General features: G+C 56.9%; 103 protein-coding genes (2 of these 103 running past the window's edge). 18 read left to right on the forward strand and 85 right to left on the reverse strand.

What is annotated here, in order from left to right; genetic code table 11:
• From ACK2JC_RS12500 to ACK2JC_RS12560, 13 genes are all read right to left on the reverse strand, one after another.
• Positions 1-1476, reverse strand: the 5' portion of a protein-coding gene (locus ACK2JC_RS12500; protein WP_092362777.1) for a histidine kinase. 63 nt of this gene lie to the left of the window's left edge; 1476 of the gene's 1539 nt are visible here — the first part of the coding sequence; its start codon is at positions 1474-1476; its stop codon lies off the left edge, out of view.
• Positions 1448-2494 carry a sugar ABC transporter substrate-binding protein gene (locus tag ACK2JC_RS12505; RefSeq protein ID WP_320937320.1) on the reverse strand — a complete coding sequence of 349 codons (1047 nt, stop codon included), beginning with the start codon at positions 2492-2494 and terminating at the stop codon, positions 1448-1450. The genes ACK2JC_RS12500 and ACK2JC_RS12505 overlap by 29 nt, the downstream gene beginning before the upstream one ends.
• Positions 2495-2666: 172 nt before the next feature.
• Positions 2667-3803 (reverse strand): nitronate monooxygenase family protein, encoded by a 1137-nt coding sequence (locus ACK2JC_RS12510; RefSeq protein ID WP_320937321.1) that lies wholly within the window; start codon positions 3801-3803, stop codon positions 2667-2669.
• Positions 3803-5560, reverse strand: coding sequence for an acetyl-CoA carboxylase carboxyltransferase subunit alpha (locus ACK2JC_RS12515; RefSeq protein ID WP_092362783.1), 1758 nt, complete (start codon positions 5558-5560; stop codon positions 3803-3805). Before ACK2JC_RS12515 ends, ACK2JC_RS12510 begins: the two co-directional genes overlap by 1 nt.
• A 64-nt stretch (positions 5561-5624) precedes the next feature.
• Entirely contained in the window at positions 5625-6977 is a 1353-nt protein-coding gene (locus ACK2JC_RS12520) for an acetyl-CoA carboxylase biotin carboxylase subunit (RefSeq protein ID WP_118755735.1), read from the reverse strand.
• Between the two features lie 29 nt (positions 6978-7006).
• Positions 7007-7432 (reverse strand): 3-hydroxyacyl-ACP dehydratase FabZ, encoded by a 426-nt coding sequence (gene fabZ / locus ACK2JC_RS12525; protein ID WP_024737899.1) that lies wholly within the window; start codon positions 7430-7432, stop codon positions 7007-7009.
• Between the two features lie 42 nt (positions 7433-7474).
• On the reverse strand, positions 7475-7978 hold the full coding sequence (accB, locus tag ACK2JC_RS12530) for an acetyl-CoA carboxylase biotin carboxyl carrier protein (RefSeq protein WP_320937322.1): 504 nt from the start codon (positions 7976-7978) through the stop codon (positions 7475-7477).
• A 39-nt stretch (positions 7979-8017) separates the two neighbouring features.
• Positions 8018-9256 carry a beta-ketoacyl-ACP synthase II gene (gene fabF / locus ACK2JC_RS12535; protein ID WP_092362787.1) on the reverse strand — a complete coding sequence of 413 codons (1239 nt, stop codon included), beginning with the start codon at positions 9254-9256 and terminating at the stop codon, positions 8018-8020.
• Between the two features lie 88 nt (positions 9257-9344).
• Positions 9345-10085, reverse strand: coding sequence for a 3-oxoacyl-[acyl-carrier-protein] reductase (fabG, locus tag ACK2JC_RS12540; protein ID WP_320937323.1), 741 nt, complete (start codon positions 10083-10085; stop codon positions 9345-9347).
• A gap of 39 nt (positions 10086-10124) precedes the next feature.
• Positions 10125-11051 carry an ACP S-malonyltransferase gene (gene fabD, locus ACK2JC_RS12545; protein ID WP_320937324.1) on the reverse strand — a complete coding sequence of 309 codons (927 nt, stop codon included), beginning with the start codon at positions 11049-11051 and terminating at the stop codon, positions 10125-10127.
• Between the two features lie 47 nt (positions 11052-11098).
• Entirely contained in the window at positions 11099-12025 is a 927-nt protein-coding gene (fabK, locus tag ACK2JC_RS12550) for an enoyl-[acyl-carrier-protein] reductase FabK (RefSeq protein WP_092362793.1), read from the reverse strand.
• Between the two features lie 375 nt (positions 12026-12400).
• Positions 12401-12634: an acyl carrier protein gene (acpP, locus tag ACK2JC_RS12555; protein ID WP_007708120.1), complete on the reverse strand. Its 234-nt coding sequence runs from the start codon at positions 12632-12634 to the stop codon at positions 12401-12403.
• Between the two features lie 53 nt (positions 12635-12687).
• Positions 12688-13650: a beta-ketoacyl-ACP synthase III gene (locus ACK2JC_RS12560; protein WP_107435038.1), complete on the reverse strand. Its 963-nt coding sequence runs from the start codon at positions 13648-13650 to the stop codon at positions 12688-12690.
• A 339-nt stretch (positions 13651-13989) separates the two neighbouring features.
• On the opposite strand from ACK2JC_RS12560, the gene ACK2JC_RS12565 reads away from it, so the two are divergent.
• A complete protein-coding gene (locus tag ACK2JC_RS12565) occupies positions 13990-14253 on the forward strand; it encodes an AbrB/MazE/SpoVT family DNA-binding domain-containing protein (RefSeq protein ID WP_007708129.1) in 264 nt (87 codons plus the stop codon).
• A 100-nt stretch (positions 14254-14353) separates the two neighbouring features.
• Here the strand turns inward: ACK2JC_RS12565 and rsmI are convergent, their stop codons facing one another.
• From rsmI to ACK2JC_RS12600, 7 genes are all read right to left on the reverse strand, one after another.
• Positions 14354-15202: a 16S rRNA (cytidine(1402)-2'-O)-methyltransferase gene (gene rsmI, locus ACK2JC_RS12570; RefSeq protein WP_092362797.1), complete on the reverse strand. Its 849-nt coding sequence runs from the start codon at positions 15200-15202 to the stop codon at positions 14354-14356.
• Positions 15203-15238: 36 nt separating this feature from the next.
• A complete protein-coding gene (locus ACK2JC_RS12575; protein WP_320937325.1) occupies positions 15239-16021 on the reverse strand; it encodes a tRNA1(Val) (adenine(37)-N6)-methyltransferase in 783 nt (260 codons plus the stop codon).
• Complete coding sequence (locus ACK2JC_RS12580; protein WP_092362801.1) at positions 16011-16940, reverse strand: stage 0 sporulation family protein; 930 nt, start codon at positions 16938-16940, stop codon at positions 16011-16013. The genes ACK2JC_RS12575 and ACK2JC_RS12580 overlap by 11 nt, the downstream gene beginning before the upstream one ends.
• A 115-nt stretch (positions 16941-17055) precedes the next feature.
• Complete coding sequence (holB, locus tag ACK2JC_RS12585) at positions 17056-18045, reverse strand: DNA polymerase III subunit delta' (protein ID WP_107435041.1); 990 nt, start codon at positions 18043-18045, stop codon at positions 17056-17058.
• A 197-nt stretch (positions 18046-18242) separates the two neighbouring features.
• Positions 18243-19412 carry a M20 family metallopeptidase gene (locus tag ACK2JC_RS12590; protein WP_118755731.1) on the reverse strand — a complete coding sequence of 390 codons (1170 nt, stop codon included), beginning with the start codon at positions 19410-19412 and terminating at the stop codon, positions 18243-18245.
• Positions 19413-19436: 24 nt separating this feature from the next.
• Entirely contained in the window at positions 19437-20837 is a 1401-nt protein-coding gene (locus ACK2JC_RS12595; protein WP_320937326.1) for a YfcC family protein, read from the reverse strand.
• 125 nt (positions 20838-20962) lie between these two features.
• Complete coding sequence (locus tag ACK2JC_RS12600) at positions 20963-21886, reverse strand: LysR family transcriptional regulator (protein ID WP_320937327.1); 924 nt, start codon at positions 21884-21886, stop codon at positions 20963-20965.
• 323 nt (positions 21887-22209) lie between these two features.
• On the opposite strand from ACK2JC_RS12600, the gene ACK2JC_RS12605 reads away from it, so the two are divergent.
• Positions 22210-22563, forward strand: a complete 354-nt coding sequence (locus ACK2JC_RS12605; protein ID WP_320937328.1) for a VOC family protein — start codon at positions 22210-22212, stop codon at positions 22561-22563.
• A 34-nt stretch (positions 22564-22597) separates the two neighbouring features.
• Entirely contained in the window at positions 22598-23521 is a 924-nt protein-coding gene (locus ACK2JC_RS12610; protein WP_320937329.1) for a LysR family transcriptional regulator, read from the forward strand.
• A 196-nt stretch (positions 23522-23717) separates the two neighbouring features.
• Here ACK2JC_RS12610 and ACK2JC_RS12615 read toward each other — a convergent pair whose 3' ends face one another.
• Both ACK2JC_RS12615 and ACK2JC_RS12620 read right to left on the reverse strand, forming a co-directional pair.
• A complete protein-coding gene (locus ACK2JC_RS12615) occupies positions 23718-25118 on the reverse strand; it encodes a YfcC family protein (RefSeq protein ID WP_320937330.1) in 1401 nt (466 codons plus the stop codon).
• 10 nt (positions 25119-25128) lie between these two features.
• Positions 25129-26322, reverse strand: a complete 1194-nt coding sequence (locus ACK2JC_RS12620; protein WP_320937331.1) for an amidohydrolase — start codon at positions 26320-26322, stop codon at positions 25129-25131.
• 310 nt (positions 26323-26632) lie between these two features.
• Between ACK2JC_RS12620 and ACK2JC_RS12625 the strand changes: the two genes are divergently transcribed.
• The 7 genes from ACK2JC_RS12625 (at position 26633) to ACK2JC_RS12655 (ending at position 34870) form a co-directional block, all read left to right on the forward strand.
• Positions 26633-27448, forward strand: coding sequence for a MerR family transcriptional regulator (locus tag ACK2JC_RS12625; RefSeq protein ID WP_320937332.1), 816 nt, complete (start codon positions 26633-26635; stop codon positions 27446-27448).
• Between the two features lie 207 nt (positions 27449-27655).
• Complete coding sequence (locus tag ACK2JC_RS12630; protein ID WP_368280934.1) at positions 27656-28852, forward strand: MalY/PatB family protein; 1197 nt, start codon at positions 27656-27658, stop codon at positions 28850-28852.
• Between the two features lie 15 nt (positions 28853-28867).
• Positions 28868-30142, forward strand: coding sequence for an NAD(P)/FAD-dependent oxidoreductase (locus tag ACK2JC_RS12635; protein WP_320937334.1), 1275 nt, complete (start codon positions 28868-28870; stop codon positions 30140-30142).
• Positions 30139-32277 (forward strand): molybdopterin-dependent oxidoreductase, encoded by a 2139-nt coding sequence (locus ACK2JC_RS12640; protein ID WP_320937335.1) that lies wholly within the window; start codon positions 30139-30141, stop codon positions 32275-32277. Before ACK2JC_RS12635 ends, ACK2JC_RS12640 begins: the two co-directional genes overlap by 4 nt.
• Complete coding sequence (locus tag ACK2JC_RS12645) at positions 32267-32776, forward strand: 4Fe-4S dicluster domain-containing protein (RefSeq protein WP_320937336.1); 510 nt, start codon at positions 32267-32269, stop codon at positions 32774-32776. Before ACK2JC_RS12640 ends, ACK2JC_RS12645 begins: the two co-directional genes overlap by 11 nt.
• Before the next feature lie 34 nt (positions 32777-32810).
• The gene (locus ACK2JC_RS12650) at positions 32811-34325 is read left to right on the forward strand and encodes a UbiD family decarboxylase (RefSeq protein WP_320937337.1); all 1515 of its coding nucleotides are present in this window, start codon (positions 32811-32813) and stop codon (positions 34323-34325) included.
• Positions 34307-34870, forward strand: a complete 564-nt coding sequence (locus ACK2JC_RS12655) for a UbiX family flavin prenyltransferase (protein WP_320937338.1) — start codon at positions 34307-34309, stop codon at positions 34868-34870. The genes ACK2JC_RS12650 and ACK2JC_RS12655 overlap by 19 nt, the downstream gene beginning before the upstream one ends.
• Here the strand turns inward: ACK2JC_RS12655 and ACK2JC_RS12660 are convergent.
• From ACK2JC_RS12660 to ACK2JC_RS12735, 16 genes are all read right to left on the reverse strand, one after another.
• Complete coding sequence (locus ACK2JC_RS12660; RefSeq protein WP_320937339.1) at positions 34840-35388, reverse strand: GNAT family N-acetyltransferase; 549 nt, start codon at positions 35386-35388, stop codon at positions 34840-34842. The two genes, ACK2JC_RS12655 and ACK2JC_RS12660, sit on opposite strands and share 31 nt — an antisense overlap.
• Positions 35382-36380, reverse strand: a complete 999-nt coding sequence (locus ACK2JC_RS12665) for a M14 family metallopeptidase (RefSeq protein WP_227169713.1) — start codon at positions 36378-36380, stop codon at positions 35382-35384. The genes ACK2JC_RS12660 and ACK2JC_RS12665 overlap by 7 nt, the downstream gene beginning before the upstream one ends.
• Before the next feature lie 25 nt (positions 36381-36405).
• On the reverse strand, positions 36406-37437 hold the full coding sequence (locus tag ACK2JC_RS12670; RefSeq protein ID WP_320937340.1) for a TAXI family TRAP transporter solute-binding subunit: 1032 nt from the start codon (positions 37435-37437) through the stop codon (positions 36406-36408).
• Positions 37438-37465: 28 nt separating this feature from the next.
• The gene (locus tag ACK2JC_RS12675) at positions 37466-39313 is read right to left on the reverse strand and encodes a TRAP transporter permease (protein WP_118755724.1); all 1848 of its coding nucleotides are present in this window, start codon (positions 39311-39313) and stop codon (positions 37466-37468) included.
• Positions 39314-39654: 341 nt separating this feature from the next.
• Positions 39655-40731: a M24 family metallopeptidase gene (locus ACK2JC_RS12680; protein WP_368271082.1), complete on the reverse strand. Its 1077-nt coding sequence runs from the start codon at positions 40729-40731 to the stop codon at positions 39655-39657.
• A gap of 20 nt (positions 40732-40751) precedes the next feature.
• Positions 40752-42218 carry a Sapep family Mn(2+)-dependent dipeptidase gene (locus ACK2JC_RS12685; protein WP_368271081.1) on the reverse strand — a complete coding sequence of 489 codons (1467 nt, stop codon included), beginning with the start codon at positions 42216-42218 and terminating at the stop codon, positions 40752-40754.
• Between the two features lie 70 nt (positions 42219-42288).
• Positions 42289-43851, reverse strand: a complete 1563-nt coding sequence (locus ACK2JC_RS12690) for an AbgT family transporter (protein WP_107435048.1) — start codon at positions 43849-43851, stop codon at positions 42289-42291.
• Positions 43852-44227: 376 nt separating this feature from the next.
• A complete protein-coding gene (locus tag ACK2JC_RS12695) occupies positions 44228-45412 on the reverse strand; it encodes a mandelate racemase/muconate lactonizing enzyme family protein (RefSeq protein WP_118755721.1) in 1185 nt (394 codons plus the stop codon).
• Positions 45409-46668, reverse strand: a complete 1260-nt coding sequence (locus ACK2JC_RS12700) for a pyridoxal phosphate-dependent aminotransferase (RefSeq protein ID WP_368271080.1) — start codon at positions 46666-46668, stop codon at positions 45409-45411. The genes ACK2JC_RS12695 and ACK2JC_RS12700 overlap by 4 nt, the downstream gene beginning before the upstream one ends.
• Before the next feature lie 162 nt (positions 46669-46830).
• Complete coding sequence (locus ACK2JC_RS12705) at positions 46831-47712, reverse strand: LysR family transcriptional regulator (protein ID WP_368271079.1); 882 nt, start codon at positions 47710-47712, stop codon at positions 46831-46833.
• A gap of 93 nt (positions 47713-47805) precedes the next feature.
• Positions 47806-49317 (reverse strand): tripartite tricarboxylate transporter permease, encoded by a 1512-nt coding sequence (locus ACK2JC_RS12710; protein WP_092362834.1) that lies wholly within the window; start codon positions 49315-49317, stop codon positions 47806-47808.
• A gap of 12 nt (positions 49318-49329) precedes the next feature.
• On the reverse strand, positions 49330-49767 hold the full coding sequence (locus ACK2JC_RS12715) for a tripartite tricarboxylate transporter TctB family protein (RefSeq protein WP_276851685.1): 438 nt from the start codon (positions 49765-49767) through the stop codon (positions 49330-49332).
• 57 nt (positions 49768-49824) lie between these two features.
• A complete protein-coding gene (locus tag ACK2JC_RS12720; protein WP_227169722.1) occupies positions 49825-50877 on the reverse strand; it encodes a tripartite tricarboxylate transporter substrate binding protein in 1053 nt (350 codons plus the stop codon).
• A 25-nt stretch (positions 50878-50902) separates the two neighbouring features.
• Positions 50903-52072 carry a MalY/PatB family protein gene (locus tag ACK2JC_RS12725; protein ID WP_118755717.1) on the reverse strand — a complete coding sequence of 390 codons (1170 nt, stop codon included), beginning with the start codon at positions 52070-52072 and terminating at the stop codon, positions 50903-50905.
• 273 nt (positions 52073-52345) lie between these two features.
• Entirely contained in the window at positions 52346-52888 is a 543-nt protein-coding gene (locus ACK2JC_RS12730) for a MarR family winged helix-turn-helix transcriptional regulator (protein WP_092362841.1), read from the reverse strand.
• 42 nt (positions 52889-52930) lie between these two features.
• A complete protein-coding gene (locus ACK2JC_RS12735; protein WP_007708214.1) occupies positions 52931-53632 on the reverse strand; it encodes a FadR/GntR family transcriptional regulator in 702 nt (233 codons plus the stop codon).
• Between the two features lie 266 nt (positions 53633-53898).
• Here ACK2JC_RS12735 and ACK2JC_RS12740 point away from each other — a divergent pair, with 266 nt between their 5' ends.
• The 5 genes from ACK2JC_RS12740 to ACK2JC_RS12760 all read left to right on the forward strand — a co-directional run bounded on the left by ACK2JC_RS12740 (position 53899) and on the right by ACK2JC_RS12760 (position 59425).
• On the forward strand, positions 53899-55263 hold the full coding sequence (locus ACK2JC_RS12740; protein WP_368271078.1) for an MmgE/PrpD family protein: 1365 nt from the start codon (positions 53899-53901) through the stop codon (positions 55261-55263).
• Between the two features lie 26 nt (positions 55264-55289).
• Complete coding sequence (locus tag ACK2JC_RS12745) at positions 55290-56174, forward strand: fumarate hydratase (RefSeq protein ID WP_118755715.1); 885 nt, start codon at positions 55290-55292, stop codon at positions 56172-56174.
• 32 nt (positions 56175-56206) lie between these two features.
• A complete protein-coding gene (locus tag ACK2JC_RS12750) occupies positions 56207-56800 on the forward strand; it encodes a FumA C-terminus/TtdB family hydratase beta subunit (protein WP_092362847.1) in 594 nt (197 codons plus the stop codon).
• Positions 56801-56878: 78 nt separating this feature from the next.
• Positions 56879-58243, forward strand: coding sequence for a class II fumarate hydratase (fumC, locus tag ACK2JC_RS12755; RefSeq protein ID WP_320937781.1), 1365 nt, complete (start codon positions 56879-56881; stop codon positions 58241-58243).
• A gap of 12 nt (positions 58244-58255) precedes the next feature.
• Positions 58256-59425 carry an NADP-dependent malic enzyme gene (locus ACK2JC_RS12760; protein ID WP_092362851.1) on the forward strand — a complete coding sequence of 390 codons (1170 nt, stop codon included), beginning with the start codon at positions 58256-58258 and terminating at the stop codon, positions 59423-59425.
• 265 nt (positions 59426-59690) lie between these two features.
• Here the strand turns inward: ACK2JC_RS12760 and ACK2JC_RS12765 are convergent, their stop codons facing one another.
• The 4 genes from ACK2JC_RS12765 to ACK2JC_RS12780 form a co-directional block, all read right to left on the reverse strand.
• Positions 59691-60263 (reverse strand): NUDIX hydrolase, encoded by a 573-nt coding sequence (locus ACK2JC_RS12765; RefSeq protein WP_368271077.1) that lies wholly within the window; start codon positions 60261-60263, stop codon positions 59691-59693.
• 201 nt (positions 60264-60464) lie between these two features.
• Positions 60465-61733, reverse strand: coding sequence for an ABC transporter substrate-binding protein (locus ACK2JC_RS12770; protein WP_118755712.1), 1269 nt, complete (start codon positions 61731-61733; stop codon positions 60465-60467).
• Between the two features lie 72 nt (positions 61734-61805).
• Positions 61806-62936, reverse strand: coding sequence for an ABC transporter ATP-binding protein (locus ACK2JC_RS12775; protein ID WP_227169727.1), 1131 nt, complete (start codon positions 62934-62936; stop codon positions 61806-61808).
• Positions 62937-62951: 15 nt separating this feature from the next.
• Positions 62952-64790: an ABC transporter permease gene (locus ACK2JC_RS12780; protein WP_368272005.1), complete on the reverse strand. Its 1839-nt coding sequence runs from the start codon at positions 64788-64790 to the stop codon at positions 62952-62954.
• Between the two features lie 399 nt (positions 64791-65189).
• On the opposite strand from ACK2JC_RS12780, the gene ACK2JC_RS12785 reads away from it, so the two are divergent.
• Positions 65190-66050 (forward strand): AraC family ligand binding domain-containing protein, encoded by an 861-nt coding sequence (locus ACK2JC_RS12785; RefSeq protein WP_368272003.1) that lies wholly within the window; start codon positions 65190-65192, stop codon positions 66048-66050.
• 33 nt (positions 66051-66083) lie between these two features.
• On the opposite strand, the gene ACK2JC_RS12790 is transcribed toward ACK2JC_RS12785, so the two are convergent.
• The 18 genes from ACK2JC_RS12790 to ACK2JC_RS12875 all read right to left on the reverse strand — a co-directional run bounded on the left by ACK2JC_RS12790 (position 66084) and on the right by ACK2JC_RS12875 (position 84524).
• Positions 66084-66842: an EcsC family protein gene (locus tag ACK2JC_RS12790; RefSeq protein ID WP_227169729.1), complete on the reverse strand. Its 759-nt coding sequence runs from the start codon at positions 66840-66842 to the stop codon at positions 66084-66086.
• Positions 66843-67040: 198 nt separating this feature from the next.
• Positions 67041-68552, reverse strand: coding sequence for a tripartite tricarboxylate transporter permease (locus ACK2JC_RS12795; RefSeq protein ID WP_092362863.1), 1512 nt, complete (start codon positions 68550-68552; stop codon positions 67041-67043).
• A gap of 12 nt (positions 68553-68564) precedes the next feature.
• Positions 68565-69002, reverse strand: a complete 438-nt coding sequence (locus ACK2JC_RS12800) for a tripartite tricarboxylate transporter TctB family protein (protein WP_411338493.1) — start codon at positions 69000-69002, stop codon at positions 68565-68567.
• 395 nt (positions 69003-69397) lie between these two features.
• Positions 69398-70027 carry a DUF1847 domain-containing protein gene (locus ACK2JC_RS12805; RefSeq protein ID WP_302326461.1) on the reverse strand — a complete coding sequence of 210 codons (630 nt, stop codon included), beginning with the start codon at positions 70025-70027 and terminating at the stop codon, positions 69398-69400.
• Between the two features lie 113 nt (positions 70028-70140).
• Positions 70141-71292 (reverse strand): permease, encoded by a 1152-nt coding sequence (locus ACK2JC_RS12810; protein ID WP_107435051.1) that lies wholly within the window; start codon positions 71290-71292, stop codon positions 70141-70143.
• A gap of 35 nt (positions 71293-71327) precedes the next feature.
• Positions 71328-72935 (reverse strand): FAD-dependent oxidoreductase, encoded by a 1608-nt coding sequence (locus ACK2JC_RS12815; RefSeq protein ID WP_320937990.1) that lies wholly within the window; start codon positions 72933-72935, stop codon positions 71328-71330.
• 13 nt (positions 72936-72948) lie between these two features.
• Positions 72949-73623, reverse strand: coding sequence for a 4Fe-4S dicluster domain-containing protein (locus ACK2JC_RS12820; protein ID WP_007708247.1), 675 nt, complete (start codon positions 73621-73623; stop codon positions 72949-72951).
• A 21-nt stretch (positions 73624-73644) separates the two neighbouring features.
• Positions 73645-74499, reverse strand: a complete 855-nt coding sequence (locus ACK2JC_RS12825) for an FAD/NAD(P)-binding protein (protein ID WP_368271997.1) — start codon at positions 74497-74499, stop codon at positions 73645-73647.
• The gene (locus ACK2JC_RS12830; RefSeq protein ID WP_368271995.1) at positions 74492-75535 is read right to left on the reverse strand and encodes a 4Fe-4S dicluster domain-containing protein; all 1044 of its coding nucleotides are present in this window, start codon (positions 75533-75535) and stop codon (positions 74492-74494) included. The genes ACK2JC_RS12825 and ACK2JC_RS12830 overlap by 8 nt, the downstream gene beginning before the upstream one ends.
• Positions 75536-75538: 3 nt before the next feature.
• Positions 75539-76504, reverse strand: a complete 966-nt coding sequence (locus ACK2JC_RS12835) for a 4Fe-4S dicluster domain-containing protein (protein WP_320937991.1) — start codon at positions 76502-76504, stop codon at positions 75539-75541.
• Positions 76492-76938, reverse strand: a complete 447-nt coding sequence (locus ACK2JC_RS12840) for a hydrogenase iron-sulfur subunit (protein ID WP_368271993.1) — start codon at positions 76936-76938, stop codon at positions 76492-76494. Before ACK2JC_RS12840 ends, ACK2JC_RS12835 begins: the two co-directional genes overlap by 13 nt.
• Positions 76929-78914 (reverse strand): 4Fe-4S binding protein, encoded by a 1986-nt coding sequence (locus ACK2JC_RS12845; RefSeq protein WP_368271991.1) that lies wholly within the window; start codon positions 78912-78914, stop codon positions 76929-76931. The genes ACK2JC_RS12840 and ACK2JC_RS12845 overlap by 10 nt, the downstream gene beginning before the upstream one ends.
• Positions 78915-78937: 23 nt before the next feature.
• The gene (locus ACK2JC_RS12850; RefSeq protein WP_007708253.1) at positions 78938-79330 is read right to left on the reverse strand and encodes a 4Fe-4S dicluster domain-containing protein; all 393 of its coding nucleotides are present in this window, start codon (positions 79328-79330) and stop codon (positions 78938-78940) included.
• Positions 79323-80132: a CoB--CoM heterodisulfide reductase iron-sulfur subunit B family protein gene (locus ACK2JC_RS12855; protein WP_107435057.1), complete on the reverse strand. Its 810-nt coding sequence runs from the start codon at positions 80130-80132 to the stop codon at positions 79323-79325. The genes ACK2JC_RS12850 and ACK2JC_RS12855 overlap by 8 nt, the downstream gene beginning before the upstream one ends.
• Positions 80133-80406: 274 nt before the next feature.
• Positions 80407-81306, reverse strand: coding sequence for a LysR family transcriptional regulator (locus ACK2JC_RS12860; RefSeq protein ID WP_368271988.1), 900 nt, complete (start codon positions 81304-81306; stop codon positions 80407-80409).
• A 213-nt stretch (positions 81307-81519) separates the two neighbouring features.
• Positions 81520-82860: an adenylosuccinate lyase family protein gene (locus tag ACK2JC_RS12865; protein ID WP_320937995.1), complete on the reverse strand. Its 1341-nt coding sequence runs from the start codon at positions 82858-82860 to the stop codon at positions 81520-81522.
• 13 nt (positions 82861-82873) lie between these two features.
• Positions 82874-84202: a C4-dicarboxylate transporter DcuC gene (gene dcuC, locus ACK2JC_RS12870; protein ID WP_368274826.1), complete on the reverse strand. Its 1329-nt coding sequence runs from the start codon at positions 84200-84202 to the stop codon at positions 82874-82876.
• Positions 84203-84284: 82 nt separating this feature from the next.
• On the reverse strand, positions 84285-84524 hold the full coding sequence (locus tag ACK2JC_RS12875) for a hypothetical protein (RefSeq protein WP_368272128.1): 240 nt from the start codon (positions 84522-84524) through the stop codon (positions 84285-84287).
• 77 nt (positions 84525-84601) lie between these two features.
• On the opposite strand from ACK2JC_RS12875, the gene ACK2JC_RS12880 reads away from it, so the two are divergent.
• A complete protein-coding gene (locus tag ACK2JC_RS12880) occupies positions 84602-85522 on the forward strand; it encodes a LysR family transcriptional regulator (protein ID WP_227169736.1) in 921 nt (306 codons plus the stop codon).
• A gap of 142 nt (positions 85523-85664) precedes the next feature.
• A complete protein-coding gene (locus ACK2JC_RS12885) occupies positions 85665-87626 on the forward strand; it encodes an aconitate hydratase (protein WP_320937997.1) in 1962 nt (653 codons plus the stop codon).
• Positions 87627-87821: 195 nt separating this feature from the next.
• Here ACK2JC_RS12885 and ACK2JC_RS12890 read toward each other — a convergent pair whose 3' ends face one another.
• The 25 genes from ACK2JC_RS12890 to ACK2JC_RS13010 form a co-directional block, all read right to left on the reverse strand.
• Positions 87822-88673 carry a nucleotidyl transferase AbiEii/AbiGii toxin family protein gene (locus ACK2JC_RS12890; protein ID WP_368272127.1) on the reverse strand — a complete coding sequence of 284 codons (852 nt, stop codon included), beginning with the start codon at positions 88671-88673 and terminating at the stop codon, positions 87822-87824.
• Positions 88673-89266 (reverse strand): type IV toxin-antitoxin system AbiEi family antitoxin domain-containing protein, encoded by a 594-nt coding sequence (locus ACK2JC_RS12895; RefSeq protein WP_107435066.1) that lies wholly within the window; start codon positions 89264-89266, stop codon positions 88673-88675. The genes ACK2JC_RS12890 and ACK2JC_RS12895 overlap by 1 nt, the downstream gene beginning before the upstream one ends.
• A gap of 142 nt (positions 89267-89408) precedes the next feature.
• On the reverse strand, positions 89409-90572 hold the full coding sequence (locus ACK2JC_RS12900; RefSeq protein WP_368272126.1) for a UxaA family hydrolase: 1164 nt from the start codon (positions 90570-90572) through the stop codon (positions 89409-89411).
• 110 nt (positions 90573-90682) lie between these two features.
• Entirely contained in the window at positions 90683-90973 is a 291-nt protein-coding gene (locus tag ACK2JC_RS12905; protein WP_092362902.1) for a UxaA family hydrolase, read from the reverse strand.
• Between the two features lie 20 nt (positions 90974-90993).
• A complete protein-coding gene (larA, locus tag ACK2JC_RS12910; RefSeq protein WP_320938000.1) occupies positions 90994-92274 on the reverse strand; it encodes a nickel-dependent lactate racemase in 1281 nt (426 codons plus the stop codon).
• Between the two features lie 216 nt (positions 92275-92490).
• Positions 92491-93693 carry a mandelate racemase/muconate lactonizing enzyme family protein gene (locus tag ACK2JC_RS12915; protein WP_092362906.1) on the reverse strand — a complete coding sequence of 401 codons (1203 nt, stop codon included), beginning with the start codon at positions 93691-93693 and terminating at the stop codon, positions 92491-92493.
• A 15-nt stretch (positions 93694-93708) separates the two neighbouring features.
• Entirely contained in the window at positions 93709-95070 is a 1362-nt protein-coding gene (locus ACK2JC_RS12920; RefSeq protein WP_320938001.1) for an adenylosuccinate lyase family protein, read from the reverse strand.
• Positions 95060-96409 carry an MmgE/PrpD family protein gene (locus ACK2JC_RS12925; protein ID WP_333684662.1) on the reverse strand — a complete coding sequence of 450 codons (1350 nt, stop codon included), beginning with the start codon at positions 96407-96409 and terminating at the stop codon, positions 95060-95062. Before ACK2JC_RS12925 ends, ACK2JC_RS12920 begins: the two co-directional genes overlap by 11 nt.
• Before the next feature lie 12 nt (positions 96410-96421).
• Positions 96422-97918 (reverse strand): tripartite tricarboxylate transporter permease, encoded by a 1497-nt coding sequence (locus tag ACK2JC_RS12930; RefSeq protein WP_276851649.1) that lies wholly within the window; start codon positions 97916-97918, stop codon positions 96422-96424.
• A gap of 17 nt (positions 97919-97935) precedes the next feature.
• Positions 97936-98379: a tripartite tricarboxylate transporter TctB family protein gene (locus tag ACK2JC_RS12935; RefSeq protein WP_276949025.1), complete on the reverse strand. Its 444-nt coding sequence runs from the start codon at positions 98377-98379 to the stop codon at positions 97936-97938.
• Between the two features lie 29 nt (positions 98380-98408).
• On the reverse strand, positions 98409-99473 hold the full coding sequence (locus ACK2JC_RS12940; RefSeq protein ID WP_320938003.1) for a tripartite tricarboxylate transporter substrate binding protein: 1065 nt from the start codon (positions 99471-99473) through the stop codon (positions 98409-98411).
• A gap of 212 nt (positions 99474-99685) precedes the next feature.
• Complete coding sequence (locus tag ACK2JC_RS12945; RefSeq protein ID WP_411338494.1) at positions 99686-99850, reverse strand: hypothetical protein; 165 nt, start codon at positions 99848-99850, stop codon at positions 99686-99688.
• 57 nt (positions 99851-99907) lie between these two features.
• Positions 99908-101272 (reverse strand): IS1182 family transposase, encoded by a 1365-nt coding sequence (locus ACK2JC_RS12950; protein ID WP_411337769.1) that lies wholly within the window; start codon positions 101270-101272, stop codon positions 99908-99910.
• Between the two features lie 56 nt (positions 101273-101328).
• Positions 101329-103146 (reverse strand): aconitate hydratase, encoded by a 1818-nt coding sequence (locus ACK2JC_RS12955; protein ID WP_411338495.1) that lies wholly within the window; start codon positions 103144-103146, stop codon positions 101329-101331.
• A 235-nt stretch (positions 103147-103381) separates the two neighbouring features.
• Positions 103382-104284, reverse strand: coding sequence for a LysR family transcriptional regulator (locus ACK2JC_RS12960; RefSeq protein ID WP_320938005.1), 903 nt, complete (start codon positions 104282-104284; stop codon positions 103382-103384).
• Between the two features lie 155 nt (positions 104285-104439).
• Positions 104440-105420, reverse strand: a complete 981-nt coding sequence (locus ACK2JC_RS12965; protein ID WP_092362924.1) for a Gfo/Idh/MocA family protein — start codon at positions 105418-105420, stop codon at positions 104440-104442.
• 3 nt (positions 105421-105423) lie between these two features.
• Positions 105424-106035: a guanylate kinase gene (locus ACK2JC_RS12970; protein ID WP_227169745.1), complete on the reverse strand. Its 612-nt coding sequence runs from the start codon at positions 106033-106035 to the stop codon at positions 105424-105426.
• A 13-nt stretch (positions 106036-106048) separates the two neighbouring features.
• Entirely contained in the window at positions 106049-107656 is a 1608-nt protein-coding gene (locus ACK2JC_RS12975) for an aminotransferase class I/II-fold pyridoxal phosphate-dependent enzyme (protein ID WP_368272133.1), read from the reverse strand.
• Entirely contained in the window at positions 107653-108219 is a 567-nt protein-coding gene (locus ACK2JC_RS12980; RefSeq protein ID WP_092362930.1) for a DNA topology modulation protein FlaR, read from the reverse strand. The genes ACK2JC_RS12975 and ACK2JC_RS12980 overlap by 4 nt, the downstream gene beginning before the upstream one ends.
• Positions 108220-108518: 299 nt before the next feature.
• Entirely contained in the window at positions 108519-109640 is a 1122-nt protein-coding gene (locus ACK2JC_RS12985; RefSeq protein ID WP_107435082.1) for a hypothetical protein, read from the reverse strand.
• The gene (locus ACK2JC_RS12990; RefSeq protein WP_320938007.1) at positions 109615-110697 is read right to left on the reverse strand and encodes an ABC transporter ATP-binding protein; all 1083 of its coding nucleotides are present in this window, start codon (positions 110695-110697) and stop codon (positions 109615-109617) included. Before ACK2JC_RS12990 ends, ACK2JC_RS12985 begins: the two co-directional genes overlap by 26 nt.
• Positions 110681-112372 (reverse strand): iron ABC transporter permease, encoded by a 1692-nt coding sequence (locus ACK2JC_RS12995; protein WP_320938008.1) that lies wholly within the window; start codon positions 112370-112372, stop codon positions 110681-110683. Before ACK2JC_RS12995 ends, ACK2JC_RS12990 begins: the two co-directional genes overlap by 17 nt.
• Before the next feature lie 16 nt (positions 112373-112388).
• Positions 112389-113558 carry an extracellular solute-binding protein gene (locus ACK2JC_RS13000; protein WP_092362971.1) on the reverse strand — a complete coding sequence of 390 codons (1170 nt, stop codon included), beginning with the start codon at positions 113556-113558 and terminating at the stop codon, positions 112389-112391.
• 144 nt (positions 113559-113702) lie between these two features.
• A complete protein-coding gene (locus ACK2JC_RS13005; RefSeq protein ID WP_320938009.1) occupies positions 113703-114638 on the reverse strand; it encodes a DMT family transporter in 936 nt (311 codons plus the stop codon).
• A gap of 84 nt (positions 114639-114722) precedes the next feature.
• A protein-coding gene (locus ACK2JC_RS13010; protein ID WP_320938010.1) for a MalY/PatB family protein crosses the window boundary here: on the reverse strand, positions 114723-115343 show its 3' portion. 561 nt of this gene lie beyond the right edge of the window; 621 of the gene's 1182 nt are visible here — the last part of the coding sequence; the start codon falls outside the window, past its right edge; its stop codon occupies positions 114723-114725.

Below are 115343 nucleotides of genomic sequence, written 5' to 3' on the forward strand. Positions count from 1 at the left end.
GGTCACGGAGGCGCCTTTTCCCTCTCCGCCGCTCTCCACCGCCATCACATCCACCCGGTCAAAATACAGCCGCAGCCGTTCCCGGACGTTGGCGAGCCCCACGCCGTTGCCTGAATCGTGTTTATCCTCCTGAGGCGGGATATTTCCGGTATTTAAATTCTCCAACGTCTCTTTCGATATGCCCATGCCGTTATCCCGGATGCAGATCACGGCCTCCCCGTTCTCCTGGCCTACGGAAAACCAGATCCGTTTTTCCCACTCCACGCCGCCCAGCCCGTGGCGCAGGGCGTTTTCAATCACCGGCTGCAGCACCATACCGGGAAACCGGATGTCCAGAAGCCTGGTGTCGATTGACTTTTCCAGATGAATCTCATTGGAATACCGCACATTCATGATGTACATATAGCTGTCGATCAGCTCGATCTCCTCCCCCAGGGTGGAAACCTCCCCGTTGCTCTTTAAGCGGTACCGGAAGAAAGAAGCCATATTCTCGATAAACGCGTAGGTGCGTTCCGCGTCCTCCATCATGGCCAGCTGCTGCCCCGCATTTAAGGTGTTGAACAGAAAATGAGGATTGATCTGCGCCTGGTAGTATTTGAGCTGCGCGTCCTTGAGCAGGTTTTCCATGGCCAGCTCCCGCTCCTTCATCCGAATCTCCATCTCCATGCTCTCACGGATCCGCCGGATATAGTCGTTGATGCTGGCGATCATCTGGTTAAATGCCACCGTCACGGTGCCCACCTCATCTCCGCTCTCCGGCTCCTCCAGGGAGATGCCGAAATTCCCGCGCCCCACCTCTTTTGCCTTTCCCGCCAGCTTTTCCAGGGGCCGGGTAAAGGTCCCGATCATACGGTACAGCAGCGCCATCAGGCAGCAGGTGACGCCTATCAGCACCGCGATCATAAACACTTCCAGATACCGCAGATACCGGTACAGCACGTCGTAATTTTCCGAATTGGCCTTGAATCTCAAGTCGTCCAGCCCGCGTATGTATGCCTGAAGATACGTGTACAGCTTCTGAATCTCCTCATAGCTTGCCTTGTAGGAGGTCACGTCATGCCGCTTTTTTGCTTGTATGGCCTCGTCGGTCAGCTCCAGCCAGGAAAGGGCAAGGCTGCGGATATTGCGCTCCATGCGCCGGGCCGGATGGTCGGTGATGGTATCGTCAATCTCCTCTACCATCGCCTCAAACACGTTCCGGTTGCGTTCAAACGCCTCCAGAGCCTCCTGGCTCTGAATATTCAGATACTGATACACATTGCTCTCCAGCTCCGTCAAAAGCCCCTCCAGCTCTCCCAGGCGGATATTCGTGGCGTACACCTGATCCATATTTTTTACAATGGTATCGATACGGCCAAACAGAAGAAGATTAATCCCAAGGGAAACCGCCATGGTGATAATGACCGGAAGGATCAGCTTGGTGCGCAGAGACTGGTTCGAAAAATACTTACTTTTCCAAAACCGATGTTTCTCCATCCCGAACCTCCCTTCTGTACTCCGCAGCCAGGGACCGGTCCACCAGCATCGTGTCCACCTCCGTATAGTAGCTGACCATATGGTACTTCAGATAGGTCATGAGGGCCTCCACGCTCATGCGCCCCATAGCTTCCGCGTCGATGGTGATCGTGGAATCGATATACCCCTCCTCGATGCCCTCCAGGATCGCATCCGTAACATAACTGCCGATCACCTTGATCCGGTCGGACAGCCCCCTGTCGTAGATCATCTGGCAGGTGGACTGGGTGATAACCTCGTCCAGGCAGATGATCATATCCGGCTGTTCCACCATTCCCTCCACAATATCGTGGATCACGTCCTCCGCGTTGTTTAACCCCTTATCATCCCGGATAATCCTGAAATCAAAGCGGATCTGCTCCTGCTGCACCGTATTCTGAAGTCCCTGGCGGAACCAGTTCCGGCTGGTTTCGTTAAACCTTGCCCCCGGAAACAGCACGGTCACCAGCCGGGTATTCTCATCGGCCAATTTGAGCACCCGTTTCCCGAATTCCTGTCCCAGGAAATAGTCGTTGATCCCCACAAATCCCTGCCGCCTGGAGCCCTGGACATCCTTCTGCATGGTAATCACCGGAATCCCAAGGCTGCACGCCTTGTCGATCATCTCCTCGCTCACTTTCCCGTCCGTCGGACGCAGAAGGATCCCGTCCACCCCTTCATAGATGGCCACATTGATGGCATCCTCCATGGAGAACCGGTCCACCAGCCCCTCGTCGATCTGCTCCACATAGGCCCCGTACTCCCGGCCTTCCTCCACCGCGCCCTGATATACGTTCTTCCAGAAAGAATTATCCGTATCATCGGATATGATGGCGATATGATAGTCATAAGAGCTGTAGGCCGCCTCCACCGCAGATTGGTTTTCCAGCAACAGAAAATAGCCGGCAAACATGGCGGCAACCGCCGCTCCCAGGAGAATGCCCGCTGCTGCATATAATTTTTTCGTAAGAACCGGTTTCTTTTTAGGATCTGTTTCCATGGTATACACTCCTGCGGATTATTCATACAGCCTAAGTCAGTCAACTATAAGTATAACATGAATCAGCTAAAATCCAAACGGTATCTGAGCGGCGATTTGAAAAGGCGGCCCCGTGACAGTTTTACACCGTCCCGGAACCGCCCAAAGCCTCGGCTCTCTATTCCTCTATACTTTATTCCGCCGTCTTTCCCATCAGACTGTCCATCACCCGCTCCACCGTGCTGATCTCTGTCGCCCGGCAGGCGTTGCTGCCGCAGAACAACAGCGCGTTGTCGTTGTCTCCCCGGGCCGCGTTCACCAGGGCCTGGGTGATACAATAAGGAATCTTTGCAATATCGCACTTTTCCAGGCACCGGTAACAGTGCGGAATCGCGGGGCGTATCCCGTCTCCCACCGCGGTGAGGAAGCTGTTCTTGATCGCCCGCCCCGGCATGCCCACCGGGCTCTTGGTGATCACGATGTCCGCCTTACCCGCGGCAATGTACGCCTGCTTGTAGACCTCCGGCGCGTCACATTCCTCAGTGGTCACAAAGCGGGTCGCCACCTGAACGCCGTCCGCGCCCAGACCGATCTGGTGCATCACGTCCTCATGGGTGTAAATACCTCCGGCCACCACAACAGGGATATGACGCCCGTACTTATCCCCATACTCCTTCACCACCTTGAGAATGGCCTTTATCTCCTGGTCGTAGGCCGCCTGATTGTAGCTGGACGGCACATCGTCCGTGTCGGCCCCGTACTGGGTCAGCTGATCCAGGGAGAAGCCCAGGTGGCCGCCTGCCAGCGGGCCTTCCACCACCACCAGGTCCGGCGCGGTGTGGCATTTCCGGTCCCACATCTTACAGATAACCATGGCGGACTTGGCGGTGGAGACGATGGGCGCCAGCTTGATCCGGCGCTTGGGGGGCTCTTCCATCTCCCGGTAGGCCTCCTCCACATACTCCGGCAGGGACACGGGAAGCCCCGCGCCGGAGATGATGATATCCGCTCCGGCCTTAACAGCCTCCTTCACCCAGCGGTCATAGTGCTTGGTGGCTACCATGATATTAAAACCGATGGCTCCCTCCGGGGCAATCTCCCGGGCCAGCTTCATTTCCTTATGAATGGCGCGGGCGTTGGCCTCCTCGGGGTTTTCGGCAAAATCCGGCTCCGTGAACCCGATCTGAGCGGCGGAGATAATCCCCATACCGCCAGCCTTGGCGACGGCCCCGGCCAGCCTGTGCAGGCTGATCCCGACGCCCATTCCTCCCTGGATAATCGGTTTCTCAACAACTAAATCGCCAATTACTAACGGTCTCAACTCTTCCATCACATTCTCCTAAATCGGTCGTACCGGTGGTTTGCCAGCTCCTCTCCGCTCATGGCCCCATAGGTCTTGAAGAAATCCTCCATGGCCACGTCCATAAGCTCCGCCAGCCGGAACAGGTTTTCCTTGCTGGCAGGCTGCTCTTCCGGAATGATCCGCTCAATCAACTTCAAGTTCTGTAAATCTTTGGCCGTCACCTTCATGACTTTGGCCGCGTCCGGCGCTTTCTTGCTGTCCTTGTACAGGATGGAGGCGAACCCTTCCGGGGAAAGGATGGAGTAGATGGCGTTTTCCAGCATCCACACCTCATTCGCCACAGCCATGGCCAGCGCGCCGCCGCTACCGCCCTCGCCGATCACCATAGAGAGCACGGGCACCGTCAGGGAAGCCATTTCAAACAGGTTGCGGGCAATGGCCTCGCCCTGCCCCCGCTCCTCAGCCTCCAGGCCGCAGAACGCGCCGGGGGTGTCCACGAAACAGACCACCGGACGGTTGAAGGTCTCCGCCTGTTTCATCAGCCGCAGGGCCTTGCGGTATCCGTCCGGGGACGGCATTCCGAAGTTGCGCTTGATGTTTTCCTTGGTGTTCTTGCCCTTCTGCTGGCCGATCACAGTCACCGGCATGCCGTGGAACATGGCAATACCGCCCACGATGGCCCCGTCGTCCTTAAAATACCGGTCGCCGTGGAACTCGATGAACTCGTCGAAAATCGCATTGATATAGTCCGTCGCCACCGGGCGGTCCGATTTCCGGGACAAAAGCACCGTATCCCAGGCGGTTTTTCCACCGTCCTGGCCGGATTTTCCCTTTTTATCCACAGAAACGGCCTTCTCATCCTTCCCGGAATGTGCATGGGCCGCAGCCAGCGCAGGTCTTGCAGCCCTGGGAACCATGGCGTGCTTTTGGTGCATGAACAGAATCTGGCCGATCACCTTCTTCTGATCCCTGCGCTCCACGATTTTGTCCACAAAGCCGTGGTCCAGCAGGAACTCGGACCGCTGGAAGCCCTCGGGCAGCTTCTGGCCGATGGTCTGCTCGATCACCCGGGGACCTGCAAAACCGATCAGCGCTCCCGGCTCCGCCAGGATGATGTCGCCCAGCATGGCGAAGCTGGCCGTCACGCCGCCGGTGGTGGGATCGGTGAGCACGCTGATGAACAGCTGCCCGGCCTCGTGGTGACGCTTTAACGCCGCGGAGGTCTTGGCCATCTGCATCAGAGACACGATTCCCTCCTGCATCCGGGCGCCGCCGGAACAGGCGAAGAGAACCACCGGGAGCTGCTCCTTTGTGGCCCGCTCCACCGCGTCCGTGATCTTCTCGCCCACCACATGGCCCATGCTGCTCATGATGAACCGGGCGTCGCAGACGCCGATCACGGCCGGGCTGCCGTCCACCGTGCATTTTCCGGTGACCACGGCCTCATTTAACCGGCTCTTCTCCCGGGCCGCCTGAAGCTTCTTCTCGTACCCCGGGAATTCCAGGGGATTGGAAACCGGCATATCCTGGTTCCACTCCTCAAAGGAGCCCTCGTCCGCGATCATCTCGATGCGGCGGTATGCGTGGACGCGGAAATACCCGCTGCATTTCGGACACACATAGTAATTGTTGACAACATCCTCCACATAGATCGGCTGTCCGCACTTGTTGCATTTGCGCCACAGGCCCTCCGGAATGTTAGGCTCTGCGCCCTCGTTCCCCTCCTGCGGTTTGTATTTTGCATCGATCCTGGTATATGTCTTTTTGAACATATTCCGCAGCATTGGCAATCCCCTTCCTTTCTATATCCCGGAGCGCGGCCGGAAATCCGTTTCCGCCATCCGCTCCCTAACGCACGTAATCCGGGAAATATTTCTCAATAAATCCAGTGTCCGTGTTTCCCTCCTGGAACGCCTCGTTTTCCAGTATCTCGTACTGGAAATTCACGTTGGTCTCGATGCCCTCGATGACCAGCTCGCCCAGGGCGCTTCTCATCTTGGCGATGGCGGAGGCCCGGTCCTTGTCGTAAACGATCAGCTTCATCAGCATGGAATCGTAGTTGGCGGGCACCTTGTAATCGCTGTAGATGTGAGAATCCACCCGAACGCCGTTTCCGCCCGGCGCATGGACGTTGGTGATCAGTCCCGGGCAGGGCATGAAGTTCTTCGACGGGTTCTCGGCGTTAATCCGGCACTCGATGGCGTGGCCCTTGATGACCACGTCCTCCTGGCGCACGCTGAGTTTTTCCCCCGCGGCAACGCGGATCTGCTCTTTGATCAGGTCCATTCCGGTCACCATCTCGGTCACCGGGTGCTCCACCTGGATTCGGGTGTTCATTTCCATAAAATAGAAATCTTTGTTTTTATCCAGCAAAAACTCGATGGTTCCCGCGTTCTCGTAGCCCACGGCCTTTGCCGCCCGGACCGCCGTATCGCCCATGCGCTGCCGCAGGTCCTGGGTGATGACGTCGCAGGGAGCCTCCTCCAGCACCTTCTGGTGGCGGCGCTGGATGGAACAGTCCCGCTCGCCCAGATGAACCACGTTGCCGTGCTTATCCGCCATGATCTGGAACTCGATGTGGCGGGGCTTCTCGATGTATTTCTCAATATACATGGTGTCGTCGGAAAATCCCTTCACGGACTCCATCTGGGCCGCGTTGAAGTTCTCCGTGAAATCCGCCTCGCCCCGGGAGATGCGCATGCCCTTGCCGCCGCCGCCGGAGGACGCCTTGATCATCACCGGGAAACCGATGGATTTGGCCATCTCCAGGGCCTCCGCGGCCTGGTGAACCGGCTCCTTGCTGCCGGGCACCACGGGCACGCCCGCATCCATCATGGTGCGGCGGGCCTCGGACTTGTTGCCCATCCGGTTAATGATCTCTGCGGACGGCCCGATGAAGGCGATGTTGCACTCCGCGCAGAGCTTGGCGAACTTGGCATTTTCCGACAGAAAGCCGAAGCCCGGATGGATGGCGTCGGCCTTTAAGGCCACGGTGGCCGCCAGAATCCGTTCCATGTTCAGATAGCTCTGACCCGACGGAGCGGGGCCGATACAGATGGCCTCGTCGGCCAGCAGGGTGTGCAGGCAGTCCCGGTCCGCCTCCGAGTAAACGGCCACGGTCTGGATGCCCATCTCACGGCAGGCACGGATGATGCGGACCGCGATTTCTCCTCTATTTGCAATCAAAATCTTCTTAAACATCGGCTTTCTACCTCATTTTCCTTATCCAATCAGCCAATCATGAAGGTCAGCTCCGCGCTGGCCGCAAGCTTGCCGTCCACGGTCGCGGTGGCTTTTCCGATGCCAACCGGGCCCTTCTGCTTGATGATCTCGCACTCCAGGCGCAGCTTGTCGCCGGGGCGCACCATCTGCTTGAACTTGCAGTTGTTGATGCCGCCGAAGTAGCCGGTCTTGCCCTTGTAGCCCTCCACGCTGAGCATAGCCACGGAGCCCACCTGGGCCAGGGCCTCGATGATCAACACGCCCGGCATCACCGGGTTGTGGGGGAAATGCCCCTGGAACTGCGGCTCATTGAAGGTGACGCATTTGTAGCCGACGGCGCGTACGCCCGGCTCCAGCTCCTCGATGCAGTCCACCAGCAGAAACGGATGTCTGTGGGGCAGAATTTCCTCGATCTCTTTGATTCCCATTAACATGTGTTTTCTCCTCTCCCCGCGGGAAAATCCCCGCGACCTCCACTAGCGGATGCGGAACAGCGGCTGTCCGTACTCCACCACTTCCTCGTTCTTTACCAGCACGGCCTCAACCACACCGTCAAACTCGCTCTCGATCTCGTTCATCAGCTTCATGGCCTCGATGATTCCAAGCACCTGGCCCTTTTTCACCGTGTCGCCTACCTTGACAAACACCTCGGCGTCCGGGGAGGAGGCGGTGTAGAAGGTTCCAACCAGGGGGCTGGTCACCACCTTGTCGGAGCTGATTCCCGCCTCTGCGGAGGACTCGGCAGCGCCGTTCTGGGCAGCGGCCGCCGGAGCCGCCTGGGCCGCCATGGCGGCGCCCATCATCTGGGCGCTCACAGCCGCCGAGGCCGCGTCCATGGCGGGCGCGCCCACGGTGACGATCTGGGGCATCTCCTTCTCACGCTTTAAGGAGATTTTTACGTTTCCCTCTTCCAGTTCAAAGCTGGTCAGGTTGTAATCGGATACAGCCTTCACCAGTGTCATAATCTCATCTATATTCATGGTTTGACCTCTTTCTTTCCCTTTACGCGAGACAGCGGATTATTCACAGAAGCGTTTTACCAGCAGGCTGGCGTTGTGGCCGCCAAAGCCAAGAGAGTTGCTGATGGCGTAGTTCACTTCCATGTTTACGCCCTCGCCCTGCACGTAATCCAGATCGCAGCCCTCGCCCGGGGTCTCCAGACCTACGGTGGGATGTACGTATCCCTCCTCGATGGATTTTACGCAGGTGATGAACTCCACGCCGCCGGCAGCGCCGATCAGATGGCCAATCATGGACTTGGTGGAGCTGACCTTCACGTCGTAGGCGTGGTCGCCCAGGGCCAGCTTGATGGCCTTGGTCTCGAACAGGTCGTTGTGGTGGGTGCTGGTTCCGTGTGCATTGACATAGTCGATGTCAGCCGGGGTGATTCCCGCATCCTTGATGGCGTCCAGCATGGCTCTGGCAGCGCCGCTGCCGTCCTCCGCCGGGGAGGTGATGTGGTAGGCGTCGCAGGTTGCGCCGTAGCCCACAACCTCGGCCAGAATCTTCGCGCCTCTGGCTTTGGCGTGCTCTAAGGACTCTAAAACCACCACGCCCGCGCCCTCGCCCATCACGAAGCCGCTGCGGTCCTTGTCAAAGGGGATGGAGGCCCGCTTGGGGTCCTCGTTGGTGCAAAGTGCGGTCAGGGCGGAAAATCCCGCGATGCCGATGGGGGTGATGGCCGCTTCCGTGCCGCCTGCCAGCATTACGTCCACCTCGCCGTACTGGATGGAGCGCATGGCCTCGCCGATGGAGTGGGTGCCGGTGGCGCATGCGGTCACCACGTTGATGCATTTGCCCTTCATGCCGTACTGGATGGCCACGTTTCCGGCCGCCATGTTGCTGATCATGATGGGAACCATCAGGGGGTTCACCCGGCTGGGGCCTTTTTCTTCCAGTTTTTTACATCCGCGCTCGATCTCCTGCAGGGACCCGATTCCGGAGCCGATGCTCACGCCCACGCGGAAGGGGTCTTCCTGTTCCATGTTGAGGCCGGACTGGGCAAGGGCCTGGCTGGCCGCCGCCACCGCAAACTGGGAGAAGCGCTCCATGCGGCGGGCGGTCTTGCTGTCCATGTAGGCCTTGGGGTCAAAGTCTTTTACCTCGGCCGCCAGTTTGCACTTAAAGTCCGCCGTGTCAAAGCAGGTGATGGGGCCGATTCCCACCTCTTTATTCTTGATTCCGTTCCAGAAACTGTCCACGTCGTTTCCAATGGGGGTGACGACGCCCAGGCCGGTTACAACAACTCTCGTTTTCATATTTTATATCTCTCCTGTTCTAAGTGCCAAAAATATGTTGGGTCGCGGTGGTTCAGAGGGCTATCTTCTTGACCTCTGAACTATTACGTTACATCGCCATTCCGCCGTCTACGCTAATGACCTGGCCCGTGATATAGCGGGCAGCGTCGGAAGCCAGGAACGCGACAAGATTCGCCACATCTTCCGTCTCGCCGAAATGCTTCATGGGGATCTGCTCCACCGCAGCGGCCTTTACGCCGTCGCTCAGGCACTCGGTCATGTCGGTGTTGATAAAGCCGGGCGCCACCGCGTTTACGGTGATCCCTCTGCTGGCCAGCTCCCTGGCCGCGGACTTGGTCAGTCCGATCACGCCGGCCTTAGCCGCGCAGTAATTGGCCTGGCCCGCGTTGCCCAGCACGCCGGATACGGAAGAAATGTTGATAATCCGGCCTGATTTCTGTTTTAACATCTGGCGCGACACATGCTTCACGCAGTTGAACACGCCCTTTAAATTCGTCTGGATCACTGCGTCGAAGTCCTCCTCGGACATCTTCATCAGCAGGTTGTCGCGGGTGATTCCCGCGTTGTTTACCAGAATATCCAGACGGCCGTACTGTTTGAGGATTCCGGTCATAAGTCCGGCGCACTTGTCAAAGTCGGCAACATTGCACTGAATGGCCTCCGCCTTGCCGCCCGCTGCTGTGATCTCGTTTACAACTTCCTCTGCTTTTGCCGCGGAACCGTTGTAGTTTACCACTACGGTGGCTCCCTGCGCTGCCAGGGCCAGCGCGATCTGCCTGCCGATTCCCCGGCTGGCTCCTGTTACCAATGCAATCTTGCCTTCCAACATGTCTTCGTCCCCTTTCCAGTCCGTTCCGTTATGTTTCGTTTACTGCGCCTGAAGGGCGTTTACTACCTTGTCCACGTCCTCCAGCGTCTCTATGTTCAGGGTTGTCACCCCGCGATTGATCTTTTTCATGAACCCGGCCAGGGTCTTGCCCGGCCCGATCTCGATGAAAGTGTCCACGCCGTCCGCGATCATGGCTTCCACGCTCTGCTGCCAGCGCACGGAGGAAGATACCTGCCGCTCCAGCAGTCCCTTCACCTCGCCTGCGCTTCTCACATAGGAGGCGTTCACGTTGGCCACGTAGGGAATCTGCGGCTCGTTCACCGCCACGTTTTCCAGCACCTGGCCCAGCTTTCTGCCCGCCTCGGTCAGCATCCCGGAGTGGAACGGCCCGCTGACGTTGAGCAGCAGGGCCCGCTTGGCTCCCGCGGCCTTAAGCTTCTCACAGGCCTCCTCCACAGCTGCCTTTCTGCCGGAAATGACGATCTGGCCGGGGCCGTTGTAGTTGGCGATCCACACGTCCTCCATGGAACCGGTGACCTCCTCGATGGCGGAGGCGTCCAGGGCCAGAATGGCCGCCATTGCGCCCTCCCCAACCGGAACGGCTTCCTGCATGAGGATTCCCCTCTGGCGCACGGTGGAAATGGCGTCGTCCGCGCTCATCACACCCGCAGCTACCAGAGCACAGTATTCACCAAGGCTTAAGCCCGCAGCCACATCCGGCTTTACGCCGCGCGCCTTTAAAACCTCCATCATGGCGATGCTGGCGGTCACCATGGCTGCCTGGGTGTACTCCGTGATATCCAGCCGGTCGTTCTCCTCAAAACACAGCTCCGGCATGGAGAATCCCAGAAGCTCGCTGGCCCGGTCGAACACCGATCTGCCAATCTCTGTATTCTCATAGAAATCTTTGCCCATTCCGCATTTCTGCGCTCCCTGTCCGGGAAAAATAAATGCAATCCTGCTCATATTCACCGCTCCTTTGTCAGAATGTAACCGTTCAGACATCTGTCCGCTTATGACCAGTGCATCAGCTCGGACGCCTGGGCCATCATTTCCTCAATCATTTCCTTACAGGTCTGTTCCTTGCTGATCATTCCCGCAATCTGGCCCGCCATGACGGTGCCGTTCGTCACATCGCCCTCCATCACGGCAGTGCGCAGCGTACCCAGAGTCAGGTATTCCAGCTCCTCAAAGGACTTGCCCTCCTGCTCCAGCTTGACGTACTCCCTGGTCATCTGGTTGCGCAGGCAGCGCACCGGATGGCCGTGGCTGCGGCCCGTGACCGCGGAGTCGATATCCTTGGCCTTGATCACCCGCTGCTTGTAGTTGGCGTGTACGATGGACTCCTTGGCAACCACAAAGCGGGTGCCCATCTGCACCGCCTCCGCGCCCAGCATGAATGCGGCGGCAATTCCTCTGCCGTCGCCGATTCCGCCCGCGGCGATCACGGGGATGGACACGGCGTCCACCACCTGGGGAACCAGGGTCATGGTGGTCTGCTCGCCGATGTGGCCGCCGGACTCCGTGCCCTCCGCCACCAGAGCATCGGCTCCGTACTTCTCCATGCGGCGTGCCAGAGCCACGCTGGCAACTACGGGGATCACCTTGATCCCGGCGGATTTCCACATATCCATGTACTTCTCCGGATTGCCCGCGCCGGTAGTCACCACCTTGATGCCCTCTTCCACCACTACCTTGGCCACATCATCGGCGTGGGGGCTGAGCAACATCACGTTCACGCCAAAAGGCTTATCTGTCAGCTCCTTGGCCTTGCGGATCTCGGCGCGCACCACCTCGCCCGGCGCGTTGGCTCCGCCGATCAGTCCGAAGCCGCCCGCCTCGGATACGGCCGCAGCCAGATTATGCTCTGCTACCCAGGCCATGCCGCCCTGAATAATCGGATATTCAATCCCTAACATCTCCGTAATTCTCGTTTTCATATCGTTTCCTCCAGTTCTACATTCCCTGCGGCAGCATCGCACCTACCGGCAAATCCGCGGTCAGCGCCTTTCCGGCAAGTCAATGCGCGTATGCAACTGCCTAAGCCCGTTGCATTTAATGAACAATGGCCCGCAAGCTATGCCGGCGGCCCATTACACTCAGCAATCGCCCGCAGGCTGCGCCGGCGGCCCATTACATTCAGCAATCGCCCGCAGGCTGCGCCGGCGGCCCATTACATTCAGCAATCGCCCGCAGGCTGCGCCGGCGGCCCATTACATTCAGCAATCGCCCGCAGGCTGCGCCAGCGGTCCATTACATTCAATGAAACAGCGTGTATTCTGCACGCCGTTTCATCTTTGGTCCTCTTATTCGACTTACGCCTCTACGCCCTTTGCCTTTAAGTAATCCATAACCTGTCCCACGGTGGTCAGCTGCTCCAGATCCTCGGCCGGGATCTCTACGGAATACTCATCCTCCAGAGCCATCACCAGCTCAAACAGGTCCAGGGAATCCGCGCCTAAGTCCTCCTTGAAGGAAGAAGCCTCGGTAACGGTCTCCGCGTCCACACTTAACTGCTCCGCAATAATCTCTTTCATTTTCTCCAACATGTTATTTTTCTCCTTTTACGTTTTGATTTTATAATGAGATATTTTTTTATGCCTTACCATTCTACCAGAGTTGCGCCCCATGTCAACCCCGCACCGAACCCGGACAACACAATTTTATCTCCGGGCGCCAACATTCCCTTCCGGTTCATCTCGTCAAGCAGCAGGGGAATGGATCCGCCGGAGGTATTTCCGTAGCGCTCCATGTTGGCCGGGAACTTGCTGATATCCGCCTTTAAACGCTTGGCTACGGACTCGATAATCCGGTAATTGGCCTGATGGAGCACGAAGTAGCGGATCTCCTCCAGGGAGGTGCGATTCTCCTCCAACAGCTCCTTTATGATCTCGGGAACTTTTTTCACCGCAAATTTAAACACTTCCTGGCCGTCCATGGTCATATAACCCAGCTCCGGCTTTTTCCCCAGCAGGAAATTGCCGTTGGTCCTGGACCCGCAGGTGAGCACGCCGCCCTTGGTCCCGTCCGAATGCATTTTCACGCCGATCACGCCCCGGTCCGCCGCCTGGACAACCACCGCTCCGGCTCCGTCGCCGAACAATACGCAGGTTCCCCGGTCCGTCCAGTCCAAAAGCTTGCTGAGCACGTCGGCCCCCACCACCAGAGCCGTCCGGTAAATGCCCGCCTGGATAAACGCGTGGGCCGTGTTCAGGGCGAACACAAATCCCGTGCAGGCCGCGCTGATATCATAACCGGCCGCGTTCACCGCCCCGATCTGTTCCTGTATCTCACAGGCCCCGTTGGGGAAGCAGTAGTCCGGTGAAGAAGTTGCCAACAGGATCAAATCCACATCCTCCGGCGCAATGCCCGCCTGGTCCAGCGCCTGTTTTGCCGCCTGAGCCGCCATGTATGAGTTGGTCTCCGTGGTGGCGATTCTGCGCTCGCCGATACCGGTCCTGCTGCGGATCCACTCGTCATTGGTCTCCACAATCCTGGCCAGGTCATCATTTGTTGCGATTTGTTCCGGCACGTACGCACCGGTTCCTACGATCCTTGTTGTCATCATCCTACCATCCGAATCCTTATCGTTTTCTGTGCAACTTTTGTTTAACTTTCAAATACTTTGAACATCAAAGTAATACTACAGGATACGCCTGCATTTGTCAAGAAAAATTTCCCGGATTTGGTTTGGGCTTCCCGTATTTTCATCGCCAAAATTCGCCCTTGTGCAAAAAGGTCTGTTGTAAGCTCTTCCAAATGTTAATTTTTTTCGAACTTTTTATAAACTTTACATTTTATTACCATATATTACCGTTTTGGGGCGGTCGGGATATTGACTTTTTTTGGCGAATCTGCTAATTTAATACTGCAAGGGAGTAAATTTTTTACAAGGGGGTAAAAAATGAAAACAACTGGCGTTGTCCGTAAATTGGACGAACTCGGCCGAATTACGCTTCCCATTGAACTGCGCAGGAGCCTGAACCTGGATGTTAAGGATGGTTTGGAGATCACGGTGCAGGACGATTGCATCATTTTGAAGAAAGCGGAGTCCGCCGACATTTTCACAGGCAGTACCGACGACCTGATTGATTATGAGGGCAAGAAAGTATCCCGGTCATCTGTCTTGGCACTGGCAAAACTGGCAGGACTTAACGTGTCAGAATAACAAAACGGCCTGCTGCTACTTCTTCTGTAATAAAGTCTCTTTATTATAGAAGAAATGGCAGCAGGTTTTTTGTATCTCCGGCCCTGCGCCGTGCATTTCCTTATTTTAATGTCTGCTGATAAATCTCTCTCCTGCTCACGCCCCGGTCCTTCGCGACCGCCTTCATGGCCTCCTTCTTGTCCATCCCGCCCTTCATGTAATATTCCAAATGATCCTCAAGGCTCATCTCCTCCCAGGAACGGATCTTCTCTTCCTCCAGCTCCCGCACGGAAATGCCCTCGATCACAATCACGCACTCCCCTCTGGGTTCCTCTACCTCATAAGCGCTCAGAGCCTGCTCGAAGGTGGTGCGAAACGCGGTCTCATGCTTTTTGGTCAGCTCCCTGCACACGGTGATGCGCCGGTTTCCCAGGGCCTGGTACAGGTCCTTCAGGGTTTTTACCAGATGATGGGGGGCCTCATAGACGATGATGGTCCGCGTCTCCCGCTTCAGCTCCTCCAGAATCCTGGCCCGCTCCTTCTTATCGCCCTTCTCCGACGGCAAAAATGCCTCGAAGCAGAACCTGCGGGTGGACAGCCCGGACATGGTCAGAGCCGTGATGCAGGCCGCCGGGCCGGGCAGGGAAGTGACCTCGATTCCCGCCTCGTAACACTGGCGCACCAATTCTTCGCCCGGGTCTGAAATCCCCGGAGTGCCCGCGTCGGTGATCAGCGCCACATTGAGGCCCTGGGCCATCTGGGACACCAGGTAAGCGGCTTTCTCAACCTTATTGTACTCGTGGTAGCTGGTCATGGGGGTTTTAATCTCAAAATGATTCAGAAGCTTGATGCTGTGGCGGGTGTCCTCCGCCGCGATCAGATCCGCTTCCTTTAAAGTCCTCAGCACCCGGAACGTAATGTCCTCCAGGTTGCCGATGGGCGTTGCGCACAGATATAATGTTCCTGCCATCGCGTTCTCCTTCTCCTGCCGTTTGGCTGTCACGGCTCAATATCCGTATGTGGTCCGAATCTCATCGGAATACTGGCCGTTCCCATCAAATACCACCACCGGGGACTCCACCTTCATCAGGGCCCCGCCCCCGCGCACCGCCTCGATGAGCACCATGTTGGCCTCCCGGTCCGCGTAGGGGTGGACGAATTTCATCCGCTTCGGCTCCAGCCCGTGGCGGGTGAAGGTATCCAGAATCTCCACCAGCCGCCTGGGCCTGTGAACCATGTAAAAACGGCCCATGGGCCGCAGCACCTTCGCTCCCTCCCGGATCACGTCCTCCAGGGTGCACAGTACCTCGTGGCGGGCGATGGCCTTGGCGTCTCCGGGGTTTTTCAGGCCGTGAGCGCTGTTCATGTAGGGCGGGTTGCTGGTGACCACATCAAAAGAAGCCAGCTTGAACAGCCGGCCGGCTTCCTTTATATCACCTGTCACAATCTCCACCTTTTCCTCCAGGCGGTTGTAAGCCACGCTCCGGCGGGCCATATCCGCCGACTCCTCCTGAATCTCCAGGCCGGTAAAATGCCTGCCCGGGGTCTTGGCCTCCAGCAGAATGGGGATGATCCCCGTGCCGGTGCCCAAGTCCAGCGCTGTCTCCCCCGGCTTCACCACCGCGAACCCGGACAGCAGCACCGCGTCCATACCAAAGCAGAACGCGCCCTTGCGCTGAATGATGCCGTAGCCATTGCGCTCCAGGTCGTCGATCCGTTCATCGTCCCGCAGAAGCACGGGACCGGCCTCTGTCCAGGTGTGTTCCCTGTCTCTGCTCTCAGTTGTCATCCAGCTTTGACTTTCCTTCCTTTTTTTCAAGGGCTTCCAGCTTTTTGAGCTCGGACTCGGACGTCTCCCGCTCCTTCTCCTTGCCGCCCTTGCCCTTTTTCTTGCGGGGCTTGAACTTCAGCTGGTCCGACTTGTACTCCCGAATCTCCTTCTCGTCCCGGTCCACGGTCACAACCACTTTCACCAGCTGGCGCAGCACGTTCACGCTCTGCACCTCGCCCTTTAAGCCGTCGTTTGTGGTCACGTAGTCTCCCGGGTTGGGCAGCCTGCTGTTGAGAACCTCGTAGGTCTCCTCCTCGTTCTTTAAGCAGCACATCAGACGGCCGCAGACCCCGGAAATCTTGGTAGGGTTCAGGGAGAGGTTCTGCTCCTTGGCCATCTTGATGGACACCGGAATGAACTCCGAAAGGTAGGAATGGCAGCACAGCGCCCGGCCGCAGATGCCGATGCCGCCCATGATCTTGGTCTCGTCCCGGACGCCCACCTGCCGCAGCTCGATGCGGGTCTTGAACACGCTGGCCAGGTCCTTCACCAGCTCGCGGAAATCGATTCTCCCGTCCGCGGTAAAGTAAAACAGCACTTTATTGTTGTCGAAGGTGTATTCCGCGTCGATCAGCTTCATCTCCAGGTTATGCTTTTTGATCTTCTCCTGGCAGATGCGGAACGCCTCCTTCTCTTTCTCCTTGTTGCGCTTCTCCACGGCCTCGTCCTCGGGCGTGGCCATGCGGATCACCGCCTTTAAGGGCGGCACCACCTTGGAATCCTCCACTTCGCGGTTTCCCAACACCACGTAACCGTATTCGATGCCTCTGGCCGTCTCAACAATCACGCGATCTCCTATTTTAATCTTCCGCCCGGCGGGATCGAAATAATAAATCTTGCCCGCGGTGCGGAAGCGCACTCCGATTACAGTTATCATATTGACTTTATCTCCTTTTCCAGCGGGCAGAGCCCGCCCATCTATCCATCTCGCTTTTATTATTCCCGTAAATCCGGCTTTCAGGCCCGGCCCCGTCTCCAGGGCGCGGCCTCGGTCAGTTTTCCTTCATCGTCAGCAGAAGCAGCTCCATAACCAGTTCCATGTTCACATTGGCGTCCAGACGGATTCTGGCCTTGTCGATGGCGGTGAGTATGCGCTCCAGCCCCTCGTATCCGCTGACCGTGCTCATGGCGTTCACGGTGGAAAACTCGTCCTTGAAGATCAGAAGGTTGATATCCTTGGTGGTCTTGTACATCAGCACGTCCCGGTACCACATCTGCATGAAGTCCAGGCACTGGTGAATGTCCAGCTTGTCCTCCTTCATCTTCCGGATGCGCTCCAGCAGCTCCGAGATATCCGACTTTTTCAGATTCTTTAGCAGGTCCAGCAGCTCCCCGTAGAGATGGCGGAAGTCCTCGGAATCCGCTAGGTGGATGGCCTTGCCCAGATTCCCGCGGGCAAAGGCGGTGTAAATCTCCGCCTGGGACAATTCCACGCCCATCCGGCTCACCAGATAGTCCTTAACCTCCCCGTCCTTCAGCGGCTTCAGCTTCAGCTGCACGCAGCGGGACAGGATCGTGGGCAGAAACGCCTCCGCGTTGGTGGTGAGAAGCAGGATCACCGCGTAGGCGGGCGGCTCCTCGATGGTCTTAAGCAGAGCGTTCTGGGCCTGCACGGTCATCTTCTCCGCCTCGTCCACAATGTAGATCTTGTGGGCGCTGCTGTAGGGCTTCACCTGAATGGTATCGTTGATCTGCCGCCGCACATCGTCCACGCCGATGCTGGCCGGTTTCTCATGGGTCACGTAGATCAGGTCCGGATGGTTCCCGGACATCACCTGCTTGCAGGCGTGGCACTGGCGGCACGGGTCCGCCTGCCCCTTCTCGCAGAGCAAGGCCAGGGCGAATGCGTTCGCCAGGGACTTCTTGCCCATCCCCGCCTCGCCTGAGAGTATATATGCATGGGAAATATTCCCGGTTAGTACTGCGTTGAAAAAATGTTCCTTGATCGGTTCATGGCCCAGTATTTCTTTTAATTCCAGCATTACTGTCCCCCTTGTGGCTGTTTCCCGGCTTCGGAAAATCCGGGCAATCTTCTATTTAGTATAGCATAAGTTGATTTTTATGTATACTGAAATCTTATGGCAGAAGGACCTGAAAAAAATCCCACCCCGCACCCGCGAAAAACCCCTGCGGAGCCATACTCCACAGGGGTTTCCCGTACCGCGCGGACAGCCGCGTGTTATTTGAATTTTTTCTTGTTCTCCGCAAATTCCCGCTTCACTTCCTCCATCAGTCCCGGAGTTCCGATCAGGTCCCAGCAGGCCCCGGCGATGGATTTCGCGCCGTAGAGCACGCAGTCTCTGGCCGCCTGGCTCTTGCCCGCGTCCAGGAATTCCTGTGAGTGGGAGGCCGTGCCCTCGGGCACGAAGGCCACGCGGATACAGGAGCCGGGAATCTCGTACATCACATTGCCGAAGTCCGTGGAACCGGTGCGCTCTCTTGGCGGCGACAGGCGGGGAGCGCCTGCCAGCTCTGCGTTCTCCATGAGCAGCTGGTTCAGCTTCAGCACCGGAATCTTGTTGTAGAAATCGCTCTTGGGATGAATCTCATACTCCACACCCGCGATCAGCGCAGCGCCCTTGACGATGTCGTAGAAGCGCTCCACCACCAGCTCCAGGTTGGTGCGGCTGAAGGAGCGGAGGGAGAATTTTCCCACCGCCCGGGCGGGCACGATGTTGGCCGGGCCGGGCAGTTCGGTCATGGTGTAATGCATCCGGGTGTCGTCCGGCACGTGCTCCCGCAGAAACTCGATGCCGTTGAAGGCGATCAGCAGCCCGTCCAGGGCGCTTTTCCCCTTCTCGGGAGCCAGGGCCGCGTGAGCGCCCTTTCCGTGGAACACCACCTCAAAGGACCGGTCGGCCAGGCACTTCACATCCGTACAGGTGGTGGGGGAGCCGTGCATCATAAAGGCCGCGTCCAGCTCCAGGAAGCATCCTTTTTTTACCATATCGCACTTGGCGCCCAAAGTCTCCTCCGCAGGCGTGCCGTAAACCGTCAGCTTAAAGGGCGTTTCCCCTGCCAGCTCCTTTAAGGCCACAGCGGCTCCCAGGCAGGCGGGGCCCTGCATATGATGGCCGCAGGCGTGTCCCATACCCTTTAAGGCGTCGTACTCGCACAGAATTCCGATGGACGGACCGCCGGTTCCATTCTCATAAACCGCCCGGAACGCGGTCTCATACCCGGCGATCCCGCGCTCCACCTGGAATCCGTTCTGTTCCAGATAGCCGGTCAACAGGTCCGCGGCCTGATACTCTTTTCCCTCATACTCGGGGTGGTCGAAGATGAAATCGGCCATCTCCCAGAGTCTTTCCTTCTGTGCCTCTATTTTCTGAAATAATACTTCTTTCATGAATACCTCCGTCAATCGATCTGGTTACATCGGTCCGAAATGCATGGCCTGGGCGATTCCGATCATCACGCAGGAAGTCAGCGCCCAGATCAGGAATAATTTCCACATGAACTTCATCCAGCGGTCATAGGGAATATTTACCGCGCTGATAATTCCCATCAGGGCCGTGGAGTGGGGCAGAATGTAGTTACAGAAGCCGTCGCCGAAGTTGAAGGCCAGCACGCTGGTCTGACGGGTCACGCCCAACAGGTCGGACAGCGGGACCATAATGGGCATCACGGCCGCGGCCTGTCCGCTGCCGGACACCACCACGAAGTTGATCAGCGTGTTGGCAATGTACATGGCGGGAGCCATCAGGAACGAGGGCGTGTGGCTCAGCACGGAGGCCAGGCCGTAAACCACGGTGTCCACGATCTTGCCCGCGGACATCACGTTGGCGATGGTGGTCGCCAGTCCGATAATCAGGGCCGCCGTAATCATTTTCTTGCAGCCGTCCACAAAGATTCTGGACATGGAGGACGGGGTTTCGCCGGAAAGGAAGCCCACCACTACGGCCAGCCCGATGAAGGTAGCCGCCAGCTCTTCCATATCCCAGTCAAATTTTACGGAGCCAATCACCATGCCCACCAGAGCTGCGACCAGGGAGAGGATGATCAGCGTCTTGCGCAGGTTCATCGAGCCGAAGGAGTCGATGTCCAGCTCCTTCTGTTCATTCTGGCTGTCGAACTCATACATGGGGCTTTTGTTCGGATCCTTGTGGATCTTCAGGGCATAACGCACCAGATAGATATTGGTAATGATCAGGAATACCACAAAACAGACGGCCCGGTACTGGATTCCGGAGAATGTGGGAAGCTCCGCGATCTCCTGGGCCACAACCGTGGTGCTGGGGTTTAACATACCGGTCGAGAAGCCAACGGCTCCGCCCAGCAGGATAATGGCCGCGCCCGTGATGGAGTCCAGCCCCATGGCCAGCGTGATCATCACGACCACCGGAGCGAAGGCGATAAACTGGTTCACGCCCTGGGTGGTACAGATCAGCGCAAAGATCGTGGTCATGATGGGGATAAAGATGTACAACCGGTTCTGGAACACCTTTGCCACTCTCGCCACCGCGGAGTGAAGGGCCCCGGACTTGCTGATCATGTCAAAAGCGCCGCCTGAGAACAGGATCACCAGCATCAGGGAAATGCGGCTACAGATCGCCTTTACAATGTACAGCGGAATCAGGAGCGGATTCACGGGCGTACGCTCGATGAATGAGAACTGCGAGGGATCAATGACCTTGATTCCCGCTTCGTTTTCCACTCTCGCGTACTGCCCCGCCGGGATAATCCAGGTCATCAGAGTGGCAAACAGGATGATGGAAATGATGATGACAAATGTGTGCGGCATTTTAAACGCCTTTTTCTTCTTTTCTGCCATATACGAATTCCTCCTTTGAATCATATTACTATCAATGTAACGTTTTTTGAGGAATAAGTACATTTTAATTTATTTATTTTTTATATAAGTTTTACTTTTACTTAATATTTATATGTGGTAATTCACTACCGCTGATACTCCCTGCCGCGTTCCAGCAGCATATCGATCATCCGCTGCATATACCCCATCACCGGCATATCTTTGCGGTAAGCCAGCACAAAATCCGTCTTTCCCTCGCGGCTGTCGATGCCGTAGTAGTTCACGCTCTTGGCGTATTTCATATGGCGCGCGTAGCCCTCCCGGTTAAAGCCGATGCCCAGGCCCTCCGCCACCAGCTGCATGGCTGTCTCGATGTTGGAGATCACGCGGACCTTCCGGGGCTTGACCCCCTTTTCCGCCAGAAAACGGTCCGCGTCCTGGCGGATGCTCTGCTCAGGCTTTGCCAGGATCAGGTTTTCCCCGTTTAAATGGGTCAGATCCAGATACCGGTACGGGTCCCCCGGCACGTACCGGGCTTTTTCATTTACCGGATGGCGCTGGGGCACCGCCACCAGAAGCTGTTCCTTGAACATCAGATGGCTTTTCATGTCCGGCCGCACGTCCGACGCGTTGCACAAAAGCAGATCGATCTGGAAATTTTTTACTTTTTGGTCCAGCACACCCTGAATCCCCTCGTACAGAATCACATCCACATTGGAGAATTCCTGCTCATAGGCCGCCACCACGGGCGGCAGCAGCCAGGTTGCGCGCCTGGTCTGAACCCCGATGCGGATGCGCCCGGTATAGTTGCCGGTAATATCCTTGAGTTCCTCTTCAAACTCCTCCTCAAGGCGCAGCATGGCCCTGGCCTTCTCCACATAGCGCTCCCCCGCATAGGTCAGGATAAACCGTTTCCCAACCCGCTCGAACAGCTTCACGTTCAGGCTCTTTTCCAGATTGTTGATGTAAATACTCAGCGCAGGCTGCGATATGTACAGCTCCTTCGCCGCCCTGGTAATACTCCCGCATTCCGCAAGCACGCATACATACTGCTGTTCCTTCATATTCATACAGTTCCGCCGTCCTTTCACCTGATTCTATCGGGACATGATCCCTTGCCGGCAGCCGGAGGCTGCCGATAAGAGGTACGTTTCCTTCATTATAGCACAACAGATGTATTTGGAAAACTTATAATCTTGCGAACTTATCATAAATTTATCAAAATAATCATAAGGGAACATCTTCCTGTTTTTTCCATTTATCCGCAACTGAAAATCTTCGTGATTTCCCCCGTAACCTTGCGTTTACAAGCGCCCGCCAAAATGGTATGATGAGGGAATAAAAAGGCCCGCCAGACCAGCTGCGGCCCCACGGGAAAGGATGATTTTTAATAATGAAGAAACCGGAATTTACCATGCAGCATATTGGAATTAACTGCAAAGATCGTGATGAAGCGGTACAGACCGTCACCCTGTTCTCCCAGATATTCGACATGGAATTAAACACAGCAAAAAAGGGCTCGCCGTTTGCGGGTACCTGCGTGGAGGCAATGGCTGGCAACGGCCCGGGCACCCATGGCCACATCGCATTCTACACGCCGGACATGGACTCTGCAATCGCTTATCTGGAAGAAAAAGGAGTTGCCGTAAACCACGCCTCCGCCAAACGCAGGGAGGACGGATCGATCTACGTGATCTATCTGCAGGATGAAATTGCAGGTTTTGCAATCCAGCTGATTAACAAGTAGCTCGTCCGATTACATTTGGGGGACCAGAACACTCATGATCAAAGAACTATCCTACGTCATCGCCATCGCCGAAAAAGGCAACGTTTCCAAAGCCGCCGAGTCCCTGTTCATCTCCCAGCCCTCCCTGAGCCGCTACATTAAGGACCTGGAGAACCGGCTGGGCGTGCAGCTCTTCCAGCGCATCAACAACCGGCTGATCCTGACCCACGCGGGCGAAAAATACGTGGAGACGGCCAAAAAGATTACGGAAATGTACACGGACCTGGAGAAGGATTTATCCGGCATCAACGAAGAGCTGTCCGGCCGCCTGCGGGTGGGCTGCGCGGTGCTGAGAATGTCCTACAACATGCCCTCGATCCTCAAGTCCTTTATCACCAAATACCCCAACGTGGACTTACAACTCTACGAGAACTATACCACCAAGGGGCTGGAATACATGCTGTTAAACGGCGAGATCGACCTGGCCATCATCAACCAGCGGGGTCTTCCCCGCCTGAGCTACATCCCCTTTTTCGAGGAGGAGTTGCTGATCGCGGTTCCGGCAGCCCAGACCCTGGCCGCCAAGGGCGTGCCCAAAGAGGGCTGCAAGTACCCCTGGATCGACATCCGCCTGCTCCACAACCAGCCCTACATCGGGCTCAACGGCGAGCAGTCCATCGCCATCAAAACCCGTGAAATTTTCAGCCAATACCGCGTCACCCCAGCCACGGTATTAAAGGTCAAAAGCGTGGAGTCTGCTTTCCGCCTGGCGGAAGCCGGCCTTGGCTGCGCCATCGTGCCCGAGACCGTGGTGCGCATCCCCAGCGTCCCGGTGCCTCCGAAAATCTTCTCCTTCGGCGATCCCATAACGAAGTGGAACCTGGCCATCGCCTACCGGGAGGGGACGGTGTTCTCCAATACCGCGGTGGAGTTTATTAATCTGGTTAAGAATATTCATTCGTCGTTGCGGGAAGGATGAGAAAGTGTGCAATTCAAGACGATCAGATATAAACCGGTCATTTCGGAGAGACGAATTCTCACAATCATACATCACAAAGAAAAAACATCCCTGTTTGGAAACTCAAGGCTATAAAACCTCGGTTCCAGCAGGGATGTTCTTAATTCAGGAGAAAGGGATTATTAAACCGCTGCAATCCAGTCTCATCGTATATGACTTAAAATCCCATCCACCCAGTAGCTGTAGCCCAAACCAGGCTGACCACAATCGGAATCAAGTAAACTGTAAACAGCGGTGTGATAAATTTCATCCATTTTTTAAAGCTCACCTGAGCCAGTGCAAGTGCGCCCATGAATGCCGCGCTGGTGGGATTCATCAGGTTTGTAAAGCTGTCGCCGTACTGGTAGGCCAGAATCGCGGTCTGCCGAGTGATTCCCAACACGTCTGACAACGGTGCCATGATCGGCATCACCACGTTCGCCTGAGCGGAACCGGAGGGAATGGGAATGTTAATCAGACAGTTCGCTACAAACATTCCAATAGCTGCCATGGCCTTGGGTAGGGCGCGCAGGGGCAGGGAGATGTAATATACCACTGTATCGATGATCAGGCCATTGGTGAGGATTGCAGAAATCATGGAAGCCAGAATAATCATGAGCACCGTGCTGACCATGGTCTGTCCGCCCTTTACAAAGGTCTTGTAACCCTCATCCAGGGACTTTCCCGCCACAATATTCCCAAACACAGCCGCCACAAAGAGGATGCCCGCCATCTCCGACGGACCATATTTCCACAACTTTGTGCCAATGGCAAAATATACGATACCAGCTACAAATACCAACAGAATCAAACCGTGCTTCCAGGTAAATTTCTGTCCCGCATAGGCGCTGTTGGCCTCCACGCTCAGGGAGTCGATGCTCTGCCCGCCCATCACGCTTTTAGACGGATCTTTCCGAATGCGTACACAGTACCAGGTCATAAATGCAGCCAGAATCAGCACGAAGATCACGGTCATCACCAATCTCACACCAAAGCCGGAAAACTGCGGAATTCCAGCCAGAGACTGGGCTGTGGCGGTAGTGGAAACGTTGATAGGCGATGCCATGAAGCCGATCCAGGGCCCCAGGTAGGCCAGTCCCACGGCCACAGCGTTGTCCAGCTTCAGCTTCTGAGCGATCACGATACAAATGGGGACCAGGGTGATGGCTGTGCTGATAAACACGGTAGCCGATCCACAGACTCCCAGCAGGCAGCAGAGAATGGGGATAATGGCAATGGTCTTATCGCCGTAGCGTTTGATGATGGCATCCAGCCCCAGATCCATCGCGCCGGTCTCCGTGATCATACGCAGAGAGCCTCCCACCACTAGCATGGACAGAATCAGGCTTCCGCTGGCTTTTAAGGCGCTGGTTCCCATGGTAAGAATCTCCTGAAAAATATTAACGTGAATCTTCTGTACAATATGGAAGGAATCGGGGTCCACCACATTGTCCACCCGCTCAAACTGCCCGGACGGAATAAAAAATGAGAGAATCCAGAACACCACAATAATCCAGGTTATAAGGACGAACGGATTTAATTCTTTCGACTTCTTTTCTTTTGCATGTTTTGCCGGCATATCGGACCTCCTACTCGCATTCGTTCAATTTAAGGGCAATTTGTAAAGTTGTAAAAGCGCCATACGGCAGAGCAGCTTCATCCACATCGAATTTGGGGTTGTGGGCCGCCTCCCCGGAGCCGTACTCCCGATTGCGGACGCCGATCAGAACGTGAAGCCCCTGTCCATGATACGCTCGGATATAATTGGTAAATCCTTCGGACCCGGTCTTGGGCTCGGTCTCCACCACCGCGTTAGTCCCCAGAGCCTCCCGGACAGCCTGACAGGCCAGATCTGCCAAATGGGGATCATTGACCAGGGGATAGCTTAAATATTCAAATGTCCGCTCTACCTTGCAGCGGTGGGCGGCAGCGATCGCATTCACAATCTCTTTCATGCGCCCGTATGCAAACTCGCCCAGTTCCCGGTCAAAGAACCGCATGGTTCCGCCAAAAGAAGCCTGTGAGGGAATAGCATTACGCGCAGTCCCCGATTCCATGTGGCCGATGGTCAGAGCCATGGGAGACAACGGCGGAATATCGCGAGTCAAAATCTGATTTAAACTGGTAATAATCTCCGCTGTGCAGAGAATCGGATCGACTCCCCGGTGGGGTGCGGCTCCGTGGGTTCCTACGCCATATATCGTGTATTCAAAGGCGCCTACTCCGGCCATTCGGGGACCGGGGACTATGGATACGGTTCCCGTGTCAATCCCCTCCTCCACGTGGCAGGCATAGACGCGGTCTATTTCATAGTGCTCCAGGTACGGCAGCATCAGCCAGCAGCCCTTGCCATTTTCTTCCGCAGGCTCAAAGCAAATGATGAACTGGCCAGAGAACTGATCCCGAATGGCGGTCAATTCCTTCATCACAGCCAGCATCATGGCTGTGTGGGCGTCATGACCGCACAAATGACCCACTCCCGACACCTTGGAGCAACTGTTCTTCGGTCCCACCAGGTTGTTGGCGTCCTCCTGAATGGGAAGAGCGTCGATATCCGCTCTCAAAAGTACATTCCTGCCCGTCCCTGGCTTTGTTCCCTGAACCACAGCAATCACTCCGTAATCCCCGGCCATCTCGTAGGGCAGGCCGCAGGCCTCCACCTCCGACACAATAAACCGGCTTGTCTCCTTTTCCTCCATGCTCAACTCCGGCGATTCGTGGAAGCGCCTTCTGACCGTTACCAAATAATCCTGGTACTTGTCTTTAAAATGTTGAAATGTCATATTGTCCCCCTTTTCTGCGCTGCATTTTTATTCCGGGAACCGCTGTGCAGCGCGCTCAGGCCCCCTCTCTCCGGTCCCTCCTTCCTCCGACGGCTCTGCGGCGCGGGAGGTGTGATCCGAAGTATTTTCCTCGTTATCAGTGTAAGGGGTATAGTCACTATACGTGCAACTTGTTAAAATCAACAAAGATCAGGTGCGGGATTTATGCACAATCCTCATAGGCAATTCCGGCCGCCAGGATTTGCCTCTTGAATTTTCGTGGCTTTTCCGATAAGATTTTATAATAAGAAACAGGGGGCTGGATGTGGATATGGAATTTACAATCGGAAAAATGGCAGAGCTGCACGGCATTTCCAGGCAGACACTGATCTACTATGACAAAATCGGACTGTTCCGGCCCACAAGGGTGGATGACAGCGGAGCGCGCTACTATGACAGCTCCCAGCTGCCTTTTCTGCGGGAAATCTGTTTTCTGAAAGAACAAAATGTGCCGCTTAAGGAGATCCGCAAAAACATGGAATCGAGAAACCGTGATTCCGCCATGCTTTTGCTCAAAAGCCAGATTGAGGAGATACAGGTCCAGCAAGCTGCGTTAGAGCGGACCCGTCAGGCGCTGCTCAGCCGGCTCTCCTTCTACCAGAAAGCGGACTGTGACCTCCTGCAGGGCGATTCCCTGCTGGTAGAACACCTGGAGAAGCGCAGGGCTGTGTTCGTAAAATGGCCTCAGGAGGACATGACCGTGGACCTGCTGCATATGTGCTATGTCCGTGGCTGGGAAAAGCTGCGTCAGGCGGGCCTGAACATGGACAAGGGCTTCGGCGCCGTCATGCGTCGCTCCTCTCTGGAGGCGGAACAGCCTCTTAATCGTGCGGGCAGCTTGTTCTTCATTCCTGAAAACGCGCCGCCGGTGGATGGTGAAATCGTGATTCCCGAAGGGGATTACCTCTGTATGTTCCGCTGCGGCATGCCATACAAGCTGAATCCGGTATACGAGTTCTGGAGCCTCATTGCGCGAAGGCAGATCAAGACGTCCGGGGATCTCATCAGCGTCTGCCTCCTGGACACCACCTTTCACAGTGAGCACATGAAGGAGGATCTATGCCAGCTTCAGATTATGCTGGCATAAGAATTGTGTGGTGAATCTCCCAGAATATAGTTTTTTGTACAAAATGACCTATTGAACCTATAGCCGCTATACGTCTTATACTTACAGCCATGGAGCATCTCTCCACGGCTGTTTTTAATGCCGCAAACCGGATTTTCATTCGGAGCGCATGCGCTTAACAGCCGCGAGGACTGCCCATCCCCAAATGGAACTGGAAAGGAGCTGCAAATGCAATATAACTTCGATGAGATCATATCCAGAAAAAACACTTCGTCCCTCCGATGGGACACGGTATGGCAGAAATATGGGGAACCGGACCTTATTCCTCTCACCACGGCGGACATGGATTTTAGGACTGCACCTGCGGTAATCCATGCATTAAGAGAAGCGGTGGACCGAGGAATTTTCGGTTATCCAGTACCTATGGATGGCTACTTTAAGGCGGTCATGGAGCGTATGGAACGGTTTCGGGGCTGGCATGTGGAACGGGACTGGATCTGCCGCAGCTCCGGGATTGTAAATGGGGTTGCCTATATCATCCAGGGGCTGACAAAACCCGGGGACAGAATCGTACTTCCCTCCCCAATGTACCACCCCTTTGCCCACCTGATCGCAGACAACGGCAGGGAGCTCTCCCGCATCTCCATGATTCTGCAGGACGGCCGCTATGAGCTTGATTTTCAGGATTTGGAGAAAAAACTGGCGGACAGCCGGGCAAGTCTTCTGATCTTTTGCAGCCCACATAATCCGTCCGGGCGCGTCTTCACCCGAAGCGAGTTGGAACAGGTGATCCGACTCTGCCACCGCCATCAAGTACTGCTGCTCTGCGACGAGATTCACAGCGATTTCTGCTTTTCCGGCTATCCCTTCGTGAGCGCAGGACAAGCGGCGCGGGAGATGGGCGCAGAATACGAACAGAATCTGATCGTCTGCACCTCTGCCAGCAAAAGTTTTAACATCGCCGGGCTGCAAAACTCCGATATCCTGATCCCCAACCCTTCAAACCGCGCTGCCTACAATAGAGTTTTGACCAGCCAGCACCTGATGAGCTGCAATTACCTGGGCATCCTCGCCACCGAAGCAGCCTATCGGGGCGGTCAGGAATGGCTTGAGGCCGTGACCGCATACCTGGAAGAGAATCGGAATTATCTGTGTGATTATATTTCCAAAAATTGTAATCCCATTGACGCCATCGTTCCACAAGCTACTTATATGGCATGGCTGGATTGCCGCGCCCTGTCCATGACAGAAAGAGAGCTGGAACAGTTCTTTATCCACCAGGCTCGGGTAGGGGTGAACATGGGCGGAACCTTCGGGCCGGAAGGAGAGGGCTTTGTCCGTCTGAATTTCGCCTGCCCCCGCTCGCTTCTCGCCAAAGCACTGAAGCGCATCGCCTCGGCCCTTCACACATGCGCCGATAAGTAGGGAGGAAAACCAGTTATGCGTTACGCAATCATTGGATTTGGATGCGCCGGATACCACTGCGCCGGCCAAATCCGTAAAATGGACCCCCAGGGCTCCGTAACCGTTTTCAGCGACCACAGCGGCAGCCCCTATAACCCGATGCTCACCACTTATTACATTGCAGGGCTACTGCCCCGCGAGGGAATGCTGCCCTTCGGAACACTGGATGAGGCAGCCGCAAGGCTGCAGCTGGAGATTTATAGCGACTGCCGGGTAACCCGCGTCCACGGAAAAACCAGGGAGATCCAGCTGGAGGACGGCAGGCGCATGAAATTCGACCGCATTCTCATCGCCACCGGTGCCAGAGCCTGGGCACCTCCCATTCCTGGGTTGAATCCCGGCGAAGCCTTTTCTATGAGAACCATGGCCGACGCCGACCGGCTCCGCCTGGCCCTCGACAACCGTCCTATCCGGCAAGCGGTAGTAGTCGGTGCATCCATGGCAGGCATCAAGGTGGCAGAGCTTCTCAACAACCGCGGCATCTCAGTCACTCTGGCCGACCTGGCCCCGGGTATCTTTCCCTTAGCCGCCTGCGGCGAAGTGGCCGGAGAGATCGAACGCCGGGTAAAGCAAACCGGCGTCAGCCTGGCCTTTGGCTGTACCATCGAATCCGTTTCCCATGAAGGCGAAAATCTGATCTGTTCCATGACGGACGGACGGGCTGTCCACGCCCAGCTTGTGGTACTCTGCATTGGAACCAGGGCAAACACCGGTCTGGCCGACCCCGGCGAAATCCTGATCAACCGGGGAATTGTGGTAAATGAACGCATGGAAACCAGCTGTCCGGGTATCTACGCGGCGGGGGACTGCTGCGAAGGGACGGATCTGCTGGCTGGTAACACAAAAATCATTGGCTTGTGGGCCAACGCCGGCTATCAGGGCGGTACCGCCGGGCTCAATATGGCCGGCGGTACGGGCTGCTTTAAGGGCAATATTCCCCACAATATTACCCATTTTATGGGAATGGACTTTATCGGCCTGGGGAACAGCAGGCAGCAGGGACGGATTTTGACCTGCGGTAGCCTGGAAAAAGGTCTTTACATCCGGGCGGTATTGACCAACGGACGGTTAACCGGCGTGAATATTCTGGACAACTACCGGATCAGCGGCGCAGTGAAGAATTATTTCTACCGGCAACTGGCTTCCTCCCCCTCCGAACGGCCTGTAATCTCACGCATCCAGCGCGGTATTCTGGTCAGGGAAGGCCTCCGCCCGTCGTTTCTGCGTCAGCTGGAAGGAGAACTTGTATGAAAGAATTGGATCAGCGCATCCGCGCAAAAATTCCCGGAGAAGATACGGGAATCGAAATCCACCACACGCTCTGCGATATCTGCACCCCGCAGATGCACTGCGGACTGGACGTGTATGTGAAGGATGGCATTGTGTTAAAGGTGGAAGGTTCCCCGGAGCACCCGGTCAACCGCGGTTTTCTGTGCACCAAAGGAGCCGCCAACCGCCAGTATCTCTACCGGAAGGACCGGATTCTCACCCCTCTGCGCAGAGTAGGCCCCCGCGGGGCGGGTAAATTTGAGCCAATCTCCTGGGAGGAGGCGATCCGCACGGTATGCAGCCGTCTCAGCAACGCCAAAGAACAGTTCGGAGCTGACAGCGTAGCCTTTTTCTCCGGCTATGGAAAATGGTACCGGCCCATGTACCGCCGTTTTGCCCATGTATTTGGAAGCCGGAACTACGGGACAGAATCCAGCTGCTGCTTCACCTCGGGCTTGATGGCCTGGCAGGTATCCACAGGCATGCATGTGAACGCCGACATGGTCCACAGCGGCCTATTCCTGGGTTGGGGCACCAACGGCTACTACTCACGCTACCGGCTGCCCGACGCCATTGAGCAGCAACGCAAGCGTGGTATGAAGGTGATCATCGTAGATCCTCGCATCACCCCCGCTTCCCTGCGTTTGGCAGATCTCCACCTGCGCCCCCGTCCAGGTACAGACGGAGCGCTGGCCCTGTCTATCGCCCACGTGTTGATTCACAACGGTTGGGTGGACCACGAATATATCCGCCGCTATGTCTATGGTTATGAAGCCTACTGCCACTATGTGGACTACTTCACCCCAGAGGCCGGTGAGAAATTGACGGGCGTGCCGGCCGCTCAGATTCGGGAGGCCGCCCGAATGATCCACGAGAGCGATTCTATGAGCATCTGCGAGAGCTCCGCCCCCATCGGCCATCATCAAAACGGCTTCCAAAATTACCGTGCTATCATGGCCTTGTTAGCCATCACCGGAAATTACGACCGGATTGGCGGGCAGCTTCCCGCAACCCACACCTACATGGAGCTATCCTGCGGATTTGAGACCGGAGAGGACGAGTTCATGAATGGCCGTTTTCCGGGAGGCAGGAAAAAAGCCGTAGGTGGCGACCGCTTTCCCCTATGGTACGAACTACGCCGCGAAATGCAGTCCAACGACCTGGCAAACCGGATTTTGGACCAGAGGGGCGACCGCATTCGAGCTGTGTTCGCCCTGGGCATGAACCTTCGGATGTTCGCTGGAGACGGCCGTATGGTTCGGGCCTTGAAGGAGCTTGACTTTTTTGTGGATGTGGATCTGTTTATGACGGACACCGCCAAGTACGCCGACATTGTACTCCCAGCCTGCACTTCCCTAGAACGCGGGGAATTCAAGTGCTATCCCGGCGGATACGCCTGGTATACCAAACCTGCAGTTTCACCCCTCGGCCAGGCGAAATCCGATGCGGACATTCTAACGCTTTTGGCCCGGGAGATGAATCTGGATGACGATCTGCTGAAACAGGGCTATCGGGAATGTATCCGCCACATCATTCGCGACCTCCCTGTCACAGTGGAAGAGCTGGAGTCCAGTACCCTGCCCGTGGCTCTGCCGGGCCTTTCACCTTACCGGCCGGGAACCATGCTGGAGCAGGGTCTGCCCACCCTAAGCGGTAAATTTGAGCTGGACTCCCTGCTCATCTCCCTGCACCCGGAGTGGGGTCTGGACAGTCTTCCTACCTATACCGCCCCCATAAACCCAGATCCGGCGGCCTGGCCCATGATCCTGTGCACCGGTACCAGAATCCCCAATGCATTGCACTCCCGGCTCCACGACCAGCCCTGGGAGCGCAGTCTGCGCCCCCGGCCACAGGCGGAAATCAGCCTGGAAGACGCCTGTACGCTGGGTGTGGAGAGCGGGGACGTTTTGGAAATCTCCACTCCGTTCGGTTCCATTCATCTGGAAGCCGCTCCCACGGGAACGGTGCGTCAGGGCGAAGTGTATGTATTTCACGGCTACCGGGAAGCAGATGTCAACCGCATCCTGGATCCAGACAATCTGGACCCGTACAGCGGCTTTCCCGCGTTCAGAAGCGCATACTGCCGGATCAGGAGGTGTGAGGCATATGAAAATTGACCTGGATATCAGCCGCTGCTGCGCCTGCGGGGCCTGCGCGATAGCGTGCATGGATCAAAACGACATTGACGTGGAACACGGCCTGCGCCCATTCCGATCCGTATTTCGGGACGATTGGAGCACGAGCCCAGACAAACTTCCCGCCTACTTCTCCATCGCATGCATGCACTGCCCGGATGCCCCCTGCGTCCTGGCCTGCCCGGCAGGCTGCATCAAAAAAGATGAGTCCAGCGGACTTACCCTGTACGACAATACACACTGTATCGGCTGTCACAGCTGCTCCATGGCCTGTCCCTTCGGCGCTCCGGCCTTTGGCCCCGATGGAAGAATGCAAAAATGCGACGGCTGTGCTGAACGGCTTAGAGCCGGCTTGGAACCGGCCTGTGTCCGCGCCTGCGCCTTCGGCGCCCTGAAGGTGGTTCGTTGCCCCTCAGAGGAGCTGCCCGCGGACCGCTCTCTCTGCGCGCTGTGTGAGGAACTGGCAAAATTGCAGAGATAACGGAACCCGAACTATATTTCAAAGGAGACATAATATGAATCAAATCAACGATCTTCGCAGCGCCCTTGAGCTGCTGCGCAACCTGCCCGGCCAACTGTCGGAAACCAGCATTCCGGTGGACCCCATTGCAGAGCTGGCCGGCGTTTACCGCTATGTAGGAGCCGGAGGGACGGTAATGCGCCCCACAAAAGAAGGCCCAGCCATGATATTCAACAACATCAAGGGATACCCAGGCGCCAGGATCGCCATCGGGCTTCTAGCCAGTCGTGATCGGGTGGCCGCTCTGTTTGGCTGCGAACCCCAGGAACTCAGTCGAACACTCTTAAAGGCCGTCGAACACCCCATCCCGCCGGTCCTTACCGCAAAGGCGCCGCCCTGCCAGCAGGTGGTCCATCTGGCGTCGGACCCGGATTTCGACCTGCGCACCCTGGTCCCGGCCCCTACCAACACCCCCGTAGATGCTGGGCCTTACCTAACGCTGGGCATGTGCTACGCCACCCACCCGGATACCGGAGAGAGCGATGTCACCATCCACCGTATGTGCATTCTTGGCCGTGATGAGCTTTCCATCTTCTTCACTCCCGGAATCCGGCATATTGGTGCTATGGCCGTGCGGGCCGAAGAGTTGGGCCTCCCCCTGCCCATTTCCATCAGCATCGGAGTGGACCCGGTAATCGAAATCTCCTCCTGCTTTGAGCCGCCCACAACGCCCCTGGGATTTGACGAGCTATCCATTGCCGGAGCGCTGCGGGGTGAGCCTGTACAGATGTGCCGCTGCCTGACCATCGGCGAGAAGGCCATTGCCAACGCGGAGTACGTACTGGAAGGAGAGATTATCCCCGGAGTCAGGGTCACGGAGGACTGCAACACCCATACAGGATATGCCATGCCGGAATTTCCCGGATACACCGGCCCCTCCAGCAGCGAGTGCTGCCTAATAAAAGTGAAAGCCGTTACTCACCGTGAAAATCCCATCATGCAGACCTGCATCGGACCAAGCGAGGAGCACGTCTCCATGACCGGAATCTGCACCGAGGCCAGCATCCTGTCCATGGTGGAAAAAGCTATGCCCGGAAAGCTCACGAACATCTGCTGTCCCTCCTCCGGCGGCGGCAAGTACATGGCGGTTCTTCAGTTTAAAAAATCCGTGCCCAGCGACGAGGGGCGCCAACGCCAGGCCGCCCTGTTGGCCTTCGCTGCCTTCAGTGAGTTAAAACACGTGTTTGTGGTGGATGAGGACGTTGACTGTTTTGATATGAAAGATGTGTTCTGGGCCATGAGCACCCGCTTCCAGGCCGATCAGGACGTGATCGCCATCCCAGGCGTGCGCTGCCACCCTCTGGACCCCTCCAACGATCCCGGCTTTTCACCGTCCATCCGGGATCACGGCATCGCCTGCAAGGCCATCTTTGACTGCACGGTGCCCTACGACCAGAAAGCCCGGTTTAAACGGGCGGAATTTTTGGAGGTGGACCCCTCCCGCTGGCTGAAGGGAACCGCAGGACCATCCCAACGGCAGGAGGTTGAAACATGTCCCCAAAACGATTGATTATAGGCGTCAGCGGGGCCTCCGGCGCACCCATCGCCCTGGAGCTGCTGCGCGCCTTACAGTCCACAGAAATTGAGAGCCACCTGATCATCACAGAAGGTGGCGAACAAACAATCCTGCACGAGACAGGACTGACGGTTCAGGACTTTGCCGGGCTGGCAGACCAGGTATACGACAACAAAAATATCGGAGCCGCTCCGGCCAGTGGCAGTTACCGCACCATCGGCATGGCGGTGGTTCCCTGCAGCATGAAAACGCTGGCCGGTATAAGCAGCGGTTACAGCGACAATCTACTGCTGCGGGCCGCCGACGTGACTTTGAAGGAGCGCCGCAAACTGGTGCTGGCGGCCCGGGAATGTCCTTTGAGCGCCGTCCACCTGCGCAATATGTATGAGCTGACAAAAATAGGGGCAGTCATCCTGCCCCCGGTACTCAGCTTCTATAACCGCCCCGAAACCCTTCAGGACGCAACTTGTCATATCGTCGGGAAAATTCTGGATCAGTTCGACATTCCCTACGCACCGTTCAAACGCTGGGAAGGCTGACCATCCCCACCTCTCCCTCTCAAATCCGCTCTCATCCACCACGCGTCCTCCCTCCCGGGCCGCAGCAGCGCTTCCCCGCGGACGAACCCGCAGGTCTCATAGCACCTCTGCGCCCGGAGATTCCCGGCGTACACGATGAGCTTTACTTCCTCCAGCCCCAGCACTTTTGCGGCCTGGTCCAGCACAAGGTTCACAAGCTCCTTACCTCTGCCCTTCCCCCTTTGCTCCTTCTCCAGCAGCACCCGCGCCAGCACGCCGCTCCTTCGCGCCGGGTCCATTTCCCCAATCTCAGCAAAGCCCACCACCTGCCCCCCGCACTCCGCCGCGAACAGGACCACGTCCCCGGAAAGCGCCTCAAACCGCCGCCTCATCTGCTCCAGCCGGGGCGGATATTCGTATACCAGATCCGCCCCCCACAGACAAAATTCCTCCGCGGTCTGCCCCCGGCAAATCTCCCAAAGGCGCTCCACATCTTCCTTCACCGCTCGCCTGAGGCGCAAGCCGTCCGTCTCTACCAAGTTCTCCACTCCGTGCCCACAAAGGCCACCCGGTCCCCGGTGCTCACCACCGGATTCTCACGGACACCGATCACATAGCAGTCGGTCCTGGCCGGGTAGGATTCCATCTCATCCCCGTAATAGTGAAGGTTCAGAAGGCTCTCGCCCGCCTTCACCTCGTCCCCTGACTTCACGTTCATGCGGATCATGCCGCCCTTGTCGCTGCGCAGGAAGCGGCGCTTGGTGATCAGCACCTGCCTGCCGGGTTTCTCCACAGGGCCGTCCAGCATCTTCAGATAGCGCATCACGTTGAGAATCCCCTTCTTGGCGGCCTCCACGTATTCCGTCTCCACCTTGCCGCCCTGGCCCATTTCCCCCATAAAGGCCGGGATGCCGTCCTTCATGCAGGTGATGTCCAGCGCCCCGCTTGTGACGCCCGGCAGCTCGTTGGTATCGCCGCGCAGGTCCACCAGGCAGTTGGTCACCACGCCGAAGGCCCGCTGCATACCCTCCGACACCTGGTTGACCTCATCGGACACCCCCGGGATCAGCTTGCGCACCGAGTAGGGATCGGCCCGATAAGGGGTCGCCATGGTGTGGAAGCTGATCACAGCCCCCGCATTGGCCTTGATCTCCCGGTAAATCAAATGGGCGATCCGCTGGGTCATCATTCCCTCGGGGTCCCCGGGAAACGCCGTGTCCATGTCCATGTTGTCGATGGCCGAAATCTTGTTCCGGCACTCAAAGGCGATGGGGTTGCAGATCGGCGTGACCACCAGGGTCCCCGAAAGCTGCTCCGGGTCGATTTCCCCGGACAGCTCCCAGGCGGCGTAGGAGCCGTTCAGCTCGTCGCCGTGGACCGTGCCGTTGATCCACAGCACCGGCCCCTCTTTTTTGCCCGCCACCACGATCACCGGCAGCTGGACCACCGCCTTGTGGGCCAGTTCCCCGGCGGGCACAGTGAAATATGCCCGCTCTCCTTCTTTAATCTCATGATTAAATACCCTTATCATTTCCGTTTACCTCGCACATTACAGATTAGTTCATGATGCCGATTTCCTTGTAATATTTCACAGCGCCGGGATGAATGTCGATCAGCGCGCCTTCTACGGCGTTTTCCTTGTTAAACTGGTTTGCCTGGGGATGTACGTCGGCCAGATCGTCATGGTGCTCGATGATGGATTTCACCACGTTGTACACGATCTCGTCGTCCACGCTCTTGGCGCAGATCAGGTTGTTTCTGGTGCCCAGAACCACCGTGTCCCCGTCCACTCCGGTGTAGGTGCCGCCCGGGATCACGCTCTTGTAGAAGAAGGGGTTCTCGCTGGAAATCTTCTCAATGTGCTCCTCGTCGATGGACAGCAGCTTGATGCCCTTGGTCGCCGCCAGGTCCGCGATGGGGGAGCTGGTGAAGGGGGTGATATGGACGCCGAAGTCCGCGTTACCGTCGTTCACCGCGTCGCAGATGTCCTGAAGCGCGGTCTCGGTGATCTGCACGTCGTCCTTGGTCAGCCCGTAAGCTTCCAGCAGAATGGGCATGTAATACTGGGCCATCGCGCCCTTGCTCACCGCCAGCTTCTTACCTTTTAAATCCCCGATGGAGTTCACGTCCGAATCCTTGGGCACAAACATGTGCAGCATGGTGGTGTAGCCGCCCATCACATGGCAGATTTCCACCGGGCTTCCCTCAAATTCCCGGGTTCCCTTAAACGCCGCTTCCTCCACGTCCGTCATGGCCACGCCGAACTGCACGGTGCCGCTCTGGATCATGCGGATGTTCTCCTGGGAGCCGGTGGAAATCTCCGTGTTGATGAGATAGTCCGGGTGGTCCTGGGTGATCAGATTGCCGATTCCGGCAAAGGTGGTGTAGTTGGCGCTGGAGCTGGGACCGCCGCCAATGCGGATGGTCACCTTGCCGCCTCCCCCCGAGGCCTGGGTCTCAGCCGCCACCGTGCTGCCGCCTCCCCCTGAGGCCGCGCCCACCGGCTGGTTGGAACATCCGGCTGCCGAGAGCAAACATACACCTGCCAACACCATACCCATCACGCGGGTTGCAACTCTTTTTTTCATATCGTTTCTCCTTTTCTCCTTATATAATTTATGCCTTTGCATAGTTTCCTTTTTTCTCCTCCGCCGTCTTGATGAGGAAAATCCCCAGCAGCACGGCAAATCCGATCAGATCGGTGATCGTGCCCGGAATGATGAGCAGCAGAGCCGACGCCAGCAGTACCAATCGCTCTGCCTGGTTGATGTTCCACTTGAACACGAACTTCTCCAGCGCGGCCGACAGGCTGTAGATTCCAAGCAGCGCGGTGATTAACGACTGTATAATCTCCAGCGCCCCGCCCTGCATGAGCAGCACCGGATTGTACACGAACATGAACGGTAAAATGAACCCGGACAGGGACAGTTTAAATGCAAACACGCCCGTCTTGGTGGGATTGCAGCGGGCCACTCCCGCCGCCGCGTAGGCCGCCAGAGCCACCGGCGGAGTCACGTTGGAAATGATTCCAAAGTAGAAAATGAACAGGTGGGCCGCCAGGGGCAACACGTTCATCTGCTTTAACGCCGGAACCACCAGCAGCGCCAGCATCAGGTAGGCTGCCGTGGTGGGCACGCCCATTCCCAGGATCAGGGACACTACCATGGTCAGCACCAGCAGGATTCCCAGATGGCCATTGGACACCTGGATCAACACCGACGACATGCGGAAGCCCAGGCCGGACCCCATGACGATTCCGATGATGATTCCCACCACGCCGCAGGCGATGGCAACGGGTTTGGCCCCGTTGATGGAGGCCTTCACAATCTTTTTAAGCTTATCCGGGGTGATCCGGTTTCTGGCGGAAAACAGGGTGCAGACGATGGTGGCGATAATGGAGGTGATACCTGATTTCGTCACCGACATCTTAAACACGCTCATGGATACGATCAGGTAGATCAGCGGAAGGATCAGGTACACGTTTTTTACCAGTTCCTTCCAGGTGGGCAGCTCGCTCTCCGGCACGCCCTTGATGTTGTTCTTTCTGGCGTACAGGTCCACGGTCATAAGGATCGCCACGTAGAACAGCACCGCGGGAATCAGCGCCGCCTTCACCAGGTCGAAGTAGGGGATTCCCAGATACTCTGCGATCAGGAAGGCCGTCGCGCCCATGACCGGCGGCATGATCTGGCCACCCGTGGACGCCGAGGCTTCCACTGCCGCGGCGTACTCGTCCTCAAAACCGCATTTCTTCATCATGGGAATGGTGAAGGTGCCGGTCCCGATCACGTTGGCGATGGCGCTGCCGCTGATGGAGCCGAAAAGGCCGCTGGCCACCACCGCGATTTTGGCCGGGCCGCCCCGGAACTTTCCGAAGGCCCTGGAAGCCAGCTTGGTGAAGTAATCGCCAACCCCCGTCTCATTGAACACCGCGCCCAAAATGACAAACAGCACGATATAGCTGGCCGAGGCATAAATCGCAGTGCCGTAAATCCCGTCCGTGCCCAGGTACACCACGCTGGTGATCCGGGTGATATCCATCCCCACATGGGCCAGGAATCCAGGCATGTGCTGTCCCATGAAGCCGTAGACGATAAAGCAGACCACCACGATGGCCAGGGATTTTCCCACCGCCCGGCGGGTGGCCTCGATCAGAGTGATGATCAACAGCACGCCGAATAAAATATCGTAGGTGTAGATCATGCCGCTTCGCAGGTCGATGGTCTTGTCGATGGACATGATGTAGATCAGACTGCCCGCCGACGCCAGGATAAAGAACGCGTCCATCACCCGGCAGTACCACTTCCGGTCCTCCTGCGCCAGGTAGTCCAAAAAGAAGATGATCAGCACCAGGCCCAGATGGATCGCCTTCTGCCCGATCCCGGCCGCAGCCCCGAACATTGCCGTCCAGCAGTGGAAGATGCAGAACAGCACTGCCAGCGCGAACGATAGCCTTTTTAACATAGATTTTCCTCCTTATCTTGTATGGTAATTATGCATCTTTTACTATCAATTTACTTTTTTTACCGGATTGATTTGAATTTATGATATTTTTTTATATATTTTGCTTTTTTATCGTCTAATTTGCTTGTATTATAGTTAATATGCCGTCTTTCGTCCAATACCAAATTCACATTTTAACTATAGCATTGTACTATAATATTTTCCCCATCCACCCGCCTCAAAACCAAAACCCCCGCAGACAGACAGAAAAATCCCCGGCAGAGCTGCTTTTCGAACAGCTCCGCCGGGGACATTCCCGTTTTCCTATGTTAATTTTATAGTAATCTCTGTTGCCCTGCCTGTCAATCGATCACCTGCAGTTCCTTGGGGTAGTGATTTAAAATCTGAACCCCGTCCTCCGTGACCATACACAAATCCTCGATGCGGACTCCCACACGACCCGCCAGATAGACGCCCGGCTCGCAGGAGAACACGTTTCCGGGCAGAACCGGATCAGTGTTGGCCGTGTTGGCGTCCCCCGGCTCATGAACGTCGATGCCGATGGAGTGGCCCAGGCGGTGGATGAAGTAAGGCCCGTATCCGGCCTGCTCAATCAGGCCTCTGGCCGCCCGGTCGATGTCGCAGAAGCGCGCGCCCGGATGAATCGCCGCCTCCCCGGCCAGGTTGGCCCGCAGAACGGTGTCGTACACCTTCCTGGCCTCGTCGTCCGCATATTTGTAGAAAAGGGTCCTGGTCATATCCGCGCAGTAATAGTCCTTGCGGCAGCCCACGTCGAAAAGCACGCAGTCCCCATCCTTAAGGACTGTGCCGTCCGGCCTGTGGTGCGGGTCCGCGGCGTTTGCGCCGAAGGCGATATGGGGCTGAAAGGAGTTTCCGTCGGCTCCAAGGGACTTGTAGATCAGCTCCACCTGCCTGGCCAGGGCCTCCTCCGTGACGCCCGCCTTCACCAGATTTTTAAACTGCTCCATGGCCCGGTCGTTGATCGCGGAGACCTCGATCATTTTCCGCTGCTCCTCCTCGTCCTTCTGGCCGCGGACCTGGTTCACGCAGCCGGATCCATTGACGTAGGAACTGCCCGCGCCCAGCCCCTGGAGGGCCAGCAGGTGCTCCGCGGTCATTTTCCGGTCCACGCCCAAAGCCAGTCCGTGGTCCGTACAATCGGCCATCATCCGGCAGATGTCGTCGGTGTCGGAAAACCAGCACACCTCCACCCCAAGGTCCTCATTCATGGGGAACAGGCGGTTCACAAACAACCGGTGGTTCCCCTCCCCGCTTATGTAAAGGGCCAGCAGGCGGGAGCCGGGGGTGATCATCTTCCCGGTCAGATAAAATATGGAGCTGGGGTCCGTGAGAATCATCTGGCTCACACCCTGTTCCTGAAGCCGCGCCAATACCCGGTCAACTCGTCTGTCATTCATATTCATTTCCTCGCATTTTGTCAGGACAGCTCCACCTTCTGCCCTTCCGCCAGGGAAAGGATGAAGAGGGTCAGCTGCTGTTTATAAAGCTCCACGGGCACCGCCTCGTCGGCGGAATGGGAACCGCCGTGCCCCTCCGGAATGAGGCCCTCCGGGTACGCAGTCTCCGGCACCAGCCGGAAGCCGTAGCCGAAGGCGTTCGGAAGCAGCCGGGCGTAGGTTCCCCCCGCCATGGTGAACGGCTTCTCGTCCCGCCCTAAAAATTCATTGTAGGTGTTCATCAAAGACTCGATCATGGGGTGCTCCGCAGGGAAATACCCCGGCGCTTTGCCGAAACAGGAGGCCACCTCCATGTCAAGTCCGGCCGCCGTGGCGCCGATCTTCTCAACCAGGCCGCTGTGCTCCTTCATGGTGATGGGATAGCGGATGTTGAAGGTCAGGCTGCAAATATGATCCCGCAGGGCCACCAGGGAAGCCACCGCCGTGAGCCTGCCGCTGATTCCGTCCTCCGCTGCGATCCCCAGGCCGTCCCCGTAGATCCCGGCGGAAATGTCCGCGCAGGCCTCAAACAGCTTCAGAGTGTCTTTGTCCAGGGAGCCCCCCAGAAGGTCCCGCAGGGCCTTGCAGGACGGTTCTCTCCCGCTGACCGCGCAGAACAGCCTGTGGATGGCGTTCTCGCTGCCCTCGGCGTGGGCCGCGTGCTTGGACAGGCCCCTGGTTTCGATGGTCAGCTTTCCGGCCTCCCAGGATATGGACAGCCAGTCCGGCAGTCCAGCGGGCGCCTGTACCGGCCAGGCGGCCTTGACCACCATACGGGCCCGCCCCGCCACGGAATTCTCGCTCTCTCCGCCCTGAATCTCTAAAATGTTCCCGGAAAGCGCGTTTTTGTTGGCCACGGTGATTCCCAGAATCCCCTTCTCGCCGTGGCAGACCGGGTAGCGGCTGTCCAGAACGATGTTCATCTTCGGCAGCTCCACCTGATGGTCGGTGAGCCAGTGGATATCGGTCATCCCCTTCTCTTCTTCCAGACCGGCGTAGAAACTGATTTTGTGCTTTAGCTCCACGCCCAATTCCTGAAGGCACCGGACTGCGTAGATGGCGGCTACCGCGGGCCCCTTGTTGTCCTTCACGCCGCGGCCGATCATGCAGCCGCCGTCCACCGTCAGACCGTAGGGCTCATATTTCCAGTCGTGCCCTGCCGGCACCACGTCCAGATGGTTCCAGATGCCGATATCCGGCTGGCCGTCCCCCTCCCCGGTGTCCACGCGGATCACCCGGTCGTCGTAGCTGGTGCAGCGGTAGCCGTGCTCCACGGCGATTTTGCAGTATTCCTCCATCACGTCCCGGCAGGCCTGCCCATAGGGCGGGACGCTGCTGTCAAGCTCCGCCACGCTGCCGATGGAGACCAGCCGCCTGACGTCGGAAATAACCGCCTCCTCGTGGGCGTCGACCCATTCCCTGATCTTCTGACATAAATCCTTATCCATAAAACCTCCTTGGTCTTTAACTGACGCAAGTACGCCAAGGGCGTACTTGCGGTATGTATCACATTTTAAATTACATATAGATATACGCGCCGGGTCCCAACGGCAGCTTTAACAGCATCCAGATCACCAGCATGATGGACCAGGAAACCATAAACACCACGGTGTAGGGAAGCATACAGGAAACCAGCGTTCCAAAGCCGCTGTCCTTGTCGTAGCGCTTCATCGCCTGCAGAATGATCGGCAGGGAGGAAAGTACGGGCGCAATAATATTGGTGCAGCTGTCGCCGATCCGGTATGCAACCTGGGTCAGCTCCGGGGAGATTCCCAACGTCATAAACATCGGCACAAACACGGGCGCGAAAATCGCGTATTTCGCGGAAGCCGAGGTCATGAACAGGTTCATAAACCCGGATACAAAAATAAATACAAGCATCAGCGGAATCGGGCCGATGTTCAGCTCCTGGAGGACATTCGCTCCGTTGATGGAGAGAATTCTTCCCAGGTTGGTGTAGTTAAAGTAATTGATAAACTGCGAAGCCGCAAACGCCACGCAGATAAACCCGGACAGGGTGCGCATGGAGTTGCTGAAGCCGTTGAACAGATCCCTGCTGTTCTTGAACTTGCCGGAAATTCTTCCGTAAACAAGGCCGGGAACAAAGAACAGGATGGTGAACAGCGGAACGATGGCGTCCAGCAGAAGGGAGCCGTCGATCAGGCTGCCGGTCTCCGGGTTTCTCAGCCAGGAGTTCTGCGGAATACAGGAAACCGCGATGAAGAGGATGATGCCCAGGAACACGAAGTTGGCGATCTTTAACGCTTTCTCGTCCTTGGCGCTCATCTCGGCGCTCTCCTCGATCAGAGTGCCGTCCCCGTTCTCCTTGTACTCGCCCAGTCTGGGGATGATGATCTTCTCCGTCACAAAGGTTCCCATGATCACGATCAGGAAAACGGAAGTGGCCATAAAGAAATAGTTACAGGAAGCCACCACGTTGTAGTTGGGATCCATAATCTTGGCGGCCATGTCGGAGAAACCGCTGAGCACGGCGTCGCCGGAGCTGATCATCAGGTTGGCCGCAAAGCCTCCCGACACGCCCGCGAATCCGGCTGCGATACCGGCCAGAGGATGCTTCTTACAAGCCTTGAAAATCATCGCCGCCAGGGGCACGAACAGAACGTAGCCCGCGTTCTCGGCAAGGTTGCTCATGGCTCCGATGAACACCACCATGGGCGTCACCAGCTTGTAGGGGGTAATCTGTACGGCCTTGCGGATCAGGCCGTTGAGCCAGCCGGAATACTCCGCGATGCCGATACCAAACATAATGGTGAGCATCATTCCCAGCGACTTGTAACCCATGAAGTTGTTGATCACATTGCTGAGCATGTACCGCAGGCCGCTGACGCTGAACAGGTTTACGATATTGATCGTGGTCTCCTCGATCTGCATCGATTTTGTGTTGTAAACCTCTCCCGTGGCGCTCCACCCCAGCGCGGTTCCAATCCCTGAGATCACGATGATGGCCGCTGCCAGAAAGATGAAAATCATCATTGGCGGCGGAAGCCGGTTGCCGACTACCTCGATTCCATCCAGGCACCTAAGCACAAATGACTTCTTTTTTACCTTCGTCTTCTCCATACATACCTCCTACTCGTTTTGTTTCCTCCTTCCAAGCGACAGGCGCGCGCACATCTGCGACCGGAAAAAGGATAAAAATAAAATGCCAGTCCCCAAGGAACCCCTCATTCGTTTAGAGACTAAACATCTTAACTAAATTTTAATGTTTGTAAAGAAAAAAGTCAAGTATATTTTAACAATTTATAAATTTCATCGATAAAATTTTTATATAAAATACATAATTTTTTATCAATCTCCGGCGACAGGCCATGCCCGCGCTCATTCTCAGGCATACGGCGCAATCGGTTCCCGCACATTTTCCCTGAAGTTAAAAAATGCCGCCGGACCGCCGTTCTTCCAACCGGCGATCCGACAGCATGTCGTTGTTTTTATTGGGTTACTGATCCATTACCGCCCCGTCCGTCGTCAGGCGGGTCACCACTTTACGCCTCTCAAAGGGGAATTTCTCCTCGACCCCTTCCACCAGCTCGATGCCGATTCCCGGCGCGTCGGGAACCACCAAAAATCCGTCCCTGCACTCCGGCATAACGTTCACGATATCCGAAGCGCGGAACGCGGACTTGCCGGTCTTTTCGAACACAAAGCGGGCGTGGGCCGCCGGGCCGTCCGGGTCCGGGTACTCCTGGATGGTGAAGCTGGGGGTGGCCGCGTCGAACTGGATGCAGGCCGCCGTCGCAACCGGGCTTAACGGATTGTGGGGGATGATTCCGATCTGGTTTGCCTCGGCGATGGCCGCGATCTTTTTCGCCCCGGTAAAGCCGCCGCACACGCAGATGCTCACCCGCAGGTAGTCCAGAGCCTGGCGCTTCACCAGCATCTGGTACTCCTGGGGCGTGTGGATGCGCTCGCCGGTGGCCAGCGGGATGCGGATCTTCTGGGCCACCCAGGCCATGGAGTCGAAGTTGTCCGGCAGAATCGGGTCCTCATAGAACATGGGCAGCAGGGGCTCCAGCTGGGCCGCCAGGGCCACGGCTTCCGCCGGGTTTAACCGCCTGTGGTTCTCGATGCACAGGTCCACGTCCAGGCCCACGGCCTCGCGGATTTTGCCGATGCGCTCCACTCCGCTGCTGATCTTTCTGGCGTAGGTCTCAAAATAGCGGGTATTTCTGGGCTCGTCCAGGAACGGGGACAGGTGGCCGATGGCGGTGAAGCCCTTTTCCTTCTCCGCCAGGCAGCTCTCCATCAGCTCCTCAAAGCTGCCGCCGGACACGTGGGAGTACACCCGCACCGTGTCCCGGCATTTTCCGCCCAGGAGCTGGTAGACCGGCACCCCGTAGAATTTACCCGCGATGTCCCACAGCGCGATGTCGATGGCGCTCAGCGCCCCCATCACAGCGGCTCCCCGGAAATGGAAGCAGCGGTACATATACTGCCAGTGGTGCTCGATGCGCAGCGGGTCCTGGCCGATCAGATACTCCCGGAATGAGTTGATCACCTCCGCTGAGGATTCCAGAAATCCCCAATCCCCCGACTCTCCCAGTCCGGTGATCCCCTCGTCCGTCATCACCTTGACAAACAGAAATTTATTGACCGGTACAACCTTAACATCCGTTATCTTCATTTTGTTTCCTCCTCCGATTTTTCAATGGCGCGCCTGATGATTTCCGGCGCTCTCAGGCATTTCTCCGTGGTCACGGCGCAGGGCGAGAAGCGCAGCCCCCGGGCCTGGGGCACCACGAACACGTTGTCCCCGCAGAGAATTTCCGCCGCTTTAGCCGGATTTTTGCAGGGGATTGCGATGAAATAGCCGTGCTTGTAAGGACAGCATTTTAAGCCCACCCGTTTCGCCTCGCCGTGGAAAGTCTCCCCCCGGCGGCTGATCAGATCCCGGAACTTCTCCCGTTCCGCGTCCGCCTGGCACTTCACCTCCGGGTTCAGGTTGATGTCCACCAGAATCCGCTGGGCCATGCGCACCACGTTGGACCACACGGACCGGGAGGAATAGGACATAGCGGCCTTGAACCGCTCCGCCGCTTCCTTCGTCTCGCCCAGGCACACCAGCGCGCCGCAGCGCATGCCGCACATGGTGTAGCTCTTGGACATGCTGAACACCACCAGAGTCATGGCGTTCTCCGGCATGTCGCGGATACAGTCGAAAATCCTGCGGGTATTCTCAAAAGTATCGTCAAAATCGATGTAGGACACGTCCAGGCAGAAGGTGATCTTCTTGTCCGAATACAGCGCGCCGAAGCGGCGGATCATCTCCACCACCCGGTCCATCTCCTCAGGGGTCATGGAGTAGCCGGTGGGGTTGTTGGCCGGAGTGTTGAGCACCAGAAGCACCTGGTTCTGACGCTCCAGAAGCCCGCCCAGAGCCTGCTCCAGGGCCGGGCAGTTAAACCGGTCCTCCTCATCGAACATGGGGAACGTCTCCAGCCTGCGGCCGTGCTCCTCGCAGATATTCCGGTAGGGGCCCCAGAACCAGTCCGTGGTCAGCATAGCGTCCCCATTTTCCAAAAAGTTCCAAACCGCGTGGCGCAGCGCGCCGCAGCCCCCGGGGGTGGGCGCGGATTCCACGAAAAACCGCTCGCTCGCCTGCCCGAACAGGGAAATCTGCACCGCCTCGTTGAAGCCCGGTATCCCGCCGATGGGCGCGTAGCTGCAAATCTCCTCCACGGGCATGGTGCGAATCATCCGCTCCACCGTGGGCAGCACCATCAGCTTCCCATCCTCGTCCAGGCATTCCCCCAGGGTGGAATTGATCACCGCATCCCCGCCAAACTGAGCGATAGCCGCCTTGGCCTTCTGGCTGGCGGCGAAAATCTTGTCCGGGGCGTACTCCCTCTCGGCATGCCCCGCCAATGTCAGATACTTCATTCTTTGCTTCCTTTCTCCATTTCCCCATCCACGCTTTTCCAGCATCGTCCGGATTTTTATAACAGTCTGTATGTTCTTAATTATATATTCCCAGCAGCTCTCTGTAAAATATGGCTTTTCTATAGGCCGATAGTCTTTTTTTATACCCTCAGACCGGGGATCTCAGTTTCTCCCTGCAAATTCTTCCTTAATAAACGAGAGCATCTTCCTGCAATCACTGTACACGGGCCTATCCCGGCGGGTGATGACTCCGATCTGCGCGGGCATGGGCGGATTCATGGGAATCGGCCGGATCAGCGGATCCATCAGAACCGCCTCCTTCAGCAGAAACGCCCCGCAGCCTCCATGGACTACCAGATTCTTGACGGTATGAAGCTGCTCTGTGCGCAGCAGAATCTCCGGCGTTACGCCGCACTCCTTCATCTGGCGGTTGATCCGTTCATTTACATAAAAACCTTCCTTGAATGCCACAAGCGGCTGCCTGCACGCCTCCTCAAAGGTTATAGAATCCAGACTCGATTGCGGATGCCCCGCCGCCACGCAGAAACAGAATTCCGACTGGTACAGCGGCGTCCACGACACATCCCACTGCCTGGATATATCCACGGATACGATGGCCATGTCCAGCTGGTCCTCCAGCAGAGACCGCACAATATCCATCGCCCCGCTCTCCTGAATCTCTAATTTGACCTCCGGGTTCATTTTCCTGAACTTTCCAAACAGCAGCGGCAGCAGACAGGCTCCGATCTGCAGCGGAACCCCAAGCCGGATCAGGTTTTTTGTGCCCACAAATCCCTTCAGGTCCCGGTCCAGCCGTTCCACATCCTTCAAAATATCTACGACCCGGTCCAGTACAAGATTCCCCTCCTCGGTCAGATAGAGCTTATTGTTCCTCCTGTAAAACAGGCTGACCCCCAGTTCCTTCTCCATCTCGTGGATGGCGGCGGTGACGCTGGGCTGGGAAACATGAAGCTCCTTCGCCGCCCGCGTAATTGTGCCGAGGCGGCAGACCTGGGCAAAATATTCCATCTGATTGATCTTCACACGCACTCCCCCTCCCGAAACTGTTCTCCGAATCCAATCAAAAAGGGAAAGCCCCCACCCAAACGATGGAAACTCTCCCCATAAGATTTAAAATTAAGCTGTCTTTTTGGCTGCCTTGAAGCGCTTCACAAGCGGCATTCCGATAAAGATAATGGACAAAATCAGCAGCGCGCAGCTCAGCGGTCTGGTCACGAACACGCTCAGGGAGCCGTCCGCAAACACCATACTCTGAGTCCAGTTGTTCTCCATCATACTTCCCAGAATGGAAGCCAGGATCAGCGGCGACTGCGGGATCTTGTACTTATTGAAGGTGTATCCAATAAAGCCAAAGAAGATCATGATGTAAATATTGAAAATGTTGTTGCTCACTGCGAAGGCGCCGGTCACGCACAGCACCAGCACGATTCCGCTGAGGATTTCGCGTTTTAAGCGCAGCACGGCGGTAGCCAGGAAATTACAGTAGAACATGCACAGCGGCAGCATGATGATGTTGGCCACGATGAAGCCTAAAATGATCATGTAAGCCATATCCGGGGTATCCCTGAACAGGGACGGGCCGGTTCTCAGGCCCTGGATGGTCAGAGCGCCCAGGAACAGAGAGGAGGTGGAGTTTCCGGGAACGCCAAGGCTCAGCAGGGGAACCATGGAGCTGGCAACCACCGCGTTGTTAGCAGCCTCAGGAGCCGCGATGCCTTCCGGCACGCCGGTACCGAATTCCAGCTCCGGATGGCGTCTGGAAGCCTGGTCGTAGGCCATGAAGATCGCCATGATCATACCCGCGCCGGGGATAATACCGATTACGTTACCGATTAAGCTGGACTGGGCCCAGGTGGGAAGCAGGCGCTTGGCCATCTCCTTGTTGGGCAGAGTCACCTTAACCTTCTGATATTCCTTCTTAACCTCTTCCTTGAAGTCCACACCCGCGGTTTTGGAACGGATGCTCTCGATCATCTCCAGGATGGAGGTGATACCAAACAGACCGATCAGCATGGGGATCAGGGAGATACCGTCCATCAGGCTCACCTGGCCGAATGTAAAGCGGGCCAGACCGGTCTGGGGGCTCATTCCCACACAGCTGAAGATCAGACCCACAGCCATGGCCAGAATGTTTTTCACAATGTTTTTGCCGGCCATACCGATTACGGTACTCATACCCAGAACTGCCAGCATGAAATACTCGGGCGGGCCGAATTTCAGAGCCTGTCTCGCCAGGAAGGGAGACAGAAACAGAAGCACGATGGCACTGGTCAGTCCTCCGAAGGTGGAGGAAGAAATCGCGTAACCCAGCGCCTCACCGCTGCGTCCCTGCTGGGACATGGGATAACCGTCGTAGGCGGTTACCGTAGCGGAGGCAGTTCCCGGAATCTTTAACAGAATAGAGGGAACGGAACCGCCGCAGGCGGAAGCACAATAGATACCAACCAACAGGCAGATCGCCACCTGTGGCTCCATGCCGAAGGTGATGGGAATCAGCACCGCCATGGTGATGGAGTCATTCAAACCAGGCAGAGATCCCACGATCAGTCCGATCACAACGCCGGCAAGAAGCGCGATCAGCGCGATGGGCTGAAACAGCTGACCAAGGCCTAATAATATACCACTCATCTTCCCACCTCCTTAAAAATCAAGGAATATCATCGGTAACGGTACCGACAATAACACCTTAAACACGAAAAATGTCGCACACACCGCCAGGGCGGCGCACAGTACGGTAATGCCAATCTTTTTATATCCCAGAGAGCGGATAATAAATACGCATAACAGGAACGTATCGATGATGTAACCGATTTTCTTTAAAAGTACCACATACACAATCAGGGCCAGCAGCGTGATTCCTACTTTTCCCAGGTTTACACCTTCCAGCTTGACAACCTCTTCCTTTTTGACGAGCGTCTCAAAGAACAGGTAAGCTGCACAGATTAAAAGAACACCCGCCGACATAATGGGGAAAACTCCCTCTCCCTCCATTGGAATGGCCTTTACAATGATGTAAATCGAAATCAGGGCAAATACAATAGGCATCGCCAGCTCAATGATTAATTGCTTCTTATTCATTGCTGCACCTCCCAGCGAAAATATAGGCGCCCTGAATCGGGCGCCTCCTAAAAGCTATTACTTGGACCCCTTCAGCTCCGGAACCAGAGCTTCGATATCTTTGTAGCACTGATTTGCATACGCCTGGAAATCAGCTGCATTCTTATAGGAATACGGGATCGCAGCGTCCTTCATGCCGGTGATGAACTTATCGGAAGTTGCAATCTTATCAAATTCTTCACACAGTACCTGGTATACGTCGTCCGGTACGCCGGCCGGGCAGGCATATCCGCGGAATGCGCCGTTCACCATGGTGCCGCCTAACTCTAAGAAGGTGGGCACGTCCGGAATATCGGCAACGCGCTCCTCAGCGCCTACAGCCAGTCCGATGATGGTTCCGTCGCCAATCTGGCTTACGGTCTCGCCGGCTGCCATCATAGCTGCGTCACAGTGGCCGCCCATCAGCTGCTGCATCTGTACGGAAGCACTGTCGTTGTGCAGATACTCAAACTTCAGGCCATACTCCTTCGCCAGCTGGATCGCTGCGATGTGGTGAGAAGTGGAATGTCCGGGAGTTGCAAGCTTAACGGTGTTCTCCTTAGCATAGGCAACGAACTCTTCCCAGGTCTTGTACGGGGAGTTCGGGGGCACTACCAGGATCTCGGGATCGAAGCAAACCATGCCCAGGGTCTTGAAGCTGTCCAGATTAAAGGTTACGTCCTTTAACAGGGGGTTGTTTACAACCGCGCTGGTGTAAGCCAGCAGGGTGTAACCGTCGGGATCCGCGTTGGCAACTGCGGTCTGTCCGATTACGGCGCCGCCGCCCGCCATGTTCTCAACGATCAGGGAGTGGCCGTTAAAGTAATCTTTACCGGCAGCCTCAGCCAGAATACGGGTGGTGATATCCACGCCGCCGCCTGCGTCGTAAGGAACGATGATCTTGATGTTCTTCTTCGGGAAGTCGGTGTTGGCCTTAGCCGCCTCGGTTGCCGCCTCGGAACCTGCTGCTTCAGAACCCGCAGCCTCGGTTGCCTTCGGCTCTGCGGGAGCGTCCGCTTTTTTACTGGAGCATCCAGCTAAAGAAGCCGCTACCAGACCTGCGCATAACAATGCTACCATTCTCTTTTTCATATGTCTCTCTCCTTATATTGAAAAATTATAAAGCTTTTACTGCTGTTACAATACGGTTCATGGCCTCTTTGACCGTGCTGCGCGGACATGCAATGTTCATGCGCAGGAAGCCGTTGCCCTCGGGACCAAAGCTCTTGCCGCTGTTAAGACCCAGCTTTACCGTCTCCACGAAGAAGCGGTCCAGCTCCTCCTGGCTCATATTCAGCTTTCTGCAGTCCAGCCACAGAAGATATGTACCCTCCGCATGGATCACGTCGATGCCGTCCACGTCCTTTAAGGTCTCTTCCACAAGATTGCGGTTTTCCTCCAGATACGCAACCATCTGATCCGCGTAGTACGCGCACTGCTCGTATGCGGTGCAGAACGCCACGGTTCCGCAGATGTTCTCGCCAATGGCCTTGTTGTTCACAACCATGTCGTGCACTGCGTTCTTCAGAACCGGATTCGCGGCAATGAAGGCTGCGGTGCGGAAGCCCGGCAGGTTGAAGGTCTTGCTGGGGTTCATGAAGGAGATCGTGTTCTGCTCAAACTCTTTGGAAATGCTGGCAAAGGGAATGTGCTTGTGGCCGCTGTAAACAAGGTCGCTGTGGATCTCGTCGGACAGCACCGTCACATGGTACTTCAGGCACAGCTCGCCTAAGCGGATCAGCTCTTCTCTGGTGAACACGCGGCCGGTGGGGTTCTGGGGGTTGCAAAGGATGAACAGTTTTGTTCTGGGGTCCTTCACCTTGGCCTCAAAGTCCTCAAAGTCGATCTCATAGCGGCCGTCCTTTAAGATCAGCTCGTTGCGCAGCAGATGTCTTCCGTTGTGCTCGGACAGATCGGTAAAAGGCGGATAGCAGGGAGTCTGGATCACAATGTTGTCGCCCGGATGGCTTAAAGCGCGCACTGCGCTGATCACGCCGGAGATAACGCCCGGTACAAACTCAACCGCGTCCGGGTTTACTTCCCATCCGAATCTGGTCTCCTGCCACTTGGCAGCCGCCGCTTTCAGTCTGGGGCTGACAGGTGTATATCCGTACACCCCCTGCTGCACCCGCTCGACCAGAGCGTCCACAACCGGCTGGGGAGCCTTGAAATCACTGTCCGCAATCCACATCGGGATTACGTCTTCCGGATAAACCGAATACTTCTTCGAGTCAGTGCCCCTTCTGTTTACAACTTCGTCAAAATCATGTACTAAATTCACGATCATACCTCCTCTTGTGGTATACCACTCACCAGTTCATGTTTAGATTCTAAACCTTTTTTATGTATCTGTCAAGATACAATTAAGCATTTTTGTCATTTTCTATCAAAAATAAAAAAGGGTTTTGTCGTAAATTACATTAAAAAGGGGATACCATGCCGGTATCCCATGTGACAATTTCATATCTTAATGAAATAAAGGGGACTTTCCGGCATTTTGTCACCGACTTAAGAAAATAAAGTCTGACCCGGAAATCCCCCCTTTCTGCGCTGTGTTCCGTTACGTTCTTGTTCCCGGACCGCCCGCGAGCTTCTGTTCCTTCTTCTTTTGTTTCTGCCGTTCCAGGCGCTTCTGCTGCACCTCGCGCCGCACCCCCAGCCAGGCCTCCATAACGCTGAACGCGATGTCCACCTCCTCCTCGGAGAACTGAGTGCGCACCTGGTCCATGGATTCGCCGAAGCTGACCGCGTCGTACCTCCGGTGGGCCAGGTCCAAAAGGCGGCCTTTCTCCGTCAGGTAGAGCAGGGCTTTGTTGTCGTTGGCAGGGTCGGACTGGCGGTAGACCAGAGACTTGGCCTCCAGCTTCTTCAAAATCTGGGAGATCGCGCCCTTGGTCTTGGCGTAATCCCGGGCCAGCTCGGTCACCGTGATGCCCGGATTGTCCGCAATGTGCTTTAATGTATGTACTTCAACCGAAGTGTACTCCTCTCCGGTCCCGTAGTCCTGGGGAATCTTAGTGGAAATGTAGAGGTTCGCCACCTGATGCAGGATGTCAACCGCCTCCACGTTGCTGTAATTTTTTCGTGTATGATGCTCCGCCATATTGCCTCCCTTAGCTGTCCTTTATTCTCACGTTAAAACGGATTATTCCTCCTCCGGATTGAGCTTCCTCATAGCGCGGCTTAAGTGGAACTTCATGTAGCGGCTGGCCTCGTCCGCGTTCCCGCTCTCGATCTTATATAAAATGGCCTCGTGGTCCATCACCGTGGCGTCCGATACCTCTGTGGGCTTCATGGTATACTGCTTGGAAATCTCCAGCAGGTCGTAGAGGTTCCGGTACATATTGGAGAGCACCGGATTTTTGGCCGCCTCGATCACATGGAAATGGAAGTCGTGGGATGCCTTGATAATGGCCTCGTCGTCCTTGCTCTGGCTGTCGATGGCTTCGAGCATCTGGTGGATCGACTCGTGCATCAGCCGGATGTCCTCGTCCGTCCGGCGTTTGGCCGCGTAGTAGGCAGCCGCGGACTCCAGGAAAATCCGCACTTCGAACAAATTTTCAATGGTTTCCATGGTGATGTCCGTGGCGAAATTCGCCTTGGGGTTGAGGAGCTGGATATCCACCTTCTGAACCGTCATCCCATCCGCCGTGTTGGAGACGATGCCGATATACTCCAGAATGCGAAGCGCCTCCCGCACCGGCACTCTGCTGACCCCAAATCGGGTCGCAAGCTCCCGCTCTGAAGGGATGGTGTCCCCTTCCTTTAACTCTCCGGACATGATTTGCGACTTAAACCAGTCCAGTATCGTTTCATAATATTTATTGGATGACGCCTTCTTTTCCATATGCTCCGGTCCCCTTCTATCCCAGTATCATGCTGTTTTTGTATACACGTTTTCCTATTTATGTATACCGCTCTTTTTAGAATACAGGAATTGCAGAAAGTTGTCAATAGTTTACAATCCGATACTTTATTAACTTTGCATAAATAAATTTCAAATTAGCTCTTTCCTTTTGTCTGTATATGTGGTATTCTATAGGAAACGTAATGGTATACCACCCTTAACCCCATCTTTTTTCGGTATACCAAACAGATAAGGAGGTCCCATTCATGGAAACCACAACCCAACAGACCCGCTGCCTGGCCGCCTATCTCTGCGGTATGGACGTTTCCAAATTCAGCGATCACACGGTGGACATCACGAAAATGTGCATCGAAGACTTCATCGGTGTGGCCATCGCAGGCTCCGCCAAGAAGGAATCCGGAATCTGGAAGGAGTATTACTCCGGGAAGCTCACGGCGCCCCAGGCTTCCACCTTCCAGCCGGGCTTCGCACAGATGACCGTGGAGCAGGCCGCGGCTCTCAACGCGGTATTCGGACATGTGATGGACATGGACGACGTACATAACGCAAGCATCACCCACCTGGCCGTGATCACGGTTCCCACCGCCTTCGCCCTGGGACAGCAGCTGGGCAAGAGCGGAAAGGAGATCATCGAGGCCGTGGCCGCCGGGTACGAGGCCGGAGCCAGGATCGGCGAGGCCATCAACCCTTCCTCTTATAAGTACTGGCATACCACCGGAGTGGTCGGCGCATTCGCCGCGGGCGTGACCGCCGCCAAGCTTCTGGGCCTTGACGAGGAGCAGATGGTCAACTGCCTTGGCTCCGCGGGCACCCAGGCCGCCGGACTGTGGGAATTCCTGGCCAGCGGTTCCATGAGCAAGGTGCTGCACACGGCCAACGCCAATCTCTGCGGACTGCGCTCCGCCGAGCTGGCAAAGCTGGGCTTCACCGGAGCCCCCACCATCCTGGAGGGCGACCGCGCGTTTGTGAACGCCCTGGCGCCTGAGCCGGACCTGGACAGCCTGACCAAGGGCTTCAACGAGGGCTACCGCATCGAGGAGAATTCCTTCAAGCCCTACGCCTGCTGCCGCCACACCCACTCCGCCAACTACTGCATCGAGAAGATCCTCTCCGCCCACGCGCTGGACCCGGAGGAGATCGTGTCCATCACCGACGACACCTACAGCACCGCGGTGCAGACCACCAACAATCCCTACCCCGAGAATCCCTACGCGGCTAAATTCAGCCTTCAGTTCTGTATCGCCGCGGCCATCGTGTTAAAGGATTTGAGCGACCGCACCTTTACGGTGGAGAACATCAACAACCCGGCCGTGAGGGCCCTGATGGAGAAGATCAAGGTGAAGGTCAACAAGGAGCTGGACGACGAGTTCAAGCAGGACCCCAACCAGTGGTCCCACCGGCTGACCATCTGCCTGAAAAACGGCGAGACCATCACCGAGCAGGTGGATTACCCCATCGGCGACTTCAAGAATCCCTTTGACCGGGAGATGGCGGACCGCAAATTCCGGCTTCTGACCGAGGATATGATCGGCGAAGAGGGCGTTACCAAGCTGTTAGACAGGCTTCATCGCCTGGAAACCATACAGGATATCAATGAAATCTTTAATTAACTTTTTTACTATAAGGAGGTTCTACTATGGACAATCAACTCATTAAAACTGCCATGCACGATGCCTGCATCCGCGCCGTCACGGAGATTTCCGCGGATGTAAAGGGACTGGTTCAGGCCGCTCTGGACCGCGAGACAAACGATACCGCCAAGAGCATGCTCTCTTCCATGCTGGATAACCTGGATATCGCAAAAGCGCAGGACAAGGCCGTGTGCCAGTCCCCGGGCTACCCCACCACCTGGATTTCCTACGGCGACGACAATTTCCCGTCCTATGCCCACGACGTGATCTGTGAGGCGCTGGGAGAGGCGACCACCAAGGGTTATCTGCGTCCCAGCATCGTGGATCCGCTGACCCGCCACAATCCCGGCAACAACACCGGCGAGGGCGTTCCCAACATCGAGTACCAGTACCATCCGGGCCAGGAGTACGTGGACTTCATCATCAGCTTCAAGGGCTGCGGCGCGGAGCTTGGCAACGCCATGAAGATTTTCACCACCGCCAACTTAAAGCTGAACCAGGATTTTGCGGGGTTAAAGCGTTTTGTCCTGGAGACCGCCATCAACGCGGGCGGCAAGCCCTGTCCTCCCTTCGGTATCGGCATCGGCATCGGCGGCCAGATGGACGTAGCTTCCAAGCTGAGCCGTGAGGCCATCAGTACCCGCAAGTGGGACGACACCAACCCCGATCCCTTACTGGCCCGCCTGGAAGATGAGCTGAGAGACAACATCAACTCCCTGGGCCTTGGCGCAGCCGGAACCGGCGGCGACACCGTATGTCTGGCCGTGAAGATCGGCAGAGCCGCAACCCATACCGCCATCGCTCCCGTAGCCATCAACTTCCACTGCTGGGTGGCAAGACGCGCAGGCATCCGTATCTACAACGACGGCCGCATCGAGAAATTACTGTAATAACGAATATACATATAAAGGAGATCTGTCTTATGGATAAGAAAGTATTGACAATGCCTCTGAAGGAAGAGGACGTTCGTGAGCTGAAAATCGGCGATGTGGTATACTTAACCGGCCACATCTTTACCGCCAGAGACATGGGGCACTTAAAGATCCGTGAGCTGCTGGACGCAGGCCAGCCCCTTCCCAAGGACTTTACCGGAGCCGCTATCTTCCACGCAGGCCCCGTCTGCCTGAAGAATGAGGACGGTTCCTGGCGTCTGAACGTGATCGGACCCACCACCAGCATCCGCATGGAGCCCCACGCCGACGTTGTGGGCAAGATGGGCATCAAGGCCGTGATCGGCAAGGGCGGCATGGAGAAGGGCACTCTGGACGCCTGCGAGAAGTACGGTTACGTGTACCTTCAGGCAGCTCCCGGCTGCGCTGCGAAGCTGGCCCAGGGAATCAAGTCCGTTTACGACGTGACCTGGTTCGAGATGGGTATGCCGGAAGCCCTTTGGGATCTGGAAGCAGTTGAGTTCGGCCCCCTTGTGGTCGGCATGGACACCCATCAGAACAGCATTTACAAGAACTTAAAAGAAGCAGCGTTAAAGAAACTGGATGAGATTTATCCGGAGGACTAATCCATCACATATACGGCAGCAGCTAGTGAGGCAGCTGCTGCCGTAAAACCGTTTATATTATTTGGGAGGAGTGAAACTATGGAATTTCGAATCGAACATGACTCAATGGGCGAAGTGCAGGTTCCCGCGGACCGTTATTGGGGCGCGCAGACCCAGAGAAGTTTCGAGAACTTCAAGATCGGAATCGAAAAGATTCCCATGGAAATCATCCGGGCGTTTGCAATTTTAAAAAAGGCGGCGGCTATGGCCAACAACCGCCTGGGCAAGCTGGATGAGAAGCGTTTGGACCTGATTTCCCAGGCCTGTGACGAGATACTTGCCGGCAAGCTGGACGGGCATTTCCCGTTGGCCGTATGGCAGACAGGCAGTGGAACCCAGTCCAACATGAACGTCAACGAAGTGATTGCCAACCGCGGCAACGAAATCGCAGGAGAAAAGCTTCTGCATCCAAACGATCACTCCAACATGTCCCAGAGTTCCAACGATACGTTCCCCACAGCCATGCACATCGCTGCGGCGGTATCCATTGAAGACCAACTGCTTCCAAGCATCGATCTTTTAATCGGAACTTTTGACCGTCTGATGAAGGAAAACGAGGGAATCATCAAGACCGGGCGCACCCATCTTCAGGATGCCACTCCGATCACATTCTCCCAGGAGATCAGCGGCTGGAAAAACATGCTGGAGAAGTCTAAAGAGATGCTGGTAATGAGCCTTTCGGGCCTGCGTGAGCTGGCTCTCGGCGGCACAGCCGTGGGCACCGGCTTAAACGCGCCCAAGGGATTTGACGTGGAGGTGGCAAATGCTGTTTCCGAGCTGACCGGCAAGGATTTCAAGACTGCTGCCAACAAATTCCACTCCCTGACCAGCAAGGATGAGCTGGTATTCGCCCACGGGGCCTTAAAGGGCCTTGCGGCAAACATGATGAAGATCGCCAACGATGTCCGCTGGCTGGCCAGCGGCCCCCGCTGCGGCCTGGGCGAGATTCTGATTCCGGAGAACGAGCCGGGCAGCTCCATTATGCCGGGCAAAGTGAACCCCACCCAGTGCGAGTCCGTCACCATGGTCGCCGTGCAGGTGATGGCCAACGACGTGGCCGTTGGAATGGCCGCGTCCCAGGGCAACTTTGAGCTGAACGTGTTCATGCCTGTTTGCATTTACAATTTCCTGCAGTCCGTGCGCCTCCTGTCCGATTCTTTGGTCTCCTTCAACAACAACTGTGCGGTTGGGATCAAGGCCAACAAGGAGAAAATGGACGAGAACCTGCACCGCTCACTGATGTTGGTAACCTGTCTGAACCCGCATATCGGCTACGAGAACGCGGCAAAGACGGCGAAGAAGGCCTACAAGGAGAACATTTCCCTGAAGGAAGCCTGCGTTGCGCTGGGCTTTCTGACCGCGGAAAAGTTTGACGAGGTGTTTAAACCCGAGCAGATGGTATAGGAGGACAAAACCATGGATGTTAACAAAGCTTCACTGGATATGCATTATGAACTGGCGGGAAAGATCGAGGTCGTATCCCGCAAAAAGATTGAGACAAGAGACGATTTATCTCTGGCATACACCCCCGGCGTGGCCGAGCCCTGCCGGGTGATCGCAAAGGACTACGAGCAGTCCTTCAAGCTGACCCGCCGCTCCAACCTGGTGGCGGTGATCACCGACGGCACCGCCGTGCTGGGCCTGGGCGACATCGGCCCCGCGGCCGGCATGCCCGTGATGGAGGGCAAATGCGTGCTGTTTAAAGAGTTTGCGGACGTGGACGCGTTCCCGCTCTGCATCGACTCCAAGGACACGGACACCATTGTCCAGACCATCCATCTGATCTCCAAGAGCTTCGGCGGAATCAACCTGGAGGACATTGCGGCCCCCAGATGCTTTGAGATTGAGCGCCGCTTAAAGGAGCTCTGCGACATTCCCGTGTTCCACGACGACCAGCACGGCACCGCCATCGTGGTTGCCGCCGCCCTGATCAACGCCATCAAGGTCACCGGCAAGGAGATGGGTAAGATCAAGATCGTCATCAACGGCGCGGGCGCGGCCGGAATCGCCATCGGCAAGCTGCTGATCAGCATGGGCTTCGGAAATGTGGTGATGTGCGACATCAACGGCATCATCTGCGAGGGCGACGAGGGATTAAACGCAGGTCAGGAAGAGATTTCCCACATCAGCAACCTGAACAGGGAGCACGGCAAGCTGGCCGATGCCTTAAAGGGCGCAGACGCATTTGTGGGCGTGTCCCGGCCTAACCTGGTCACCAAAGAGATGGTAGCTTCCATGAATAACGGAATCGTATTCGCCATGGCCAACCCCACCCCGGAGATCATGCCGGACGAGGCCAAGGCCGGCGGAGCCGCTGTGATCGGCACCGGGCGTTCCGACTTCCCCAACCAGATCAACAACGTGCTGGTGTTCCCGGGCATCTTCAAGGGCGCGCTTTCCGTGCGGGCCAAGGAGATCACCGAGACCATGAAACAGCGGGCGGCTTACGCTATCGCCAGCATGATTCCGGACGAGGAGCTGAACGCCGAGAACATTATCCCCTCTCCCTTAAACAAGGGTGTGGCAGCCGTTGTGGCGAAGGCGGTTGCCGACACCGCGGTGGAGGAAGGGATCGCCCGGATATAAGGCGCGGGGCGGCAAAGCAGCACAGGAGATGACGCCGCGTTTTAGATGGTAATAACTCCCGGCGCTTTAAGGGTTGCCTGAGTTAAAACTGTAATATCTCCCGGGGCTCTCAGGGGCTCCGGGGTTATTAAACAACCGCCCGACGGAAGGCCGGCGGACGGTTGCATATAACTGCTTAATTGCAGGACCTCTCATAAAAAAGTACGGCTGTCAGGTGATTTGCCACACCTGACGGCCGTACTTTTTTATATCGGTTTCTGCGGTTTTATTCGATCAATCCCTTGAGTTCCGCCATCGCCAGCGCGGCGATGGTCTTGCAGTCGGTGATCTCCCCGTCCGCAATGCCCTTTCTCACCGTTCCCAGCTCCATAAGCTTCAGGTTGATGAACTCGTCGCTGTCCAGCTCCCGCTCTTCCTCGTGGAGCCCGGTAGCCAGATACAGGTAGAGCACTTCCGACACAATCCCCGGGGAGGGATATATTTTCCCCAGATATTCCCAGTGGTCGGCAACCCTGCCGGTCTCCTCCCGCAGCTCCCGCACCGCGGCCTCCTGGGGCGTTTCCCCGGGAATCTTGTCCATCTTGCCGGCCGGAATCTCCGTGATGGTCTGACAGATCGCGTAGCGGTACTGCTCTTCCATCAACACGCGGTTTTCCCCGTCCATAGCCAGGATCGCCACGCCGCCCGGGTGTTTGACCATCTCGCGCACCGCCTCCGTCCCGTCCGGCAGCTCCACCCTGTCGACAAAGAACTCATAGGATTTTCCTCTGTACACGACCTTGCGTTCAAGGCATGTTTCTTCCAACCTTTTTTCGCCGTCCATTTTGTGTTCCTCCATTACCACCTCCCAACCGTTTCATTCCGCCGGGACATGTTATTTTTTAGGATAACCGTTCAGACGGCGGGAAAATTGGTGCAGTGAGGCGTGTCAAGCTCGTTTGTAAGCGCCTTTCTGAACCAATTTTCCCATCGGATGGACATCCGATGCTTCCTGACCGGCTTTTCAGGTCAAGAAGATTAGCCGTATGAACAGTTGCGATTAAGGCTGTACGGAGAGCCAGTAATCGTAAACATCCTGATAATTATCGTAGTAATAATCCAGATCCAGGTCGAACTTGGGGATGCTGTCGTAGTCCGGGTTGCCCTCGATGGCCGGGGCGTTCGGGAATACGGGGTAGGAACCCACGGTCAGGAAGGGCTCAAGTCCCTTGCCCTGGTGGTCCGCCTCGCCGCACAGGTAGCGGATATACAACTTCGCCGCATTGGGATGCTCGCACTGGTCGGCAATCTGAGCCACCATGAAGCTGACTGCGGTGGTGGGCATATCGAACTTGTCCGGCTCCACGCCCAGCACAAAGCCCTGGAGATCGCGCTCACGCAGCTTGGAGGAAACGCCGTAGCCGATAGGCGGATCGGTCATACCCTTGGCTCCGCCAACCGCCTTCACGATGTTGGTGTTGCTGGTCTCCATGATCGCACCGTTCTTGGCCACCCGGTTGATCCAGGCGTGGGCCGCATCCGGCTCGTTGTCGGCCAGCTGGATGGGCTCGCCGAACACCTTCTCATAGTCCGCTTCCAGCAGGTCGGAGTGCTGTACCATGGCGGCCAGCAGCACCGGCAGGTCAGGCTCGCCGGAGGGATCTAAGAACACGAACTTGCCGTTCCACTCCGGTTTGGTGATATCCCACCAGGAAGAGATGGGCAGCTCGCTGTAGACCTCGGTGTTGTAGTTCCACCAGTCCAGCTCCACCACGAAGGGGGTGACGATCAGGTAATCCGGGTTCACGCCGTCAAAAATATCCTCGGGGTGATAGTTGTGCAGCAGGCCCTGCTGGATGTACTCGCGGCTGATGGAACCGGTCTGCTCTTTCAGCTGTAAAATGTCCGCGGTATGGATTCCCGCCTCATACTCTCTGGAAAACTTTTCCAACATCTCGTTGATGCCCAGGTCGTAGAAATTTACCTTGATCCCGGGGTACTCTGCCATAAAGTCCGCGGACACGTTCTCCAGACGGCCGGTACAGCCGTAAAGGTTTAACTCGCCCTCTGCCTTCGCCAGCTCGTACAGTTCATCCACGGTCTCGGTCTTGTATAAACCGTTTTCCTCCGCCCAGGACGATGCCGCCGGGGCCTCAGTCTCAGCTGCCGTCTGGGTCTCCCCGCCGGATTCCTGGCCTGCCGCCGGAGCGGGGGCCTGGGTCGCCGCGGTTGTGGGCGCCGGGTCCGCTTTGCTCACGCAGCCCGAACACGCTCCCGCCGCCATGGCGGCTGCCAGCACAAAGGCCATCCATTTTCTCTTTTGTTTCATAATCGTTCCTCCTTGTGTGTTTTTAATTTAACCGCGCCTGTTCCTGCGCCGCGCGGAACTGTGCTCCTCCGGTTACTGATCCAGAACGGCCTTGCGGATCAGGCGGCCGGTGCCCTTGTGAAACAGGTTCACCTTGTCCGGGTTGACGGAAATGTAAACCTTCTGATCCATGTTATAGAACTGGATTCCGATCTCCTTGGACAGAAGCGCCGACTGTCCGGCGTTCACCTGCACCGTGGTGTCCGATCCCGCAGACTGCACGGAATATACGTGTCCCTCAATCCTGCCCGGCCCCGGGTCCCGGTGCACCTGCACCTTCTCCGGGCGGATGCCGATCACGCAGTCGAACTCCCCGGATTCAGGCATATCCTCCGTGAACAGCTCCGGCGAAAATACCATCTCTCCCAGGTCGGAGTTTACGCGCACCTGACCCGAGGGCTCACGCACCGCCTTTCCCTCCACAAAATTGGACTTGGGATTGCCGATAAAGTCGGCCACCCGCAGGGAAATGGGGTTCTGGTAAATCTCCATGGGCGGAGCCACCTGCTCCAGCTCGCCCTCGAAGAAAATGGCGATCTTGGTGGACATGGTCAGCGCCTCCACCTGGTCGTGAGTCACGTAGATGATGGTGGTTCCCAGCTCGTGGTGCAGCCGTTTGATCTCCGAGCGCATGTCGATGCGCAGCTTGGCGTCCAGGTTGGACAGCGGCTCGTCCAAGAGCAGCACCTTGGGCTCGGACACAATGGCTCTGGCGATGGCCACGCGCTGTTGCTGGCCGCCGGATAGCTCCGCGGGATAACGTTTGGCAAATCCGCCGATCTGCATGCGCTCCAGGGCGTTCATCACCTTTTTCTCAATCTCCGGCTTGGGCAGCTTTTTCACTGTCAGGCCGAAGGCCACATTGTCGAACACCGTCATGTGGGGCCACAGGGCGTAGGACTGGAACACCAGGTTGAGCCCCCGTTTGCCCGGCTCCTCAAAAAACAGCTCTTTGGCGTTGACCACCAGCTTGTCCCCCATGGTAATAGTGCCGTTCTGGGGCTTTTCCAGACCGGCCACCACCCGCAGGGTCGTGGTCTTTCCGCAGCCGGACGGCCCCAGAAGGGTCATAAACTCGCCGTCGTCAATCACCAGGTTCAAATCCTTGAGAACGTGGTTGTTTCCGTAAAATTTATCGATATGGTTTAACTCAATCTTGCTCATCGTCTGCCCCCTTTATCAGAATCCCTGTGTAATATCCGCATTGAAGAATTTATTGGCGATCCAATAAATCACAAATACGACCACAAACATGATAATCGCCACCACGTTGGAGAACTGCTCCATTCCCCCCGACATGTAGGAATACGCCATGTAGGGTAAGGTCTGGGTGTTGGGCGAAATCAGGATCACAAGCAGATCCAGCTCCTTCATCACCGCCATGAAGATCAGCATAAAGCCGCTCATGAAGCCCCCCTTGGACAGCGGGAACACGATCCGCCTGAACCGGGTGATAAAACCCGCGTTCTCGATCTGGGCGGCCTCCTCCAGCTCCACATTGATCTGCATCATGTTGGCGGAACCGGCCCGGCTGGAAAACGGAAGGTTCTTGACCACCGTCACCAGGACCAGAAGCAGGAACGAGCCGTAGAGCACAGGGAAAAACGTAACTTTTAATCCGGCGAAGGTCACCGCCCGCTCCACGGAAAACATGGACAGGTACATGGCGCCGAAGGCGATGGACGGAATCAGGTAGGGAATGAACACCAGCTGTTCCACCAGCTTGCCGGATTTGAGCTGACGGCCTCTGGAAGTCACGTAGCCGATCAGCTGTCCGAACACCGTCGCCACCAGGGAGGCCACAACCACCAGCTTTAAGGAGTTACCCAGCACCTGCAAGAACTGCGGGTTGCGGAACACTCCGGGCTCGCCGTAGAAGATATCCGGCTTGCCAAGCCCCACCCAGTAGTGGAGGCTGAAGTTGGAAAAGCTGTAATCGCCCAGCTTGAGCATCAGGCTCTGGAGCACCAGAATTCCGATGGGAAGGAATACGCAGAAGCCCAGGAACAGGAACAGAAGGCCCACCACCATGGGTTTCCATTTGTTTAAAGACAACACGTTGGAGCGCCCGCCCTTGCCGCCGATGGTGGCGTAGGACTTTCTGGTTCCTATGACCTGCTGATTGATGAAAATGATCACCGCCGCGATGCCGATCAGGATCAGGCTGATGGAGAAGGCCATGGCCGTCTGCTGCTGCTTGATGCTGGTGTAGAGCATGGTGGAGATGGTGTAATACCCGGTCTTAAGTCCCAAGAACGCCGGAACGCCGAAGGTGCCCATGGCCTTGGAGAAGATCAGGATAAAGGACGAGGCGATGGCCGGCATCACCAGCGGGAAGGTAATCTTGCGCAGCATGAGCAGCTTCCCGGCTCCCAGAATCTCGCCCATCTCCTCGAGCTCCGAGTTGATGGAGCGGAAGCTTGCTGAGATCAGCAGGTACGCGTAGGCGTAGTAGTGGATCGTCAGCACGCAGATGATAGCGATCGGCCCGTAGGCCAACCAGTCCGGCGGTTCCAACCCCAGGTAGGACAGAAAGCCCTGGGTCCCGCCGATGCGCGCGGTCTTGAACACCGCGATCCACGCCATAGACTTGCACCAGGACGGGATCATGTAGGGCACGATCATGGCCAGGGAGAAAAATTTCTTAAATGGAAGGTCGCTGCGCACCATCAGCCAGGCGATCGCCCCGCCCAGGCCGATGCTGAGTACCGAGACCGCAGTGGCGATCAACAGCGAGTGCATCAGCGGCTTGTAAAGCATGTTTTGGGAGACTTCGCTGCACAGCAGCTTCTTCCAGTAGTAGAGCGACCAGTCCCCCGCCTGGGCCCCCTCCACTCTCCTCACGTCTCTGGCAGCCAGCTTGAACGTGGTGACCACCATCTCGATCAGAGGGACGATTACCAGACAGGCGAGGGCGGCCACCGCGGCCGCTACCATGATATTGTACGGGCTTCTGATTCCGTTTTTAACCCAGTTTTTTGTGCGCCTGACACTGGAATACAACCTGCTCTCTTTCATTCACAACCACCCCAGTCTTTTGTATATTTCTAAATCTGATTATAGTTAAGATGGGAGGGCTTTGCTATGAAGAAACGTTGTCAATATATCGAGAAATGTTGCTTTTTTATCCGGATTATCATCATCAAAAATAAATGTTTTTTGATATTCCTGGATTTACGCACTTATGTGTTGGATATTTATGACATTTTTTTACTGTAAAATTCGCTTTTATTGTGCATATATCATTATCATTTTGGGGGATTAAATTTGATGGTATGGTATTGTCTTAGATTTGTGTTTTGCTATCATTAAATTTCATTTTTTTCAGATTTTAGCGAGAAATAATCGTTTTTTAACCCATTTTGTTGACAAACACGGATTATTTTTCTAATATTGGCAGTGAGGGGAGGTGGGCTTATGAAAGGACACGAATACAAATATTCCTTTAAAAATCAATTCCGCACCATGGCTTCCATGTCCGTTTACCGCACCGGGCATCAGCAGTGCAGCGGGGGTTTTCACCGCGGGCTGGAGGTACGGGATTTTTATCTGATCCATTTTGTGATGGAGGGCGGGGGCGTGTACACGCTGAACGGCAAGCAGCATCCGGTGCGAAAAGGGCAGGCCTTTCTCATCTATCCCAGCATGCCCATCGATTACCAGGCCGATACAAATGATCCCTGGGAATACTGTTGGGTGGGATTCAACGGAAACGATGCCCGGATTCTCATGAATGCGGCGGGCTTCACCCCCCAGAACCCAGTGATCACCCTGAAGGAGCCGGAGCGCATGGAGGAACTGCTGATGAATATCTACCGCTGCCGCGGCCACCACCCCCACGAGTTCATCAATATGACCGCCAAACTCTACGAGCTTCTTGCGTTCCTGATCCAGGAGGCCAGCGACCCCATGCCCGCCCAGTCCCGCACCGGCGTGGAGCACGTACAGCGGGCCTGCGACTTCATCGCCTCCCACTACCAGGATCCCATCACCATCAACGACATCGCCGGCCATGTGGGAATCTGCCGCAGCCGCCTCTACCGGGTGTTCAAAGCCCACCTCTCTATCTCCCCGCTGCAGTACCTGACGGAATTCCGCCTCCGGGAAGCCTGCAACCTGATGAACCGCCAGAAGGCCACGGTCAAGGAGGTGGCCTACGCCGCGGGCTTCAGCGACCCGCTGTACTTCTCCACGGTGTTCAAGAAGTCCCTGGGGCAGTCGCCCAAGGAGTATATGAAGAGCAGCAAGGGGGACGACACCTACGTGACAAAACAGTAAAAGAGCCGCCCACCGCAGGCGGCTCTTCCGGCCTTATCCCCTCTCACTCAGCTTCCTCATCAAATACCGCTTCTTATACTTCACTGCCGCCAGCGCCGCGATCCTCCGGTAAATGCTGAAATTCACCGCTCCTCCCACCACGCCCACCACGGGCAGGCCCTGGACGAACTTTTCCACCAGAAGGGCGTCGGAGAGCATGCGGGCGGTGGAGGCGATCTCGCCCGCCAGGGTGCCGCCGCCGTACTCCATGGAGTCCAGCTTGCGGTTGCAGGCGTCGCGCTGGCCGCCGTCGGAAAGCGCGGTGCAGATCAGGCGCAGGATATAGCGCTTCTCCTCCTCGCTGCCGTAGTCCACGCCGTACCCGATGGCGATCTCGTAAACGCCCCGCAGAATCGTGCCCACCATCAGCGGGATGTCGGGCAGCCCAAGGCCCAGAAAACCAAGGCCAAGGCCCGCAGCCGTGGTGGCCGCGTGGTTGATTTTACTGTCTTTTTTCGCCTGCTTGTCCAGCCTGCGAAGGCTCTTTTTATTTCCTGCCCGGTCCACGATATAATCCCGGGCCTCAAACTCCAGCCCCGCGCCCTCCTTGTCGAAGGTCCGCTCGATCAGGGGCGTGCCGTTGATAAAAACCGTCTTGAACGCCTTGGAAAAGGCCGCTTCCAAAAGTCCGCTCACCTTCTCCGGCACCTTGTCGTAGACGGCCTGCTTCACCTTTCCCTTCTTTAATCCACCGGCCAGCAGCTTTTTCTCCCGCTTTTCCACAGCCGCCAGCTCTTTTTCCAGACTGTCCACCCGTTGTCACCACCTTACGCATATTTTTCCCAGGGCAGCGCCCATGTATAAAGTGTAACCGCAAAGCCGGGGGAAGTCAAACCCGGAGTGTCGACACCGAGCCGCCAAATAACGCCGGAACCTCCGCTCGCTCCCCCGCAAACGACAAAAGGAATCAAATCCCGGTGCAGTGGGATCTGGTTCCTTTTGCCTGCGTTCCTACGCCGCCGCTCTGTTGGCCTTAAACCGCTTCAAGAGGGGCATACCGATAAATACAATGGAGAGGACCATCAGTCCGCAGCTTAAGGGTCTGGTCACGAACACGGACAGGGAGCCGTCGGCGTAAACCATGCTCTGGGTCCAGTTGTTCTCCATCATGCTTCCCAGGATGGAGGCCAGGATCAGCGGCGACTGTGGGATCTTATACTTGTTAAAGGTGTAGCCGATAAATCCGAAAAAGATCATGATGATAATATTAAAAATGTTGTTGCTCACCGCAAACGCGCCGGTCACGCACAGCACCAGCACCACGCCGCTCAGGATTTCCCGTTTCAGCCGCAGCACTGCGGTAGCCAGGAAATTGCAGTAGAACACGGACAGGGGCAGCATGATGATATTGGCCACCAGGAAGCCCAGGATGATCATATAGGCCATCTCCGGCGTATCCTTGAACAGAGTCGGGCCGGTTCTCAATCCCTGGATTGTCAGCGCGCCCAGGAACAGGGACGAGGTGGAGTTGCCCGGCACGCCCAGGGCCAGCAGGGGAACCATAGAGCTGGCAACCACCGCGTTGTTGGCGGACTCGGGAGCCGCGATGCCCTCCGGCACGCCGGTTCCGAATTCCAGATTGGGGCGCCTTCTGGCGGCCTGGTCGTAAGCCATGAAGATGGCCATGATCATTCCCGCGCCAGGGATGATTCCGATGATGTTGCCGATCAGACTGGACTGAGCCCAGATGGGAAGCAGCCGCTTGGACATCTCTTTGTCCGGAAGGATTACCTTGACCTTCTTGTAATTCTCCTTGACCTCTTCCTTAAAATCCTTCACGCTGGGATTCTTCTGAATCGCCTCAATCATTTCCAGAATGGCCGTAATACCGAACAGGCCGATCAGCATGGGGATCAGCGAGATTCCGTCCATCAGGCTTACCTGGCCGAAAGTGAAGCGGGCCAGGCCCGTCTGCGGGCTCATCCCGATACAGCTGAAGATCAGCCCCAACGCCATTGCCAGAATGTTCTTCACAATGTTTTTTCCCGCCATGCCGATCACAGTGCTCATACCCAGCACCGCCAGCATGAAATACTCCGGCGGCCCGAACTTCAGGGCCTGCTTGGCCAGGAACGGGGATAAAAACAACAGTACGATGGCGCTGGAGATTCCTCCGAAGGTGGAGCTGGAGATCGCAAATCCCAGCGCTTCGCCGCTCTTGCCCTTCTGGGACATCGGATATCCGTCGTAGGCGGTCACCGTGGCGGAGGCGGTTCCCGGAATCTTTAGCAGAATCGAGGGGATGGAACCGCCGCATGCCGACGCGCAGTAGATACCGATCAGCAGGCAGATCGCCACCTGCGGCTCCATGCCGAAGGTAATGGGGATCAACACCGCCATTGTGATGCTGTCGTTGAGCCCCGGGAGGGAACCCACAATCAGTCCGATTACAACGCCTCCCAACAGCGCCGCCAGGGCCATCGGATTAACCAGCTGGCCTAAACCCAGTAGAATACCGTTCATACTCCCACCTCCTTAAAAATCCAGAAATACCATCGGCAGCGGAACCGACAGCAGCACCTTGAAAATCACAAATGTCACCGCCACCGCTATGACCGAGCACGGCACGATCACATGAAATTTCTTGTACCCAAGGGAGCGGATCACCAAGGCGCACAGCAGAAATGTGTCGATCGCATAGCCGATCTTTTTTAACAGGAACACGTAAACCAGCAAAGTCAACAGGGTCAGACCCACCCGCGGCAGATTGACTCCCTCCAGCTTTACCACCACCTCGCGCTTCATCAGCGTCTGGACCAGCAGATACGCCGCGCAGATCAAAAGCACTCCCGCGCACATGATTGGGAAAACGCCCTCGCTTCCCATGGACAGGCCCTTCACGATCACGTAGGCCGCCATCAGCATAAACGCAACCGGCATCACCAGTTCAATCATTAATTGTTTGTTATTCAACCTAACACCTCCTAAAACCTAAAATGCCTTTACCCGGTTTCACAACCACTCGTCCGGATCAGCAGCCTATCTATTAAAGTGCTGCTAATCCCATGCCACACACTGCCCCCTGACTGTTTTTCCCCATCTCCCCTTTACCTCAGAGTATCGTTTCGATCGAACTTCCGCTCATCTTTGACTATGTTTAGATTCTAAACCATTAGAGTGGCATCGTCAAATTAAAATGCCGTTAAAATCGTAATAATGCGACATAATATGCTGTCACAAAAATCGATTATTGTCTATTTTTGAAATCAAAAAAGGAATTGCCATCGTATTTTCAACGTTTGACAATTCCTTTTTCGTGTTCTATTCGTCAATTTTTGTCAGTTTTGCACAAAGACCCGATGCATGCCTTAAGGCTGCGCATCCAGCTTGTTTTTGTAGTATCCTTCAGCACAGTACAGCGCTCCGGCCGGATTGTGGGCCAGCACGCGGTCCTTGGCGATCAGGGTGGTCACCAGGGCGTCGGAATACTTGTAAAACAGGGAATCATGGCCCACGCACAGCCCAAGGGCGATGTTGAACTCCGTCTTCTGCCCGTTTAAAAGCCTGGCCTGGAAAATGGGGTTGCACATGGCCTCGTACTGCCCGGGATGAAGCTTGTGCTCGTCCGGCACTCCGGCCGCGCACTTGTCCCGGCCGCCGACCTTGCACATAACGGACACCACCTCAAAGCCATTGCGCTGCAACAGATCGCACATGACCTTCGCCTCTTTACTCAGACCGCTGCAAAAGGCCAGGCCGATCCGATGGTAACCCATCCTCCGGCACAGCTCGATGGTCTCCTTCACGCGGGGCCACTGGAACTGTCCAAGGCCCTCGATCTCCGAGGCTGTCACGTAAAATTTAAAATTATCCTCGGAACGGTACTCCTGAAACGCCTGCTCGGAAAGCTCCTCTTCCCGGATCGGACAGTTTTTCGGCAGAGTCCTGTCCTCCGCCTTCCGGCATGCCCGCACGCCGCATTTTGCACATGTATACATCCGCCGCCTCCTTCACATCCCGCCATGGGCTGGGGCCGTCCGCACAGCACAAGCTGCACCGCGCTTCAACGCGCAAGCCGCCCGCACCGCACATCCCGCGCCCCGCCGTCTCGTTACAGATAAATCCCCATAAACTGCGACGCCAACACCACCATCACAAGCGCGATGGGATACGTCGCCGCGTAAGCAGATGCCACGTCGTCCGTCTCCGTCACACGGATCAGCGTTCCCAGAGCCGGGGTACTGGTCATGCCGCCGCAGATAGAGCCCAGGGAGTTGAAGGTGCTCAGCTTCAGAACCTTAAATGCCACGATAAAGCCCACAAACATGGGCACCAGGGCCATGATTGCGCCGTAGATGAACAGCAGGATTCCCTGCTCCTGCAAAATCTCCACAAAACCGGCCCCTGCCTGTGTTCCGGCCCCCAGAAGGAACAGCGCCAGACCGAACTCCCGCATGGTCTCCAGCACATTCTTGGGCACGGAAACGCTCAGGCGCCCGATGGAGTTCATGTGCCCCAGCAGAAGCCCCGCGATCAGCGGGCCGCCGGAGGTGCCCAGGGAGAAGGAAGCCCCGCCCGGAAGCGGAATCTTGATTTTCGCCAGGATCATACCTCCCACGATGGCGCAGGCAAAGGAGAAAAAGCCCATACTGTCGCAGTAGAACAAATCCTTGTGCTTGTGGCGGATTTCCACGTCTGCGGCCGCCTCGTACTGGGCCCGCTCCTTGTCCATGTCCGTGTGCAGGATTCTGGGCACCAGCTGCACGAACAGCACCACGCTGATCACGCCGAAGGGATAAGCGATGCCGTATCCCACCGCCGCCGCGTCGGAGCCGGTGGCCTCGATGGCCGCGGCCAGGCCGGGTGTGCTGGTGAGGGCCCCGGAGAGCATTCCCACCGCCAGATCGGCGGGCACGCCGATCAGCTTCACAATGGCCACGCAGGACAGCGCCCCCGCGCCGATGATAATCACACCCAGCAGAATATAAGATTTCGCGTTCTTCTTAAAGTTCCTGAAAAATTTTGGTCCGGCGATAAAACCTACCGCCGTCACGAAACAGACTAACCCCATGTCCCGGACCAGACCGGGCACGGACACCCCCAGGTGGCCGAATACCAACGCCACCAGAAGAATACCCGCCGTGCCCAGATCCAGACCGCAGACCTTGATACTGCCGACCAGATAACCCAATACTGCAATGAGAAACACCATCAAAAGCGTGCTGTCCAACAAGTTGGCCTGAATCCATCCCCATACATCCATCTCGATCACCTTCCCCTTTCAAAACCGGTCACAAATCAGTGACGTCCCTCGTGAGCGTAGGGGGGCAGCAGCAGCGGGGATACCTTGTCGGTGTGAACCCCGGCTTCCTCCAGCTCTTTTGCAAACTTCTCCACGTGCTCCAGCGTCATGGTTCCCAGCTCCACCTCGTTGCAGCGGGCTGCGGCGGCCTTTCCGGCGTCGCGTCCGAACACGATGATGTCCAGCAGGGAGTTGCCCATCAGGCGGTTGCGCCCGTGGATTCCGCCCACGGCCTCGCCGGCCACCATCAGGTTGTGGATGGTCTTGGTGGCGCAGTCCGCGTTGATCTCAAGGCCGCCGTTCTGGTAGTGCAGGGTCGGGTAGACCAGAATCGGCACTTCCCTCATATCGATGTCATAGTTTAAGTACATGCGCAGCATGGCCGGGATGCGCTTCTCGATGGTTCCCTTTCCATGGATCATCTCGATCATGGGGGTGTCCAGCCACACGCCGAAGCCGCCGCCCGGGGTGGGAACGCCCTTGCCGCGGTCAGAGCACTCCCGGATAATGGAAGCCGCCGCCACGTCGCGGGTCTCCAACGGATGCATGAACGCCTCACCGTCACAGTTCACCAGCATAGCGCCTACGGAACGCACCTTCTCCGTCACCAGAGCGCCGAAGAGCTGCGGCGGATAGGCCACGCCGGTGGGGTGGTACTGGATGGTATCCTGGTACAGCAGGGGCGCGCCCACGCGGTAGCCAAGCACCAGGCCGTCGGCGGTAGCACCGTAGTGGTTGGAGGTGGGGAATCCCTGGTAGTGCAGCCGTCCCGCGCCGCCGGTGGCGATGATCACCACCTTGGCCCTGGCCACCAGGTACTCGCCGGTCTCCATGTTCTGGAGCACAGCGCCGGCCACCTGTCCCTTGTCGTCCAGGATCAGCTCAACGGCGGAGGTGAAGTCCACCACCGTGATGCCGCGGTTGATCACCTCGTCCCGCAGCACGCGCATGATCTCAGCGCCGGAGTAGTCCGCGCAGGCGTGCATACGCTTTCTGGAGGTGCCGCCGCCGTGGGTGGTCACCATGGTGCCGTCGGGGTTTTTATCGAACATAACGCCTAAGTCGTTCAGCCACTGGATGGCCTCAGGCGCTTCCATTACCAGCTTTTTCAGCAGCTCCGGCTTGGCCGCGTAGTGTCCGCCGCCGAAGGCGTCCAGGAAATGCCTCTGGGGGGAGTCGTTCTCCTTGTCCGCCGCCTGGATGCCGCCCTCCGCCATCATGGTGTTGGCGTCGCCGATGCGCAGCTTGGTGGCGATCATCACGTTCGCGCCGCCCTTGTGGGCCTCGATGGCCGCGGAAGCGCCCGCGCCGCCGCCGCCGATGACCAGCACGTCCACGTCGTAGTCAATCTGGTTTAAGTCCAGATCCACGCCCAGCAAACGGCTGTTGGCCTGGAGCAGCTCGCCCAGCTCAACCGGCACCTTCTCGCCCTTGTTGGGGCCCATTACCAAGGTGGAAAAGCCGCTTTCCTTGTAGTCAGGATGATACTGCTTTAACAGATTGTGCTTCTCGTCCGCATCCATTCTTCTGAGATCGGCTCCGATTCTGGAAGGCCTGGTGGCCTCTACTTTTTTAATGGAATCAAGCATTTCTTGAGTCAACATGTGTCATCCCTCCTTATTTCTCAATATCGCGGTTGTTGTACAGTTCCTTCAGCTCGGCGATGGGCTTCTCCATGATCTGCTCGATCAGCTCGTCGTACTCGCCGTGGCGGATCTCCTCAACGCGCTTTTCCAGGTGCTCGGTCTTGGGAGCTAAGTATTTGCCGGTCAGTCTCCTGGCCAGCAGTCCCACCATGGGATGGGAGATGCCCGCCGGACATCTGGTGGAGCAGATTCCGCAGCCTACGCAGTCAAAGGACTCGTGGGCGCATTTCTCGAACTCGCCTCTCTGGGCGTAGGCGATATACTGCATGACGTTTAACTTCTGGGGGCACGCCTTGGTGCAGGCGTTACAGCCGATGCAGCTGTAAATCTCCGGGTAGAGCTCCATCATAATCTGCTCTTTGGGTTTGATCTCCTCCAGATTGTAGGTCCGCTTGTCCGTGGGGAAGAAGGGAATGCTGGCCACATACATGCCTTCCTGCACCTGGGTCTGACAGGCCAGACAGGTCTTTAACTCATTCTTGCCCTTGATGCGGTAAATCGTGGCGCAGGCTCCGCAGAAGCCATGGCGGCAGCCGCAGCCTCTCACAAGCTTGTATCCGGCGTATTCCATGGCCGTCATGATGGTTAAGTCAGCCGGCACCGAGTATTTTTTACCAAAGAAATAAACATTTACCATTTCCTGCATTTTCTCTACCAATCCTTCCTCTTAATATTCGTCTGGCAATTCGTCGATCTCATCACAGCGGAACACGGGACCGTCCTTGCAAACATACTTGGAACCGATGTTGCAGCGTCCGCATTTTCCGATTCCGCATTTCATCTTCAGCTCCAGGGTGGTAAACACCTGTGTCTTTTCAAAGCCCATTTCCTGCAGGGCCGCCAGCACGAATTTGATCATGATCGGCGGGCCGCAGACCAGCACGGTCTTGTCTGTGGAGAATTCCAGCTCTTTTAAGTAGGAGGGAACAAAGCCCACATGGCCGTCCCACTCCGGCTGTTCCCGGTCAATGGTCAGGTACACGTCCACGCCGTCCCGCTTCGACCAGTCGTTCTGAATCTCGTCCAGTCCCACCAGGTCCTGCATGGAGCGGGAGCCGTAGAGAATCTCCACGCTGCCGTAATTTTCCCGCTTGTCCAGCACGTAGTTGATCACGGAGCGCAGGGGCGCAAGGCCGATTCCGCCTGCGATGAACAGCAGGTTCTGACCCTTTAGGGCGGTTTCCACCGGGAAGGAGTTGCCGTAGGGGCCGCGGACCGTGATCTCGTCGCCCACCTCCATGGTGTGCAGGTAATCGGTCAGAGTTCCGCAGCGCTTGATGCTGAATTCCTGGTATTCCTTGTTGGTCGGGGAGGAGGTGATGGAGAACATGGCCTCCCCCACTCCGGGCACCGCCAGCATGGCGCACTGGCCCGGCATATGTTCAAATAATTTTCCGCCCTGGGGGCTCACCACCCGGAAGGTCTTGACATCCGGGGTCTGATCCTTGATATCCGTGATCACGCCCACCATGGGGACTAACTCGTCGTGTTTATGGCTTCCGCCGCATCCGCAGCTACACATCTTCAGACACCCCCAGACTCTTGATAACTTTCACAATGTTTAACGAAGAAGGACATTTGCTCACGCAGCGACCGCAGCCCACGCAGGAGAACATCCCGTCGTTGTTTTCGGGGAAATACACCAGCTTGTGCATGAAACGCTGGCGGAACCGCTCCTTCTGGCTGTTACGGATATTGCCGTGGGCCATCAGCGTGAAATCGGAGTACATGCAGGAGTCCCAGCAGCGGAACCTTTGGATGCCATTTCCGGTGTTGTAGTCCCGGATGTCGTAGCACTGGCAGGTGGGGCAGATGAAGGTGCAGGTGCCGCAGGCCAGGCAGGCCTTGTACATTTCCTCCCACTTGGGGGAGTTGAACAGCTCCAGCATCTCCGTGTTCTTGAAGGTCTCCAGGGAAATGCCGCTGTAGGGCAGTTTTTCTACGATGGCGGCCACATTAGCCTGCTCCGCTTCCACGGCGGCCTCCCCGGCCTCATCGGCGGGAACCAGCAGCGCCAGGGCTGCCAGATCGGCGGTCAGATTCTCGCCCTTATCGGTATTCGCTCTCCAGTAGAGCGTATCGTCAACGATCCAGGTGGTCACATCTCCCGCCGGGTTCTGGGCCTCAACGCCGAATACCTTGCAGAAGCAGGTCTCCTCCGGCTCATGGCAGGCCATGGAGATCAGCACGCCGTGATTTCTGCGGGCCTCGTAAAACTTGTCCACCGGGTCCGCCAGAAATACCTTGTCCAGCACCTCGATTCCCTTCACGTCGCAGCCCCGGATGCCGAAAATGGCAAAGGGCGCGTCCGCCAGCTCCTCGGGGGTGATGGAGATCTTTTTACCTTCCCGGTAGCAGGTGTAGAGGTTCTCGCTCTGGGGGAAGAAGAAATCCTTGGGGGATTTCACGGTGTTTAACGCGTCCAGGGCGGTTTCCGCCTCCTGGGACCAGATTCCGTAGTTGACCTGGCCGTTTTTGCGCAGGGGCATATATAAATCCATCCGGCCGGCAATGGCGGCGAATAAGGACGGTAACTGTTCTTTTGCAATCTTATACATACGTTATCCCCTTTCCCCAACAATGCTTGGCTCAACGTCGTCCATCTTAAACGCGGTCAGCGGGGCGAGCGCCTCGGCGTCCTCGCCTGCCTGGTACGTTCCGTAGAATCCATTGATATCCTTAATTAACTTCCGGTTCAGCAGATGGAGCGGGATTCCCTGGGGACATACCCGGCTGCACTCACCGCAGTCCGTACATCTTCCGGCCACATGGAAAGCGCGGATCAGATGGAACATCTGCTCCTCAAAGGTGTCCGCGTTGGCCTTCTGGGCGGTGTCGAAGCGGTCGCTGTCGAACACGCACTTGTTGCAGCTGCAGGCCGGACACACGTTCCGGCAGGCGTTGCAGCGGATGCACTTGGAGAGCTCGCCCTGCCAGAAGGCAAAGCGCTCCTCCGGGCTCATGGCCTCCAGCTCCTTCACCTTGGCGAAACGGTCCTCGGGCTTCACCGCAAGCTCTGCGTCCGCGCCGATCAGCTCGTCGTACACCATGTGCTCCGTGCCCTTGCAGACCTTGCAGCGCTCCATCACCGCATCCCCGTAGGCGCAGGTCTTATCTCCGTAGATAGTGCCGATCTTTAAGGTATCGCCGTCCTCTTCCACGGTCTCAATTCCCTTGATCCCCAGTCCCTTAATGGCCTCGATATCCAGCTTGCCCCTGCAGCCCACGCCGATGATGTAAGCCTTCTCTCGGTCAATCCGGTGCTCCTTCACCAGCTGGTTGAAGCTGTAGGTGTCGCAGGGCTTTAAGAACACCAGGGTTCTGCCCTCCTTCTTGCCGGCCTCGATCATGTATTTGCTCAAATTTGCTCCGCAGAACCCGTCGTAGACCAGCGCGTCCAGCTCTTCCTCAGTGCCGAAAAACGCGGGCTCGGGATTGTAGGGCAGGTCGCAGCGCTTCCAGCCCAGCACGCGGACCACCGTGCCGTCGGCCAGCAATTCTTTGGCTCTCTTAATCATTTCCTGCATCGCAAATCCTCCAATCTCACATTCTTGCCCAGTTTGTGGATTTTTTCAATGAAATCGTTCATGGTGGCGGCAAATTTCACGCCCTCCGCGGCGGAAACCCATTCCACTCTGGTTCTGCCCTTCTCCACCCCGACGTAGTCTAACAGGGAGAACAGCAGGGTCATTCTTCTTCTGGCGTAGTAGTTGCCCGTGCTATAGTGGCAGTCGCCCGGGTGGCAGCCGCAGATGATCACGCCGTCCGCGCCCTTCTGGAAGGCCCGCAGGATAAACAGCGGGTTCACACGGCAGGAACAGGGCACCCGGATGATCTTCACCTCGGCGGGATAGCCCAGGCGGCTGGTTCCGGCCAGGTCCGCGCCCGCATAGCTGCACCAGTTGCAGCAGAATGCGACGATAAGCGGCTTAAACTCCGTATTCTCGTGTTCTATTTGCATATTGCGTCCACCTCCGCGATTAATTGTCTGTTGGAGAATCCCTGCAGGTCCATTGCGCCGGAAGGACAGGCGACGGTACAGGCGCCGCAGCCCTGGCACAGAGCGGTGTTGACCACAGCCACTCTTCTGGTCTCACGGATTCCGTGGTCGAATACTTCCTTATTCTCATAGGAGATCGCGCCGTAGGGGCAAACCTTCTCGCAGGCGGAACAGCCGTTGCAGTACCGCTCGTCGGATTTGGCCGTACAGGGGTTGGTCACCAGCTTGTCCTTGGCTAAAAGGCCGATCACCTTGGCGGCCGCGGCTCCGGCCTGGGAAACGGTCTCGGGAATGTCCTTGGGGCCCTGGCATACGCCGGAGAGGAACACGCCCGCCGTGGGGCTCTCCACCGGACGAAGCTTGGGATGGGCCTCGGTCAGGAAGTTGTTGGTGTCGATGCTAGCGGTCAGCATGGTGGCCAAGCCCCGGACTGACGGATCGGGCTCGATGGCCGTAGCCAGCACCACCAGGTCGGTCTCCAGGATAATCCGCTTGTTGTCGATCAGGTCCACAGCCTGGACTCTTAAGTGGCCGTTATGCTCCGCCACCTTACCCACCTGGCCCTTGATGTAGTTGACGCCGTACTCCTCAACCGCCCTGCGGTAGAACTCGTCGAAGTTCTTTCCCGGGGTTCTCACGTCGATGTAGAACACGTTGACCTCCACATCCGGGTATTTGTCGCGGATCAGCATGGCGTGCTTTGCCGTGTACATGCAGCAGATTTTGGAACAGTAGGTCTTTCCCTTGCAGGTCAGATCACGGGAGCCCACGCACTGGATAAAGGTCACGGACTTGGGGGCCTCGTGGTTGGAAAGGCGCTCTAAATGGCCCTTGGTGGGGCCGGCCGCGTTGGTCAGGCGCTCAAACTCCAGGGAGGTGATCACGTCCGGGCTCTGATTGTAGGAATACTCGTCGAACTTGTCAAGCTTTATGGTGTCAAAACCGGTGGCCACCACGATGGCGCCGTACTCTCTGGTAATGATCTCGTCCTGCTGCTTGTAGTCGATGGCGCCCGCCGCGCATACCTTCTCGCAGACGCCGCATTTTCCGGTCTGGAACTTAATGCAGTGTTCACGGTCGATCACCGGCACGTTGGGGATGGCCTGGGCGAAGGGGGTGTAGATGGCGCTTCTGGTGGATAAGCCCCGGTTGAACTCGCTGGGGGGCTTTTTGGACGGACATTTCTCGGAGCAGACTCCGCAGCCCGTACATTTGGTCATATCCACGCTTCTGGCCTTCTTGCGGATATCCACGGAGAAATCGCCCACAAAGCCGGACACCTTCTCCACCTCGCTGTATGTATAAATATTGATCTTGTCGTGGGCCGCCGCTTCCACCATCTTGGGGGTTAAGATACAGGCGGAGCAGTCCAGGGTGGGGAAGGTCTTGTCCAGCTGGGACATCTTGCCGCCGATGCTGGGGGTCTTCTCCACGATATCCACCTCGTAGCCCGCGTCCGCGATGTCCAGGGCGGTCTGGATTCCGGCGATGCCTCCGCCGATCACCAGGGCTCTCTTCACCACGCGGCTCTCGCCGGGCTGTAAGGGGGCGTTTAAGTTCACCTTTGCGATGGCCGCTCTGGCCAGGATCACCGCCTTCTCGGTGGCTTCCTCTTTATTCTTGTGAATCCAGGAACAGTGCTCCCGGATGTTGGCGATCTCCACCATGTAGGGGTTCAGCCCCGCCCGCTCCGCTGCCTTGCGGAACGTGTTCTCGTGCATACGCGGAGAACAGGAACACACAACCACTCCCGTCAGCTGTTTGTCCCGGATCGCATCCTTTATTTTCGACTGGCCGGCCTCGGAACACATATACTGGTATTCTTCCGCATGAACCACGCCAGGCTCTGATTTCACCATCTCCACCACTTTTTCCACATCCACGGTGCCCGCGATGTTGGTGCCGCAGTGACAGACAAAAACTCCTATTCTTTGCAATGAATTCACCTCCGACCTTTCTCTTACTTACTGTATTTGCGGAACGCGCTTGCCAGCAGCTGCTGGGGCAGATCCGGGTCCAAAAGCTCCGGGATCTCGTCCGGCGACAGGTAGTTCTGCCCCTGCTGACGGATCACCATGAGGCGCACGGCCTCGATCAGCTTGGCGGGCTTCACGTCCCTGGGACAGCGCTCCACGCAGGCGAAGCAGGACAGGCATTTCCAGATGGATTTCGAATGCAGCAGCGGTTCCACATCCCCGTTCTGCACGTAGGACACGAACTGGTGGGGTCTGATATCCATCGCATCGTAGGACGGGCAGGATGCGGAGCATCTGCCGCACTTCATACATTTTTTGGTGTCCACGCCGCTGATCTCCTTCAGCAGCTCAGCCTTTTCTTTGTCCGTTTTAAGCACCCTCTACACCTCCCTGTTCCTCTTTTATACCAAGGGCCTCCGCTAATATCTCTGTGAAATATTTAACAATAGGGGTATGCGAATGCCCACCATGGTTTAAATTGTACAGGCACAGGGGACACGCGGTCACAAGCTCCTGGGCTCCCTTGTACTCTGCGGATTCCATGATCTGGTCCACCATGCTGCCGGAAAGCTCCTTTTCCTTTAAGGAAATGTACCCGCCGCAGCACTCGTTCCGGTACGGGTATACCACCGGCTCCGCGCCCAGGGCCCGGATAAAATCTTCCAGGATGGTGGGATTCTCAGGATCATCGAACTGTAAAATGCTGCTGGGGCGCAGAAGCATGCAGCCGTAGTAGGCTCCGATCTTCCGTCCGGTCAGCGGATTCTTCACCATCTGGCGGATCTTGTCAAAACCCACCTTGTCCCGGAGTACCTCCAGATAGTGGTATACATGAGTCTCGCCGCTATAGGCTTCTTCCAGGTCCAGGTAATTGTTCACTTTTTGACGAATGTCATCCACGTTCGCCATGTCGTCGTTCACCCGCTTGATCACGTGGTGGCAGGCGGAGCAGAGCGTCACCAGATCCTGGCCCTTTTCCTTCGCCGCATTCAAAGCCCTCACGGACGACAGCTTGGTTGCGATCTCATCGGAAGCCAGAGGGTAGACTGCGCCGCAGCACTGCCAGTCCTCGATCTCTTCCAGGGTAAAGCCTAGCGCCTCCGCGGACTTTCTCGCGTAGAAGTCCAATTCTTTTGCTTTGGTTTTTAAAGTACAACCCGGATAATAACTATAAACCATACCGTCATACCCAACCTTATATTGGGCTTACCTCCTTTTCTTGTATACCACAAACTGGTATCCCGGTTTGTTGGTATCCCAACGTTTTCTCTTATAATACCATGATATTACACAAAATGATAGTATTTTTTGATATTTTTTTATGTTTTTTGTCGCCGAGTGGTATACCACCCGGCGACGATTTTTGTGACAACAGCCATTGTCATTTTTATTTACTTTGAATGCTGGTTTTTTGCGATAATTGAGACTTTGTGACCGCGAAAATGGGGAATTGTCAGGAATTTTCGATTGCTTTGATCTGCCTCTGCACATACGCGATGCACCGCCTTGCCGCCCGGCTGATCCGCTTGCCCTTTTTCCACACAAATCCCGTCTCATAGAGTATCGGAGGGTCCAGGGGAATGGCCGCCGTGTGCTCGATGTGCACCAGGGGCCGGTACCCGTCCCCCAGCACGAAGCTGACGCCCGCGTTGTTCTCCACCAGGTTGAAGGCTGTGATCATCTGCTGGGGGTAGGCCAGCACATTGGGCGTGATCTCCAGCCGTTTGAACTCCTCGTCCAGCTTGCTGCGGATGTAGGAGTGGGGCGGCAGGTAGATCAGGCGCTCGCCCGCCAGATGTTTTAAGGAAATGCGCTCCATGGAGGACAGGGGATTCTCCCGGTGGATCAGCGCCTTTAACTGGCCCCGCTGGATCCGGCAGATGTCGTAGCGCTCCTCCATCCCCTCCTGGATTACCAGAAATCCCAGGTCGATCTCGTCGGAATCGATGGCCTCCATGATGCCCAGGCTGCCCAGCTCCAGCACCTGATGCCGGATATCCGGGTTCTCCCGGAAAAAGCCGTTGTACAGGATGACATTTAAAAATGAACCCGTCACCGGCGTAATTCCCATGTTCAGCACCTGGTCATAGCTGCAGGCCAGCTCCTGGGTATCCTGGATCATTTGCTCGAACTGCTCCAGCACGGACCGGGCCTTCACCAGAAAGGTTTCTCCCTCATAGGTCAGCATCACCCGCCGCTTATCCCGCACCAGAAGCGGAATCCCCAGCTCCTCCTCCATGTTTTTGATGCACGTGGTAATGGTGGGCTGGGAGACATGAAGTTCCTCCGCCGCCCGCGTGAAGCTGCGCAGCCTGGCTACTGCCGTAAAATATTCCAGCTGTCGAAAATCCATTTTTTTCCTCCTGTTGTAGTTGGGGTGGGTGGGGCAGGTGGGGCAGGTGCATGCCGCCGCGCCGCCTTTTGGCTTGCCGATGACGGGGGCTGGTGGGGGACACCCGCGCCCCTTTCTTAAAATTATACCACACTATATCAGGCCGCCACCTTGCTTTCTGGACTTTTTTACCGGTCATTCTTTGTCTGTCCTTCCGCCGTCCTTCCGCTGCCTTTACTCCGTCCCGGCCACCTGGTCCACAAAGTGCTCCGCCAGGCCGGTGTAATGTTCCGGACGCATGAGATTTTCCAGCTCTTCCTCCGTCAAGTGGGCCGTGACCCGGCTGTCCGCCAGCGCCAGCTCCTTTAACTGCCGCTTCTGACCGATGGCGGCCATAGCCAGCTCATAGACCAGCTCGTGGGCCTCCATGCGGCCGTAAGCTTCCGCCAGCCGCATCATCAGGGCCTCGCTGTAGATCAGGCCCTGGAGAATCTCCAGGTTATGCCCGATCTGGTCCTCATGGACCTCCATCTGCCCGAACAGCTCCAGCGCGATATCTAGGGTGCCGTCAACCAGACAGCAGATTTCTTTTAAATGGTACGGCTCGATGCACAGCGTCCGGCAGTCCCGCTCGTTGGTATTTTCAAGGCACTGCATAGCCCGCATGACCAGCGTCCCGGCGATTCTCCCCCGCCCGGCCAGACGCCCGGGCAGGAACGGATTGCGCTTGTGGGGCATGGTGCTGCTGCCCACCTTCCCCAAGGCGTACCCCTCCGCCAGCTCGTTGACCTCGCTGCGCTGCTCGTTGTACACTTCGTTGCCCATGCGCCCCACCGCGCCGCAGATCATAGCCAGGTCAAAGGTGAACTCCGCCAGCCGGTCCCGGGTGGCAAACCAGCTGATTTTGGGCGCCGCCAGGCCCAGGCGCTCTAACAGGAGCTTCTGCACCCGGGGGCCTTCCTGCTCCAGGGAAGCCATGGTGCCCACGGCCCCGGCAAACTGCCCCACAAAGATCCGTTCCCGGCCCTGCTCCATGCGTTCCAGACAGCGGTCCAGCTCGTCGATCCAGGTGGAAATCTTGAAGCCCAGGGTGATGGGCATGGCCTGCTGGTCGTTAGTCCGGCCGATCATGACCAGGCTCCGGTATTCCCGGGCCTTCCCGCTTAAAATCTCCCGCAGACGGCGGGTCTTATCCTCCACAATGTCCCAGGCCTCCCGCAGCTGCAGGATCAGAGCCGTGTCGGATATGTCCTGGGTGGTAGCCCCGTAATGCAGGTACTCCCCCGCTTCTTTGCTGCAAATGGCCTTGTACGCCCGAAGCATCCCCATGAGCGGGTGTCCCGTTGTCCTTCTGGCCTCGGCGTACACCGCCTCGTCCAGCAGCTTGACGCTGCATTTTTCCTGAATCTCCCCGGCGTATTGCTCCGGTACCAGGCCCGCCCTGCACTCCGCCCAGGCCAGAGCCGCCTCCACATCCATCATCTTCTGGATGGTGTTCGCACCGCCGAAAACGCCTTCCAGCACGTCCCGGCTTCCATAATATTCCTCTTCCATTCCAGCTCCCGAAAATCCCATCCTTCTTTCCTCCTCACATTAGCATAAACATGAAAATCAACACCGCCGCGAGCATGGGCAGAATAGAGCGCTTGACCACGTCCATGGGGCTCACGCCCGCCATCTTGGCGCAGATAATGGTCACGCCCGCCACCGGGGAAGCCGAGCGGCCGATGGCCGCCGCGATCTGCGCCACCGAACCCATAGCCTCCACCGCGTAGCCCAGATCGGCCGCATGGGGCGTGATGGAGGTGTTGAATGCGATCGCCGCGGCGTTTCCGGAGCCGGACAGGGCCGCGATGATAAAAGGTCCGAAGCCCGCTCCCAGCCGGGCGATGGCGGTAGAATTTTTCATCACGTCCACCAGGGCTCCCGTCAGTCCCACCGCGTTCATGCCGAAGGTGAATACCGAGGCCGCGGCCATCAGCGTGATGATGTCGCGGTAGGAATTACCCACGCCGTTAAAGAACTGCTTCACCCCGTCCTGCACATGGCGGACATCCAGGAGAAGCCCCAGCACGGAACAGGACAGCATCCACACGGTGATGTCAAAGTTGGGGAGAACGCCCGCGTTTCCCAGGAGCAGAAAGATAATGGGGGTGGCGGGGATCAGCGCTTTGAAATAATTGATTTTGACCGGTGCGCTCCCTGGATTGGAGTCATGCCGGACGGAAGCGCCCTGGCTGGCAGCAGCCTGGACCGCGCTTCCCGGCTCCACGGCATACGCCGCGCCCTGTTTATTTCCCTTTTTTACCATTGTTATGTCGATGGCTGTCAGCAGCACAATGGATGCGGCCAGGGCGATTACCGCCACCATAGTAAAGCTGGATACTACCTCCAGCCCGGTCATGGAGGCCAGCTCGCCCACCTGGACGTTGAAGCTCTGTCCGGGATTCATCACATTTCCCCAGGTGCCAATGAGGATGCAGGCCGCCGCGGTGGCCGGGTGCACGCCCAGCCCCAGCATCATGGGAACCAGCAGGGTGCCCACCGTAGCCGCGCAGCCCGCCGCGCTCATGACCACAATGTTGATCAGCCAGGTGATTAAGATTGCGCCCGGCACCACCGCGAAACGCACCTTCTGCAACGGTCTGGTTAAAAGATATACCAGATTGGACGAACATTTCGTGTACTCCATCACTGCGCTAAAGCCCATGCAGGCGCAGATGGTGGGAACCAGCGATTCGTTGATCAGCTGGGAGATAAACGCCTGTATGGCTCCGTCAAAACAGCCCTCCACACCGGCAATCCCGGCGATCAGGGCCATGGCGGCTCCCGAGAGAATCAGGACCATTCTGGCCTCCAGATTCTTTAAGATCGCCGCAAAGGTAATCAAAACAATCAGTGCTCCTGCCCAAACCATAAAATACCTCCTGAAAATATGATCCCCCGCAATATGACGGGGGTATTTTGTTTGACATAATCTTAACATTTTCGGAATTCCTTTAGAAATACGGATATTTTATCTGCTGATAGGTTTCGTCTATACCATTGTTTTTTTCACCAAGTTTCATGCGGCGGTTTTGTGCACCTTGACGCTTAGCAGGCTTGCGCCCTTGCCTTCCCCCACCCCCGATGATATAATAAGGAAACGTATCTCTTATCGCCAACCTACGGTTGGCGACAAAGTATAATAAGGAAACGTATCCCTTATCGTCAACCTGCAGTTGGCGACAAAGTATCATAAGGAAACGTGTCCCCTATTGCCAAATGTACCTCATATACGCGCTAACAGCTGGTCTACGGTGGGAGGAATCAGGATATGGAGCTGCGTCAATTCAAATATGTCAATATGGTCGCACAGTGCGGCAGCGTCACCAAAGCGGCCAGGAAACTGTTCATCAGCCAGCCGGCGCTGAGCAGCTACATCAACAAGCTGGAGGAAGAGCTGGGGGTGAAGCTGTTCGACCGGTCGGCCACGCCTCTGGTCTGCACCTACGCGGGGGAGCAGTATCTGAAACGGGCCCGGGCCATCCTGATGCAGCTGGACGACATGGACCGGGAGTTCCGGGACATCGCCACCAACTGCCAGGGGCGGCTGCGCCTGGGTTTTCCGGGCGAGCGGCTGATCTACATGCTGCCGCTGATCCTGCCGCCTTTTAAAGAGCGTTTTCCCGGCATCGACGTAGAGGTGACCAGCGGGCCGGGCAACCGGCTGATCGAGGGACTGCGAAACGGCGACACCGACTTTGTCTTTCTGCCCCAGTGGACCAAGGACAAGGACATCGCCCAGGTAAAGATGACCGACGAGGAGCTGGTTTTGGTCTGCGCCAGGGGCTACCTGCCTAACGATTGCATCCTGGACCGGGAAAAGCACATCGTGAACTGGCGCAAGGCCGCGCGCCTGCCCTTTATCACCCTGGAGAAGGGGCACGCCCTGAGAGCCAGTGTGGACGTGCTGGCAAAAAATGCGGGCGTACAGCCGAATATTTTCCTGGAATCCCACAGCAACATGCTCTCCTGCCGCCTGGCCGCAAAGGGAATGGGGGTGGCGGTGGTCCCGGAAATCACCCTGGAGCTGGTAAAGGAGGGCGGGGAGCTGGACGTGTACCACCTGTCGGAGAACCCGCTGACCTGGGAAGTGTTCGCCCTGTACCGGGAGGGCTGCTATATCGGCCAGGTGGAGCAGGCCCTTTTTGAGATCGCGGAGCACAATCTGAAAATCCATAAGAAAAAGCTATGACCCTTATTAGCAAATTCCAATTTTACTTATAGGCTCAGCCTGCCTTATAATGGTCTTAACAACCATTGTGGGGGAGGCTTTTTTGTGCCCCAACGCTCCCTTCACCGGCTCAGCCGAATTTAAGAAACCTGGAGGAACTTACATGAACATGAATTTGACTAAAAAGATTCTGGCGGCCCATCTGGCAAAGCCGTCGGACATGATCCCGGGGGAGGAAATCTTCCTGAAAGTGGATCAGACCCTGACCCATGACATCAACGCGGTGATGACCTATCTGGCCTTCGAGGCCATCGGCCTGGACCGCACCCAGGTGGAGACCAGCGTCAGCTACCTGGACCACAACCTGCTGTATCTGGACAACAAGACGCCGGACGACCACATTTACCTGCAATCCGTGGCCAAGCGCTACGGGGTCTACGTGTCCCGGCCCGGCAACGGCATCTGCCACGCCGTCCAGGTGGCCCGCTTCGGCGCGCCCGGTAAGCTGAGCATGGGCGGCGACAGCCACACGCCCCACGGCGGCGCCATCGGCATGCTGTGCATCGGCGTGGGCGGCATGGACGTGGCCACAGCCATGACCGGGGTTCCCATGCGCCTTAAAATGCCCCAGGTTATTAAAGTAAACCTGACCGGCCACCTGAAGCCCGGCTGCAACGCCAAGGAAGTGATTCTGGAGATGCTGCGCCGGGTGGGCATCAAGGGCGGACTGGGCAAGGTCTTTGAGTATGTGGGCCCGGGAGCCGCCACCCTGACGGTGAACGAGCGCGCGACCATTTCCAACATGGGCGCTGAGATGGGCGCGACCACCTCCATTTTCCCGGCGGACGAGCAGGTCAGAAAATTCCTGAAGGCCCAGAAGCGGGAGGAGGACTTTGTGGAGCTGACCGCGGACGAGGGCTGCTCCTACGACGGGGAAATGGAGCTGAATCTGAGCGAACTGGTTCCCCTCTGCGCATGTCCGCACCAGCCGGACAACGTGATTCCGCTTAAGGATGTGGAGAAAAAGAAGGTTCAGCAGGTATTCATCGGAAGCTGCACCAACGCCAGCTATTCCGATATCGCCAAGGCGGCCCTGGTGTTCCAGGGCAGGCATGTCCACGAGGACGTGAGCTGCACCTGCGGCATTTCCTCCAAACAGATTTACCTGCAGCTGATGAAGGACGGCTATCTGGAAATGCTGCTGAACGCGGGTGTACGCCTGCTGGAGCTGGCCTGCGGCCCCTGCTGCGCCATCGGCCAGTCCCCGGCCACCAAGGGCGTGGCGGTGCGCACCTCCAACCGGAACTTCAAGGGACGGGCGGGCAACCCCACGGCTGAGATTTATCTGGTCAACCCTGAGAGCGCGGCGGCTACGGCCATTATGGGAACATTTGCCTCTGCGGAGGAGATTCTGGGTGATGATATCGTGAAACTGGCGGATATCCAGGAGCCGGAGGAGTACCCGGTGGACGATTCCATGATCGTAGCGCCCCTATCCCCGGAGGAGGCCAGAGAGGTGGAGGTCGTGCGCGGCCCCAACATCAAGCCCTTGCCGGTGCCGGATGCACCTGAGCAGCATTTGAAGGTTCAGATCAGCTTGAAGACCGTGGACAACATTACCACCGACGACATCACGCCGGCCAGCGCCGAGTTCTCCAGCATGCGCTCCAACATCCCGCTGATGAGCCAGTATTGCTACCACCGGTATGATCCCTCCTTCGCGGAGCGGGCGCGCCAGATGGGGCAGAGCATCATCATCGGCGGTGAGAACTACGGCCAGGGCTCTTCCCGCGAACACGCGGCCATCAACCCCATGTACCTGGGCGTAAAAGCGGTGATCGCCAAGAGCATCGCCAGAATCCACAAGGGAAATCTGCTCAACCACGGCATTATCCCCATGATCTTCGCCGATCCGGCGGACTATGACCGGGTAGACATGGAAGATACCCTGGAGATTCACAACCTGCCGGATCAGATGCAGACCCGCGAGGTGGAGATCACCGACGTGACCAAGGATTTCACCTTTAAGGCGCGGCTGGAGCTGTCTGACAGCGAGTTGGAAGTGATCTCCTGCGGAGGGCAGCTTCGTTATCTGAAGAGGCAGTTGGAGGAGATGGGGAGGTAAGCCTTTTTCAGCGGAAAGATGGGGCAGTCAGGAAATAGACTGCCCCATCTTTTTACTTACTGTTAAAGGGTTTTCAACTGTTATGATACCGTCTTACGATGGTCACCTCTTACCTCTCTTGGTCAGCAGTCTTGCCGCCATACCCTAGTCCAGATTTCCGGTAAGCCGGCAGGCCTTCAGCGCGATTTTTACAAATTAGTTGAAGGCAGGCATACAAATCTCCGACAAATCACAAACGGCCTCCATAACGGCCTCCCATGAAATGCTCTTAGCATACGGAAATTTTTGTTGATAGGATATCCAAAGATTCTGCATTTCGGCGCTCTCTCTTATCTTATGTAGTGTTTCTATGCCCTTGCTCACTGCAGCCTGTGAGTTGCGATGGGCACAAGTAATGCGAAAGGCAGCCGACAGTGTGTTTTCATCAAAAGACTGTGTGCAATCGTGTTGGAGAATATAGAGATCATAAAAGTCACGCAGGCGCGTGTTAGCGGTTCCGCGGCTTAACACAGTCTCCATTTTCTCGGCCAATACAGTCTCCAGATTATATGCCAATACAGATATGCTTCTGTCTTCAAACATCAGCTTAAACTGATATTCAATTTCTTTTGGAGTAATCCGGTCCCCAGTAGAAATATCCAATTTCAACGGTGTTCTCATAGTGTCAATGGAAGCCGTCATTGAAGCTCTAATCCCGCTATATTCCGCTTCATCCATAATTTCACCGATGCGCTCTATTTTGAAAAACACTCCATCATCAATGGGAACGGAGATAATCTCTGTTAAAATTCTTTCCGCGCTCTCAACCGACAGCGGAAGATTTTTGATTGTAGTGTCAATATCCATCGTACTTCGTGCATCAATACCTACCATGGCCGATACCAGCATACCGCCCTTCAAAATAAAGTTTCCCCGGTATGGCGACAGGGAAAGCCGTTCTAAGAACCGCTCCATAAAATAATTACGAATCAAAAGCAGCGCCCGCATACTATCTCCTTTTGAGATATTTCGCACCAGTGCCTTGAGCTGCCGTGATGTATGAATCATTATAAAAGCACCTCCAGATATGTTCTTAAAATGGCTGCCACATGAAATTCTTCCGCATATTCCATAAGCAAGGGGATATTTTTTTCTTTTAGACGCAGATAACTCCTTAATGCCGTCTGATAATCCTGAATTTCAATGTTGCTCCGGCTGCGAATCATATCGCAGATGGTTCTCTCCGCATTATACACACGGAGCTGGTGGCCTCCGGGTGACGGCAGTTCACGGACCCCCAAGGTATGGAGTTCCGGTTTGATACGATAAATCTTGACCCCTTGCTCTGTAAGTTTCTGCGCGTTGTACTTCCCCTTTGCAGTGACCGTAATCTGTAATGGCTCACGGTCCACCAAATCCAGAAGATAAAGTGCCGTCTCATGTGAGAAAATGACCCCGGCATATCTCGCCTGCAAAATGTAAAGGTCATCTCCCCAGGCATCTGCTGAAACATAAATACCCGGAGCTGCCTTCTCTAACTCCTCTGATTTCACATATTTGTAAAAATGATATTTTGAAACACCGGCATCAAGGGCTTTAGCGGCCATTAAAATTCCTTGATTTTCCTCCATAAGCGATTTTAAAATGTTTTCGTACTCCATATTTTTCACCAACTTTCACACAACTATTATAATTCAAATATGTGCAAAAGTAAATTTATTTTTTAACCCAAAATAACGGCGGCAGACCAAAATCTGCCGCCGCACTCCATCAAAACCCCTAACCTTATCCTTAACCTTAACCTTAAATCACCGGCCCCAACGTATAAATATCAATGGAACTATAATAATGCAGACTCTCATTCTTACTCATCCCACCGTTCAACACCTCCACGATCTTCTCAAACACTTCCTCGCCCACCTGCTCAATGGACTTTTTCCCCTCGATGATCAATCCGGCGTTGATATCCATATCATTTTCCATATTCCGGTAGGTAATGGGGTTTCCGCAGACTTTTACCACCGGCATGGTGGGGAAGCCCTGGGGAGCGCCCCGTCCGGTTGAGAACATCATCAGCTGCGCGCCCGTGCAGGCCATGCCCGTGAGAATCTCCGGCTCACGGCCCGGCGTATCTTTGATCCAGAGGCCCTTGCGGTCCCCCACCCGATCCGTGTACTCCATCACGCCCTGGATGGGCCTGGTACCGGACTTGACGATAGCGCCCAGGGATTTCTCCTCGATGGAGGACAGGCCGCCCTCGATGTTGCCCGGCGTGGGCTGTCCCTTGCGCATGTCGCAGCCCAGGGACTTGGCCCGGCTCTCCATGCGGGCCACAATCTCATCGATCTTGTCCGCCACCTGCGCGTTCACGGCCCGGCGCTTCAAAATGTGCTCCGCGCCCAGAAATTCCGTGGTTTCTCCAAACACCACGGTTCCGCCCAGGTCCACCAGCTTATCCGCCACATAACCCAGCGCGCAGTTGGAAGCCATGCCGGAGGTGGTGTCCGACGCCCCGCACTTGATGGCCAATACCACCTTGGAGATATCCGCCTCCCGGCGCTGCTGGGGCGCAATGGCCCGCACCAGCCTGGATGCGGCGTCGATGCCCGCGGCGATGGCCTTGCTGACCCCGCCCAGCTGCTGAATGCGGATGATCTCCACCGGCTTGCCCGTCCGTGCAATTTCCTGCACCAGCTGCTCGTGGTCCGTGCCCTCGCAGCCCAGGCTGACCACCAAAGCCGCTCCCACATTGGGCCCGCAGCCCAGGCCGATCAATGTCTCCGTCACCCGGTCCAGATCCGGCGGCAGCTGGCAGCAGCCCTGGTGGTGGTACAGCCCCACCGTGCCCTGCACCTGGGCCACAATGGCCTGGGCCACGTCGTTGGCGCACACCACGCTGGGAATCACCGCAACCAGATTGCGGCTGCCCACCGTTCCGTCCGGTCTCACATATCCTTGAAATATCATATTGCCCCTCCTAGTCCTTACAAATATTGTAAAATGCACCCGCGCCGGGCCTGCGAATCCTAAACCAATCCTCACAGCCCCAGCCCTCTGCGTCCGCTGCGTCTCCGCCGCTACAAATCCCCTCTGCCCCTCATACTGTCCAGATTGTGCACATGAACGTGGTTTCCCGCCGCGATGGCCCGGCTGGCCACGCCGATCTCTTCGCCGTACTTCATGATCTGTTCCCCGGTCTCAATCTCCCGCACCGCCACCTTATGGCCGTATGGAATGGGGTCCAGGGCGCGTATCACCACGGACTCCCCCTTCTTGTCCCTCACCTCAATCTCCGCTCCCGCCTGGATTCCCTCCGCGAACACAGTCGCCACATTGTCCAGGTCGCTCACTTTCAAAGCCAGATACATAACCTTACCTCCTTATTCTCTCAGGATACCGGTTTTGTGATCATCACGGACACACCGTCCGGGATCACCACCACCCTGGCGTCCTTTCCTCTCATCTCAAATGCCATTGCCAGCGCCTCATCCGGCGTGGACGCCGGAATCATGTTGGCCCGCCGTACCACCTCCGGGTCCAGATACGTAGTCACCAGGATCACCGGATGCCTTTGCAGAATCCTGGCGTATATCTGGGCGCACCACTGTTCCGGGATCGTCTCCCGGGGCGGCACCGCGGACAGCTTCCGGTCGATCTCCTGCGGATTTCCGCCCATGATCAGTTCCTCAAAATGGGAACCGCCGATGCCTTCCCGGCACGCGCAGACCATGATGATCACCCCGTCCTCCCCGGCGCAGGCCTCCGCCGTGGCCACCGCCTTGGGCGATTGGTACAGGTTCTGATCCAACGGATAGCCCCCGTTGGAGGTGACTACAATGTCCCCGGTCACCGCCGGTTCCTCGGAGACGCTGCGGATATACCGGCAGCCCTCCAGATGGGCGGCTTCCACATCCCCGGCAAAGGCCGCGATAATCTCCTTGCGGGCGTTGAGGGCCACGTTCAGGATAAACTGCACGTTGACCCGCCTGGCCGCACAGATCATGTCCTCGTGGATGGGATTTCCCTCCAGCACCCCGGCCGCGGCGAACGGGCTGGCGATGGCCTTATAGGAATGGTTCTCATTCACCGTCTCCGCGGAGCAGATTCCCGGAAGAATACTCTTTCTCCCGCCGGAGAAACCGGCAAAAAAATGGGGCTCGATAAATCCCTCGGTCACCAGCAGGTCGCAGTCCACGGCCAGCCGGTTCACATAAAACCCGGCCCCCGAGGGCAGCTCCCCCATTGAGACAAACTCGTCCTTCTCAAAGGCCCTGTTTACCACGATCCGCTCGCGCTCCACGATCTCAGACCCGAACATGCGAATCTGCTCCTCCCTGGTGGTCTCCCGGTGAAGGCCGGTGGCGATCAGGATCGTGATCTCTGCGTCGGGATTGCCCGCCCGAATCTCCGCCAGCAGGATCGGAAGCGTGATTTTGCTGGGCACCGCCCGGGTATGGTCGCTGGTCACCAGCACCACCCGTTTCTTCCCCCGGGCCAGTTCCCGCAGGCGCGGCGTACCCACCGGCCACTCCAAGGCCCGACGCACCATCTCCTCCTGGGTTCCCTCCCCGGAAACCTCGCTGATGTGCGATATTACAATTTTTTCCAAATTATGTTCCCCGATTGTAAGCGGCACCGTTTTCGTGTCGTAGGGAAGGTCAATTCTCATATAGCTCCTCCTTGCAGGCTGTACCAAACGCCTCTCCCGGCGGAGGGACTGCGCTCCGCGGCCCATCACACGCAGCAATCGCCCGCTGGCTGCGCCCCACCGCCCATCTCACAGCAATCGCCCGCTGACTGCGCCCCACCGCCCATCACCCCCAAACAAAACAGCGCCCGCAGGGACGGCCTCTCACGGCCATCGCCCTGCGGACGCCCATACCAGTTACAGACCTCTCTCGTCCCTGTCCACAACCACGTGCATCAGCGCGGTATCCATTCCGAACTGAGACATTTCCTGGCCCAGGCCCGGCAGCTCCGGCACAGTGTAAACGCCGCGCTCCGGCTGATAGTCGTACTTGCAGAGCACGGTCAGCGACGGCTGGGTGCTGCGGAAATGGTGCTCATGGATGCAGAAGTTGGGAATCGCCGCCTCCAGGTGCAGGGCCGCCGCGGTGGAGATGGGCGAGCCTGCGCAGTGAGCCTGCACGGTCACGTCGAACACCTGGCCCATGTCGCAGATTTTCTTGGCCTCGGTCAGACCGCCGCAGTTGCACACATCCGGCTGAAGGAGCTGCACATTGTTCTCCATAAAGTTGTTCATATAATGCCAACGCCCGAAAATGCGCTCGCCGCTGGCGATGGGCGTCTTGATCTTGTCGTGAACCGCCTTGTGCATCATGGGGTTCATGGGAATCGTCGGCTCTTCCAGCGCCATGGCCTTGTACTTGTCGCACAGCTCGCCGATGATCACCGCGCTGATGGCGTCGGTCCGGCAGTGGTTCTCCACGATCATGTCAAAATCCCAGCCGCAGTTGTCGCGGACCGCCTTCATACGGGCCTCCACCATGTCGATGAACTTGCGGGTGGGAATGCCCTCGCACTCGCTCTTGGGCAGGTGGGTGGCGTCGGGGCCGATCTGGGTGAAGTCGATCTTCACCGCATCATACCCCTGATCCAGGGCGTACTGGGTGATCTCGGCGTACTCCTCCGGCTTTCCGTAAGGCCCGATGCGGTCGCACCAGCCGAACTGAAGCTGGGAGGCGTAGGAACGCATCTTGCTGCGGAACTTGCCGCCCAACAGCTGGTAACAGGGCACGCCCAGAACTTTGCCCTTGATATCCCACAGCGCGATGTCGATTGCGCTGATTCCGGCGAACACGATAGCGCCTCCGCCCATACCCCAGAAGCTGGACTTGAACATCTTGTTCCAAATCACTTCCACATTCATGGGGTCCATGCCGATGATCAGGCCTGCCAGGTCCTTCACCATTCCGAACGCGCCGGTGGAGCCGATTCCCAGGGCGATTCCCGCCTCTCCGTCCCCGTAGATTCCCTCATCGGTGTGGATGCGGCAGATGATGGGTTTTCTCTGCCATCTCTGCTCCCCCGCATCCAGCATATAAACGTCAACCTTTGTTATCTTCATTATAAATGCTCTCCTTTATCCTTTTCTCTTTTTCCTAATGGAGGAGCTGACCTCCCGCGCGATGGCCGCGCAGTCCCCGGTATACCGCTCCGGGTCCAGGAGAGCGTCCAGCTCTGCCACTGTCATATTGGCGGCCACCACCTCATTTTCCAGAAGCTTCGCCTTAAAGTCCGCCTGCTCCTCAAACGCCGCCATGGACACCTCGTAGACCACCTCGTGGGCCGTCTGCTTGCCGATCTTTTTGCCCAGCTCCAGCATCACCGGCTCGGACATCATCAGGCCCTTAAGCAGGTCCAGATTCGCCTTCATGCGCTCCGGGAACACGTCCAGGTTCTTAAGCAGCTTCTTGCCCTTGGCGGCCACGCCGCCCACCAGCATCACCGTCTCATTTACACTCATCCACTCGATCTTCCAGGACGCGCCGTCCCGCTCGTGGAACTGGTACATGGAATCGAACGTGGCTCCCATGCCCGCCTTGGCCAGCCGGGACAGGGTCTGAAGCGCCTCCGGGGCCACCGGATTGCGCTTATGGGGCATGGTGCTGCTGCCCACGGCTCCGTGAACAAACCCCTCCGCGGCCTCGCCGGTCTCGGTTCCCTGCAGATATACGATCTCCTGGCCGATCTTGCCGAAGGTGCAGCCCAGGGTGGCCAGCACGCTGACGATCTCCGCCAGCCGGTCCCGGCTCACATGCCAGGAAATGTCCGGAGCGTCCAGGTCCAGCGCCTCAATCACTCTGCGGCTGATCTCCCGTCCATTTTCCCCGAATCCGGCCATGGAGCCCACGGCTCCCGATAATTGTCCCACAAAACAGCGTTTTCTGCAATCCTCCATGCGCTCGATATCCCGGCGCAGCTCGCTGGCCCACACCGCGGCCTTGTAGCCGAAGGTGATGGGGATGGCCTGCTGGCCGTGAGTGCGCCCGGCCATCACCGTGTCCGCGTACCGGTCCACCAGGTCCAAAACCGCCTCCTCGGCCTCCAGGGCGTCCCGGTAGACCGCCTCGAAGCCTCGTTTTACTGACATCATAAAGCCGGTGTCCAGAATGTCCTGGGTGGTCGCGCCCAGATGGATGTACTCGCCGTACCCGTTGTCGCATTTTTTCTGGAAATTGCGCAGAATGGGCACCAGGGAGTGGCCCACCTTGACGATGCCCGCCTCGATCTCGCCGATATCCAGATTCTCCACAAACCCTTTTTTACAGATTTCATCCGCCGCTTCTTTGGGAATAATCCCCATTTCTCCCTGCACCTGAGCCAGGGCCTTTTCAATATCCAGAAAGTTCTGGATGATAGTTCTGTCGTCAAATATCGTCCGCATTTCCTCCGTGCTGTAGGCATTGCGGTACAGCATGGAATCCAGCATATTAGCCGCCATTTAATTCACCTCGCAAACCGTCTCCCAACCGGTTCATGGGAGACTCCATTGTTAAGGACAGCACCTGCTCCATAATCCGCGCGGCGCGGTCTCTGTCGATTGTCAGTCCCGCCAGGGAAAGGAACTTGGCCCTGATGTATTCCCTGGGCGGCTTCCCCTCGGGAAGCTCCACTTCCTCCTCCCATTTCCTGCCGTCCTTTAAGGTCACGGACAGCCGCTCAATTCTGAGTATGGGGTATTCCTCCGTATATGAGAGATCCTCTTCAACCTTAATCCGATGTTTCAATCCGTGTATTCTGGGATCATTTCTCACTTCCTCCGTGAACTGCATGAGCCCGGCCTCCCCGTAGACGAGCATGGCCGCGATGCAGTAGGGCATGGAGAATTTGGCTTTCAATTCCGTATCGCAGCAAAATGTGCCGGTCAGTTCCACCACTTTTTTGTAGGCGTGTACGGACACGGATTCCACCTGATCCCACGCGAAATCCTGAGCCTTTTTGATTTTCTGGAGCGCGTCCAAAGCCGAGTGCGTATGGCCACAGGCCGCGTGAATCTTGTAATAGGAGTCCCGTATTCTCAGCTCATCCCCGTCCTGCGGACATAAATATTTAAAATTCCGCGTCTGGCTGACAGCCTGGGCATAACCGCCCTCCCGCTCGATCACATCGCCGGGCACCGTAAATCCCTTTCCCGCCAAAACCGCTGCCTTCAGCCCGTTTGACACCGCGTTTCCCACGTTGACCAGCTTGGCATCCGTGCCGAACACGCACACCAGACCGGAGGCCATGGTGCCCGCGATCCCCAGGGCCCGGGACAGCTTCTCCCCGTCAAATCCCATCACCGTTCCGGCGGCCGCGGCCGCTGCGAAGGCTCCGCAGGTCCCCGTGGTGTGCCAGTAATCGTAATGGGAGGGGTTTAAGGCCGCGCCCAGGCGGATCATCACCTCATAGCCCGCCGTGACGCCCAGGGCGTACCGTTCAAAATCCGCGCCGCAGTATTCCGCGGCCGCCAGGGCCGCCGGCACCGCAATGGCGCCGGGGTGGGTGATGGCGATTTTGTTCACGTCGTCGTACTCCAACGTGTGCCCCAGCACTCCGTTGGAAAATGCCGCCGTAAACATGGATGTTTTCTCCGGCAGGCCAAAGGCGCTGCACTGGGGATTTCCCCCGCTCTCCCGGGCCATTTCCAGAACCGCCCGGGAGCTTTTCTTGTCCAGCGCGCCGGTCACACAGCCCAGCCAGTCCAGGGTTTTGTACCGGATATCCTCCAGCAGGTCCTGATCCAGCCGGTCCGCCGTCAGGCCCGCCAGGTAATCGCATAAATCTCTGGTTATATTCATAGTCCGTCTTTCCTATTTGGCCTTGGCCGCTCTCATCTTCTTAACCTTCGCTGCGATGAAGGGGAAGAAGAAGCTTCCAACAGCGATGATCAGCACGGTCAGAGTGATAGGCTGCTTGTACAGGAAATCCCAGGAACCCTTGCTGGCCACCAGGGCCTGGCGCAGGTTGTTCTCCGTCATGGATCCCAGAACCATCGCCACAATCATGGGAGCCGTAGGGATCTTAAACTTGTAGCAGAAGTATCCGATCAGGCCGAAGATGATCAGCACCAGCACGTCAAAGGGGTTGGTTGCGATGGCAAACACGCCGGTCACGCAGAAAGCCAGGATGATTCCCGCCAGCAGCTCCTCGGGAACCGAAAGGATGGTTTTCATGTAGCGCAGAATGAAGATTCCCAGCGGAGCCATGATGATATTGGCAATAATAATAGCGATAAACAGTCCGTAGATCACGTCCGGGTGCTCGGTGAAGAATACCGGGCCGGTCCTCATGCCGTGGATCATGATCGCGCCCAAAAACAGGGCGGAGGTAGAGTTTCCGGGTACGCCCAGGGCCAGAAGCGGAACCAGGGAGCCGCCGGTTACGGCGTTGTTGGCGGACTCGGGAGCCGCAACGCCGATCACGTTGCCCTTTCCAAAGGAATCCGGGTCCTTGGACATTTTCTTTTCCATATCGTAGGCCATGAAGGTAGCCACGTTGGTTCCAGCGCCGGGGATGATTCCCACGATGGTTCCGATCACGGAGCCGCGAATCCAGGTGGGCAGCTGGCGAAAGCATTCTTTCCAGCCGATCCATACATTATCGACCTCGGGCATCGTGTTGTTGGTCTTTACCCGCTTGCAGGCCTCAGCCGTTTTCAGCACCGATACCACGCCGAAGAGACCGATCAGAGAGGGAACCAGGCCGATGCCGCTAAGCAGGTTCATATTGCCGAAGGTCAGACGGGGATAGCCGTTCTGGGGATCCATTCCGATTACGGCGATCAAAAGTCCGATCATACCGGAGAGCAGTCCCTTGGGAATGTTGTCGCCGCTGATGCTGGTGATACAGGCGATGCCCAGCAGGGATACGGCGAAATACTCGCCCGGGCCAAACTTTAATGCCACCTCGGCCAGCACGGGTGTCAGAAACATCAGCACGATGGCGCTGAACAGGCCGCCGAACACGCTGGCCATGGTGGAGGTTCCCAGGGCCAGGCCCGCTTTTCCCTTTTTCGCCAGCGGATAGCCGTCCAGTGTGGTGGCAAAGCTGGAAATGGTTCCGGGAATCCCCAACAGAATCGCGGAGATCGAACCTCCGTAAATCGAAGAACAATAGATCGCGGCCAGGAAGGCCAGACCCACGCTGGGCTCCATTCCGAAAGTCATGGGCACCATCAGCGCGATGGCCATGTTTCCGGTCAGTCCCGGGAGAGCACCGATCACCAGTCCGACCACGCAGCCCACAACCAAAAACAGCAGTACGTTGACGGATGCAACTGTCTGTAAACCTAATAATATATTAGACAACTGATACTCCTCCCTTCCTAAAAGAATACGCCCGGAAACCGGACATTAAATACCTGGGTAAACGCCACATACAGGCCAATGCTGACGAGAATGGCGGTGGGAAGCAGAATCTTCCACTTTTTATATCCCAGGGTGACGGAGGTCGCTATAATCATTAAAAATGTGGGAATGGTATATCCGATGAATTGAAATGCGAAGTAATATACAAACAGATACGCTACGATAAGCCCAACGCTGCTGTAAGAAATCTGTGCTTTTGCTGCGGGCTGCTCCGGTTGTACCGGAGCAGCCTTCATGGCCTTAACAGCGTTGAATGTGATCACCAGTCCCAGCAGGATAATCGCGATTGAGATCATCCTCGGATAAAACGCGGACTTGGGCGGGATATTCAGGAAATAGACCAGCGTGGCTATTCCAAGAGCGATCGCGCCAATTCCGAGACCAAGCTCTTTTTTATTCAATACTGTCACCTCTTTCTGTGATGTGAGGATTATTCTTTAATCAGATCCTGAATTGCTTCCATGCTGGCATAGTCGTTTGCCAGGAACTCTTTGAAGGTTGCGGCGTCGGTGTAGGTGATCGGCAGTCCGCTGTTGTCAAACTGAGTCTTTACTTCCTCGGAAGCCATAACCTTTGCCATTGTATCGGAGAGAAGCTGAACCACCTCGTCGGGAGTTCCGGCCGGAACCGCCAGACCTCTGTACGCGCCGTATACGAAATCCAGGCCGGATTCCTTCATAGTGGGAACGTCCGGAAGGATGTCGCTGCGCTCGTCCGCACAGATAGCCAGAACCTTAATCTTACCCTGCTCGATCAGGGAAGCAGCGCCTGCATAGGTTGTGAAGCCCACTTCCGCATGTCCGCCCGCCAGCTGCACAGTCTGCTCCGCGGAGCCGTTGGTGTGCATATACTCGAACTCAATGCCGGTCTTCTGGGTGAAGATCAGGCTAGCGATGTGGTGGGAGGTGGAGAATCCCGGAGTGGAGTTCAACAGAACTTTTTCCTTGCCCACTTCCATAAACTGCTCGATTGTCTCGATTCCGGAGGCCTCGGAAGCCACGATCAGCTCGGGGTCGAAGCAATACTCCGCGATGGGGGTGATGGAATCCATATCGTAGGTGGTCGCTCCGCTTAACACGTTGGTTACATAGGAGGAGGTCAGGGCCAGCATGGTGTAGCCGTCCGGCTTCTGGGTTACAGCGTAAGTCTGTCCCACGACAGCGCCGCCGCCCTCTTTATTCAGTACATTGACCGGCTGTCCCAGCTCTTTCTCCAGCTCCTGAGCCAGAATACGGCAGGACAGGTCCACGTTTCCGCCTGCTGCGAAGGGAACTACCAGGTCGATGGGTTTGTTAGGATAATCGGTGGTTTTCTCCGCTGCCGCCGCTGTGGTGTCGGCAGCCGCCTCGGTAGCCTTCTCCTCGGAAGCCGCTGCCTGGGTGGTCGCTTCCTCCTTTGCCGCTGTGGTGGCGGAACCGCCTCCGCCTGAACATCCTGCCAGTACAAGTGCTGCGGCTGCAACCATTGCCAGTGCCTTCATGTTACGTTTTCTCATAATCTGTTCCTCTCTTTCTTTGCCTGATTGGCCACCCCTAGTTAGCCATTATAGATGTTTTAGAGTTGCTAAAAGTATATTTTTTATATACTTTAACTAAGGCCATGGTATCACAGCGGGCAAAAAATAGGAAATATTTATATATGATTGGGGGTATAATAAAAACTTATCGTATTTGCTACCTCATAAGCCCGGATTTTACCCACGCGCTCTCAGTATTTTCCCTTAATAAAGCTCAAAAGCCCCCCTGCTGCGTAGATTTCCCTCTCCCGCTCCGTCAGGGACGCCACCGCCTCAAAGGTTTTTCCGGTGGCTCCGGCCGTTATGGTATACCAGCTGTCCGAAGTCTCTCCGGCACAAATTGGGGCTGTTGACAAAGTGCCTGATCATTTATTACGAGCGGAAAAAAGCAATAAAAAAGACGCCTACCGGCGTCATCCCATACATCTTATCATCCTTTTTAAGTTCAAAGCGGTCGCCGAGAGGAGGCAGTGGTCCTCCGCTGCCTCTAAACCCCGTCGTAAGACGCGTGTTAAGTTATGTCCCCACTTTTGGGCGGCAAACGTGCCCTCGCACCAGATCTGCCGCTTGCGCAGCGCATCCAGATAGTCCGGCTCGTTTTGCCGGGCGAGATGCCGCCGTACTGTGGGACGGAAGTAGGTATCCAGCAGCCTTCGTGCGCCGCGTTTATCATTTTCGCTCAAACATTTCTCCCGGAAAGGACAGCTCCGGCAGTCTCCGCGGTCTGCCCAATACTCCCAGTACACACCGCTGGCGCTGCGGTACAGCCCCTTCACTCGAAGCTCTTTCCCATTGGGGCATTGATAAACATCTTTCTCCGCATCATAAGAAAAGGCATCCCGTTTGAATTCCGCCTTGGTCCTATCAGCAGAAGGCTGCGGCCTGACATAAAAGGAGATTCCCTGCTCCTCCAGCACACGGTGGGCCAGAGGAAAATCGTAAGCGGCGTCCGCTGTGGCCGCCTGAATGGGGAAGACATTTCGATGGATCTGCTCCAGATGGTCCAGGTATGGCACGGAATCATGCACATCGCCCGGTGTCACCGTCACACCCAGGATCACACCGTGGTCCGTGTCCAGGGTTTGATGGCTCAGGTAGTACTGGCCCTCCGGCTTCCCCGGCCGTTTCATATGCCCTGCCTCCGGATCAGTCCGGCTCACACGCTTGTGGCTGCGGCGGCTGTCCCGCTTGATTTGCTTTGTCCGCTTCTTCCGGCGGTGTCCGGTCCGTTTCTCCAGTTTCTGCAGTCCTTCTTCCTCGTAGCCGTCCAGCCGTTCCCAGTATACGCCCGGTTCCTCGGGCATTTCCACCAGATGCTCCGACGCACGGGAGGCATTGGCCTTTACATGGGTAGAGTCGGTAGCTGCCAATTTCCCGCTGACCAGACCTTTTTCAATGCACTGCCGCACCACTTCCTCAAACAGCCGACGGAAAACCTTGCGGAAAGAAGGCTTGCGACGGCGCAGCTGAGAGATGGTGCTGTGGTCCGGTACCCGGTCAAACAGATCCAGGCCCAGATACCACCGCAGGGCCACATCTGTCTGGATACGCTGTTCGATCTGCCGTTCCGATGGGATCCCGTACAGGTATCCTACCAGCAGATATTTTACCAGCACAACAGGGGCAATGGGTGGGCGGCCGTATCTGCGGTTGTACAGATGGGCTGTTTCTTCATGAATGAAGGACAAGTCCAGCGTGGCTTCCAGTTTTCGCAGAAAGTGTCCCTCTGGGACCAAATCTTCTATCGTTACCATGTGCAGCTTCAGTTGCATTCCCATCCCCCTCTCCGCTCTTTTTTTCATTATATCATATTTCCGGCGCTAAGGGGACTTTGTCAACAGCCCCAAATTTTCTTTTGGATCACCAGCTCCTGTCCCTCCTCCGCCAGCTCCGGCCCGCTCCCCTCTGCGAAAACCAAAGGCAGTACCCCGAAGTTGATCAGGTTGGTCCGGTGGATTCTGGCAAAGGACCGGGCGATCACCGCCCTCACGCCCAGATAGGCCGGGAGCAGGGCCGCGTGCTCTCTGCTGGAGCCCTGTCCGTAATTCTCCCCGGCCAGAATCACGCTGCTGCCGTACTCCAGGGCCCGTCCGTAAAATCCGGGGTCGCTGCGGATAAAGGCCGTCTTTGCCGCCTCCGGCACGTTGGAGCGCAAGGCGCCGTACTCCGGGCCGGTGGGCGCGATCTCATCCGTGGACACATTGTCCCCCAGCTTTTTCACCACCCTGGCCCGAATCTCCCCGTTCTGAGGCGTTCCCAGTGGAATGGGCCGGATGCTAGGCCCTCTCACCACCTCCACATGATCCCGCGTCTCCGGTCCGGCGGGCAACGCGATCATGGCATCGTCCACAAAATATACCTCCGGCTCCCCGATCCCGGCCAGCTCCTCCAGGGAAATGACCTCGTCCGGCGGACAGAGGTATCCCGTCACCGCAGCGGCGGCGGCCACCGCGGGTCCCGCCAGGTACACGGAGGCGTCCGTTGTACCGCAGCGTCCCTTAAAATTGCGGTTGGAGGTGCGCACCGACACCCCGCCGGTGGGCGGAGCCTGCCCCAGCCCGATGCAGGGACCGCAGCCGCACTCCATGATCCGCGCCCCGGCCCTGACCAACTGGCCGATGGAACCGTCCTCCAGCAGCATCTGGTAAACCTGTCGGTTGCTTGGAGACACCAGCAGGTTCACATCCGGGTGCACCCGGCGCCCTCTTAGCACCCGGGCGGCCCGGGCCAGATCATAATAGGAGCCGTTGGTGCAGCTGCCGATGTAAACCTGATCCACCTTCACCGGGCCCGCTTCCCGGACGCTTTTCACCTGGTCCGGCATGGGTGGAACGGCCACGGAGGGCACGATGCGGCTCAAATCCAGCGTCAGACGCATCCCGTACACGGCTCCGGGGTCCGCCGCCAGTTCCCTAAAGTGTTCCTCCCGCCCCTGGGCCTTCAAAAAGCGCCGCACCGCCTCGTCCGCCGGGAACACGGAGGAGGTCGCCCCCATCTCCGCTCCCATGTTGGCGATGGTTGCCCGCTGGGGAACCGAGAGGTTTTCCACTCCTTCCCCAAAATATTCCAAAACCTTGCCCACGCCACCCTTCACCGAGAGCTGTTTGAGCAGCCAGAGAGCCGCATCCTTGGCGGATACGCCGGGCTTAAGCTTTCCTTTGACCTCCACGCCGATAACCGCGGGCATCTTAAGCTCCATGGGCTCCCCGCCCATGATGGCGCTGACGTCCAGACCGCCCAGGCCCACTCCCAGCATGCCCAGCGCTCCGGCCGTGGCGCTGTGGCTGTCCGCCCCGGCCAGCACGGTTCCGGGGCGGCCGATTCGGCTGTAATACACGCTGTGGCAGATGCCGTTTCCGGCCTTGGACAGCATGGAACCGTAGCGCCTGGCCGCAGAAGTCACAAACCGGTGGTCGTCCAGGCTCCTGTGGTCCATTGCTACCAGGTTGTGGTCCTGGAACGTGACCGCGGCCGGCACCTGGATTTTATCGATGCCCATAGCCTCGAATCCGATGTAAGCCAGGGTTCCCGACATGTCGTGGACCAAGGTGCTGTCCACCCTGAGAAAGATCTCCGTTCCCACCTCCATCCGCCCCCGGACCAGGTGTTCGGAAATGATTTTTTCCGTGAGATTTTGTGCATATTTTTTCATTTATAACGCTCCTTCTCCGGTAAATTATTCAATATCACCATTTCCCTCAGCGTACCATAAAAGCTATGGCATTGGAAATATTTATAAATAATTCGCCTATAACATAAACTTATGGCAAACAGGAGGGTTCCAGGGCCGGAAATGTCCATCCCCCGCCCGGTTCCAGGACAAAAAACACCCTCCATCCGCCCGGTCTGGGCGCTGGAAGGCATTTTCCCGTCTAACTCGTATTCGATTATTTTCCCTTGACCACGCGGACAAACTCCCGGGCCGCGCTGGTCATATTCTTCTCCATGTAGCCGATGGTCAGGGTTCTGACCGCGTTCTCATCGTCGATTGGATAATAAATCACGCTGTCATACCTGGCCTTGACCCGGTCGATGGCCGACGGCACGAAGCCCACGCCCATCCCGCCGGCAACCATGGCGTTCAGGCTCTCGCAGACGTTGGACTCAAAGGCCACCCGGGGTTCGAACCCAGCGCTGCGGCACAGAGCGATGGAACTTCCCCACATTCTCCTGCCGTGCTCGTACATCACAAAAGGCTCGTCCTTTAGCACCTTCAAATCCTCGATGGTACAGGGCCGCTCTTGCGGATCCGGCAGCTTCTGGTTGATCGCAAACTGCCTGGGAACCGCCAGAAAGATCCGTTCCTCAAACACGCGCTCGTACTTGATGGATTTGTTCTGATAGGGCAGCATCACAAAAGCCAGATCCACCTGGCCCTGCACCAGAAGCGTCTCCGAATCGCTGGAAAACGCGTCCACAATCCGCACCTTGATGCCAAAATGCCGCTTCTGAAACTCCGAGAGCACGCCCAACAGATAACACTTCTGATAAAACGGGGACACGGAAATGGTCAGCTCGCCCTTTTTCAGGCTCTGGAAATCATTCATCTTGTGAATCAGCTGATCGCTCAGCGCCAGAATCACCTTTCCGTCCTCATAAAAAATCTTCCCCGCCGGTGTCAGAGTCACCCGGTTGCTTTTCCTGACAAATAACTTTACCCCCAATTCATCCTCCAGGCGCTGAATCAGCTGGCTCAGCGCGGGCTGGCTCACATGAACCTTGACCGCCGCCTTTGAAAAGCTCCCCTCGTCCGCAGCCGCCAGCACATAGTGGATATCCCGTAATTGCATAGCACCCTCCTCCCTGCCGTTCTTCTACACCAAGGACGGGGTAAACTCCCATTTACTCCGTCCATAATAATCACCATTATATGCGCAATCGTCCAATATTTCAAGTGACACCTTGCCATCTTATCAAGTTCTTATCGCCGCTTTTGCTTGTCGCCTCACGTTTCGTAGCTGAATTTCATCCCCCAGGACTCCCGTATCTCATCCATAAGCCGCAGCACCGTCAGGCTGTCTGCGGGCTTTAAAATATCGCTGGTGTTCATTCCCGCGCGCACGCACCGGTCCACCTCCCGGATCTGATACTCAAACCCATTGATCTCCCAGGGAAGCGACACCTCGTAGGGCTGGCCTCCGTAGGGGGTTACAGTCATGGTCCGGGCCATCTGAAAGTCCGGCAGCCAGATGGCTCCCCTGGTTCCGAACACAGCCGCGGCGCGCCCCAGGTCCATGCCGATGGCCTGCACGGCGTGTGCGCTCCTTCCGCCCGGATAGGTCAGGGAAACAGCGCTGAAATCATCGGTTCCGTACTCACTCATGTGGACATTGGACTCAAATGAAACCGGGGCCTGCCCCATCACCATGTGCAGAAAGCCCAGGTTGTAGATGCCGATATCCAGCAGCGCTCCGCCGCCCAGATCGGAGTTGAACTTCCGGATTTTTCTGGCCCCCTGGGCGATAAATCCGTACTCGCAGCGCGCGTGGCGCACCTCCCCGATCACGCCCTGGGCGATCAGCCCCATCATGTGCTGAAGCTGGGGCAGGAAGCGGATCCAGAACGCTTCCATGATGAAAAGTCCCTTCTCCTCTGCCAGCCGGTAAAGCTCCTCCGCCTGGGCCACGCCGGTGGTAAAGGGCTTCTCACAGAGCACGTGTTTTCCCGCGTTCAGGCACATTTTACAATTCTCATAGTGCATATTGTTGGGTGTGGAAATGTAGACGGCCTCCACCTGCGGGTCCGCGACCATGGCCTCGTAGGAATCATAAAAGGCCGGAATATGGTACTTTTCCGCAAACTCCCGGGCAGAATCCATTTTCCTGGACCCCACCGCCGCAAGGGACGCCTCCCGGCTGTCCATGCTGCACACCGTCAGCGCAAATTTGTTGGCAATCGATCCCGTCGCTAGTATTCCCCATCGCATGATTCAACGCTCCTTCCCGCTGCCGGGTTCCCCGCTCTCCGCCAGGATATCCCGCACAATCTGCTCAATACACGTTTCCAGTTCCAGGTTCTCGTACTGCTTTGTGATGCCGCACCGCAGGAGATTTTCTTCCTTAAAATCCTCCTCGTCAGCCAGAAAACGCCTGCAAAGCTCCTTGTATTTGGGCACCGCCTGCTCCCGCTCCCGGGCGATGGCCCGCTCCAGCCTCAGTCCGTCCTCCACGCAAATATACACCGGCACCAGGGCGGACGGCCCGTAATACGTCTGAAGCTCCTCATAGGACTCCAGCGTGCCCATCATCAGGTAATTCCCCTGCGCCAGATCGATCTGTCCGTCGTCCACTGTGAAATAGCTCCAGGGACCGTAGACCGTCTGATACGTCCTGCACTCGATCAGGGTGCCGTTTTTGCGGGTCTCCTCCAAAAACGCCTGATCCACAAAAAAATACTCCACGCCGTTGTGTTCCCCGTCCCGGATGGGCCGGGTGGTATACATTTTCACGGTTCTGTAGCCGCTTAAGCGGTTGCACAAGCGCTTGAATATGGTGTCCTTGCCCGAAGCGCTCTTTCCCATCACATAAAAAATCTTTCCCATTTTCACTGTTTTCCTATCTGTCAATATTCTGTCTCACCACGAGCAGCCATTCCAGCGCGCGGTCCTGGGGCCCCTGCACCGGAAGTCCCTGTTCCATAAAGCGGAGCACCAGGTCCAGGGCCTCCCCGCTTATCTCCTCACCCGGCGCCACAATGGGAATCCCCGGCGGGTAAATGTAAATATACTCGCCGGAAATGCGCCCGCTGCTCTCCCGCAGCGCCACCCGCTCCAGGTCTTTGTCCATAGCGGAAGCGATGGGCATCAGGCTGCGGAGGCGGGGGAAGGGGGTGGAACCCTGGGCGACTCCGGGAAACGCCGTTCCGACGGGCGTGGGGCCGGCGTTAAGCATGTTTGCGGCAGCGTCCGGCCCGCTGGCGGCAGCCCCGCGGCTCGCACCTATATGCTCAGTTTTCCCCAATTCCTGCGCCAGCTCCCGGTCAATCTCCATCACCGCCGCTTCCAGCCGGTCCAATCCTTCCCCGCTGTCCATCACCGACGTGATCGCGGTGGCGTACTCCGGCCCGCACATTTCCATCTCCAGATGATAGGTTTCCCGCAGAATCCCGTCCAGCTCCGTCCCGGTCATTCCCGTTCCGGCGGTGGAGATCACCACCTTGGACATATCCGTGTCCCACACGCCGCAGCTGCCTTTCAGCCATTTCCCGGCCAGGCGCAGGCACCGCATTTTGCTCAGATTTTCCCGCAGCCGCCCCATCCGCTCCATATAGCGGTCGATGGCATTTCCGGGCGCGCCCCGGTCCAGGCGCAGCCGTTCCATGAGCCAGACGGCGTTCTCGATGGACGCCATCAACACATAGGACGGGCTGCTGCTCTGATAAATCTGCAAAAAACGTTCCAGGCGGCCAATATCCACATAAGGTCCGCCCTTGTCCCGGTTCAAATTCACATGCAGCAGCGCCGTCTGAGTCAGGCTGGGCAACGTCTTGTGAATACTCTGAATCACCAGGTCCGCCCCCAGTTCCAGCGCCGATTGCGGAAACTCCCGCCCATACCGGAAATGCGCCCCGTGGGCTTCATCCACAATCAACGGCAGCCCCGCCCGGTGGACAATCTCCGCAATTTTGTGGATATCGGACACAATTCCGTCGTAAGTTGGGGATACCACCATCACCGCCCGGGTATCCGGGTACTGCCTGAGCGACTTTTCCACATCCTCCGGCAAAATCCCGCCCTGTATCCCCAATCCGGGCACGGTCTGTGGATACAGATACACCGGCTTCAACCGGTTCAGATACACCGCATGATACACCGACTTATGGCAGTTGCGCGCCGTCAGAATCCGGCTCTCAAATCCCGCCGCCGCGCTGACGGCCGCCAGAATCCCGCCGCTGCTGCCGTTCACCAGATAGTACGTCCGGTCCGCCCCGTAAACGCCGGCCGCCCACTCCATGGATTCCCGCAGAATCCCCTCCGGGTGGTGCAGGTTGTCAAACCCTTCGATCTCCGTGATATCCACGGTGAACGGATTGGGAAATTCCAGCTCTCCCATTTCCCCGTCCTCCGCCCCGGCCAGGCGCTTGTGCCCGGGCATGTGAAATGGGTACATATCCGTCTCATTGTACGCCTTCAGGCGGCTGATCAGCCGTTCCTCCCGCCTCATCGCAATTCCTCGTTTCCTGTTATTTTCCCTGTCTCTCCCGCCAGAACCCGGTCCAGAAATTCCAGGCAGCGCCGGGCGTCCCGGTGGCGTTTTAAGACCACCACCTTGCGCGGGTACCGCTCCATCAAATCCCGGAACTGCTGCCTGCGCTCCCGGCTCCGCCCGTCCCGCAGAATCCACATCAGAAATTCCAGGTCCATTTTCTCGTCGCAGCCCTCGGCAATGCTCTCCCGGGCGCGGCCTTTATATTTCCAGTTCCGGTACAGCGCCTGAGGCAGGCAGACCCGGCGTGGAAAATCCATAAAGAAAATCAAATCCGCCTCCGCCATTCTGCGCTCCTGGTGGAAATTCGCGTAATTTCCATCGATCACCCAGCCCCGTTCCCGGTTCTCGTTCAAAAAGTCCTCCACCATTCCACGGGCCTCCGCCCGGTCCCGCTCCTGCCAGCCCGGCACAAACTGAACCTTGTCCAAAAACAGCACCGGACACCCCGTCATCTCCCCCAGCCTCGCCGCCAACGTAGATTTTCCCGACGCCGCATACCCGATCACTGCAATTTTCATGCCGTCCTCCTCCTCTGAATGGTTTTGTGTGCTGCCTACGTTTCCTTATAATACCTTGTCATTGACCGCAAGGTCGATGATAAGGGCTACGTTTCCTTATTATACCTTGTCATTGACCGCAAGGTCGATGATAAGAGCACCGTTTCCTTATTATACTATACTTACCACAAAATTTGAATTATTTTCACACCCGTTCCCCTCCACAAATTTCACGCACAAAAAAAGCGGGGATTATGATCTCCCCGCATACCGCAACATTCCGGATTCACCCTACCGCAGCCGCCATCTTGTCCTGCCCGTCATCCCAACTCCCTCTTCGACCCGATTCCGGCAGCCTGAAAATAAAGCTCCTGGCGGCCATTGTGAAAGGGCACCACGGTCTGAAAGTCATTTTGCTCCAGCAGCGCCATAAAATCCCCCATACTCTGATGGTGGGGAAAATGCGCCCGGACCGCCCTCTTTCCATCCAAAAGCGTCTGTACGAAACCGCCCGGCTTCACTCTGCCCGTAATAATCACAAGACCTCCCCGCGCCAGTTCCCGCTCCGCCAGACTCCTGCAGCGCTGCTGCTCCAGATGGGCGTCCCCCAGCAGCAGAACATCATATCTGTCCCGCTCCAACCGTTCCTCCGGCTGTTCCTCCAGGAACGCACGAATCTGCTCCTCTTTCCCTGCGCGCAGCCACTGACCGTATCCACACATCTGTTCCGCAGCCGCGGCGAACCCCCGATCCGCGGCGATCCCGACCTGCGGAAAATTCTCCTTTATCAACGCAATCAGCTCCAGTCCACGGCCATACCTGGGCAGCGGCAGAACCACCCGGCGGCCGGCGGCAAGGCAGGGGCCGATCCATTCCAAAATCCGGCTCCGTAGAGCCCGCGCATCCTCCTGCGCGTCCGGGTGAGCGCAGTCCACGATCGCCAGATCCGCCCTCCGCCCCTTCACCTGGTCCACGGCAAATGCCAGCGGTCCGGGCTGATAATCCCCGGAATAAAAACAGCTTTTTCCCGAATCCCATATATGAAACCATAGGCCGCCAACGCAGTGTCCGCTCCTTCCGCAGGAAAAATGCAGCTCCCGCCCCAGTCCCATGGGCCAGGCGGACAGCGGATCCGCCTGGATCACCTTGTTGTAACAGATCCCGGCCAACTCCACAGTAGCCCCGGCTGCCACCAGCCACCCCCGAAAGCCCCGGGAAACCAGCCTTGAAAACGCTCCGCTGTGATCCTTGTGACAATGGCTCAGAAACAGATATTCCGTTCTCTCCAAAAGCTCCGTCTCCACCTCCGGCCAGGGATTTTCGTCCGTGTCCATGATTCCGCAGTCCAGCATATAATACCGCCCCTGAGCAAAGGGTACCAAAAAGCAGCTCCGCCCGTGCTCCCCATACCCGCCTTTAACAATCAGCCGATCCATATACATACAGCTTCTCCCTCTCCACTTCGATATAACCGGACTCTTGTTCCTCAATCGGCCCGCTGTGCAGAAAACACAGTTCGTCCCCGTCCATTGTCCGGGTTTTGATGCGGTAGAAACCGCCCTCGAAGGTGGACATCATCACCGTGACCGCAAAACAGTTCTCTCCCCTGACGCTGCTCCACCTGCAGTCCTCAGGCCTAAAACGCACCTGGCAGGACAAATCCCCGCGGCCCTCTCCCGGGAAATACATTCCTTCCACAATGTCCTGGCCAATCCTCACACGGCAGGTATCCCCCACCATCCCGCTCTCTAAAACCGCCCGTTTCAGCCTGTTTCCCGCGCCCAGAAGTCCGGCCACCAGCGCGGTCCCCGGCCTGAGATAACAGGTGCGCGGCTTATCCGCCTGATCGATCCTGCCCCTGTTCATGATAATGATCCGGTCCGCCATAGCAAAGGCTTCCGACGGGTCGTGGGTCACATGAAACACCGTGGTTTTCAGCTTGTGAAACAGATAGGACATCTCCGTGCGCATCTCGATGCGCAGCTGCACGTCCAGGTTGCAAAGCGGCTCGTCCAACAGAAGAATGGACGGCTTGGTCACCAGCGCCCGCGCGATGGCCACACGCTGCTGCTGGCCGCCGGAGAGCTCCGCAGGATACCGCGACATCAGCCCGTCCAGATGCAGCAGGCCTGCAATCTCCTCCACCCGTTTCCTGCACTCCGCCGGATCCACCTTCCCCACCTTCAGACCATAGGTAATATTGTCCTCCACCTTCATATGGGGCCAGAGCGCGAAGTCCTGAAATACCATGTTGATCCCCCGTTTTTCCGGGGGAAGCGTGCGGTGCTTGTCCGAAACCTCCCGCCCGCGGATCCGCACCAGTCCCTGATCCAGGGGCAGTATACCGGCAATGATGCGCAAAAGCGTGGATTTTCCACAGCCTGAAGGCCCCAGCACGCTGATGATTTCCCCTTCCTTCACCTCCATGCTGACGCCGCCCAGCACAGGCGTTCTGCCGTAATTCTTTACCACGTTTTGTAGCTCAAGTATTGTCTGCATTCTGTTTCCTCTTTCCAATATTTAAAACGAATTCCAAAATCAGCATGATCCCGATGATAAATGTGCCACCCACAATGGTAGCTGCCGCCGCGTAGCCGAATTTCAGGTCGTTGTAGGCATCGCTTATGTACACCGGCAGCGTGCTGAAGTTGGGCGGATACAGAATCGTGGTGATGGCCAGATTGAATACGCTTCCCCCAAACGCCGCCAAAACCGCGGAAACCGTGCTGGAATGGAGTAACGGCAAAAGGACCGTCCGAATCCGCCGCGCCAGGCCCGCGCCCTGTATCTGGGATGCGGTCAAAAGCTGCTCCGGAACCTTGGACATGCCGCCCACCAGCACCCGGTTAATCAGTGGAACCGCGGAGGCCACGCTGGCCAGAATCAGGATTTCCGGTTTGCCGTACAGGTTTAATCCCACGGAAGCAAGCCATTTCTGGTTCCACACAAAAATATACCCGATGCCCAGCACCACTCCCGGAACGGCCATGGCCGTCAGCGTCAGCAGGTCGATCAGCCGCTTCAGTTTAAACCGTGAGTACGTCAGGAGATAAGCGGCCGCGAATCCCACAAGCAATCCGATCACTGCGGCCACCGCCGCCAGGCTCAGCGAATTTTGGACGCCCCGGAGCAGCGCGCCGTCCAGCTCCAGCACTCCCCGATAATTGTCCAGGGTAAAGCGGAATTTCTGTATACTAAAGGAATCCGAAAAGGACATGATAAAGTTGGAACCCACCGGTATCCCCAGGGCAGCCAGGCAGAATACGCCGGACGCAGCCGTAATAACCGCTCCTTTTACCGGCCCCGGCTTGCGGGGCGTCACCCGCTCGGTTCCACAGTTCAGAAAATCGAACCGTTTTCTGCCCATGGCGCAAAACTGGAGCCCCATAGCAACAACAATCATCACCACCAGGTACATCGAGAGCACCCCCGCCATATCGAAACGCACCGGGGACGAGCAGATGGCGCTGTAAATGGTGTAAGGCAGCGTGGGAAACGCATACACCGCCGTAATGGTGGACGACATGCCGTAATCCCCCACCGTGTCCATAAAAATCAGCATCGCCGCGGAAAAATACGCAGGCAAACACAGCGGCATCTGCACGGTACGCCAAACCCGCAGCGGAGAAGCCCCGTTCATTCTGGCCGCATGAACCAGTCGGGCCGGATACCACTCCAGCGCCGCCTTGATAGCCACGTAAGCCATGGGATATTTGCACAGCACCATCACGCAGACCAGGCCGGGGAAGCTGAACAGAAAGGAGCTCATCCCCGGAATGTGCAGCCAGGAGCTGGCGATGCCGTTCCCGGAGGCAAAAAAGACCCACCCCTGGGCCAGAATAAAGGAGGGCATAATCATCAGAATCCAGCTGACGATATCCAACAGCCTGGCAAGCGGGAAGTCGTAGCGCACTCTCACATGAGCCAGCGTCCCGGCTAAAAGCAGACCGAACACCGTGGTCGCCAGGCTGAGTCCGGCGGAATTGAAAAACGCCTTTTTCCACAGCGGACGGACAAACACATCCAGTACCAGACGAAGATTTCCGGCGTCGAATTTATCAGGAGACAGCCCCGGACATACGACCTGAGCCAGCACTGCCGCCAACGGCAGCAGCACCAGCACGGTCAGGATTCCCAGGACGCCGAAACCCGCAATATTTTCTTTTAATTTCATCTCTGCGCTCCGGTCTCTACTGCGCGGACATATCGGCGAACCAAGCCTTGATCTCGGCCTCGTTCTTTGCGCCCCACTCGATGTCCGCCACCGCCATTTTGGCGTTCTCATCCCGCTCTGCCTTCCGGTTTACGCCGTTTACGGAGGGTTCAAAATATCCCTCGTCCCCGGTGTCTACCAGCTTCTGCTGAGTCGCCGGATCCAGCAGGAAATTCACAAACAGCTTGGCAATCTCCATCTGGTCGGAACCGGCGTTTATAGCGGCAACTCTGGTGGAGCCGGGCGCGCCCTCCTCCGGCCATAATATCTGGATCGGTTCCCCTCCGGCCACCATATCGTAGGCGTTGGTCTCCTGCAGCAGCGCAATGGACACCTCGCCGCTGGCAAGGGCCTGGACTACCTGGGGATTTTTGGGATATACCTTCAGCCCCTGGCTAAACAGCTGGTTAAAATACGCTTTCCCTCCGTCCATTCCCAGACGGTCGAAGAAATAGGCGGCCAGAGGATAGGCCGGGGCCGCCACTCCGGGATCGGCCATGCCCACCTGCCCTGCATAGGCCTCATCCGTCAGGTCCGCAAAGGTTCTGGGGGCAGAGGACTGGTCGTACTTGTCCGTCCGGTACACCAGCACGCCCGCCGCATGGATGTCCGTTGGCCAGCAGCACTTATTGTCCGGCACCAGCCCTTTGGAAAACTCCGTCAGGTTCGCCGCGTTTTCCGGCTCCCAGCCGGTCAGCAGACTCCCATCCCCGGACAAATTGTACACATCATACATGGAATCAATCCATACCACATCCCACTGGGGATTGCTCTTCTCCGCCTCAATTCTGGACATGGTCTCCGCACCGTTTCCGGCCACCACTTCCACATCGTATCCGGTTGCCTCTTTGAACAGGTCCCCGATCACACCGTCGAAATCATTCAGATATACCAGCAACGGCTCCGTCTGGACCGGTGCATCCATTTCCGCGGAGCGGCTGTCCCCCGCCCCGGTTTCCCCTGCGGCTCCTGCTCCCTCCGTGTTTCCATCCGAAGTCCCGGTCTCCCCGCCGCTGCCTTCCGCGGTTTTTTCCACCGCAGCTTGCGCCGGTACCGTTCCTGCGGCCGTCTGTCCCTGGCCGCTCCCACAGGCGCTCACCGCCGCCGTCATACAGATGCAAAGTCCCAGTGCCAAGATTTTTTTCATAACTTACGCTCCTCACTCTCTCTTCGTTTGTTTCAGCTTAGCACTGGTTCGCTTTTGGTAACATCACAGTTCTGTAATTTGTTTGTAAAAAAACGGTAAAAAGCCGCCCCGAATCTCTCCGGAGCGGCCCATCCCGCCTTTCTTTCACTTCACCGATTGTTTTTGAAGCAGACGAACCCTGATCCCTTCCCGGTTGGAGCAGTACACGCCCACCAGGATCAACGCGCACCCGGCCAGGTGCGCCGGCCCCACCGGCTCGGCCAGGAAAATGGCTCCGGCCACCATGGACACCACGGTCGCCAAATTCGTGTAGGACGTGGCCTGGGCCACGGTCAGATCGTTGACCGAGTAATTTAACATACAGAACGCCGCCACGGAAGAGATGATCCCCAGATACAGCAGCGCGCCCAGAATCCTGATATCTCCCAGCGCTTTGCCCGCCTGGGCGGCCAGATTCCCGCCCTCCGTGACCAGAGCCGCGGTCACGAACACCGCCATTCCCAGGCCGAACATCACATAGGTCCGTTCAAACGCCGTGTAGCGGTCCGCGCAGCGTCTGCTGAGCAGGCTGAATCCCGAGCCGGTGATTACCGCGCAGACCAGCACCAGAATGCCTGCCAGGCTGGCGCCGCCCCCTTCCCCGGACATGGCGATCAGCACCGCCCCCGCCAGAGACATCAGCCCGAACAGCAGCTGTCTGACTGTAAAACGTTCCTTCAGGAACACCGCCCCCAGCAGCATCCCCGCCACCGGCACCGTGGCGATCATAGAGCCGGAGATCACCGAGTTGGTCAGCTTGATCCCCAGGCTTTCAAAGGTAAAATACAACACCGGCTGAAAAAGCCCCAGGGCCAGAAGAGGTCTCAGATCCTTTTTCAAGTCCACCTTCACCACCCGGGCGCATACCAGCACATTCATGGCCAGAAACGCGATGGAAAACCGCAGCGCCAGCATGACAAATGTGTCCACAGTCAAAAGCACCACCCTGGAAAACATAAAACTCAACCCGAATATGACATTTCCCGCAATGGCCGCGGCTGCGGCTTTTTTCCTGCTTTTCATGTTCTCCCCTGCTCCCATCCTTCTCTCCTTTTTCGATGCGTTAAGGGGGCCGCCGGTTGACAGCCCCCTACCATTATGTACCATAAAACATCGTTGTGTCAACTAGTTCAGCGTGTCTAACGCCTTCTTGATCCGGTTCATGCAGTCCTCCACACAACGCTTGGGCATAGCTGCGTTGATCCGCTCAAATCCATTTCCTTCCTCGCCGAAAATGTACCCCTCGTCAAAGGCGATTCTGGCGGTCTCCTGCATCAGCTTCTCCAGCTTCTTAGGATCGCTCTCATATCCGTTCAAATCCAGCCAGATCAGGTAGGTGCCCTCCACCGCGGTCACGCTGGCCTTGGGCAGCTGCTCCTTGACGAACTCCTTGACAAAGCGGATGTTCTCATCCAGGTAATCCCGCAGCTGGTCCAGCCACTCCTCGCCCTCGTTGTAGGCGGCGATGGTGGCGGCGATGCCGAAGGGATTGGCCATGCTGACGGAAAACGCGTCGTCGATCACACCCAGCCACTTCTTCTGCCACTCCTTGTTGGGGATCACAATATTGGACAGCTGCATACCCGCCAGGTTGAAGGTCTTGGAGGGAGCCGTGCAGACCACGATGTGATCGGCGTACTCGGGAGCCACCTTTAACAGCGGCGTGTGGACCACGCCCTTGCGGGTCAGATCCATGTGGATTTCATCGGAGATAATCCATTTTCCATACTTTTTCGCGATCTCCAC

It is taken from the genome of Enterocloster lavalensis, from assembly GCF_046603895.1.
Taxonomy (GTDB): domain Bacteria; phylum Bacillota; class Clostridia; order Lachnospirales; family Lachnospiraceae; genus Enterocloster; species Enterocloster lavalensis.

Excerpts from the sequence above, each read along its gene's own strand:
- ACK2JC_RS12505 (WP_320937320.1), bottom strand. The coding sequence starts at position 2,494 with ATGGAAACAGATCCTAAAAAGAAACCGGTTCTTACGAAAAAATTATAT.
- ACK2JC_RS12510 (WP_320937321.1), bottom strand. The coding sequence starts at position 3,803 with ATGGAAGAGTTGAGACCGTTAGTAATTGGCGATTTAGTTGTTGAGAAA.
- ACK2JC_RS12515 (WP_092362783.1), bottom strand. The coding sequence starts at position 5,560 with ATGCTGCGGAATATGTTCAAAAAGACATATACCAGGATCGATGCAAAA.
- ACK2JC_RS12520 (WP_118755735.1), bottom strand. The coding sequence starts at position 6,977 with ATGTTTAAGAAGATTTTGATTGCAAATAGAGGAGAAATCGCGGTCCGC.
- fabZ (WP_024737899.1), bottom strand. The coding sequence starts at position 7,432 with ATGTTAATGGGAATCAAAGAGATCGAGGAAATTCTGCCCCACAGACAT.
- accB (WP_320937322.1), bottom strand. The coding sequence starts at position 7,978 with ATGAATATAGATGAGATTATGACACTGGTGAAGGCTGTATCCGATTAC.
- fabF (WP_092362787.1), bottom strand. The coding sequence starts at position 9,256 with ATGAAAACGAGAGTTGTTGTAACCGGCCTGGGCGTCGTCACCCCCATT.
- fabG (WP_320937323.1), bottom strand. The coding sequence starts at position 10,085 with ATGTTGGAAGGCAAGATTGCATTGGTAACAGGAGCCAGCCGGGGAATC.
- fabD (WP_320937324.1), bottom strand. The coding sequence starts at position 11,051 with ATGAGCAGGATTGCATTTATTTTTCCCGGACAGGGAGCGCAGAAATGC.
- fabK (WP_092362793.1), bottom strand. The coding sequence starts at position 12,025 with ATGAAAACGAGAATTACGGAGATGTTAGGGATTGAATATCCGATTATT.
- acpP (WP_007708120.1), bottom strand. The coding sequence starts at position 12,634 with ATGTTGGAGAAAATGAAAGAGATTATTGCGGAGCAGTTAAGTGTGGAC.
- ACK2JC_RS12560 (WP_107435038.1), bottom strand. The coding sequence starts at position 13,650 with ATGACAACAAGGATCGTAGGAACCGGTGCGTACGTGCCGGAACAAATC.
- ACK2JC_RS12565 (WP_007708129.1), top strand. The coding sequence starts at position 13,990 with ATGAAAACAACTGGCGTTGTCCGTAAATTGGACGAACTCGGCCGAATT.
- rsmI (WP_092362797.1), bottom strand. The coding sequence starts at position 15,202 with ATGGCAGGAACATTATATCTGTGCGCAACGCCCATCGGCAACCTGGAG.
- ACK2JC_RS12575 (WP_320937325.1), bottom strand. The coding sequence starts at position 16,021 with ATGACAACTGAGAGCAGAGACAGGGAACACACCTGGACAGAGGCCGGT.
- ACK2JC_RS12580 (WP_092362801.1), bottom strand. The coding sequence starts at position 16,940 with ATGATAACTGTAATCGGAGTGCGCTTCCGCACCGCGGGCAAGATTTAT.
- holB (WP_107435041.1), bottom strand. The coding sequence starts at position 18,045 with ATGCTGGAATTAAAAGAAATACTGGGCCATGAACCGATCAAGGAACAT.
- ACK2JC_RS12590 (WP_118755731.1), bottom strand. The coding sequence starts at position 19,412 with ATGAAAGAAGTATTATTTCAGAAAATAGAGGCACAGAAGGAAAGACTC.
- ACK2JC_RS12595 (WP_320937326.1), bottom strand. The coding sequence starts at position 20,837 with ATGGCAGAAAAGAAGAAAAAGGCGTTTAAAATGCCGCACACATTTGTC.
- ACK2JC_RS12600 (WP_320937327.1), bottom strand. The coding sequence starts at position 21,886 with ATGAATATGAAGGAACAGCAGTATGTATGCGTGCTTGCGGAATGCGGG.
- ACK2JC_RS12605 (WP_320937328.1), top strand. The coding sequence starts at position 22,210 with ATGAAGAAACCGGAATTTACCATGCAGCATATTGGAATTAACTGCAAA.
- ACK2JC_RS12610 (WP_320937329.1), top strand. The coding sequence starts at position 22,598 with ATGATCAAAGAACTATCCTACGTCATCGCCATCGCCGAAAAAGGCAAC.
- ACK2JC_RS12615 (WP_320937330.1), bottom strand. The coding sequence starts at position 25,118 with ATGCCGGCAAAACATGCAAAAGAAAAGAAGTCGAAAGAATTAAATCCG.
- ACK2JC_RS12620 (WP_320937331.1), bottom strand. The coding sequence starts at position 26,322 with ATGACATTTCAACATTTTAAAGACAAGTACCAGGATTATTTGGTAACG.
- ACK2JC_RS12625 (WP_320937332.1), top strand. The coding sequence starts at position 26,633 with ATGGAATTTACAATCGGAAAAATGGCAGAGCTGCACGGCATTTCCAGG.
- ACK2JC_RS12630 (WP_368280934.1), top strand. The coding sequence starts at position 27,656 with ATGCAATATAACTTCGATGAGATCATATCCAGAAAAAACACTTCGTCC.
- ACK2JC_RS12635 (WP_320937334.1), top strand. The coding sequence starts at position 28,868 with ATGCGTTACGCAATCATTGGATTTGGATGCGCCGGATACCACTGCGCC.
- ACK2JC_RS12640 (WP_320937335.1), top strand. The coding sequence starts at position 30,139 with ATGAAAGAATTGGATCAGCGCATCCGCGCAAAAATTCCCGGAGAAGAT.
- ACK2JC_RS12645 (WP_320937336.1), top strand. The coding sequence starts at position 32,267 with ATGAAAATTGACCTGGATATCAGCCGCTGCTGCGCCTGCGGGGCCTGC.
- ACK2JC_RS12650 (WP_320937337.1), top strand. The coding sequence starts at position 32,811 with ATGAATCAAATCAACGATCTTCGCAGCGCCCTTGAGCTGCTGCGCAAC.
- ACK2JC_RS12655 (WP_320937338.1), top strand. The coding sequence starts at position 34,307 with ATGTCCCCAAAACGATTGATTATAGGCGTCAGCGGGGCCTCCGGCGCA.
- ACK2JC_RS12665 (WP_227169713.1), bottom strand. The coding sequence starts at position 36,380 with ATGATAAGGGTATTTAATCATGAGATTAAAGAAGGAGAGCGGGCATAT.
- ACK2JC_RS12670 (WP_320937340.1), bottom strand. The coding sequence starts at position 37,437 with ATGAAAAAAAGAGTTGCAACCCGCGTGATGGGTATGGTGTTGGCAGGT.
- ACK2JC_RS12675 (WP_118755724.1), bottom strand. The coding sequence starts at position 39,313 with ATGTTAAAAAGGCTATCGTTCGCGCTGGCAGTGCTGTTCTGCATCTTC.
- ACK2JC_RS12680 (WP_368271082.1), bottom strand. The coding sequence starts at position 40,731 with ATGAATGACAGACGAGTTGACCGGGTATTGGCGCGGCTTCAGGAACAG.
- ACK2JC_RS12685 (WP_368271081.1), bottom strand. The coding sequence starts at position 42,218 with ATGGATAAGGATTTATGTCAGAAGATCAGGGAATGGGTCGACGCCCAC.
- ACK2JC_RS12690 (WP_107435048.1), bottom strand. The coding sequence starts at position 43,851 with ATGGAGAAGACGAAGGTAAAAAAGAAGTCATTTGTGCTTAGGTGCCTG.
- ACK2JC_RS12695 (WP_118755721.1), bottom strand. The coding sequence starts at position 45,412 with ATGAAGATAACGGATGTTAAGGTTGTACCGGTCAATAAATTTCTGTTT.
- ACK2JC_RS12700 (WP_368271080.1), bottom strand. The coding sequence starts at position 46,668 with ATGAAGTATCTGACATTGGCGGGGCATGCCGAGAGGGAGTACGCCCCG.
- ACK2JC_RS12710 (WP_092362834.1), bottom strand. The coding sequence starts at position 49,317 with ATGAGTGGTATATTATTAGGCCTTGGTCAGCTGTTTCAGCCCATCGCG.
- ACK2JC_RS12715 (WP_276851685.1), bottom strand. The coding sequence starts at position 49,767 with ATGAATAAGAAGCAATTAATCATTGAGCTGGCGATGCCTATTGTATTT.
- ACK2JC_RS12720 (WP_227169722.1), bottom strand. The coding sequence starts at position 50,877 with ATGAAAAAGAGAATGGTAGCATTGTTATGCGCAGGTCTGGTAGCGGCT.
- ACK2JC_RS12725 (WP_118755717.1), bottom strand. The coding sequence starts at position 52,072 with ATGATCGTGAATTTAGTACATGATTTTGACGAAGTTGTAAACAGAAGG.
- ACK2JC_RS12730 (WP_092362841.1), bottom strand. The coding sequence starts at position 52,888 with ATGGCGGAGCATCATACACGAAAAAATTACAGCAACGTGGAGGCGGTT.
- ACK2JC_RS12735 (WP_007708214.1), bottom strand. The coding sequence starts at position 53,632 with ATGGAAAAGAAGGCGTCATCCAATAAATATTATGAAACGATACTGGAC.
- ACK2JC_RS12740 (WP_368271078.1), top strand. The coding sequence starts at position 53,899 with ATGGAAACCACAACCCAACAGACCCGCTGCCTGGCCGCCTATCTCTGC.
- ACK2JC_RS12745 (WP_118755715.1), top strand. The coding sequence starts at position 55,290 with ATGGACAATCAACTCATTAAAACTGCCATGCACGATGCCTGCATCCGC.
- ACK2JC_RS12750 (WP_092362847.1), top strand. The coding sequence starts at position 56,207 with ATGGATAAGAAAGTATTGACAATGCCTCTGAAGGAAGAGGACGTTCGT.
- fumC (WP_320937781.1), top strand. The coding sequence starts at position 56,879 with ATGGAATTTCGAATCGAACATGACTCAATGGGCGAAGTGCAGGTTCCC.
- ACK2JC_RS12760 (WP_092362851.1), top strand. The coding sequence starts at position 58,256 with ATGGATGTTAACAAAGCTTCACTGGATATGCATTATGAACTGGCGGGA.
- ACK2JC_RS12765 (WP_368271077.1), bottom strand. The coding sequence starts at position 60,263 with ATGGAGGAACACAAAATGGACGGCGAAAAAAGGTTGGAAGAAACATGC.
- ACK2JC_RS12770 (WP_118755712.1), bottom strand. The coding sequence starts at position 61,733 with ATGAAACAAAAGAGAAAATGGATGGCCTTTGTGCTGGCAGCCGCCATG.
- ACK2JC_RS12775 (WP_227169727.1), bottom strand. The coding sequence starts at position 62,936 with ATGAGCAAGATTGAGTTAAACCATATCGATAAATTTTACGGAAACAAC.
- ACK2JC_RS12780 (WP_368272005.1), bottom strand. The coding sequence starts at position 64,790 with ATGAAAGAGAGCAGGTTGTATTCCAGTGTCAGGCGCACAAAAAACTGG.
- ACK2JC_RS12785 (WP_368272003.1), top strand. The coding sequence starts at position 65,190 with ATGAAAGGACACGAATACAAATATTCCTTTAAAAATCAATTCCGCACC.
- ACK2JC_RS12795 (WP_092362863.1), bottom strand. The coding sequence starts at position 68,552 with ATGAACGGTATTCTACTGGGTTTAGGCCAGCTGGTTAATCCGATGGCC.
- ACK2JC_RS12805 (WP_302326461.1), bottom strand. The coding sequence starts at position 70,027 with ATGTATACATGTGCAAAATGCGGCGTGCGGGCATGCCGGAAGGCGGAG.
- ACK2JC_RS12810 (WP_107435051.1), bottom strand. The coding sequence starts at position 71,292 with ATGGATGTATGGGGATGGATTCAGGCCAACTTGTTGGACAGCACGCTT.
- ACK2JC_RS12815 (WP_320937990.1), bottom strand. The coding sequence starts at position 72,935 with ATGTTGACTCAAGAAATGCTTGATTCCATTAAAAAAGTAGAGGCCACC.
- ACK2JC_RS12820 (WP_007708247.1), bottom strand. The coding sequence starts at position 73,623 with ATGCAGGAAATGGTAAATGTTTATTTCTTTGGTAAAAAATACTCGGTG.
- ACK2JC_RS12825 (WP_368271997.1), bottom strand. The coding sequence starts at position 74,499 with ATGTGTAGCTGCGGATGCGGCGGAAGCCATAAACACGACGAGTTAGTC.
- ACK2JC_RS12830 (WP_368271995.1), bottom strand. The coding sequence starts at position 75,535 with ATGTATAAGATTGCAAAAGAACAGTTACCGTCCTTATTCGCCGCCATT.
- ACK2JC_RS12835 (WP_320937991.1), bottom strand. The coding sequence starts at position 76,504 with ATGCAGGAAATGATTAAGAGAGCCAAAGAATTGCTGGCCGACGGCACG.
- ACK2JC_RS12840 (WP_368271993.1), bottom strand. The coding sequence starts at position 76,938 with ATGCAAATAGAACACGAGAATACGGAGTTTAAGCCGCTTATCGTCGCA.
- ACK2JC_RS12855 (WP_107435057.1), bottom strand. The coding sequence starts at position 80,132 with ATGGTTTATAGTTATTATCCGGGTTGTACTTTAAAAACCAAAGCAAAA.
- ACK2JC_RS12860 (WP_368271988.1), bottom strand. The coding sequence starts at position 81,306 with ATGGATTTTCGACAGCTGGAATATTTTACGGCAGTAGCCAGGCTGCGC.
- ACK2JC_RS12865 (WP_320937995.1), bottom strand. The coding sequence starts at position 82,860 with ATGGGATTTTCGGGAGCTGGAATGGAAGAGGAATATTATGGAAGCCGG.
- dcuC (WP_368274826.1), bottom strand. The coding sequence starts at position 84,202 with ATGGTTTGGGCAGGAGCACTGATTGTTTTGATTACCTTTGCGGCGATC.
- ACK2JC_RS12875 (WP_368272128.1), bottom strand. The coding sequence starts at position 84,524 with ATGATACTTTGTCGCCAACTGCAGGTTGACGATAAGGGATACGTTTCC.
- ACK2JC_RS12880 (WP_227169736.1), top strand. The coding sequence starts at position 84,602 with ATGGAGCTGCGTCAATTCAAATATGTCAATATGGTCGCACAGTGCGGC.
- ACK2JC_RS12885 (WP_320937997.1), top strand. The coding sequence starts at position 85,665 with ATGAACATGAATTTGACTAAAAAGATTCTGGCGGCCCATCTGGCAAAG.
- ACK2JC_RS12890 (WP_368272127.1), bottom strand. The coding sequence starts at position 88,673 with ATGATTCATACATCACGGCAGCTCAAGGCACTGGTGCGAAATATCTCA.
- ACK2JC_RS12895 (WP_107435066.1), bottom strand. The coding sequence starts at position 89,266 with ATGGAGTACGAAAACATTTTAAAATCGCTTATGGAGGAAAATCAAGGA.
- ACK2JC_RS12900 (WP_368272126.1), bottom strand. The coding sequence starts at position 90,572 with ATGATATTTCAAGGATATGTGAGACCGGACGGAACGGTGGGCAGCCGC.
- ACK2JC_RS12905 (WP_092362902.1), bottom strand. The coding sequence starts at position 90,973 with ATGTATCTGGCTTTGAAAGTGAGCGACCTGGACAATGTGGCGACTGTG.
- larA (WP_320938000.1), bottom strand. The coding sequence starts at position 92,274 with ATGAGAATTGACCTTCCCTACGACACGAAAACGGTGCCGCTTACAATC.
- ACK2JC_RS12915 (WP_092362906.1), bottom strand. The coding sequence starts at position 93,693 with ATGAAGATAACAAAGGTTGACGTTTATATGCTGGATGCGGGGGAGCAG.
- ACK2JC_RS12920 (WP_320938001.1), bottom strand. The coding sequence starts at position 95,070 with ATGGCGGCTAATATGCTGGATTCCATGCTGTACCGCAATGCCTACAGC.
- ACK2JC_RS12925 (WP_333684662.1), bottom strand. The coding sequence starts at position 96,409 with ATGAATATAACCAGAGATTTATGCGATTACCTGGCGGGCCTGACGGCG.
- ACK2JC_RS12940 (WP_320938003.1), bottom strand. The coding sequence starts at position 99,473 with ATGAGAAAACGTAACATGAAGGCACTGGCAATGGTTGCAGCCGCAGCA.
- ACK2JC_RS12950 (WP_411337769.1), bottom strand. The coding sequence starts at position 101,272 with ATGGGAATGCAACTGAAGCTGCACATGGTAACGATAGAAGATTTGGTC.
- ACK2JC_RS12955 (WP_411338495.1), bottom strand. The coding sequence starts at position 103,146 with ATGAAAAAATATGCACAAAATCTCACGGAAAAAATCATTTCCGAACAC.
- ACK2JC_RS12960 (WP_320938005.1), bottom strand. The coding sequence starts at position 104,284 with ATGCAATTACGGGATATCCACTATGTGCTGGCGGCTGCGGACGAGGGG.
- ACK2JC_RS12965 (WP_092362924.1), bottom strand. The coding sequence starts at position 105,420 with ATGCGATGGGGAATACTAGCGACGGGATCGATTGCCAACAAATTTGCG.
- ACK2JC_RS12970 (WP_227169745.1), bottom strand. The coding sequence starts at position 106,035 with ATGGGAAAGATTTTTTATGTGATGGGAAAGAGCGCTTCGGGCAAGGAC.
- ACK2JC_RS12975 (WP_368272133.1), bottom strand. The coding sequence starts at position 107,656 with ATGAGGCGGGAGGAACGGCTGATCAGCCGCCTGAAGGCGTACAATGAG.
- ACK2JC_RS12980 (WP_092362930.1), bottom strand. The coding sequence starts at position 108,219 with ATGAAAATTGCAGTGATCGGGTATGCGGCGTCGGGAAAATCTACGTTG.
- ACK2JC_RS12985 (WP_107435082.1), bottom strand. The coding sequence starts at position 109,640 with ATGTATATGGATCGGCTGATTGTTAAAGGCGGGTATGGGGAGCACGGG.
- ACK2JC_RS12990 (WP_320938007.1), bottom strand. The coding sequence starts at position 110,697 with ATGCAGACAATACTTGAGCTACAAAACGTGGTAAAGAATTACGGCAGA.
- ACK2JC_RS12995 (WP_320938008.1), bottom strand. The coding sequence starts at position 112,372 with ATGAAATTAAAAGAAAATATTGCGGGTTTCGGCGTCCTGGGAATCCTG.
- ACK2JC_RS13000 (WP_092362971.1), bottom strand. The coding sequence starts at position 113,558 with ATGAAAAAAATCTTGGCACTGGGACTTTGCATCTGTATGACGGCGGCG.
- ACK2JC_RS13005 (WP_320938009.1), bottom strand. The coding sequence starts at position 114,638 with ATGGGAGCAGGGGAGAACATGAAAAGCAGGAAAAAAGCCGCAGCCGCG.